Annotated in this window: 108 protein-coding genes, 1 rRNA gene, 3 pseudogenes and 1 riboswitch (1 of these 113 running past the window's edge); of the genes and pseudogenes, 57 read left to right on the top strand and 55 right to left on the bottom strand. The window is 71.0% G+C overall.

Translation table 11 applies throughout. The annotated features are described in order from the left end of the window. Positions 1-23 carry the 3' portion of a sensor histidine kinase gene (locus ACWV17_RS11305; protein ID WP_455359540.1) on the top strand. Its footprint begins 1,192 nt before the window's first position, so 23 of the gene's 1,215 nt are visible here — the last part of the coding sequence; the start codon falls outside the window, past its left edge; the stop codon is at positions 21-23. A gap of 28 nt (positions 24-51) precedes the next feature. Next, positions 52-702 carry a response regulator gene (locus ACWV17_RS11300; protein WP_455359539.1) on the top strand — a complete coding sequence of 217 codons (651 nt, stop codon included), beginning with the start codon at positions 52-54 and terminating at the stop codon, positions 700-702. 21 nt (positions 703-723) lie between these two features. Here the strand turns inward: ACWV17_RS11300 and ACWV17_RS11295 are convergent, their stop codons facing one another. Then, on the bottom strand, positions 724-924 hold the full coding sequence (locus ACWV17_RS11295) for a DUF5988 family protein (RefSeq protein WP_455351790.1): 201 nt from the start codon (positions 922-924) through the stop codon (positions 724-726). Between the two features lie 116 nt (positions 925-1,040). Here ACWV17_RS11295 and ACWV17_RS11290 point away from each other — a divergent pair, with 116 nt between their 5' ends. Next, positions 1,041-2,198, top strand: coding sequence for an ROK family transcriptional regulator (locus ACWV17_RS11290; protein WP_455359538.1), 1,158 nt, complete (start codon positions 1,041-1,043; stop codon positions 2,196-2,198). Between the two features lie 298 nt (positions 2,199-2,496). Here ACWV17_RS11290 and ACWV17_RS11285 read toward each other — a convergent pair whose 3' ends face one another. Both ACWV17_RS11285 and sigJ read right to left on the bottom strand, forming a co-directional pair. Then, positions 2,497-3,261, bottom strand: coding sequence for a GntR family transcriptional regulator (locus tag ACWV17_RS11285; RefSeq protein WP_455351792.1), 765 nt, complete (start codon positions 3,259-3,261; stop codon positions 2,497-2,499). A gap of 203 nt (positions 3,262-3,464) precedes the next feature. Further along, on the bottom strand, positions 3,465-4,352 hold the full coding sequence (gene sigJ, locus ACWV17_RS11280; protein WP_455359537.1) for an RNA polymerase sigma factor SigJ: 888 nt from the start codon (positions 4,350-4,352) through the stop codon (positions 3,465-3,467). Positions 4,353-4,582: 230 nt separating this feature from the next. Here sigJ and ACWV17_RS11275 point away from each other — a divergent pair, with 230 nt between their 5' ends. Further along, positions 4,583-5,446 (top strand): alpha/beta fold hydrolase, encoded by an 864-nt coding sequence (locus tag ACWV17_RS11275; protein WP_455359536.1) that lies wholly within the window; start codon positions 4,583-4,585, stop codon positions 5,444-5,446. An 81-nt stretch (positions 5,447-5,527) separates the two neighbouring features. Here the strand turns inward: ACWV17_RS11275 and ACWV17_RS11270 are convergent. Then, positions 5,528-6,334 (bottom strand): annotated as a pseudogene (locus ACWV17_RS11270) (DMT family transporter); the annotation flags it as partial. 47 nt (positions 6,335-6,381) lie between these two features. On the opposite strand from ACWV17_RS11270, the gene pdxR reads away from it, so the two are divergent. The 3 genes from pdxR to ACWV17_RS11255 all read left to right on the top strand — a co-directional run bounded on the left by pdxR (position 6,382) and on the right by ACWV17_RS11255 (position 11,189). Then, positions 6,382-7,836, top strand: a complete 1,455-nt coding sequence (pdxR, locus tag ACWV17_RS11265; RefSeq protein WP_455359535.1) for a MocR-like pyridoxine biosynthesis transcription factor PdxR — start codon at positions 6,382-6,384, stop codon at positions 7,834-7,836. A gap of 179 nt (positions 7,837-8,015) precedes the next feature. Further along, positions 8,016-9,596: an alkaline phosphatase D family protein gene (locus ACWV17_RS11260; RefSeq protein ID WP_455359534.1), complete on the top strand. Its 1,581-nt coding sequence runs from the start codon at positions 8,016-8,018 to the stop codon at positions 9,594-9,596. A 168-nt stretch (positions 9,597-9,764) separates the two neighbouring features. Beyond that, positions 9,765-11,189: a GNAT family N-acetyltransferase gene (locus ACWV17_RS11255; RefSeq protein ID WP_455359533.1), complete on the top strand. Its 1,425-nt coding sequence runs from the start codon at positions 9,765-9,767 to the stop codon at positions 11,187-11,189. Here the strand turns inward: ACWV17_RS11255 and ACWV17_RS11250 are convergent. Then, positions 11,134-12,318, bottom strand: a complete 1,185-nt coding sequence (locus tag ACWV17_RS11250; protein WP_455359532.1) for a trans-sulfuration enzyme family protein — start codon at positions 12,316-12,318, stop codon at positions 11,134-11,136. The genes ACWV17_RS11255 and ACWV17_RS11250 overlap by 56 nt on opposite strands. Positions 12,319-12,377: 59 nt before the next feature. On the opposite strand from ACWV17_RS11250, the gene ACWV17_RS11245 reads away from it, so the two are divergent. Together ACWV17_RS11245 and ACWV17_RS11240 are read left to right on the top strand one after the other, a co-directional pair. Then, positions 12,378-12,851 carry an Lrp/AsnC family transcriptional regulator gene (locus ACWV17_RS11245; protein WP_455351799.1) on the top strand — a complete coding sequence of 158 codons (474 nt, stop codon included), beginning with the start codon at positions 12,378-12,380 and terminating at the stop codon, positions 12,849-12,851. Between the two features lie 93 nt (positions 12,852-12,944). Next, positions 12,945-14,630, top strand: a complete 1,686-nt coding sequence (locus ACWV17_RS11240) for a DUF885 domain-containing protein (protein ID WP_455359531.1) — start codon at positions 12,945-12,947, stop codon at positions 14,628-14,630. Positions 14,631-14,727: 97 nt separating this feature from the next. Here the strand turns inward: ACWV17_RS11240 and ACWV17_RS11235 are convergent, their stop codons facing one another. After that, positions 14,728-15,228, bottom strand: a complete 501-nt coding sequence (locus ACWV17_RS11235) for a rhodanese-like domain-containing protein (protein ID WP_455359530.1) — start codon at positions 15,226-15,228, stop codon at positions 14,728-14,730. 94 nt (positions 15,229-15,322) lie between these two features. Between ACWV17_RS11235 and ACWV17_RS11230 the strand changes: the two genes are divergently transcribed. Continuing rightward, complete coding sequence (locus tag ACWV17_RS11230) at positions 15,323-15,769, top strand: Lrp/AsnC family transcriptional regulator (protein ID WP_455359529.1); 447 nt, start codon at positions 15,323-15,325, stop codon at positions 15,767-15,769. Here the strand turns inward: ACWV17_RS11230 and ACWV17_RS11225 are convergent. Continuing rightward, positions 15,759-18,782: an AAA family ATPase gene (locus ACWV17_RS11225; RefSeq protein ID WP_455359528.1), complete on the bottom strand. Its 3,024-nt coding sequence runs from the start codon at positions 18,780-18,782 to the stop codon at positions 15,759-15,761. The genes ACWV17_RS11230 and ACWV17_RS11225 overlap by 11 nt on opposite strands. Next, positions 18,779-19,945: an exonuclease SbcCD subunit D gene (locus tag ACWV17_RS11220; protein ID WP_455359527.1), complete on the bottom strand. Its 1,167-nt coding sequence runs from the start codon at positions 19,943-19,945 to the stop codon at positions 18,779-18,781. Before ACWV17_RS11220 ends, ACWV17_RS11225 begins: the two co-directional genes overlap by 4 nt. Positions 19,946-20,154: 209 nt before the next feature. Between ACWV17_RS11220 and ACWV17_RS11215 the strand changes: the two genes are divergently transcribed. Next, entirely contained in the window at positions 20,155-21,210 is a 1,056-nt protein-coding gene (locus ACWV17_RS11215) for an enoyl-CoA hydratase/isomerase family protein (protein ID WP_455359526.1), read from the top strand. Positions 21,211-21,253: 43 nt separating this feature from the next. Here ACWV17_RS11215 and ACWV17_RS11210 read toward each other — a convergent pair whose 3' ends face one another. After that, positions 21,254-21,631, bottom strand: coding sequence for a DoxX family protein (locus tag ACWV17_RS11210; protein WP_455359525.1), 378 nt, complete (start codon positions 21,629-21,631; stop codon positions 21,254-21,256). 340 nt (positions 21,632-21,971) lie between these two features. On the opposite strand from ACWV17_RS11210, the gene melC1 reads away from it, so the two are divergent. Together melC1 and melC2 are read left to right on the top strand one after the other, a co-directional pair. Then, complete coding sequence (gene melC1, locus ACWV17_RS11205; protein ID WP_455359524.1) at positions 21,972-22,355, top strand: apotyrosinase chaperone MelC1; 384 nt, start codon at positions 21,972-21,974, stop codon at positions 22,353-22,355. A gap of 56 nt (positions 22,356-22,411) precedes the next feature. Next, on the top strand, positions 22,412-23,239 hold the full coding sequence (gene melC2 / locus ACWV17_RS11200; protein WP_455351808.1) for a tyrosinase MelC2: 828 nt from the start codon (positions 22,412-22,414) through the stop codon (positions 23,237-23,239). A gap of 60 nt (positions 23,240-23,299) precedes the next feature. Here the strand turns inward: melC2 and ACWV17_RS11195 are convergent, their stop codons facing one another. Continuing rightward, complete coding sequence (locus ACWV17_RS11195; RefSeq protein ID WP_455359523.1) at positions 23,300-23,926, bottom strand: YigZ family protein; 627 nt, start codon at positions 23,924-23,926, stop codon at positions 23,300-23,302. 199 nt (positions 23,927-24,125) lie between these two features. Between ACWV17_RS11195 and ACWV17_RS11190 the strand changes: the two genes are divergently transcribed. Then, positions 24,126-25,877: a PKD domain-containing protein gene (locus tag ACWV17_RS11190; RefSeq protein WP_455359522.1), complete on the top strand. Its 1,752-nt coding sequence runs from the start codon at positions 24,126-24,128 to the stop codon at positions 25,875-25,877. A 71-nt stretch (positions 25,878-25,948) separates the two neighbouring features. Continuing rightward, positions 25,949-26,356, top strand: coding sequence for a CoA-binding protein (locus ACWV17_RS11185; protein WP_455359521.1), 408 nt, complete (start codon positions 25,949-25,951; stop codon positions 26,354-26,356). 308 nt (positions 26,357-26,664) lie between these two features. Here the strand turns inward: ACWV17_RS11185 and ACWV17_RS11180 are convergent, their stop codons facing one another. After that, a complete protein-coding gene (locus ACWV17_RS11180) occupies positions 26,665-27,222 on the bottom strand; it encodes a YbaK/EbsC family protein (RefSeq protein ID WP_455359520.1) in 558 nt (185 codons plus the stop codon). A gap of 43 nt (positions 27,223-27,265) precedes the next feature. After that, positions 27,266-27,838 (bottom strand): helix-turn-helix domain-containing protein, encoded by a 573-nt coding sequence (locus ACWV17_RS11175; protein WP_455351813.1) that lies wholly within the window; start codon positions 27,836-27,838, stop codon positions 27,266-27,268. Positions 27,839-27,930: 92 nt separating this feature from the next. On the opposite strand from ACWV17_RS11175, the gene ACWV17_RS11170 reads away from it, so the two are divergent. Then, positions 27,931-28,797: an EamA family transporter gene (locus tag ACWV17_RS11170; RefSeq protein WP_455359519.1), complete on the top strand. Its 867-nt coding sequence runs from the start codon at positions 27,931-27,933 to the stop codon at positions 28,795-28,797. On the opposite strand, the gene ACWV17_RS11165 is transcribed toward ACWV17_RS11170, so the two are convergent. The 4 genes from ACWV17_RS11165 to ACWV17_RS11150 form a co-directional block, all read right to left on the bottom strand. Continuing rightward, positions 28,798-29,559: an acyltransferase gene (locus ACWV17_RS11165; RefSeq protein ID WP_455359518.1), complete on the bottom strand. Its 762-nt coding sequence runs from the start codon at positions 29,557-29,559 to the stop codon at positions 28,798-28,800. A gap of 20 nt (positions 29,560-29,579) precedes the next feature. After that, on the bottom strand, positions 29,580-30,110 hold the full coding sequence (locus tag ACWV17_RS11160) for a gamma carbonic anhydrase family protein (protein WP_455359517.1): 531 nt from the start codon (positions 30,108-30,110) through the stop codon (positions 29,580-29,582). A 119-nt stretch (positions 30,111-30,229) separates the two neighbouring features. Continuing rightward, complete coding sequence (locus tag ACWV17_RS11155) at positions 30,230-30,898, bottom strand: DedA family protein (protein WP_455351817.1); 669 nt, start codon at positions 30,896-30,898, stop codon at positions 30,230-30,232. A gap of 167 nt (positions 30,899-31,065) precedes the next feature. Continuing rightward, entirely contained in the window at positions 31,066-31,503 is a 438-nt protein-coding gene (locus tag ACWV17_RS11150; protein ID WP_455359600.1) for a DUF4442 domain-containing protein, read from the bottom strand. A 112-nt stretch (positions 31,504-31,615) separates the two neighbouring features. Here ACWV17_RS11150 and ACWV17_RS11145 point away from each other — a divergent pair, with 112 nt between their 5' ends. Together ACWV17_RS11145 and ACWV17_RS11140 are read left to right on the top strand one after the other, a co-directional pair. Further along, positions 31,616-32,680: a hypothetical protein gene (locus tag ACWV17_RS11145; RefSeq protein ID WP_455359516.1), complete on the top strand. Its 1,065-nt coding sequence runs from the start codon at positions 31,616-31,618 to the stop codon at positions 32,678-32,680. A 42-nt stretch (positions 32,681-32,722) separates the two neighbouring features. Beyond that, entirely contained in the window at positions 32,723-34,036 is a 1,314-nt protein-coding gene (locus tag ACWV17_RS11140) for an MFS transporter (RefSeq protein WP_455359515.1), read from the top strand. Here ACWV17_RS11140 and ACWV17_RS11135 read toward each other — a convergent pair. The 4 genes from ACWV17_RS11135 to ACWV17_RS11120 form a co-directional block, all read right to left on the bottom strand. Continuing rightward, on the bottom strand, positions 33,998-34,843 hold the full coding sequence (locus ACWV17_RS11135; RefSeq protein WP_455351821.1) for a spermidine synthase: 846 nt from the start codon (positions 34,841-34,843) through the stop codon (positions 33,998-34,000). The two genes, ACWV17_RS11140 and ACWV17_RS11135, sit on opposite strands and share 39 nt — an antisense overlap. Before the next feature lie 23 nt (positions 34,844-34,866). After that, entirely contained in the window at positions 34,867-35,715 is an 849-nt protein-coding gene (locus ACWV17_RS11130) for a patatin-like phospholipase family protein (protein ID WP_455359514.1), read from the bottom strand. A gap of 109 nt (positions 35,716-35,824) precedes the next feature. Next, positions 35,825-36,994: an elongation factor Tu gene (gene tuf, locus ACWV17_RS11125; protein WP_455359513.1), complete on the bottom strand. Its 1,170-nt coding sequence runs from the start codon at positions 36,992-36,994 to the stop codon at positions 35,825-35,827. Positions 36,995-37,083: 89 nt separating this feature from the next. Continuing rightward, positions 37,084-37,227 carry a hypothetical protein gene (locus ACWV17_RS11120; protein WP_455359512.1) on the bottom strand — a complete coding sequence of 48 codons (144 nt, stop codon included), beginning with the start codon at positions 37,225-37,227 and terminating at the stop codon, positions 37,084-37,086. 172 nt (positions 37,228-37,399) lie between these two features. Between ACWV17_RS11120 and ACWV17_RS11115 the strand changes: the two genes are divergently transcribed. From ACWV17_RS11115 to lnt, 7 genes are all read left to right on the top strand, one after another. Then, positions 37,400-38,101, top strand: coding sequence for a TVP38/TMEM64 family protein (locus tag ACWV17_RS11115; RefSeq protein ID WP_455351825.1), 702 nt, complete (start codon positions 37,400-37,402; stop codon positions 38,099-38,101). A gap of 96 nt (positions 38,102-38,197) precedes the next feature. Beyond that, positions 38,198-39,070: an undecaprenyl-diphosphate phosphatase gene (locus tag ACWV17_RS11110; RefSeq protein ID WP_455359511.1), complete on the top strand. Its 873-nt coding sequence runs from the start codon at positions 38,198-38,200 to the stop codon at positions 39,068-39,070. Positions 39,071-39,227: 157 nt separating this feature from the next. Further along, positions 39,228-39,407: a hypothetical protein gene (locus tag ACWV17_RS11105; RefSeq protein WP_455351827.1), complete on the top strand. Its 180-nt coding sequence runs from the start codon at positions 39,228-39,230 to the stop codon at positions 39,405-39,407. A 115-nt stretch (positions 39,408-39,522) separates the two neighbouring features. Beyond that, positions 39,523-39,957, top strand: a complete 435-nt coding sequence (locus ACWV17_RS11100; protein WP_455359510.1) for a hypothetical protein — start codon at positions 39,523-39,525, stop codon at positions 39,955-39,957. An 88-nt stretch (positions 39,958-40,045) separates the two neighbouring features. After that, positions 40,046-41,062 carry an aldo/keto reductase gene (locus tag ACWV17_RS11095; RefSeq protein ID WP_455359509.1) on the top strand — a complete coding sequence of 339 codons (1,017 nt, stop codon included), beginning with the start codon at positions 40,046-40,048 and terminating at the stop codon, positions 41,060-41,062. A 51-nt stretch (positions 41,063-41,113) separates the two neighbouring features. Next, positions 41,114-41,599, top strand: coding sequence for a nuclear transport factor 2 family protein (locus tag ACWV17_RS11090; RefSeq protein ID WP_455359508.1), 486 nt, complete (start codon positions 41,114-41,116; stop codon positions 41,597-41,599). 122 nt (positions 41,600-41,721) lie between these two features. Next, on the top strand, positions 41,722-43,308 hold the full coding sequence (gene lnt, locus ACWV17_RS11085) for an apolipoprotein N-acyltransferase (RefSeq protein WP_455359507.1): 1,587 nt from the start codon (positions 41,722-41,724) through the stop codon (positions 43,306-43,308). Here lnt and ACWV17_RS11080 read toward each other — a convergent pair. Further along, a complete protein-coding gene (locus tag ACWV17_RS11080) occupies positions 43,232-44,137 on the bottom strand; it encodes a Gfo/Idh/MocA family protein (protein ID WP_455359506.1) in 906 nt (301 codons plus the stop codon). The genes lnt and ACWV17_RS11080 overlap by 77 nt on opposite strands. 87 nt (positions 44,138-44,224) lie before the next feature. Between ACWV17_RS11080 and ACWV17_RS11075 the strand changes: the two genes are divergently transcribed. Then, positions 44,225-44,743 (top strand): DinB family protein, encoded by a 519-nt coding sequence (locus ACWV17_RS11075; RefSeq protein ID WP_455359505.1) that lies wholly within the window; start codon positions 44,225-44,227, stop codon positions 44,741-44,743. A gap of 134 nt (positions 44,744-44,877) precedes the next feature. After that, positions 44,878-45,324, top strand: a complete 447-nt coding sequence (locus ACWV17_RS11070) for a hypothetical protein (protein WP_455359504.1) — start codon at positions 44,878-44,880, stop codon at positions 45,322-45,324. A gap of 26 nt (positions 45,325-45,350) precedes the next feature. Here ACWV17_RS11070 and ACWV17_RS11065 read toward each other — a convergent pair whose 3' ends face one another. The 7 genes from ACWV17_RS11065 to ACWV17_RS11035 form a co-directional block, all read right to left on the bottom strand. Next, positions 45,351-45,827, bottom strand: coding sequence for a hypothetical protein (locus ACWV17_RS11065; RefSeq protein WP_455359503.1), 477 nt, complete (start codon positions 45,825-45,827; stop codon positions 45,351-45,353). A 105-nt stretch (positions 45,828-45,932) separates the two neighbouring features. Then, positions 45,933-46,601, bottom strand: a complete 669-nt coding sequence (ung, locus tag ACWV17_RS11060) for a uracil-DNA glycosylase (RefSeq protein WP_455351911.1) — start codon at positions 46,599-46,601, stop codon at positions 45,933-45,935. Positions 46,602-46,678: 77 nt separating this feature from the next. Next, positions 46,679-48,262 (bottom strand): ABC transporter substrate-binding protein, encoded by a 1,584-nt coding sequence (locus tag ACWV17_RS11055; protein ID WP_455359502.1) that lies wholly within the window; start codon positions 48,260-48,262, stop codon positions 46,679-46,681. 107 nt (positions 48,263-48,369) lie between these two features. Next, on the bottom strand, positions 48,370-49,155 hold the full coding sequence (locus ACWV17_RS11050) for an SDR family oxidoreductase (RefSeq protein WP_455359501.1): 786 nt from the start codon (positions 49,153-49,155) through the stop codon (positions 48,370-48,372). A gap of 28 nt (positions 49,156-49,183) precedes the next feature. Then, the gene (fabG, locus tag ACWV17_RS11045; RefSeq protein ID WP_455351838.1) at positions 49,184-49,945 is read right to left on the bottom strand and encodes a 3-oxoacyl-ACP reductase FabG; all 762 of its coding nucleotides are present in this window, start codon (positions 49,943-49,945) and stop codon (positions 49,184-49,186) included. 158 nt (positions 49,946-50,103) lie between these two features. After that, entirely contained in the window at positions 50,104-50,487 is a 384-nt protein-coding gene (locus ACWV17_RS11040; RefSeq protein ID WP_455351839.1) for a DUF3037 domain-containing protein, read from the bottom strand. Then, a complete protein-coding gene (locus ACWV17_RS11035; protein ID WP_455359500.1) occupies positions 50,484-51,344 on the bottom strand; it encodes a HipA family kinase in 861 nt (286 codons plus the stop codon). The genes ACWV17_RS11040 and ACWV17_RS11035 overlap by 4 nt, the downstream gene beginning before the upstream one ends. Before the next feature lie 283 nt (positions 51,345-51,627). On the opposite strand from ACWV17_RS11035, the gene ACWV17_RS11030 reads away from it, so the two are divergent. Beyond that, positions 51,628-53,268 (top strand): BCCT family transporter, encoded by a 1,641-nt coding sequence (locus tag ACWV17_RS11030; protein WP_455359499.1) that lies wholly within the window; start codon positions 51,628-51,630, stop codon positions 53,266-53,268. A 225-nt stretch (positions 53,269-53,493) separates the two neighbouring features. Here the strand turns inward: ACWV17_RS11030 and fdhD are convergent. The 5 genes and pseudogenes from fdhD to ACWV17_RS11005 form a co-directional block, all read right to left on the bottom strand. Beyond that, positions 53,494-54,347: pseudogene (fdhD, locus tag ACWV17_RS11025) on the bottom strand (formate dehydrogenase accessory sulfurtransferase FdhD). Continuing rightward, positions 54,341-54,520: pseudogene (locus ACWV17_RS11020) on the bottom strand (L-serine ammonia-lyase, iron-sulfur-dependent, subunit alpha); the annotation flags it as partial. The pseudogenes fdhD and ACWV17_RS11020, both read right to left, overlap by 7 nt. Before the next feature lie 171 nt (positions 54,521-54,691). Continuing rightward, positions 54,692-55,951, bottom strand: a complete 1,260-nt coding sequence (glyA, locus tag ACWV17_RS11015; protein WP_455351842.1) for a serine hydroxymethyltransferase — start codon at positions 55,949-55,951, stop codon at positions 54,692-54,694. A 139-nt stretch (positions 55,952-56,090) separates the two neighbouring features. Beyond that, positions 56,091-57,272, bottom strand: a complete 1,182-nt coding sequence (locus ACWV17_RS11010; RefSeq protein ID WP_455359498.1) for an NAD(P)/FAD-dependent oxidoreductase — start codon at positions 57,270-57,272, stop codon at positions 56,091-56,093. Beyond that, positions 57,269-57,589: a bifunctional 3-phenylpropionate/cinnamic acid dioxygenase ferredoxin subunit gene (locus ACWV17_RS11005; RefSeq protein WP_455359497.1), complete on the bottom strand. Its 321-nt coding sequence runs from the start codon at positions 57,587-57,589 to the stop codon at positions 57,269-57,271. The genes ACWV17_RS11010 and ACWV17_RS11005 overlap by 4 nt, the downstream gene beginning before the upstream one ends. A 329-nt stretch (positions 57,590-57,918) precedes the next feature. Between ACWV17_RS11005 and ACWV17_RS11000 the strand changes: the two genes are divergently transcribed. The 9 genes from ACWV17_RS11000 (at position 57,919) to ACWV17_RS10960 (ending at position 71,279) form a co-directional block, all read left to right on the top strand. Further along, complete coding sequence (locus tag ACWV17_RS11000; RefSeq protein ID WP_455359496.1) at positions 57,919-60,213, top strand: FdhF/YdeP family oxidoreductase; 2,295 nt, start codon at positions 57,919-57,921, stop codon at positions 60,211-60,213. 347 nt (positions 60,214-60,560) lie between these two features. Continuing rightward, the gene (locus ACWV17_RS10995) at positions 60,561-61,646 is read left to right on the top strand and encodes an S-(hydroxymethyl)mycothiol dehydrogenase (RefSeq protein WP_455359495.1); all 1,086 of its coding nucleotides are present in this window, start codon (positions 60,561-60,563) and stop codon (positions 61,644-61,646) included. Further along, a complete protein-coding gene (locus ACWV17_RS10990) occupies positions 61,643-62,272 on the top strand; it encodes an MBL fold metallo-hydrolase (protein ID WP_455359494.1) in 630 nt (209 codons plus the stop codon). Before ACWV17_RS10995 ends, ACWV17_RS10990 begins: the two co-directional genes overlap by 4 nt. Positions 62,273-62,337: 65 nt before the next feature. Beyond that, complete coding sequence (locus tag ACWV17_RS10985; protein ID WP_455359493.1) at positions 62,338-64,788, top strand: GcvT family protein; 2,451 nt, start codon at positions 62,338-62,340, stop codon at positions 64,786-64,788. 77 nt (positions 64,789-64,865) lie between these two features. Continuing rightward, positions 64,866-66,011: an N-methyl-L-tryptophan oxidase gene (gene solA, locus ACWV17_RS10980; RefSeq protein ID WP_455359492.1), complete on the top strand. Its 1,146-nt coding sequence runs from the start codon at positions 64,866-64,868 to the stop codon at positions 66,009-66,011. Between the two features lie 25 nt (positions 66,012-66,036). After that, positions 66,037-67,170 (top strand): aromatic ring-hydroxylating oxygenase subunit alpha, encoded by a 1,134-nt coding sequence (locus ACWV17_RS10975; RefSeq protein ID WP_455359491.1) that lies wholly within the window; start codon positions 66,037-66,039, stop codon positions 67,168-67,170. A 162-nt stretch (positions 67,171-67,332) separates the two neighbouring features. After that, on the top strand, positions 67,333-68,223 hold the full coding sequence (locus ACWV17_RS10970; RefSeq protein WP_455359490.1) for an SDR family oxidoreductase: 891 nt from the start codon (positions 67,333-67,335) through the stop codon (positions 68,221-68,223). A gap of 150 nt (positions 68,224-68,373) precedes the next feature. Next, positions 68,374-69,909 (top strand): SDR family oxidoreductase, encoded by a 1,536-nt coding sequence (locus ACWV17_RS10965; protein ID WP_455359599.1) that lies wholly within the window; start codon positions 68,374-68,376, stop codon positions 69,907-69,909. Then, entirely contained in the window at positions 69,906-71,279 is a 1,374-nt protein-coding gene (locus ACWV17_RS10960; protein ID WP_455359489.1) for a cryptochrome/photolyase family protein, read from the top strand. Before ACWV17_RS10965 ends, ACWV17_RS10960 begins: the two co-directional genes overlap by 4 nt. A 35-nt stretch (positions 71,280-71,314) precedes the next feature. Here ACWV17_RS10960 and ACWV17_RS10955 read toward each other — a convergent pair whose 3' ends face one another. After that, entirely contained in the window at positions 71,315-72,304 is a 990-nt protein-coding gene (locus ACWV17_RS10955; protein WP_455359488.1) for a MerR family transcriptional regulator, read from the bottom strand. Between the two features lie 86 nt (positions 72,305-72,390). Here ACWV17_RS10955 and ACWV17_RS10950 point away from each other — a divergent pair, with 86 nt between their 5' ends. After that, complete coding sequence (locus tag ACWV17_RS10950; RefSeq protein ID WP_455359487.1) at positions 72,391-73,110, top strand: RNA polymerase sigma factor; 720 nt, start codon at positions 72,391-72,393, stop codon at positions 73,108-73,110. On the opposite strand, the gene ACWV17_RS10945 is transcribed toward ACWV17_RS10950, so the two are convergent. After that, positions 73,003-73,380, bottom strand: a complete 378-nt coding sequence (locus tag ACWV17_RS10945) for a winged helix-turn-helix transcriptional regulator (protein ID WP_455359486.1) — start codon at positions 73,378-73,380, stop codon at positions 73,003-73,005. The genes ACWV17_RS10950 and ACWV17_RS10945 overlap by 108 nt on opposite strands. A gap of 118 nt (positions 73,381-73,498) precedes the next feature. On the opposite strand from ACWV17_RS10945, the gene ACWV17_RS10940 reads away from it, so the two are divergent. The 7 genes from ACWV17_RS10940 to ACWV17_RS10910 all read left to right on the top strand — a co-directional run bounded on the left by ACWV17_RS10940 (position 73,499) and on the right by ACWV17_RS10910 (position 83,738). After that, a complete protein-coding gene (locus ACWV17_RS10940; protein WP_455359598.1) occupies positions 73,499-74,374 on the top strand; it encodes an NAD(P)-dependent oxidoreductase in 876 nt (291 codons plus the stop codon). Between the two features lie 137 nt (positions 74,375-74,511). Continuing rightward, positions 74,512-77,013, top strand: a complete 2,502-nt coding sequence (locus ACWV17_RS10935; protein WP_455359485.1) for a Pls/PosA family non-ribosomal peptide synthetase — start codon at positions 74,512-74,514, stop codon at positions 77,011-77,013. Next, complete coding sequence (locus tag ACWV17_RS10930) at positions 77,013-79,958, top strand: non-ribosomal peptide synthetase (protein ID WP_455359484.1); 2,946 nt, start codon at positions 77,013-77,015, stop codon at positions 79,956-79,958. The genes ACWV17_RS10935 and ACWV17_RS10930 overlap by 1 nt, the downstream gene beginning before the upstream one ends. A 21-nt stretch (positions 79,959-79,979) precedes the next feature. After that, complete coding sequence (locus ACWV17_RS10925; RefSeq protein WP_455359483.1) at positions 79,980-80,972, top strand: TauD/TfdA family dioxygenase; 993 nt, start codon at positions 79,980-79,982, stop codon at positions 80,970-80,972. Continuing rightward, positions 80,969-82,039, top strand: coding sequence for a 2,3-diaminopropionate biosynthesis protein SbnB (gene sbnB / locus ACWV17_RS10920; protein WP_455359482.1), 1,071 nt, complete (start codon positions 80,969-80,971; stop codon positions 82,037-82,039). The genes ACWV17_RS10925 and sbnB overlap by 4 nt, the downstream gene beginning before the upstream one ends. Before the next feature lie 45 nt (positions 82,040-82,084). Continuing rightward, positions 82,085-83,098: a 2,3-diaminopropionate biosynthesis protein SbnA gene (gene sbnA / locus ACWV17_RS10915; RefSeq protein ID WP_455359481.1), complete on the top strand. Its 1,014-nt coding sequence runs from the start codon at positions 82,085-82,087 to the stop codon at positions 83,096-83,098. Between the two features lie 169 nt (positions 83,099-83,267). Further along, positions 83,268-83,738, top strand: coding sequence for a Rieske (2Fe-2S) protein (locus tag ACWV17_RS10910; protein WP_455359480.1), 471 nt, complete (start codon positions 83,268-83,270; stop codon positions 83,736-83,738). Here the strand turns inward: ACWV17_RS10910 and ACWV17_RS10905 are convergent. Continuing rightward, a complete protein-coding gene (locus ACWV17_RS10905; protein ID WP_455359479.1) occupies positions 83,725-84,393 on the bottom strand; it encodes a cysteine hydrolase in 669 nt (222 codons plus the stop codon). The two genes, ACWV17_RS10910 and ACWV17_RS10905, sit on opposite strands and share 14 nt — an antisense overlap. Positions 84,394-84,530: 137 nt before the next feature. Between ACWV17_RS10905 and ACWV17_RS10900 the strand changes: the two genes are divergently transcribed. Beyond that, on the top strand, positions 84,531-84,998 hold the full coding sequence (locus ACWV17_RS10900) for a pyridoxamine 5'-phosphate oxidase family protein (RefSeq protein WP_455359478.1): 468 nt from the start codon (positions 84,531-84,533) through the stop codon (positions 84,996-84,998). Positions 84,999-85,081: 83 nt separating this feature from the next. Here the strand turns inward: ACWV17_RS10900 and ACWV17_RS10895 are convergent, their stop codons facing one another. Continuing rightward, a complete protein-coding gene (locus ACWV17_RS10895) occupies positions 85,082-85,996 on the bottom strand; it encodes a LysR family transcriptional regulator (RefSeq protein ID WP_455351864.1) in 915 nt (304 codons plus the stop codon). Positions 85,997-86,070: 74 nt separating this feature from the next. On the opposite strand from ACWV17_RS10895, the gene ACWV17_RS10890 reads away from it, so the two are divergent. Further along, entirely contained in the window at positions 86,071-87,159 is a 1,089-nt protein-coding gene (locus ACWV17_RS10890) for a DMT family transporter (protein ID WP_455359477.1), read from the top strand. Here ACWV17_RS10890 and ACWV17_RS10885 read toward each other — a convergent pair. After that, the gene (locus tag ACWV17_RS10885) at positions 87,150-88,481 is read right to left on the bottom strand and encodes an aminotransferase class I/II-fold pyridoxal phosphate-dependent enzyme (RefSeq protein ID WP_455359476.1); all 1,332 of its coding nucleotides are present in this window, start codon (positions 88,479-88,481) and stop codon (positions 87,150-87,152) included. The genes ACWV17_RS10890 and ACWV17_RS10885 overlap by 10 nt on opposite strands. A gap of 35 nt (positions 88,482-88,516) precedes the next feature. Here ACWV17_RS10885 and ACWV17_RS10880 point away from each other — a divergent pair, with 35 nt between their 5' ends. Continuing rightward, complete coding sequence (locus ACWV17_RS10880) at positions 88,517-89,185, top strand: pyridoxamine 5'-phosphate oxidase family protein (RefSeq protein ID WP_455359475.1); 669 nt, start codon at positions 88,517-88,519, stop codon at positions 89,183-89,185. Positions 89,186-89,237: 52 nt separating this feature from the next. Here the strand turns inward: ACWV17_RS10880 and ACWV17_RS10875 are convergent, their stop codons facing one another. After that, the gene (locus tag ACWV17_RS10875; protein ID WP_455359474.1) at positions 89,238-90,221 is read right to left on the bottom strand and encodes a DMT family transporter; all 984 of its coding nucleotides are present in this window, start codon (positions 90,219-90,221) and stop codon (positions 89,238-89,240) included. A gap of 161 nt (positions 90,222-90,382) precedes the next feature. Continuing rightward, positions 90,383-91,414: an EamA family transporter gene (locus tag ACWV17_RS10870; RefSeq protein WP_455351868.1), complete on the bottom strand. Its 1,032-nt coding sequence runs from the start codon at positions 91,412-91,414 to the stop codon at positions 90,383-90,385. A gap of 161 nt (positions 91,415-91,575) precedes the next feature. On the opposite strand from ACWV17_RS10870, the gene ACWV17_RS10865 reads away from it, so the two are divergent. Further along, positions 91,576-92,004 carry a type II toxin-antitoxin system Rv0910 family toxin gene (locus ACWV17_RS10865; RefSeq protein ID WP_455351869.1) on the top strand — a complete coding sequence of 143 codons (429 nt, stop codon included), beginning with the start codon at positions 91,576-91,578 and terminating at the stop codon, positions 92,002-92,004. A 113-nt stretch (positions 92,005-92,117) separates the two neighbouring features. Here ACWV17_RS10865 and ACWV17_RS10860 read toward each other — a convergent pair whose 3' ends face one another. Beyond that, positions 92,118-92,720: a PadR family transcriptional regulator gene (locus ACWV17_RS10860; protein WP_455359473.1), complete on the bottom strand. Its 603-nt coding sequence runs from the start codon at positions 92,718-92,720 to the stop codon at positions 92,118-92,120. A 349-nt stretch (positions 92,721-93,069) separates the two neighbouring features. On the opposite strand from ACWV17_RS10860, the gene ACWV17_RS10855 reads away from it, so the two are divergent. The 3 genes from ACWV17_RS10855 (at position 93,070) to ACWV17_RS10845 (ending at position 94,644) form a co-directional block, all read left to right on the top strand. Further along, entirely contained in the window at positions 93,070-93,414 is a 345-nt protein-coding gene (locus ACWV17_RS10855; protein ID WP_455359472.1) for a hypothetical protein, read from the top strand. After that, the gene (locus ACWV17_RS10850; protein ID WP_455359471.1) at positions 93,411-93,683 is read left to right on the top strand and encodes a hypothetical protein; all 273 of its coding nucleotides are present in this window, start codon (positions 93,411-93,413) and stop codon (positions 93,681-93,683) included. Before ACWV17_RS10855 ends, ACWV17_RS10850 begins: the two co-directional genes overlap by 4 nt. A gap of 139 nt (positions 93,684-93,822) precedes the next feature. Then, positions 93,823-94,644, top strand: coding sequence for a PhzF family phenazine biosynthesis protein (locus ACWV17_RS10845; protein ID WP_455359470.1), 822 nt, complete (start codon positions 93,823-93,825; stop codon positions 94,642-94,644). 45 nt (positions 94,645-94,689) lie between these two features. Here ACWV17_RS10845 and ACWV17_RS10840 read toward each other — a convergent pair whose 3' ends face one another. Both ACWV17_RS10840 and ACWV17_RS10835 read right to left on the bottom strand, forming a co-directional pair. After that, positions 94,690-95,490 (bottom strand): CPBP family intramembrane glutamic endopeptidase, encoded by an 801-nt coding sequence (locus tag ACWV17_RS10840; RefSeq protein ID WP_455351873.1) that lies wholly within the window; start codon positions 95,488-95,490, stop codon positions 94,690-94,692. A 136-nt stretch (positions 95,491-95,626) separates the two neighbouring features. Next, on the bottom strand, positions 95,627-97,156 hold the full coding sequence (locus ACWV17_RS10835; RefSeq protein WP_455359469.1) for a glutamate-cysteine ligase family protein: 1,530 nt from the start codon (positions 97,154-97,156) through the stop codon (positions 95,627-95,629). 81 nt (positions 97,157-97,237) lie between these two features. On the opposite strand from ACWV17_RS10835, the gene ACWV17_RS10830 reads away from it, so the two are divergent. The 3 genes from ACWV17_RS10830 to ACWV17_RS10820 all read left to right on the top strand — a co-directional run bounded on the left by ACWV17_RS10830 (position 97,238) and on the right by ACWV17_RS10820 (position 98,747). Then, the gene (locus ACWV17_RS10830) at positions 97,238-97,501 is read left to right on the top strand and encodes a hypothetical protein (RefSeq protein ID WP_455359468.1); all 264 of its coding nucleotides are present in this window, start codon (positions 97,238-97,240) and stop codon (positions 97,499-97,501) included. A gap of 160 nt (positions 97,502-97,661) precedes the next feature. Beyond that, positions 97,662-98,249 (top strand): hypothetical protein, encoded by a 588-nt coding sequence (locus tag ACWV17_RS10825; protein WP_455351876.1) that lies wholly within the window; start codon positions 97,662-97,664, stop codon positions 98,247-98,249. Between the two features lie 300 nt (positions 98,250-98,549). Continuing rightward, positions 98,550-98,747: a DUF5999 family protein gene (locus ACWV17_RS10820; protein ID WP_455351877.1), complete on the top strand. Its 198-nt coding sequence runs from the start codon at positions 98,550-98,552 to the stop codon at positions 98,745-98,747. A gap of 117 nt (positions 98,748-98,864) precedes the next feature. Here ACWV17_RS10820 and gcvP read toward each other — a convergent pair whose 3' ends face one another. Continuing rightward, positions 98,865-101,750: an aminomethyl-transferring glycine dehydrogenase gene (gene gcvP / locus ACWV17_RS10815; protein ID WP_455359467.1), complete on the bottom strand. Its 2,886-nt coding sequence runs from the start codon at positions 101,748-101,750 to the stop codon at positions 98,865-98,867. Between the two features lie 184 nt (positions 101,751-101,934). After that, positions 101,935-102,033: riboswitch (glycine riboswitch) on the bottom strand. Between the two features lie 113 nt (positions 102,034-102,146). Between gcvP and ACWV17_RS10810 the strand changes: the two genes are divergently transcribed. Continuing rightward, the gene (locus ACWV17_RS10810; RefSeq protein WP_455359466.1) at positions 102,147-102,551 is read left to right on the top strand and encodes a PRC-barrel domain-containing protein; all 405 of its coding nucleotides are present in this window, start codon (positions 102,147-102,149) and stop codon (positions 102,549-102,551) included. On the opposite strand, the gene ACWV17_RS10805 is transcribed toward ACWV17_RS10810, so the two are convergent. The 5 genes from ACWV17_RS10805 to ACWV17_RS10785 all read right to left on the bottom strand — a co-directional run bounded on the left by ACWV17_RS10805 (position 102,440) and on the right by ACWV17_RS10785 (position 106,767). After that, positions 102,440-104,065 carry a DNA polymerase IV gene (locus tag ACWV17_RS10805; protein ID WP_455359465.1) on the bottom strand — a complete coding sequence of 542 codons (1,626 nt, stop codon included), beginning with the start codon at positions 104,063-104,065 and terminating at the stop codon, positions 102,440-102,442. The genes ACWV17_RS10810 and ACWV17_RS10805 overlap by 112 nt on opposite strands. Before the next feature lie 80 nt (positions 104,066-104,145). Continuing rightward, entirely contained in the window at positions 104,146-104,778 is a 633-nt protein-coding gene (locus ACWV17_RS10800) for a MerR family transcriptional regulator (protein WP_455359464.1), read from the bottom strand. A gap of 168 nt (positions 104,779-104,946) precedes the next feature. Then, the gene (locus tag ACWV17_RS10795; RefSeq protein ID WP_455351881.1) at positions 104,947-105,420 is read right to left on the bottom strand and encodes a bifunctional nuclease family protein; all 474 of its coding nucleotides are present in this window, start codon (positions 105,418-105,420) and stop codon (positions 104,947-104,949) included. Between the two features lie 52 nt (positions 105,421-105,472). Beyond that, positions 105,473-106,210 (bottom strand): transcriptional regulator FtsR, encoded by a 738-nt coding sequence (gene ftsR, locus ACWV17_RS10790; protein WP_455351882.1) that lies wholly within the window; start codon positions 106,208-106,210, stop codon positions 105,473-105,475. 17 nt (positions 106,211-106,227) lie between these two features. Beyond that, complete coding sequence (locus ACWV17_RS10785) at positions 106,228-106,767, bottom strand: FHA domain-containing protein (protein ID WP_455351883.1); 540 nt, start codon at positions 106,765-106,767, stop codon at positions 106,228-106,230. A gap of 150 nt (positions 106,768-106,917) precedes the next feature. Here ACWV17_RS10785 and ACWV17_RS10780 point away from each other — a divergent pair, with 150 nt between their 5' ends. Beyond that, the gene (locus tag ACWV17_RS10780) at positions 106,918-107,130 is read left to right on the top strand and encodes a hypothetical protein (RefSeq protein ID WP_455351884.1); all 213 of its coding nucleotides are present in this window, start codon (positions 106,918-106,920) and stop codon (positions 107,128-107,130) included. A gap of 136 nt (positions 107,131-107,266) precedes the next feature. Here ACWV17_RS10780 and ACWV17_RS10775 read toward each other — a convergent pair whose 3' ends face one another. From ACWV17_RS10775 to rrf, 6 genes are all read right to left on the bottom strand, one after another. Then, the gene (locus ACWV17_RS10775; protein WP_455359463.1) at positions 107,267-108,034 is read right to left on the bottom strand and encodes a DUF881 domain-containing protein; all 768 of its coding nucleotides are present in this window, start codon (positions 108,032-108,034) and stop codon (positions 107,267-107,269) included. A gap of 5 nt (positions 108,035-108,039) precedes the next feature. After that, positions 108,040-108,372: a small basic family protein gene (locus ACWV17_RS10770; RefSeq protein ID WP_455351886.1), complete on the bottom strand. Its 333-nt coding sequence runs from the start codon at positions 108,370-108,372 to the stop codon at positions 108,040-108,042. Next, a complete protein-coding gene (locus ACWV17_RS10765; RefSeq protein ID WP_455359462.1) occupies positions 108,369-109,289 on the bottom strand; it encodes a DUF881 domain-containing protein in 921 nt (306 codons plus the stop codon). The genes ACWV17_RS10770 and ACWV17_RS10765 overlap by 4 nt, the downstream gene beginning before the upstream one ends. Positions 109,290-109,386: 97 nt before the next feature. Further along, positions 109,387-111,882: a sugar phosphate nucleotidyltransferase gene (locus ACWV17_RS10760; RefSeq protein WP_455351888.1), complete on the bottom strand. Its 2,496-nt coding sequence runs from the start codon at positions 111,880-111,882 to the stop codon at positions 109,387-109,389. A gap of 115 nt (positions 111,883-111,997) precedes the next feature. Beyond that, positions 111,998-112,606 (bottom strand): CDP-alcohol phosphatidyltransferase family protein, encoded by a 609-nt coding sequence (locus tag ACWV17_RS10755; RefSeq protein WP_455351889.1) that lies wholly within the window; start codon positions 112,604-112,606, stop codon positions 111,998-112,000. A 144-nt stretch (positions 112,607-112,750) separates the two neighbouring features. After that, positions 112,751-112,820, bottom strand: a 5S ribosomal RNA gene (gene rrf, locus ACWV17_RS10750); the annotation flags it as partial.

Raw genomic sequence — 112,820 nt, 5'->3', positions numbered from 1 at the left:
TCGACCGACTGGGCAGGGCATGATCCGTACCATACAGCCTAGGCTGACCGGATGCCGGTAACCGTTCTCCTCGTCGACGACGAGCCGCTGGTGCGCGTGGGTCTGCGCGCCGTTCTCGAAGCGCAGCCCGACATCGAAGTCGTGGGCGAGGCCGCGGACGGAGCGGCGGTGGTCCCGCTGGTGCGTCAGCTGCGGCCCGACGTGGTGGCGATGGATGTACGGATGCCGTTGCTCGACGGTATCGAGGCCACTCGCGCCGTGCTGCGTACCGTCGACGAGCCGCCGAAGATCCTGGTGGTCACCACGTTCGAGAACGACGAATACGTCTACGAGGCGTTGCGCGCCGGCGCGGACGGTTTCCTGCTCAAGCGGTCCCGGCCGGCCGAGATCGTGCACGCCGTGCGCCTGGTCGCGGAGGGCGAGTCGCTGCTCTTCCCGGCGGCGGTGCGGTCACTGGCCGCCGAGTACGGCAATCACGCCGCCCGTGAGGCGATGGACCGGGCCGCACTCACCGAGCGCGAGGCGGAGGTACTGCGGCTGATGGCCCGCGGCCTCTCCAACGCGGAGATCGCCGCCCAAATGATCGTTGGCATGGAGACGGTCAAGTCCCATGTCAGTGCCGTGCTGGCCAAGTTGGGGGCGCGTGACCGCACCCAGGCGGTCATCGCCGCGTACGAGTCGGGTTTCGTGGCACCGAGCTGACACCCGAGGAGGGCAGGCGTGTCACTCCGCGATCTCCGTCCGTTCCCACCACTCGTAGACGGGCAACCGGCCTTCCGGGCTGTCCTGCTGCCGCGAGGTGGGCTTGAAGTGTTCGTAGCCGCCGCGGTGTTTGATCTTCAGATCCTGTCCTGAGGGGGTGATCGGGACGATCCGCTCGTGCAGATCGTCCGGGCCGCCCTCAAGGACTGCCTTGGTCGCCATTGCCCCAGTCTGACAACCGGGCGGATCGCTCGCACGTCGGCGTACTCGCCACTCGCCGCACTCCCGACCAGCGAGTACGATCCGGCAGACACGCGTACGAGCTGGGAGGACAGACGTTGGGGCAGCTGACCGGCGGGGACCCCTCTCTGCTCCGGCGGATCAATTCCGCGGTGGTTCTGCATGCGCTGCGCAGCGCCGACTCCCCCACGCTCACCGACCTGACCCGCGTCACGGGCCTGTCCCGGCCGACCGTCGAGGGCGTGGTGGAGGGGCTCATCGGCACCGGTCTCGTCGTCGAGGCCGATGCCGAGGAGGGCGCGACACGACGGCAGGGCCGGCCCGCCCGGAGGTTCCGCTTCCGGGCCGAGGCCGGTCATCTGCTGGGCATCGAGATCGGCCCGCACCGCATCGCCGCGCTCCTTTCCGGCCTGGACGGCCGCGTCATCGGCTCCGGTATACGGGAGGTGTCCGAGACCGCGTCCTCGGACGAGCGGCTGGAGCGGACACGCGCCGTGGTCGCGGATCTGCTGCGGCGCGCGGGGGTGCCGCGCGGTTCCCTGCGCGCCGTGGGCGTGGGCAGTCCCGGAATCGTGGAGGCGGACGGGACCGTACGGCTGTGCACCGCGCTGCCCGGCTGGACGGGCCTGGCGCTCGGAGAGCGGCTGCGCCGCTCGTTCCGCTGCCCCGTCCTGGTGGAGAACGACGCCAATACCGCGGCGGTGGCGGAGCACTGGAAAGGGTCGGCGACCGACTCGGACGACATCGTCTTCGTCATGGCGGGACTCAGCCCCGGCGCCGGTTCGCTGATCGGCGGGCGGCTGCACCGCGGATACGGCGGCGCGGCCGGCGAGATCGGTGCCCTGCACCTGCTCGGGCGGGAGGTGACCCCCGAGAGACTGCTGTCCACGACGGACGAGCCGCTGCACCCGCTCGACGAACAAGCCGTCGCCAACGTGTTCGCGCATGCCAGGAGCGGCGACGAGCGGGCGGTCGCGGCGGTGGACCGCTTCATCCAGCGGCTGGTGCACGATGTCGCGGCGCTGGTGCTCGCCCTCGACCCCGAGCTGGTCGTGGTCGGCGGCTGGGCCGCCGGGCTGGACGGCGTACTCGCACCGCTGCGAGACGAGCTGGCCCGCTACTGCCTGCGGCCGCCCCGGGTGGCGCTGTCCCTGCTGGGTGAGGCGGCGGTGGCCACGGGTGCGCTGCGGCTGGCCCTCGACCATGTTGAGGAGCAGCTCTTCGCGGTGGCGGGCACGGCGACGGCCCGCCGGTAGGCCCTGCCCGGTCGAGGGCGCGGTCAGGCTCGTCCGGGAGGCCCCGCCGCGCAGTGGCCCGACGTGGCTACCGGTCACGGCTCGCCACCGAGCGGCAGAAGTCGCCGTCGGCGCCGCGGGCCGGGCCAGCCGGCCGGCAGGCCGGACATGATGCGGGCCCTGCGGGATGCCGGAACTCCCGCTGCGAGCGCGAGCAAGTCGCCCAGCCCGCCCTGCGAACACGGACAGCACGCCCGGTGCTCCCCCGCGTGCGCGGCGAGGACCGGCCCTTCCACGAGCGCGCGGTCAGCGCGGCCGGTCAGGACGCTTGGCGGGCCTGGGCGTGGTGGCTGATCTCCAGGTCGCCCGCGTCGCCGAAGGTGAGACGGCAGGTGTCGGCGCGGTAGGTGGCCACGGAGACCGCGGCGGTGCCGGCCTCGGTGAAGTACCGGGTGGTCACCACCAGGACCGGCGCGCCGGGGAGCCGGTCGAGCTCCCGCGCGTCGTCCGCCCGGGCCGAGCCGAGCTCGACGGCCCGGTCCTGGCCCTCCAGGCCCAGGCGCTGCAGCTCGCGCAGGACCGCCCGCGCGCGGGCCGGGCCCGCCGGGACGTCGATGGCGGGCAGGTCGGGTACGGAGGCGGCGGGGACGTACAGGAGCTCGGCCGCCACGGACTGCCCGTGGGTGACACGGGTCCGGCGCACCGTGTGCACCGCTTCGTCCGGTTCCGTCTCCAGCAGGCGGGCGACCGCGGCGGCGGGGACCGCCTCCGCGCAGTCCACGGGCTGCCAGGCGTCGTCGGCCGCGCCCGGCCAGACGTGCCGGTCCGAGCCCACGGCGACGCCCATGCGGGGCGGGGCGACGGTGGTGCCGACTCCGCGCCGGCGCTGCAGGCGGCCTTCGAGCTCCAGCTGCTCCAGCGCTTGCCGCAGGGTGGCGCGGGCGACTCCGAATCGGGCGGCGAGATCACGCTCGTTCGGCAGCACCTCGCCGACAGCGAAGTCCGAGTCGAGTGCCTCGCTGAGCACGGTCTTGAGGTGCCAGTACTTGGGCTCCGGCACCGTTTCCAGCTGCGTGGTCCCCACCCTGATCCTCCGCAATCGCCGTGTCGCGGCGGCTTTCCGCGCCCTTGTTTATTAAAGGTTCCTGCACTATCCCTGCGACGATAGGACGGCACACCCCCTTGGTCAAGACCAATCCTCGCGGCCGTTACGGAGCACTCCGGGCACACGGAAGAGCCCCGCGCCGCAACGGGACGCGGGGCTCCTGAAGCCGACGACCACACTGACTACCGCGGCACGAGCCCGGTGAGCTTGTCGGGGTTGCGGACGATGTAGATGCACTGGATCCGGCCGTCGACGACCTCCAGCTGGAACACACTGTCGGGCCGCCCGTCGGCCAGTACGAGCAGGGCGGGGGCGCCGTTGAGCTCGACGAACCGGTAGTCCACCACCGCCGCGACTCCCTTCTGCGCCGCGCCGGCGAGGAAGCGGCCGACCTTGTCGGCCGTTTCGATGACGCGCAGCGGCGCCTTGGCCTTGCCTCCGCTGTCGCCCACGAGACGTACGTCCGGGGCGAGGAGCGACATCAGGGAGTCGAGGTCGCCGCCGCTCGCCGCGGCGAGGAAGCGCTCGGTCAGGGCGCGGCGCTCGTCGGGGTCCACGTCGAAGCGCGGCTTGCGCTCCTCGACGTGCCGGCGGGCCCGGCCGGCCAGCTGGCGGACCGCCGCTTCGCTTCGGTCGAGGGCGGTCGCAATCTCGGCGAACGGGAACCCGAAGGCCTCCCGCAGGACGAACACGGCGCGCTCCAGGGGCGAGAGGGACTCCAGGACGACCAGTACGGCGAACGACACGGACTCGGCGAGCACGGCCCGTTCGGCGGTGTCCGGGACGGTGTGTCCGAAGTCGGTGACAAGGGGCTCGGGCAGCCAGGGGCCCACGTACGCCTCGCGGCGCGACTGCAACTGGCGCAGCCGGTCGATGGCGAGGCGGGTGGTGATGCGCACCAGGTAGGCGCGCGGCTGCTGTACGTCGTCCCGGTCGGCGGCGGACCAGCGTAGCCAGGCGTCCTGTACCACGTCCTCGGCGTCGGCCACCCGACCGAGCATGCGGTAGGCGACCCCGGTCAGTACCGGCCGGTGCTCCTCGAAAAGGTCAGTCACGGTGTCAGTTGCCACCTCCCCATCCCAGCCGAGGAACAGCCGCCTGTCCAGGCGGAATCGGTGCATGGCCCATCGGGCACCCATCGGTGGCTCATCGGCCGGACCATCAGCGGCTCGTCGGCGGCCCATCGGCGGCCCATCGGTCGTGTCCGGCCTCTTGAACTCGAAGCTACTCAGCGGTAATTCTTTGCTGACAGGGTGTCTACTCGCCCCTGTCCCTTATCCCTTCGACGAGGAGCAGCAGCATGACCGCCAAGGTCTCCTTCCCGATCGCGTCCCCCCTCGGGGACCGCACGGTGTCCGTCGCGTACGAGCGGCGCGGCGCCGGCGAGCCCCTCCTGCTGCTGCACGGCATCGGCCACCACCGTCAGGCATGGGATCCGGTACTGGACATCCTGGCCGCCGAGCGCGACGTGGTGGCGGTGGACCTGCCCGGGTTCGGCGAGTCGCCGGCGCTGCCGGACGGAGTGGCGTACGGCCTGTCGACCGTCGTGCCCACGCTCGGCGCGCTCTGCGCCGCGCTGGAGATCGAGCGGCCGCACGTCGCCGGGAACTCCCTGGGCGGACTGCTCGCGCTCGAACTGGGGCGCGAGAAGCTCGTGCGCTCGGTGACCGCCCTGTCCCCGGCGGGCTTCTGGTCGCAGGCAGAGCGCCGGTACGCCTTCGCCACCCTGCTGGCGATGCGCGCCGGGGCCCGGCTGCTGCCCCTCCCGGCGATCGAGCAGCTGTCCCGTACGCCGGCCGGACGGGCCGCGCTGACGAGCACCATCTACGCCCGGCCCGGACGCCGTTCACCCGAGGCCGTCGTCGCCGAGACAATCGCGCTGCGCGAGGCCACCGGATTCGACGCCACGCTGGCGGCCGGCCGGGACGTGCTGTTCGCGGACGACGTCACCGGTGTTCCGGTGACCGTCGCCTGGGGAACCCGGGACCGGCTGTTGCTGCGCCGCCAGGGTGTCCGCGCCAAGTACGCCGTCCCCGGAGCCCGGCTGGTCCGGCTGCCCGGCTGCGGTCATGTCCCGATGAACGACGACCCGGCTCTGGTCGCCAGGGTCATCCTGGACACCAGCCGCGCGCAGGCGCGGCCGTCCGCCGGCGCCGCGGCCTGAGCGCAGGAGCACTCCGGAACCGAGCGCAACACCCGCCCCCACCAGCGCGCTGCCCGCCACCTGGGCGAGACCGTACGAGCCGGTACCGACCAGGGGTGCGGTGAACGCCGCCGACACCGGGATCAGCCCGGAGAAGAGGGTGGCGCGCTCGGCGCCGATCCGCTGGACGCCGTCGTACCAGCAGACGAAGCCGATGACCGTGACGACCACCGCCTGCCAGAGCAGGGCGAGCGCCTCTCCCTGCTGCGGCGTCCGCAGCACCGCACCGCCGTCCAGGACGAGTCCGACGGCCACCGACTCGACGGCCGCGATCCCGCACGCTGCCGCGGAGAGAAGTTTCGGTCCCAGTGGCCTCAGCACCGGAACGGCGAGCACGGCGAAGCCGACCTCGCCGACGAGCGCGCCGACGGACCAGCCGATGCCCGCCAGGTCGGTACGGCCCCAGCCCTGGACGACGAAGGCCCCGGCCGCGACCAGCAGCGCGCCGTGGAGCACCGGACGGGCGGGCCGGCGGCCGTCGAGGGCGGGAGCGAGGACCGCCACGAGCACGGGGGCGCAGCCGACGAACACGCCGGGCACGGCGGGTTCCGCGGTGCGCTCGGCAGCCAGCACGGCGAGGTTGAAGCCGACCATCCCGATCGCGGCGAGGAACGCGAGCCGCCCCCATTGGCGCGGGCTCAGGGCCCGCAGCGGTGCGAGGCCACCGCGGCCGACCAGCGGGATCAGCAACAGGCAGGCGACGCCGTAGCGCAGCGCCTGGCCGCCCGCGTACGGATAGTCGCCGAGCACGCTGTTGGCGGTGAAGGAGCCGCCGACCAGGACACAGGCGAGGGCGGCGAGAAGAACCCCGCGCGGGGAGTTCGGGTGCGGCGCAGGCGTGGCGTTCATGGGGCCGACGCTAGGGACTGCGCCGGTCCGGTTTAAGGTCCACTTTCATGGTGGTATCGGGGACCAATCCCGCTGACGACGGCGGTCCGTGGGCGGCCGCGTGGGAACTGCTGCTGCCCGCCGCGGCCGCGCCCGCGCGCCGGCGCGGCCGGCAGCTGCAGTCGGCGCTGCGCGAGGCGGTGCGGTCCGGGCGGCTCTCGGCGGGGACCCGGCTGCCGTCCAGCCGGGAGCTGGCGGCCGACCTGGGCGTCTCCCGCGGGCTGATCACCGAGGCGTACGAGCAGCTCACCGCGGAGGGGTACCTGCGCAGCGGCAGGGGCGCGGGGACCTGGGTGGGCGACGCGGCGCGGTCGGCCGCAGGGGGCGCGCACGACCGGGCACCGCGCGCCCCGGGTGCCCGCGCCGACTTCCGCCCGGGCACACCCGATCTCGCGCTGTTCCCGCGTGCGGCCTGGGCCGCCGCCCACCGGCGCGTGCTGGCGGAACTGCCGCACCACGCGCTCGGCTACCCCGATCCGCGCGGGCTGCCCGAACTGCGTACCGCGCTGGCAGGTTTGCTCACCCGGCGCCGCGGTGTGGTGGCCGATCCGGAACGGCTCGTGGTGTGTTCAGGCGTGGCACAGGCGATGACGCTGATCGGCTTCGCCCTGCGCGGGCGCGGCGCCGTCGGCGTCGAGGACCCGGGCAGTCCCGAGCACGCGGCGCTGTTCGCCGCGACGGGGGTGGCCACCGTGCCCCTGCCGCTCGACGACGAGGGGCCGGCGCTCGGTCCGCTGGAGGCCTCGGGGGTACGGACCGTGGTGACCACACCGTCCCATCAGTTCCCTTCGGGCATCGCCTGCTCGGCGGGCCGCCGCGCCGCGCTGCTCGCCTGGGCGCGATCCGTCGACGGCCTGATCGTGGAGGACGACTACGACGGGGATTTCCGCTACGACCGCGCTCCGGTGGGTGCGCTCCAGGGGCTCGACCCGGAACACGTCGCCTACACAGGCTCGGTGAGCAAGTCCCTCGCGCCGGGACTGCGGCTGGGCTGGCTGCTGGTGCCCGAGTGGCTGGTCGAGGAGATCGTGGCGCGCAAGCGGACCATGGACCTGGGCAATCCCGCGCTCGACCAGGCGCTGCTCGCGGACTTCATCCGCCGCGGGGACTACGACCGGCAGCTGCGGCGCTGCCAACGCGCCTACCGGGAGCGGCGGGACGCCCTGGTCGCGGCCCTCGGCGAGCAGCTGCCGGGCGCCGAGGTCAGCGGGATCGCGGCGGGGCTGCATGTCATCGTGCGGCTTCCGGAGCGGTACGGTCCGCAGCCCCGCCTGCTGGCCCGGGCGGCCGGGGCGGGCGTGGCCGTACGGCCGCTCACGGACTACGGGACGACGCGGGAGGGCCGGGGGCGGGACGGCGGCGTCCGGCTCGTCCTCGGGTACGCGCATCTGTCGCCGGACCGGATCACGGAGGGGGTACGACTGCTGGCGGCCGCGGCCCGCCCCGAGCCGGGCGGTTCGTAGCCGGGGGTTCCCTGGCCAGGTGGTACGTAACCAGGTGGTACGTAACGGGGGTGTTCCTGGCCGGGTGATTCCTGGCGGACTCCGCGGAGTTGGACTGTTCACCCGGGGTTCGCGCGCCCGCCGCGATGTGCGGGGGTGCCGACGGCACACTGGTCCGACCCATCACTGGAGGCGCACCGATGCCGCATCGTTCACCGCTTTCGTTCCCCGGCCGCCGGGCCGTTCTGCGTGGCTCCCTCGCCGCTTCGGCGGCGCTGACCGTACCCGTGGCCGTCGGCGGCGCACCGGCGCTCGCCCTCTCGGGACGGCCGCATGCCACTTGGGGCGTACAGACCGGGGAGGTGACCGCGACCTCGGCTCTGGTGTGGGTACGGTCGGACCGGCCTGCCCGGATGATCGTGGAGACAGCGGCGACCGAGGCGTTCGGCCGGCCCCGCCGCTGGTACGGGCCGCTGCTCGGGCCGGGGACGGACTTCACCGGGACGACGGCACTGCGCGGCCTGCCGCCCGGTGAGCAGGTGCACTACCGGGTGATCCTCACTGACCCGGACGACCCGCGACGCACCGGGCAGCCGGTGTACGGCTCCTTCCGCACGGCGCCGGCCAGGCGCCGCGACGGGGTCCGGTTCCTGTGGTCGGGCGACATCGCCGGCCAGGGCTGGGGCATCAACCCGGACCTCGGCGGCTATCGCGTGTTCGAGGAGATGCGGCGGCGTAATCCCGACTTCTTTCTGTGCAGCGGCGACACCGTGTACGCGGACGGCCCGATCCTGCCGACGGTCACTCTGCCGGACGGCCGGATCTGGCGGAATGTCACCACCGAGGAGAAGTCCAAGGTCGCCGAGACGCTGGCGGAGTTCCGCGGCAACTTCCGGTACAACCTGCTCGACGAGAACATGCGCCGGTTCAACGCCCAGGTGCCGACGATCGCCCAGTGGGACGACCACGAGGTGCGGAACAACTGGTATCCGGGCCAGATCCTCGACGACGCCCGCTACACGGTCAAGGACGTGGATGTCCTGGCGGCGCGCTCGCGCCGGGCGTTCGGCGAGTACTTCCCCGGCTCGACCCCTCAGGCACGCGGCGAGGAGGGCCGGATCCACCGGGTTGTGCGCCACGGCCCGCTGCTCGACGTCTTCGTTCTCGACATGCGCACGTACCGCAACCCCAACTCCCCCGGCCGGCAGGCCGACGACACGCACGGCATCCTCGGCGCGGAGCAGCTGGCCTGGCTCAAGCGGGAGTTGTCCCGCTCGCGGGCGGTATGGAAGGTGATCGCCTCCGACATGCCGCTGGGCATCGTCGTGGCGGACGGCACGGCGAACTTCGAGGCGGTCGCCCAGGGCGATCCCGGCACCCCGCTGGGCCGTGAGCTGCAGATCGCCGAGCTGCTGCGGCACATCAAGCACCGGCGGATCACCGGCACGCTGTGGCTGACTGCCGATGTGCACTACACGTCGGCGCAGCACTACGACCCGTCGCGGGCGGCCTTCAAGGACTTCGCGCCGTTCTGGGAGTTCGTCTCGGGGCCGCTGGCCGCGGGCGGGTTCCCCGCGGTGCGGCTGGACCCGACGTTCGGTCCGGAGCAGTCCTTCGTCAAGGCGCCGACCAGGGCGAACCTGTCGCCGGCCGAGTCGCCCCAGCACTTCGGCGAAGTAGACATCGACGGGGACAGCGGCGAACTGACGGTCCGGCTACGGGAGGAGGGCGGCGGGGTGCTGTTCACCCAGGTGCTCCAGCCGGGGCGGGTCGGCCAGTGAGTCCTGTGACTCCGGTGGAGTCCTGGCGGCCCGTCAGCCGTGGACAGCCGGGTAATCAGTTCCGGCCAGCTGCGGCGGAAAATGCCACCTAAACGAACAGAACCATACTTAACCCATCAGTCACAAAGCGTTCGTGATCACGCAACACCGCTGGTTCACAGTGATGCCATGACTGATGTGAAGTCCTCCACGAAGAACGCCATGAGGACCGCCGCGAAAGCCGGCCACCGGCACCACCACTGGCGTCGGGACCTCGTCGAACTCGCCGCCCTGTTCATCGCCGTCGCTGTCGCGGACGCCATCGCCAAGATGGTCGTGAAGGGTCCGAAGGGCCCGGTGCTCCTGGTCGCCTCGGCCGTCGCCCTCGTGGTCACGGCCGTGTTCCACACCTGGTGGGCCCGCAGGCACAGCCATGGTCCGCCGCCGACCACGGACGGCGGCGGAACCGATCACCGGAGCCGGAGTACGCCCGCCGGACGGCCCGCAGGCGGAAGCACCTCGCTGTGGCGGATGCGGACGACCGTACGCGACGAGCCCGGCAGGCTGGCCGCGCTGTGCGGCGCGCTCGCCCGGCACGGCGTGGACATCGTGACCCTGCAGACGCATCCGCTGACCGAGGGAACCGTCGACGAGTTCCTGCTCCGCGCGCCCGACAGCCTCTCCGCCACAGAACTGACCCACGCGATCGCGCGGGCGGGCGGCCAGGACACCTGGATCGAGCGGGCCGACGCCCACGATCTCGTGGACGCCCCCACCCGGGTACTGGGCCTGGCCACCCGCACCGCGCTGGACGCTGCCGAACTACCGCTCGCGCTGCGCCAGTTGCTCGGTCGCTGCACGATTCACTCGCTGCCCGCCACCTCGCTGACCGGCCGTCCGACCGGTGCCGACGCGCCGGTGGAGGGCGTCCTGGAGTCGACGGTCATGCGGCTGCGCGACCCGGCGGGCGGTGCGATCACCGTCGAGCGGCCGTATCTGCCGTTCACGCCGACCGAGTTCGCGCGCGCCCGTGCGCTGGTCGAGCTGGACGCCCGGCTCGGTCCGCGCATCCCGCGCAGTCAGGATGTCCTGACGCTGCCCGAGGGCAACGAGATCACCGTGCGCCGGGCCGACACCAGTGACCTCGCCGCCGCGCGGGCCATGCACGACCGGTGCTCGGAGCGGACGTTGGGCCTGCGCTACCACGGCCCGGTGGCAGACGCCGACCGCTATCTGTCACACCTGCTCAGCCCGCGCTTCGGCCGCACCCTCGCCGTCCAGACCGCCTCCGGGCGCCTGGTCGCCCTCGGCCATCTGCTCTGGGACGGCGACGAGACCGAGGTCGCGCTGCTGATCGAGGACGACTGGCAGCGCCGCGGCATCGGCTCGGAGCTGCTGCGCCGCCTCGTCGCGCTCGCGGTCGAGGCGGGCTGCGAGAGCGTCTACGCCGTCACCCAGTCGTCCAACACCGGGATGGTCGCCGCCATGCGGAGCCTCTCCCTCCCCCTCGACTACCAGATCGAGGAGGGGACGCTGGTGATCACCGCCCGGCTGGACGCTACGCCGGTACGGTCTCGTCCTCCGTACGAGGAGTCCCGGCGCGCCGGGCGCTGAGCGCGCCGTCCAGGTCCTGCCACAGGTCCTCGACGTCCTCGAGCCCGACGGACATACGCAGCAGCCGGTCGCTCACCCCGGACGACTGCCGGTCTCCCTCGGCCACGATGCGGTGGCTGATGGAGGCCGGGTGCTGGATCAGGGAGTCGACGCTGCCGAGGCTGACCGCCGGGGTGATCAGCCGTACGCCGGCGATCACCTCGTGCGGGTCGCCCGCCACCTCGAAGGCGATCATCGCGCCGCCGAGCTTCGGGTAGTGCACCCGGGCGATGCGCGGGTCCTCGGACAGCCGCCGGGCCAGCTCGGCCGCCGTGGCGGAGGCGGCGCGTACCCGTACCGGCAGCGTGGACAGTCCGCGCAGCAGCAGGTAGCCGGCCAGCGGATGCAGCACGCCGCCGGTGGCGAACCGCACCTGGCGCAGCTTGCGGGCGAAGTCCTCGTCGCAGGCGACCACGCCGCCGAGGACGTCGCCGTGACCGCCGAGGTACTTGGTGGCGCTGTGCAGGACCAGGCGGGCGCCGTGCTCCACCGGCCGCTGGAGCACGGGCGTGGCGAAGGTGTTGTCGGCGAGCAGCGGCACCTCGCCGCAGGCATGGGCGATCGCCCGCAGATCGAGTTCGGCGAGCGTCGGGTTGGCGGGCGACTCGACCATCACCAGGCCCGTGTCGGGCCGGATCGCGTCCGCGATGCCCGCGGGATCGACCCAGGTCACCTCGGAACCCAGCAGACCGGCCGTGAGCAGGTGGTCGCTGCAGCCGTACAGCGGGCGTACGGCCACCACGTGCCGCAGACCCATGCCGATCCGCACCATCAGGGTCGCGGTGAGCGCCGCCATCCCGCTGGCGAATGCGACCGCGCTCTCGGTGCCCTCCAGGCGCGCAAGCGCGGTCTCGAAGCGGGCGGTGGTGGGATTGTCGAGGCGGGCGTAGACGGGCGGGCCGTCCGGCTGCGCGCCGGTGGTGGCGAACTCGTCGATCCGGGCCGCTTCGGCCCGGCTGTCGTACGAGGGGTAGGTCGTCGACAGGTCGAGCGGCGGCGCGTGCACGCCCAGCTCCGCGAGGTCTTCGCGGCCGGCGTGCACGGCTTCGGTGGCCAGGGCCCGGGGTGTGGTCGAGGCGTTCGTCGTCATGCCGGAACTCTGAACAGTTACCGGGAGGTAGCGTCTAATGCCCGTGCTACGTTCGGCGTATGGCCGAAACTGTCGCACTGGACCCGGTCGATCTGGACATTCTGCGCCTCCTGCAGAACGACGCACGGATGACGTACCGGGATCTCGCCGCCGAGGTGGGGGTGGCCGCCTCGACCTGCCTGGACCGGGTCGCGCGGCTGCGCCGCTCCGGAGTCATTCTCGGCCACCAGCTGCGGCTGGATCCGGCGAAGCTCGGCCGCGGACTGGAGGCTCTGCTGCTGGTCCAGGTGCGTCCGCACCGGCGGGAGCTGATCGGCCCCTTCGTCGAGCGCATCCGGGCGCTGGCCGAAACACGTGCGCTCTTCCACCTCACCGGCCCGGACGACTACCTGGTGCAGGTGGCGGTGACGGACACCGCGGACCTCCAGCGGCTGGTCCTCGACGAGTTCACCTCGCGGCGCGAAGTCGCCCGGGTGGAAACCCGGTTGATATTCCAGCAGTGGGACTGCGGACCGCTGCTGCCACCCCCTTAGGTGCCCTGAGGTGTCCGAAAGCGGGCGCCTGGGACAGGCTGCTGAGCCGGAATGGTAGTGACGCGGGCCCCTCTCCCGTACGAGGATGTCCGCATGTCCGACTCCCTCAGCGGCAGCCCGCTGCCCCGCCAGGTCGCAGACGCCTACGTCGACGACCTCATCGCCCTCGACCCGATCACCGGCACCTTCCTGGGGGTGGCCGAGAGCTCCCGCAGGCTCCCGGACTTCTCCCCGGCCGGTCGCCAGGCTCTGGCCGGCCTCACCCGCGCGACGCTGCGCAGGCTCGACGAGGCGGAGCAGCGGCCCGGTGCCGACAGTGACGCCGAGCGTCGCTGCGGCCGGCTGCTGCGCGAGCGGCTCACCGCCGAACTGGCCGTACATGAGGCCGAGGAGGAGCTGCGGGCCGTCAGCAACATCCATTCGCCCGCCCATTCGGTCCGCGAGGTGTTCGCCGTCACCCCGGCGGAGACCGACGACGACTGGGCCGCGATCGCCGAGCGGCTGCGCGCGGTACCCGCCGCGCTGGAGGGCTACCGGGCGTCGCTGTCCCTCGGACTGGACCGCAAGCTGTACGGAGGGCCGCGGCCGACCGCCACCTTCATCGGCCAGCTGACGCAGTGGGCGGGTGACGGCCGGGGCTGGTTCGACGAGTTCGCGGCGGGCGGCCCCGCGTCGCTGCGCGCCGAGCTGGACGCCGCCGCCGCGGGCGCGACCGAGGCCGTCGTCGCGCTGCGCGACTGGATGCGCGAGGTGTACGCGCCCGCGATCGAAGGCGCACCCGACACCGTGGGACGCGAGCGCTACGCCCGCTGGTCCCGCTACTTCAACGGCACCGACCTCGATCTCGACGAGGCGTACGCGTACGGCTGGTCCGAGTACCACCGGCTGCTCGGCGAGATGAGGACCGAGGCCGAGAAGATACTGCCGGGCGCCGGCCCCTGGGAGGCGCTGGCCCACCTCGACGAGCACGGCACGCACATCGAGGGGGTGGAGGAGGTACGGGCCTGGCTGCAGGGCCTGATGGACGAGGCGATCGAGGCCCTGGACGGCACGCACTTCGAACTCGCCGAGCGGGTACGGAAGGTGGAGTCCCGGATCGCTCCGCCGGGCGGCGCCGCGGCCCCGTACTACACCGGCCCCTCGGAGGACTTCTCCCGTCCCGGCCGCACCTGGCTGCCGACGATGGGCGAGACCCGCTTCCCGGTGTACGACCTGGTGTCCACCTGGTACCACGAGGGTGTCCCCGGCCACCACCTCCAGCTCGCCCAGTGGGCGCACGTCGCCGACCGGCTGTCCCGCTACCAGGCCACCGTCGGCATCGTCAGCGCCAACGCGGAGGGCTGGGCGCTGTACGCGGAGCGGCTGATGGACGAACTGGGCTTCCTCACCGACGCGGAACGCCGACTGGGGTATCTGGACGCGCAGATGATGCGTTCCGCGCGGGTGATCGTGGACATCGGAATGCACCTGGGCCTGGAGATCCCGGCCGACTCGCCGTTCCACCCGGGCGAGCTCTGGACGCCCGAGCTGGCGCAGGAGTTCTTCGGGATGCACAGCGGCCGGCCCGCCGACTTCGTGGAGAGCGAGCTGACCCGCTACCTGTCGATGCCGGGCCAGGCCATCGGCTACAAGCTGGGTGAGCGGGCCTGGCTGCTGGGCCGCGAGAACGCGCGCAAGGCGCACGGTGACGCGTTCGACGCGAAGGCCTGGCACATGGCGGCGCTGTCCCAGGGTTCGCTGGGTCTGGACGACCTGGTGGACGAACTGTCCCGGCTCTGACACCGGCGACGGGCAGCGGCCGGCCGGGCTCAGCGCCATGAGCCCGGCCGCCCGCCCCACATGGGCCGGCTGCCGTTCCGCGCACCGCACCTCCGGCTCAGCAGCCGCAGTTCTCCGCGCCGACGGGCGCGGTGAGCGGGTCGGCGTCGCGCCTTTGGCGTCCCTCCCAGGTCTCGACCTCGAAGCCCTCCCGGATCCAGTACTCGATGCCGCCCAGCATCTCCTTGACCTGGTAGCCGAGTTCGGCGAGGGCGAGGGCGGCTCGGGTGGCGCCGTTGCAGCCCGGGCCCCAGCAGTAGGTGACGACCGGCACGGACTTGTCGAGCAGCTGCTCCGCCTGCTCGGGGATCAGTGCGGTCGGCAGGTGTATCGCCCCGGGGACATGGCCCTGGTCCCAGGCCTCCGTGGAGCGGGAGTCGAGGACGACGAAGCCGGCCTCGCCGCCGGCCCGGAGGACCGCGGCGACGTCGGAGACGTCGGCGTGGAAGGCGAGGGACGCGCCGAAGTACGCGGCGGCCGCGGCCGGGGAGGCGGGCGGGACGCGCAGGACGGGGTTGGTGGACGCAGGGGCCTGAGTGCTGGGCTGTGTGATCGTCATGGTCAGGAATCTATGACCGGTGATCACCTTCCGGAAGGGAGTTTCCCCGGCGCTTGGGTTGATCCGCCGGGGAATCCGCTGCTATCTCTGCCGGATGACCGGTTATTCCCCTGACGCCACCGACTGGCGCATTCTCGAGGTCCTCCAGCGCGACGGCCGGGCCAGCTTCGCCGAACTCGCCCGGGCCGTCTCGATGTCACCGAGCGCGGTCACCGAGCGGGTGCGCCGGCTCGAAGAGACCGGCGTGATCTCCGGCTACGCGGCCGTCGTCGAACACGACAGGCTCGGGCTGCCGATCCTCGCGTTCGTACGGCTGCGGTATCCGCACGGCAACTACAAGCCGTTCCACGACCTGCTGGACAGCACGCCCGAGGTGCTGGAGGCCCACCACGTCACGGGCGACGACTGCTTCGTCATCAAGGTCGCCGCCCGGTCGATGCGGCACCTGGAGGAGGTCTCGGGCCGTATCGCCTCGCTCGGTTCGGTCACCACGAGCGTGGTGTACTCCTCCCCGCTGCCCCGGCGCCCGGTCAGCCGCTGATGCCCGCGAGGCGGTGCCGGACCGCGGAACCGCCGCGCTCCTTGACCACTTCGAGCTGCGCGGGAATGCGGCGGCGCAGGTCTGCGACATGGCTGACGATGCCGACGCTGCGGTCCCGCTCGCGCAGCGAGTCCAGTACGTCGAGCACCTCGTCCAGCGTCTGCTCGTCCAGGCTGCCGAAGCCCTCGTCGATGAAGAGGGTGTCCAGCCGCATGCCGCCCGCCTCGTCGGTGACGACGTCGGCGAGGCCCAGGGCGAGGGCGAGCGAGGCGAAGAAGGTCTCCCCGCCGGAGAGCGTCGCGGTGTCGCGCTCGCTGCCCGTCCAGGCGTCGACGACGTGCAGACCGAGTCCCGAGCGGCCGCGGCCGCCGGCCCGGGCATCGGAGTGGACGAGGGTGTAGCGGCCGGCGGACATCCGCTGGAGCCGCACCGTGGCCGCCGCCGCGACCTGTTCCAGGCGCGCCGCGAGCACGTACGCCTCCAGGCGCATCTTGCGTTCGTTGTCCGCGGAGGTCCCGGCCGTGAGTGCGGCCATTCGGGCCACCCGGTCGTACTCGTCCCGCAGTGGCCCGAGCCGGCGCATCTCGTCCTCGGCGAGCCGGGACAGCCGGGCGAGTTCCGCACAGCGGGTGCGGGCCGCGTCGGCCGCGGAGGCCGCCTCGCGCTGCCGCCGGCCGGCCTGCTCGGCGGCCTCCTGCGCGAGCTCGGGGCGGGCCGGCGGGCGGGCCGCCGCCGCGGCGGTGCCGGGCTCGGCCAGCCGGTCCGCGACCAGCGCCGCCTCCGCCTGCCAGGCGTCGAGCCGGTGCTGAAGGTCGCGCTGGGCGGCGTCACCGAGCATGGCTGCGGCCGCTGCTTCGGGCGTGTCGAACTTCGCCTTGAACGCGGCGTCGGCGAGTCGGTCGTCCGCCGCCTTCAGCCGCTGGGCGGTCGCGTCGGCGGCCCGGTACGCCTCGGCGGCATCGGCGGCCACCCGTGCCTGGTGATCCAGGGTCCGTGCCCGCTCGGCCACGCTGCTCGCACCGCCCAGGGCCCGCTCCAACTCGGCTTCCAGCACTTCCTGTTGCTCGTCGAGCATGTCCCGCCGGGTGGTGCGGGCGGCCGCGTGGCGTTCGGCGCGCTGCTGGGCGGCGAGCCGCTCGGCGTGTTCCCGCTCGGCCCGGGCCAGCGCCTCGCGCGCCGCGTGCAGGGTGGCCGCCTCGGCGTGGGCGGCCGTGTGGTCCCGGGTCAACTGCTCGGTGAGGGCGAGCAGTTCCGCCGCCGTGGAGCCGCCGGCCGCGGCCCGCGCCTCCGCGGACGCCACCTGCGCCCGGCCGAGCCGCCGGTCCGCCTCGGTACGGGCGTCCTCGGCCAGCCCGTGCACGCGGCGGGCCTCCTCCTCGGCCGCGCGGTCGACGTGCCCGGCCTCGAGGCGGGCGGGGGCGGGGTGTTCCCGCGACCCGCACACCGCACACGGCCGGCCGTCGCTGAGCGCCGCGGCGAGTTCGGCCGCGATGCCCTGCAGGCGCCGTTCCTTCAGCTCCAGCCAGTGCTCGCGCGCCTGGCCGGCCTGCTCCCGGGCGGCCAGCAGCGCCTCCCGCGCGGCGGCCGACTCACGCTCCAGCGTGTCCCGGCGGCGGGCGGCCGCCAGCCGTTCGCGGGCCGGTTCGAGCCGGCCCGCGAGCTGTTCGGCGAGGGTGGCGGATGACTGAGCCCGCTCGATGCGGTCCTGGAGGTCCTGCCGGCTCGCGTCCCAGCCGGCGAGCCAGGCCGCCGCTTCCTGGGCCGCCTCCTCGTCCGCCCGCGTCTCGCGATCGAGGTCCCGGCGCTCCTCGTTGATGTCGGCACTCCGTTGCTCGGCCCTGCGCGCAGCCTCCAGCCCGCCCAGTTCCTGCCGCAACCGCTCGGCCGCAGCGGTCAGTTGCTCGGACCCTGCCTCCACCAGACGGGGTGGCAGCTGTTCCCGGCAGCGGTCCAGTCCGGCGCTCGCGGCGCGGTGCTCCCGTTCGGCCGTGTCGCGCAGAGCCAGTGCGGGTGCGACCCGGTCGGCCCGGCGGGCGCGGTCGAGCCGGGCCCGTACCCGCTCGCGCTCCTCCCGGTGTGCCGCGAGTGCTTCGGCGCGTTGCCGGGCGTCGGCGTGGCGGCGCTGGAGGCGGTCGAGTTCGCCTGCGTCCTCCAGGGCGCGACGGGCGGCGGCGGCCCTGCTGTCGGCGGCCGCGAGCGCGTACTCGGCGATGTCGAGCCGCTCGCGCGCGCTGCTGCGGGCCACGGCGGCCCATTCCCGTACGGCCTGGGCTACGCCCGCCTCCCCGGGTGCGATCTGCGGAAACGGCCAGTCGCGCAGGTCCGACGCGTCGCCCGCGGCCTGGGCGATGCGCTGGGCGGTGGCCAGGACGCGCTCGTCCCCGGCGCGTACCCGCTGCTCGGCGGCGCGCCGGCGCTCGGCGAGCCGCTCCTCGACGGCGGCGAAGCGGCGCGTGTCGAAGAGCCTGCCGAGGAGTTTGCCGCGCGCCTCCGCGTCGGCGCGCAGAAAGCGCGCGAAGTCGCCCTGCGGCAGCAGCACGACCTGGCAGAACTGCTCCTTGCTCATACCGATGAGCCGGCCGATCTCCTCACCGATCTCCTGGTGGGAGCGGCTGAGCGCCTTCCAGCCCGCCCCACCCGGTGCCGCGCCGTACTCGCGCAGCCAGCTCTGCGCCTTGTCGCGGGTGAAGCCGGTGCCGCGCTTCTTGGGCCGCTGCTGCTCGGGGCGGCGGGTGATCTCCAGCCGCCGTCCGCCGACGGTCAGTTCAAGACACACCTCTGTCGGCGTGTCGGCCTCGGCGTGGTCGCTGCGCAGCGTGGCGCCGGGTGACTGGCGCGCCCCGGGGACCGAGCCGTACAGCGCGTAGCAGACGGCATCGAGTACGGAGGTCTTCCCTGCGCCGGTGGGACCGTGCAGCAGGAAGATCCCGGCGGCGGAGAGGGCGTCGAAGTCGACCTCCTGGGAGGCGGCGAAGGGCCCGAAGGCGGTGACGGTCAGCCGGTGCAGCCTCATCGGGCCACCTCACGCACGGTCTCGTCGGTCCGTACGTCGTCGAAGGCGTCCCGCAGTACCACTCGCTCCTGCTCGTCGGGCGCGCCGCCGCCGCGCACATGCGCCACGAAGTCCTCCGCGATCTGCTGGTCGGTCCGCCCGCCCAGCCGCTGCGCGTAGGAGGCCTGCGGGTCCGACGCGGTCCGCTCCGGGTCGAAGACCAGGCTCAGGGTGTGCGGGAAGCGCGCGGCCAGCCTGGCCATGGGTTCGGCCGGACGGACCGGGTCGGTGAGGGTGGCCTCGACCCACGCGTCCTCGTGCCGCTCCAGCGCCGGGTCCTCGAGGAGTTCGGCGAGGTGCCCGCGGATACGGGCCAGTGCGCGGGGAACGGGGCAGGGGACGCGCTCCGCCGTGACCGTTCCGTCCGGGCCGAGGTCGACGAGCCACATGCTCTTGCGGTGATGCGTCTCGGAGAAGGAGTACGCGAGCGGGGAGCCGGAGTAGCGGACGCGCTCGGTGATCGTCTGGCAGCCGTGCAGGTGGCCGAGCGCGGCGTAGTCCACGCCGTCGAAGACGCCGGCGGGCACGGCGGCGACTCCGCCCACCGTGATGTCCCGTTCGCTGTCGCTGGCTTCGCCTCCGGTGACGAAGGCATGCGCCAGGACGACGGACCGGGTCCCGGGAGGCCGGTCGGCGAGATCGGCCCGCACCCGCCGCATGGCCGCCGCGAGCACGGCCTCGTGCCCGGCCTTGTCCGCCCCGAACTCATCCTTCACCAGGGCGGGTTCGAGGTACGGCAGCCCGTAGAACGCGACGTCCCCGTGGGCGTCGGCGAGTACGACGGGCGTGGCGCACCGCGCGGGGTCGGTCCGCAGATGGATGCCGGCCTTGCCGATCAGCCCGGCACCGACGCCGAGCCGGCGGGCGGAGTCGTGGTTGCCGGAGATCATCACCGTCGGCACGTCCAGGGCGGCGAGCCGGTGCAGCGCCTGGTCGAAGAGTTCGACGGCGGCGAGCGGCGGCACGGCACGGTCGTAGACGTCCCCGGCCACCAGCACCGCGTCCACCCGCTGCTCGCGCACGGTCGCGACCAGGTGGTCGACGAAGGCGGCCTGGGCGTCGAGGAGGCTCACCCGGTGGAAGGACCGGCCCAGATGCCAGTCGGAGGTGTGCAGAACTCTCACTCGACCGCTCCGACCCGCACGTTTGCCCTTTCTCCCACCCGAAACCCTTGAACCCGCGCCCCACGGGCACCGCTCCGGCACCCCGGGGTCACCACGCTAGCGCTGTTCGGCCCCTCGTCCCCCGCAGACCAGCAGTTTCGCATCCGTCTCGTATGCTCGGTCCGCTGCCTCCCCCGCCCCCTCTTCCCCGCACTGAACGGAAACGCTCCATGGCCGTCGAAGCCGTTGAAGCCGTCGATGACACCGCTGACGCCGATGACGCCGTGCTGCTGGCCAAGCGGGGCAGATCAGGACGGATCACCCTCAACCGTCCGCGAGCCATCAACGCCCTCACCCACCCCATGGTGCGGCGGATCGACAGCGGGCTCAGCGCGTGGGAGTACGACGACGAGGTGGCCGTGGTCGTACTCGACGGCGCCGGTGAGCGGGGCCTGTGCGCGGGCGGCGACATCCGGGCCATCCGGGAGTCCGCGCTGGCGGACGGGACGGCGGCACGGTCCTTCTGGCGGGACGAGTACCGGCTGAACGCCCGGATCGCACGGTTCCGCAAGCCGTTCGTGGCGGCGATGAACGGCATCGTGATGGGCGGCGGCGTGGGCCTGTCGGCCCATGCGGGCACCCGGATCGTCACCGAACGCTCCCGGGTGGCCATGCCGGAGGTCGGCATCGGCTTCGTCCCCGATGTCGGCGGCACGTACCTGCTGAGCCGGGCGCCGGGCGAGACCGGCACCCATCTCGCGCTCACCGCCGATGCCATGGGAGCGGCCGACGCGATCCTCTGCGGATTCGCCGATCACTTCATACCGTCGGCGCGCCTCGCGGCCTTCCTGGACTCCCTCGCCGGAACCGGACTGCCCGACGCGCTCGCGGCGTTCGCCGAGCCGGCGCCGCCCGGCCGGCTCACCGAAGCGCGGGAGTGGATCGACGCCTGTTACGGCGCCGATTCGGTCGAGGAGATCGTCGAGCGGCTGTCCCGGCGCGCCGATGCCGGCGAGTTGGCCGCCAAGGACGCCGTCCGGCGGATCCTCGGCCACTCCCCCACCGCGCTCAAGGTGACGTTGCGCGCCCTGCGCCGGGCCCGCACGCTCGCTTCGCTGGAGGACGTTCTCGACCAGGAGTACCGCGTCTCGTCCGTCGCGGTCACCGGCCCGGACCTGCCCGAGGGCGTACGCGCGCAGGTCGTCGACAAGGACCGCTCGCCGCGCTGGACCCCGGACACGCTGGCGGCGGTCACGGAGGCGGACGTCGAGCGCCACTTCGCGTGAGCCGCCCCGGCCGCCCACCGGCGCCCTCGCCGGTGCGCCGGCGTCAGCGGCGAGCGGCGTCGCCGACCTTCTTCGCCCAGAGGACGAGCGGCACCTGGAGCGGCAGGCGCCCGTACGCCACGGCCCGAAGCGGGGCCGGGCGGGTCCGCCAGTCGTAGGCCATCTTCACGTTGGCGGGGAAGACCGCCGCGAAGAATCCCGCCGCCGCGAGCGCGCCGGCGCGGCGCGTTCGGGGCGCCGCGATGCCGGCAGCCAGGACGAGTTCTGCCACACCGCTGGCCCGCGTCCAGGCGCGCGGACTGCCGGGCAGCCTTGTGGGGACCAGGGCGTCGAACTGCTTCGGCACCAGAAAGTGTGCGGCGCCCGCCCCGGCCAGGAGGGCGACGAGCAGCCGGGCGGAGCGGTCGGCGGTGGCGGACAAGACGGCCTCCAGGACAGTCGGACGACGACGAGGCGAGCAGCATATTACTGACGAGTTCAGGACAGCTTGAGAGTGTGAGGACAGCCACGGAGAGACGGGATGCGCAGGAAGCTCTGCGTTTCAGATCGCCCGTCACCACAAAATCTTCACTTCCGGCGCCGCTCAGTCAGCTCCGCAGCAAGATCAACCTTGTTCAACTCTGCACTTCGGATCGGGACATGTCCGTATAGCGGCCAACCCGCCCGGCGCAACTTCCTCCTGCCGCGCACCCGCCTGTAGGCATTTCCCCCGGGCCGGCCTCGACCAGGCCGGCCGGGAATATGACCACTGGGGGTTCCACATGTCCGGATCCGGACTCACCCGCCGCCGCGCCCTGGGCGCCGCGGCGATCACACTCTCCGCAACCGTGTCGGCCACCGCCGCCGGCGCGGCGTCACGGCCCGACCGGGCCGAGCACCACTCCGCGCGGCACGGCGGAGGACCGCAGCAGTTCGACGAGATCTTCGAGGGACGCCGTATCCAGGGGATTCCGCACGGGGGATCGCACCACCACGGAACCGGCTACGCCGTGTTCGTCGACGCCGAGGAGCTGCACGTGATGCAGAACGCCGACGGCACCTGGATCAGCGTGGTCAACCACTACCAGACCTATCGCACGCCGCGCGCCGTGGCCCGGGCCGCGGTGCGGGAGCTGCAGGGCGCCGCACTCGTGCCCCTCGCCTGACCCGCGTTCCCGCCGAAGAGACCGAAGAGACCGCAGAAAAGCTGAGAGACACCTCAATGACCGTACGCAAGAACCAGGCGAACCTGTCCGCGACCGAGAAGCGGCGCTTCGTCGACGCGCTGCTGGAGCTGAAGCGCAGCGGCCGTTACGACACGTTCGTCACCACCCACAACGGCTTCATCATGAGCGACACCGACCGGGGTGAGCGTGTGGGGCACCGCTCGCCGTCGTTCCTGCCCTGGCACCGCAGATTCCTCATCGAGTTCGAACAGGCACTGCAGTCGGTCGACCCGTCCGTCGCGCTGCCGTACTGGGACTGGACGGCCGACCGCACCACCGCCTCGTCCCTCTGGGCGGCCGACTTCATGGGCGGCACGGGCCGGGCGAGGGACGGCCAGGTGCTGGACGGCCCGTTCGCCTTCAGCGCCGGCAACTGGCCGGTCAACGTACGCGTCGACGGGCGTACGTACCTGCGCCGGGCGCTCGGCGGCGGCGGCCGCCCGCTGCCCACCCGGGCCGAGACGGACTCCGTCCTGGCGATCGCGACGTACGACATGCCGCCGTGGAACAGCGCCTCGGACGGCTTCCGCAACCACCTCGAGGGCTGGCGCGGGGTGAACCTGCACAACCGGATACACATATGGGTCGGCGGCCAGATGGCCACCGGGGCCTCCCCCAATGACCCGGTGTTCTGGCTGCACCACGCCTTCATCGACAAGCTCTGGGCCGACTGGCAGGCGCGGCACCCCGACGCGTCGTACCTGCCCGCCGCGGGCACCCCGGACGTCGTGGATCTCCGGGACACCATGCGGCCGTGGAACGACGTCACGCCGGCCGACCTGCTGGACCACACCCCGCACTACACCTTCGACACCGCGGCCTGACGCGTCGTCGGCCGCCCGGAGCGGGGCGGTGTGTACGGGGCGAGGCGTACGGGAGACCGCTCAGGCGTCCCCGTACGCCTCGCCGCCGAGCTCCAACTCGGCCGCTCCGGCGGTCGTGTCGGCGAGCCAGGCGCGGAACGGCTCGACCTCCGACTCCGGCAGCCCGATCTCGATCGCGACCGACTCGCCGTACCGCACGTCGCGCACCGCACGCCCGGTCGACCGCAGGTCGTTCTGGATCTTCCCGGCGCGCTGGTGGTCGACGGTGACGGTGGCCAGCCTGAACCGATGCCGGGTGAGGGTGCCGAGTTCGTCCAGGGCTTCGCCGACCACTCCGCCGTACGCCCGGATGAGCCCGCCGGCGCCGAGCTTGACCCCGCCGTAGTACCGGGTGACGACGGCGACGGCGTAGCGGATCTCGCGGCGCATCAGCATCTGCAGCATGGGGACACCGGCGGTCCCGCCGGGCTCGCCGTCGTCGCTCGCCTTCTGTACCGAGGCGTCTGCCCCGATGACGTACGCGAAGCAGTTGTGCGTGGCGGCCGGGTGCTCCTTGCGGATGCGTGCGACGAAGTCCTGCGCCTCCTGCTCGGTGGCGGCGGGCGCGAGCGCGCAGATGAAGCGAGACCGGCTGATCTCGGTCTCGTGCACGCCCTCGCGGGCGACGGTTCGGTACTGCTCCTGCATCACCCCACCCTATGCGGGGCCCGCTGCGCTGGACTCGGATGCCCTTGGCACATCTCGTCACTTTCGGTACGTGAGCAGTCTCACTCCGCATCCCCTCCCCCACGCGCACCACGCTCCCGGATTCGCTGCCATGATCCCTACTGAAGCAGCGTTCAGTTGACTGTCTGGTGTCAACAGCAGTGGAATCAGGGGTGTTGGCGTGCGATTGACGGGGTTACGGCGGGCGGCAGGACTGTTCGGTGCGCCGGCCGCGGTGGCGGTACTGCTGGGACAGTTGCTCGTCGCTCCATCCGCCACGGCGGCGACGGCCGCGGCCCCCCACCCACTCGTCCTCGACGTCGACCTGACGCCGAACCCGGTGTGCAGCGGGCCGGTACGCGGACGGGTGCAGCTGTACGATCCCGCGGCCGCGAAGGCCCGGGCCACCGTGGAGTGGCGACTGCGGGCCGGTGAGGAGGAACTGGCCGGCGGCCGGATCACGATGCACGCGAGCGTGGCGACGGCCGAGTTCACCCTTCCGTACGACCGCGTGCCCGCGGCGGCGACCGCGCTGCGGTTCGATGCCCGCCGGGCCGCCGCGTCGCCGGACCGCGAGCCGGGCGGCTACGGCAAGGTCTGGCGGGACACGGTTCGCCGGGGCTGCGATCCGGTGCGTGTGGCGTCCGTCGGCGATTCGGTCGTGTGGGGCCAAGGTCTCGACCACGACCAGAAGTTCCCCCATCTGACGGGCGAGCTGCTGGGTCGCGCCACCGGCCGCGGGCACCAGCACCACGACTACTCGATCTCCGGGGCCGTACTCGACGCGCCCGGCCTCCCGGCCGGCAACGACGACTCGGCGTGCCTGCGACAGAACGTGCCGCAGGATCCGGACGGTGACGGAGAGATGGAGTTCGGCGAGGTCACCCAGCAGACGCCAGACGTGTTCTGCCAGTTGGAGCGTGCCGGGGCACAGGCGCGAGCGGGCGGCTACAGCCTCCATCTCGTGGTGATCAACGGCTGCATCAACGACCTGGACCCGTTCTTCGGTATCGGCGTCGGCATCACGCCGGGCTCGCGGGATCTGCCGGACGCGGTACGGCGCGAATGCTCGGGTATCGGTGCGGCCGCCGAGAACCCGGCCAGGGATGTGCCGTACTTCAGTGGCGCGAAGGTCGGATACGGCGGACGCGGCATGCGGGAGGCGATCGAGAAGGCCCATACTCTGCCCGGCCGGCCGAAGGTCCTCGTGGCGGACTTCTACTACGCGCTGAGCAGGTCCAGTTCGCCGCTTCCGGTGCATCGGTGCTCAGTGCCCGGCGTCACCGGTGCACGCCTGACCGGGTGCAAGGGTGCGCTGGGCTCGGCGGCCAGGCGTTATGAGCAGTACACCCAACTGGCCAACGACGCCTACCGGAAGGCGGCCGGCGCGGCGAACGATGCTTCCACCGACGGCCCGTACGCGGTGGCCGCGGACGGCCTGTTCACTCTGGACAACGCCCTGCTCGCCCCGGAATCCATGGTCTGGGGCTCGCCCCTCACCGACCCGGCGTTCCCGCTCCGCTCACGGGCCTGCCCGGAGCTGAGCCAGACGGTCGCCCAGTGCCTCAGCGCGGCCGTGGCCCATCCGGACGTCGACGGCTCGCGCCGCTATGCCGACTCCTTTCTGCTCAACCCGAGCCTGCGCGGGTGGTTCGGGCTCGCGCCCGGCGGACCGCGGGCACAGCTGAGCGCGCCGAAGGAGGTGAGCCCCGGCAGCGAGGTCAGTCTCGCCGTCACCGTGGACGGCCGCTCACCGCGGGCCGGACTCCGCTTTCACTGGTACTTCGGCGACGGTACGCAGCGGGAGACGGCGAACGCGGCGGTCACCCACACTTTCGACCGGGAAGGACCGCATCTGCCGCGGGTGGTCCTGACCGACGAGAACGGGGGCCGGGGGCTGGTGGAGGCCACAGAACCGGTGACGGTGGGCTGACCAGGCGGAATCTTCCGGAGTCGGGACACGTTGGCGGACCAGTGGGGCTTTCCGACCAGCAGGAGGCAGGCATGTACGGCGACCCGGCGACGATCCGCAAGGTGCTGACGGAAGTCGGCGACACATGGGCGGTCGTGGGGCTGTCTTCCAACCAGCGCCGCGCGGCGCACGGGGTGGCGGGCGTCCTCCAGCGCTACGGCAAGCGGATCGTTCCCGTGCACCCGAAGGCGGAGACGGTGCACGGGGAGCGGGGGTACGCGTCCCTGGCCGAGATCCCGTTCGAGGTCGACGTCGTGGACGTCTTCGTCAACAGCCATCTCGCCGGCCCCGTCGCCGACGAAGCCGTCGCCATCGGGGCGAAGGCGGTCTGGTACCAGCTCGACGTGATCGACGAGGCGGCGTACGTACGCACCCGCGCAGCGGGGCTCGACATGGTCATGGACCGCTGCCCCGCCATCGAGATACCACGGCTCGGATGAGTCACGGCGGTAGGGACAGGCGACAAGGGCAGGCACGCGGAAGGCGGCACGCGGCGGAAGAGGGGCGGCACGCGGACAAAAACAGTCCCCGGTAGTCCTCCGCCGACATCTTGAGCCTCAGTCGTCGCTGATGGCTCCGACATCGTGCAGGGCTGCCGGGGGCCTGGCCAGAGCCGAGATCAGGGTCACGCGGGCCGTCGGACGTCTCCGTCGGCGGGTGCGGCTCTATCCGGTTGTCCGGTGTATTTATCAGTGTGCACCCGATTTGCCCCGAGTCAAGGCTTTTGCCGCCCCGATCGACCGGACCGTTACCCGACCCCGAGACCGTCCAGCACGACCGCGCCCGGCAGTTCCGCGAAGAGCTTGCCGGGCACGATGATCTTGCCCCGGCGCCGGCCGCTGCCGATCAGGACATGGGGCACGTCGACGACTGCGGAGTCCACGAGCAGCGGCCAGTCCGCCGGCAGACCGATCGGCGTGATGCCTCCGTACTCCATGCCGGTGCGCTCGACGGCGGTGTCCATCGGGGCGAACGACGCCTTGCGCGCGCCGAGTTGGCGGCGCACCACGCCGTTCACGTCCACCCGGCCGGCGGAGAGGATCACGCAGGCGGCGAGCGTCGACTCGGCCCCACGCTTCCCGGCGACCACGACGCAGTTCGCCGACTGGTCGAGCAGCTCCCGGCCGTGGTGCTCGACGAACGCGGCGGTGTCGGCGATGGCCGGGTCGGTGTCGACGTAGATGATCTGCTCGGCAGGTACGCTGCCGCGCCAGGCGCGGACCGCGTCGGCCACGGGCTGGGTCAGCAGGTCGAGGCAGTCGGCGGCGGGCCTGGCGTCGTCGAAGTGCCCGAGGGGAGCGCGCATGCCCGCACGCTAACACCGCGCATGGAACCCCCGTTCGGACGTCTCAGCTGACGGGCGGGATGGAGACCGCCATGGTCATCTCCACGACCTGGGAGCCGTCGTTGCGGTAGGCGTGCGGAACGTTGGCCTCGAAGGTCGCGGAGGTCCCGGCCGGCACGGCGTGCGGCTCGCCGCCGACGAGCAGGGTGAGTTCACCCGCGGTGACGTGCAGCAGCTCCACGCTCCCGGAGGGGTGCGGATCGGAGGCGCTGGCGTCCCCCGGCATCAGCCGCCACTGCCAGAGTTCGAGCGGTCCGCGCTTCTCGGTGCCGACGAGCAGGGTGGTGTGGCTCCCCGCCTCGGTGGACCACATCCGCACGGCCTGGTCCGGTGGCACGAGGCGGACCTGCGGGCCCTGTTCATAGTCGAGAAGCGTGGTGATGCTGACGCCGAGGGCGTCGGCGAGCTTCACGGTGGTGCCGACGCTCGGGTTCGTACGGGCCTGCTCGATCTGGATGATCATGCCGCGGCTGACCCCGGCGCGGGCGGCGAGGGCGTCCAGGGTGAAGCCGCGCTCACCGCGCCACCGCTTGAGGTTCCGGGCGAGCGACTGCGTGAGCTGGTCGAGGTCCGACACATTCCGTCCAATATTCTGGATGACAGAGTTCAATAGAGTGAACTACGGTGTGGTGTACCCAATCGTTCACCGCACTGTACTGCGAGGTCGCCATGACAGCACTCTTCGCCCTGGCCACCAGCCTCCTGTGGGGCCTGGCCGACTTCGGCGGCGGCCTGCTGACCCGGCGTATCCCCGCACTGACGGTGGTGGTCGTCTCCCAGGCGATCGCGGTCGTCGTGCTGAGTGCCGTCGTGCTCGCCACCGGCGCCTGGAGCGAAACCGGCCCGCAGCTGTGGTTCGCGGTCGCGGCGGGCATCGTCGGACCGGTGGCGATGCTCTCCTTCTACAAGGCACTCGCTCTCGGCCCGATGGGCGTCGTCTCGCCGCTCGGCTCGCTCGGCGTCGCGGTGCCGGTGGGCGTCGGGCTGGTGCTGGGCGAACGGCCCGGCCTGCTCCAGTTCGCGGGGATCGCGGTGGCCGTCGCGGGCATCGTCCTGGCGGGCGGGCCCGAGCTGCGCGGCGCGCCGGTGCGGCGGCAGGCGATCCTGCTGACCCTGATCGCCGCCTTCGGCTTCGGCGCCGTCATGGCCCTGATCGCCGAGGCGTCGAGCACGCTCACCGGGCTCTTCCTCGCCCTGTTCGTCCAGCGAGTGACCAACGTGGCGGCGGGTGGCGCCGCGCTGTACGTGTCCGTCCGGCGCGGCGGGCGGGCCCTGCCCGAGGAGGGCGGCTGGAGCGTCGTCCGCGCCTCGCTCCCGGCGCTGGCCTTCGTCGGCCTCGCCGATGTCGCGGCGAACGGTACGTACTCCCTCGCCGCCCAGCACGGCCCGGTCACCGTCGCCGCCGTGCTCGCCTCCCTCTACCCGGTGGTGACGGCGCTGGCCGCCCGCGGTGTGCTCAAGGAACGGCTGCGCACCGTGCAGGCGGCGGGAGCCGGCCTCGCGCTGGTCGGCACGGTGCTGCTCGCCACCGGCTGATCAGCCCGCGCCGCCGCCGGACTCGAGCTCCGCGTCCAGTTCGGCGAGGGCCAGCAGCTGCTCCGGCGTGACGCCTTCCGGAATCGGTACGGGAGGCGGTGTGCGCAGCGGCGGCTGCCAGCCCGCCTCCGGGTCCCAGCTCCGTACGATCCGGGCCGGCGCCCCGGCCACCACGGCGTGGTCGGGAACCTCGCCCCGGACGACCGCGCCCGCGGCCACCACGACGTTGCGGCCCAGTCGCGCGCCCGGCAGCACCACGGCGCCGGTGCCGAGCCAGCAGCCCGGGCCGATCTCCACCGGGTCCGTGCGCGGCCACTGCTTGCCGACGGGCTCGTGCGGATCGTCGTAACTGTGGTTGGTGGACGTGATGTAGACGTACGGGCCGCAGTACGTGTCGTCGCCTATGGTCACCCGGGTGTCCGCGATGACGTGGCTGCCGCGGCCGAGTACGACCCCGTTGCCGAGCAGCAGGATCGGATCGGCGCCGAGGTCCAGACCGGGCATCATGCCGGCGGTCAGCGTGACCTGCTCGCCGATGACGCAGTGGTCACCGAGGTGGATCCACGGCTCGCCGAACACCGTCCCCTGCGGGAACGCCAGCCGGGTGCCGGTGCCGATCCGCCCGAAGCGCAGCCGCCCCGGCCGGTCGGCGGTCACCGCGCCGGCCTGCTGCATCCACTGCCAGCCGCGGTGGACGGCGCGGGAGGCGGCGCGGCGCCGCCAGGCGGCGAGCGATGAGAACATGTTTCGGTTCTTCGGCACCCGCACACGGTACTCGGCCGTCAGCCGCCGAGGGCCTCGCGGTGGCCCTTGACCAGCTCCAGGTACATCGCGGCGTTGAGCCGGATGCCCTCGCGCTCCTCATCGGTCAACTCCCGCTTGACCTTCGCCGGTACGCCGGCCACGAGCGAGCCCGGCGGCACCCGCATCCCCTGCGGCACCAGCGCCTGCGCGGCGATCAGGGAGCCGGCGCCGATGTGTGCGCCGTTGAGCACGGTGGCCCCCATGCCGACCAGGACGTCGTCCTCGACGGTGCAGCCGTGCAGTACGGCGTTGTGCCCGACGGACACCCGCGCGCCGACGGTGACGGGGAAGCCGGGGTCGACGTGAACCGTACAGTTGTCCTGGATGTTGCTGTCGGCGCCGAGGACGATCGGCCCGCAGTCGGCCCGCAGCACCGCGTGGTACCAGACGCTCGAACCCGCCGCCATCGTCACCTCGCCGATCACGACCGACGTCGGGGCGGCGAACGCCTCGGGGGCGATGTCGGGATCCTTGCCGCCCACGCCCGCAATCAACGCCTGTTCCGCCATGGCCTGCTCCTCGCTGTTCCTCCGTCGCGCCTACCGGCACGGTAAGGGATGCCCCGAGATCACCGGCTTCCGGGTCGGACGGTAGGCCGGTGGGCGGCTGGGCCGGACCGTGGGCCGGTTCAGTCCGCGGCGCGGGCGAGCTCACGCTCGGGCGCCGGCTGCTCCGGCACCGGCCCGGCCTTCGCCGCCGCCTTCTTCGCGCGGCTCTTGAGGACGAGCATCGAGGTGACACCGATCAGTACGGCCAGCACCAGGCCGAGCCAGGAGAACCGCTTCAGCCAGGCCTCGGCGACGATTCCCACGTAGTAGATGACGGCGGTGGTGCCGCCCGCCCAGAGGATGCCGCCCAGCACGTTGGCGATGGCGAACTTCCAGTACGGCATGCGCAGTACGCCGGCCAGGGGTCCGGCGAAGATCCGCAGGAGGGCGACGAAGCGGCCGAAGAAGACGGCCCACATGCCCCACTTCTCGAAGGACCGCTCGGCCATGGCGATGTGCTGTTCGCCGAAGTGCTTGGGGAATCGGCGGCCGAGCCGTGCCAGCAGCGGTTTGCCGCCCCTGCGGCCGATGGCGTAACCGATCGAGTCGCCGATGATCGCGCCGGCGACGGCGCAGGTGCCGAGGATCACCGGATCGACGTCCCCGTGCTGGGAGGCGAGCAGGGCCGAGCTGACGAGGATGATCTCACCCGGCAGCGGGATACCCAGGCTCTCCAGTCCGATGACCACCCCCACCAGGATGTAGATGCTGACCGCGGGGACGGTCTCGAGCCACTCCTGGATGTGCAACGCCGGTTCCTCCCGCTCGATGGGCCTCGGCCCCTCGCGCGCCGCGGCGGCGCACGGCGGGCAGCCTACCCGGTCGCGTGCCGGACGCCGGCCGACGAACGCGCCGCCGGTCCCCCGAACGCGGCGAGGCGTCCCCCGGGCGGGGACGCCTCGCCGTACGCCGCTGGTCAGGAATGGGGGCGCAGGGTCCACACGACGGTCATCTCACCCGTCACGGCCTCGTCCTCGCGCTGGATGGCGATGGTCACGGGGAACTCCGGACGGCCGCCCGCGTCGAGCTCGGCGACCACCTCGGCCACCGGGCGGCCGAGCGTCGCGGTGGCGGTGACGACGCCCATGGCGAGCTTCTTGTAGCCGATCTCGGCCTTGACGGCGAGCGGCACGGCGCGCGTGAGCTGGTCACCGAACGCGGCCAGGACGATCGCGCCGCTCGCGGACTCCGCCAGCGTGAACATCGCGCCGGCGTGCGGTCCGCCGACGTGGTTGTGGAAGTCGGGCTGGTCCGGCATCCGGACCACCGCGCGCTCCGGGGTGGTCTCGAGGAATTCGAGGTTCAGCGTGCGGGCCATCGGCACCGTGGCGGCGAGCATCTCGCCGATCGTCATCTGGTCTGCGCTCATGGCCCAGGATGTTACCCACCAGTAAGACGCGTTGGCCATCCCGGTGCAGAGGGGCGGCCGTAGCCCGTGGGGCGGCGCACCTCTATCGTTACTCGCCATGTGGCCAGGACAGCAGCCGCCCGGGGGCGAGCAGAACCCGCAGGACCAGAACCCGAATCCGTACCAGCAGCCGGGTTACCAGCAGCCGAATCCGTATCAGCAGCCCGGCTACCAGCAGCAGCCCGGCTATCAGCAGCAGCCGGGCTACCCGGGGCAGGAGCCGGGCTACCCGCAGCAGCCCAATCCGTACCAGCAGCCGCCGAACCAGCAGTGGAGCGCCCCGACGGCTCCCCTCGGTCCGCCTCAGCCGCCCCAGGGCGGCGGCGGCCGGAAGACCGCCACCGTGGCGATCGTCGCGGCGGCCGCCGTGGTCGTGGCCGCGGCGGTGACCGGCTTCCTGGTCTTCAAGGACGAGGGGAAGACCACCGCCGGAGGTGACGGCAAGCCGTCGGCGACTCCGTCCGAGCCCGCCGAGGACACACCCTCGTCCCCGGCCGCCAACCCCCGCGACGGCAGCACAGGAGCGGAGAAGCCGCTCGTCGCGGGCTGGAAGGTCGTGGTGAACCCCAAGTACGGAACGGCCTTCGACGTTCCGCCGGAGTGGGTCGTGCAGACGCCGGACACCTACTCGGGCTTCGCGGACGCCAAGAAGGACGACGGCGCACCCATGATCACCATGTCGGCGCCCGCGTTCCTCCAGGAGAAGTGGTGCACCGACGATTCCGACAAGGACGGAAACACGGAGGAGACGGCCCTCGCCGGCACCGGCACCAAGGGCGGACAGGGCGCCAAGAACACCGCGGAGGCCGCCCGTAACGAGGCCGGCACCTGGGTCTGGGGCGCATACGCCCAGGAAATGCCCAAGGGCACGGTCAAGTTGACCCCGGCCAAGCCCTTCACCAGCACGTCCGGCCTCTCGGGCCACGTGGTGACGGCCACCGCCCCCGGCGTCGACAAGAAGACCAAGTGCGACACGGACGGCAAGTCGATCGCCTTCACGTTCAAGACCGCCAAGGGCGACTTCTCGACCTGGGTGCTCTACGCCGCCAAGGGCGTCAAGGACGAGGTGCCCGACGCGACCATTCAGAAGATCCTGGGCACGGTGCGGCTGACCACGAGCTGAAATCCGGTTGGAATCAGGGGAGGCGGCGTGGATAGTCCCTAGGTGACTCCTCCTGCCGCCGCACCCCGCCGCCCGCGCCGACGCCCCGAATGGGCTGGCCGCAACTACACCCTGCTGACCGCCGCCGCGGTCGTGACGAACCTGGGCAGCCATGGTGCGTTGATCGCGGCGGCGTTCGCGGTTCTGCAGGCGGGCGGCGACGGCGGTGACGTGGGTCTGGTGGCCATGGCCCGCACGCTGCCGCTCGTGCTCTTCCTGCTGGTCGGCGGCGCGCTGGCCGACCGGCTGCCGCGGCACCGGGTGATGGTCGCCGCCAACGCCCTCAACTGCGTCTCCCAGGCGGTGTTCGCGCTGCTGGTGCTGGCCGGCGAACCGCAGCTGTGGCAGATGATGCTGCTGACCGCGCTCGGCGGCACCGGCCAGGCGTTCTTCAGCCCGGCCGCCGAGGGCATGCTGCTCGCCAGCGTGAGCGGTGAACAGGCCGGCCGCGCCTTCGCCCTGTTCCGGATGGCCATGCACGGCGCGGGCATCGGAGGCGCGGCGCTCGGCGGCGCGATGATCGCGGCCATCGGGCCGGGCTGGGTCCTCGCCGTCGACGCCGCCGCCTTCGCAGCCGCCGGCCTGCTGCGCGCCTTTCTCGACGTCAGCCACATCCCGTCCCGCGCGCCCGGCGGCGGCATGCTCGCCGATCTGCGTGAGGGCTGGCACGAGTTCATCGGCCGGACCTGGCTGTGGACCATCGTGCTGCAGTTCTCGGTGGTCGTTGCCGTGGTGGCGGCCGCCGAGTCGGTGTACGGACCGCTGGTCGCCCGGGACGAACTCGGCGGCGCCGGCCCGTGGGGCCTGGCACTGGCCGCGTTCGGTGTCGGCACCCTCGGCGGCGCGCTGCTGATGATGCGCTGGAGGCCGCGCCGCCTGCTGCTCGCCGGAACGCTCTGCGTGTTTCCGCTCGCCCTGCCCTCGGCCGCGCTCGCGATCCCGCTGCCGGTGGGCGGCTTGGCCGCCGTGATGTTCGTCAGCGGAGTGGCGATCGAGGTGTTCGGCGTCTCGTGGATGACGACGATGCATCAGGAGATCCCCGAGGAGAAGTTCTCCCGGGTCTCCGCGTACGACTGGTTCGGCTCGGTCGGCATGGTGCCGCTGGCCACCGCGCTGGCGGGCCCGGCGGAGTCCGTGTTCGGGCGCCGAGAGGCGCTGTGGGGATGCGCCGGGCTGGTCGTCCTGGCCACGGCGGCCGTGCTCCTAGTGCCCGAGGTACGGCAACTGACCCGCCGTACGAAGCACGTGCCCGTGGCGGCCGCGGCCGCTGCAGCCGTCTCAGCCGATGCCGAAGGAACCGTGGGGCGGCTCGGGTGACGGGACGGCTTCCGCGTCCCGTACCGGGCCCGCGTCACCGAGGAGGCGGGCCAGCGCCGCACCGTGCTCGACCCGCGCCGGGAAGGCGTCCGCCGCGGTGCGGCGGGCCAGCGGGGCGATGTCGATCTCCGTGTGCGAGGCCAGCAGTACGGCGTTGCCGAAGCGCCGCCCGCGCAGGACGGCGGGCTCGGCGATCAGCGCCAGCTGCTCGAACACCGCCGCGAAGGTGGCCAGTTGGGAGCGCAGGAACCCGAAGGGCGCGCCGTCGGCGAGATTCGCGGCGTAGACGCCGTCCGGCCGGAGCACCCGTTCCGCGGCCCGCGCGTACTCGACCGACGTCAGGTGGGCGGGGACCCGCGAGCCGCCGAAGACGTCGGCGATCAGCACGTCGGCGGAGCGCGCCGGGGCGCTGTCCAGCCACTCCCGCGCGTCGGCGCAGTGCACGCTGATCCCGGCACCGTCCGGTACGGGCAGATGCTCGGCGACCAGCGCCAGCAGCCCGCGGTCCGCCTCCACCACGTCCTGCCGCGAACCGGGCCGGGTCGCGGCCACGTACCGGGGCAGGGTGAGCGCCCCGCCACCGAGATGAACGAGGTCCAGCGGCGCGCCCTCGTCCGCGGCGCAGTCCACGACGTGCGCGAGCCGCTGCGCGTACTCGAACTCCAGGTGGGTCGGCGCGTCCAGGTCCACGTACGACTGCGGCGCCCCGTCCACCGTGAGCAGCCAGGCGCGCGGCAGATCCACATCGGGCATCAGCTTGGCGGTGCCCCCGTCCACGTCCCGGGTCACCGGTATCGGCTCGTTCACCGCACCATTGTGCGCGCCCCGGCCTAGGGGGTGTCCGGCCAGATGTCCGCGACCTCCTCGGCGTGCGCGGTGGCCTGGGCCAGACCCGCCCGCGCGGCGGGCGCCCGGCGGGCCGGGTCCAGCACATTGCGCCCGAAGGCGGCACGGGCGGCGCGGTCCGGGGTGATCAGCACCACTCGCGCGCCCTCGGCGGCGAGGCGGGCGGCCTGGGCGCGGGCGGAGGCGATGGGGCCGCCGCCGACGGAGATGGGGGCGATGATCACCACGCGGCCGTGTCCGGCGGCCAGGTCCGCGTTGGCGGAGGACCGCATGCCGCCGTCGATCCAGCGCCGGTCCCCGATGGTCATGGGCGGGTAGACGCCGGGCACCGCGCAGCTGGCCGAGACCGCGTCGACCAGGCCGACCTCGCTGTCCCGGTCGAACGCCTTGAATTCGCCGGTCAGTGCGTCGACGGCGGTGACGACCAGGCGGCGGTCCGGCCAGTCGTGCGAGACCAGCCGCGCGGCGATGACCGCCCGCCGCTCGGACTCCTCGGGGGTACGGGCGGCGAGCGCCATGGCACCCATGCGCACGCCGTAGCCCGCGGCGTCCCGGGAGCGCAGGACTCCCCACGCGTACCGGGCCATCAGGCCGGTGCCCAGCCGGGCCAGGCTCTCGCCGGCCGGGTCGATGAGCTGACGCTCGTACAGCTCACGGGTGTTCAGCAGACCGGAGGTGAGCTGTGCGCCGACGATGGAGCCGGCGGAGGTGCCGACCACGAGGTCGGCGGTGCCGAGGTCCACGCCGGCTTCGCTCAGGCCGTGCAGGATGCCGCATTCCCAGCCGATGCCGGTGAGTCCGCCCCCGCCGAGCACGAGTGCCGTGTCGCCCATCGCCCCGCCCTCCGTCGTCCGTACAGGTGGCAGCAGTGTGACGGACGGCCCTTGTCCCTCCCACCCCCGGGTCGGGACAAGGGCCGTCCGCGGCACGGTGACCGGACGCTCAGAGCAGACCGGTCACCGTGCCGGCGCCGACCGTGCGGCCGCCCTCACGGATCGCGAAACCGAGGCCCGGCTCGAGCGGCGTGTCCCGGCCCAGCTCCACGGTCATGGTGACCGTGTCCCCGGGCCGGGCGACCCCCGCCTCGCCGAGGTCGACGTCGCCGACGACGTCCGCGGTACGGATGTAGAACTGCGGCCGGTAGCCCGTGGACACCGGGGTGGTCCGCCCGCCCTCCCGGGCCGACAGGACGTACACCTGGGCGGTGAACCGGCGGCTGGGCACCACGCTGCCCGGCGCCGCCACCACGTGCCCGCGGCGCATGGCGTCACGCGGCACCCCGCGCAGCAGCAGCGCGACGTTGTCGCCGGCCTCGGCGGAGTCCATCGGCTTGCCGAAGGTCTCCAGCCCGGTGACCACGGTTTCGGTCCCGGCTCCCGGCACCTCCACCCGGTCGCCCACCCGCACCGTCCCGCGCTCGATGGCTCCGGTGACGACCGTGCCCCGCCCGGTGATGGTGAGCACGTTCTCGACGGGCATCAGGAACGGCGCGTCGGTGTACCTCACCGGCATCGGTACGTACGTGTCGACGGCGTCCAGCAGCGCCTCTACGGAGGCCGTCCAGCGCGGGTCGCCTTCCAGCGCCCTGAGGCCGGAGACCCGTACGACGGGCACCGCGTCGCCGCCGTAGCCGTGGGCGGAGAGCAGCTCGCGGACCTCCAGCTCGACCAGGTCGGTCAGCTCGTCGTCGCCCGCGTCGGCCTTGTTGAGGGCGACGACGATGTGGTCGACGCCGACCTGGCGGGCGAGCAGCACGTGCTCGGCGGTCTGCGGCATGATCCCGTCGAGCGCGGAGACGACGAGGATCGCGCCGTCGAGCTGCGCCGCGCCGGTGACCATGTTCTTGACGTAGTCGGCGTGCCCGGGCATGTCGACGTGCGCGTAGTGGCGGGTGTCGGTCTCGTACTCGACGTGCGCGATGTTGATGGTGATCCCGCGCTGCGCCTCCTCGGGCGCCCGGTCGATGCGGTCGAACGGGACGAAGGAGGCCGCGCCGCGGTCGGCGAGGACCTTGGTGATGGCGGCGGTCAGGGTGGTCTTGCCGTGGTCGACGTGGCCCATGGTGCCGATGTTCAGGTGCGGCTTGGTGCGCACGTATGCCGTCTTGGGCATGGTTCCTTCCTCGGAACTCGAAGCGGTGAGGGACCCCTGGGCCTTGCCGACCCTCCCCCTGTGGGGTCCGCCGGACGATCCGGGAAGGGTCAGCTTCGGGCGCCGTCGAAGGGCGCTGCGGCGGCGAATGCCGCGGGGAACGCCGCGAGGTACGCGGCGACTGCCAGGACCACGGCAGCCTTCGGCGCGTCCGCGACTGCGGACGGCGCTGCGGGGAAGGCGTACCGGGACATGCGCCGATCATGGCCGACCCGCTGCGGCGCGTCGACCGAATTTCCGTACGGCCGCAGCGGCTTGAGGGTGTCGGCAAGCTCACTTGACGCGCGGCGCCGGGCTGTCACGGCCGACGGTCCGATGAGGCGGACATTACGGCGATCACATCCGATTGTCGGTTAGTCTCCCCGGATGCTCGACCCCGCCCTCCAACCCGCCGGCTTCACCGTGCGCTGCGCGCGGGCGCTGCTCTCCCCGTGGTCCCGGCTCTCACTGCTCCTGGTCCTCCTCGCGTCCGCCGCGGTGACGGTCCTGCTGTTCGAGCCGCAGCGGCTGCTCGCGGACGGACTGCCGCCGCAGATCAGCGGCTCGGCCGGGGTGCTGCTGTTCGGCGCCCTGTACGGGCTGTGCACCGCCGCCTTCGTGCCGCGCCCGCTGCTGAACCTCGCCGCGGGCGCACTGTTCGGTTCGCAGTTCGGTCTGGTGGCCGCGCTCGCCGGCACCGTGCTCGGTGCGGGTATCGCCTTCGGGCTCGGGCGCGCGCTCGGCCAGGACGCCCTGCGGCCGCTGCTGCGGGCGCGCTGGCTGAAAGCCGCCGACGGGCAGCTGAGCCGGCACGGCTTCCGCTCGATGCTCGCGGTCCGGCTCTTCCCGGGTGTGCCGTTCGCCGCCGCCAACTACTGCGCGGCGGTCTCGCGGATGGGCTGGCTGCCGTTTCTGCTGGCCACCGGCCTCGGATCGATCCCGAACACCGCCGCGTACGTCGTGGCGGGCAGCCGCGCCTCGACCCCGACCTCGCCCGTGTTCCTGATCTCCATGGGCTTCATCGCACTGCCCGGCCTGGCCGCACTGGTGATCGCCTGGCGCAAAAGGCACCGCCTCCGTTCGGGGTAACGGGCTCCAGGGGGACCCTACGGTCATTCAGTCTTCGTACGGGCCATAGCATCTGAGCGAACTGCCCGACGATCACAAGGACGAGCGCACCCCGACATGAGCTGGTTCGAATCATTCATCCTCGGCCTCGTCCAAGGTCTCACCGAATTCCTGCCGATCTCCTCCAGTGGACATCTGCGCCTGACCGCGGCCTTCGCGGGCTGGGAGGACCCGGGGGCGGCGTTCACCGCCATCACCCAGATCGGCACGGAAGCCGCGGTCCTGATCTACTTCCGCAAGGACATCGCCCGGATCGTCTCGGCCTGGTGCCGCTCGCTGACCGACAAGGCGATGCGCAGTGATCACGACGCCCAGATGGGCTGGCTCGTCATCGTCGGCTCCATCCCGATCGGTGTGCTCGGCGTCACGCTCAAGGACCAGATCGAGGGGCCGTTCCGCGACCTCCGGCTGATCGCCACCACCCTGATCCTCATGGGCATCGTGCTCGGCATCGCCGACCGGCTGGCCGCCCGTGACGAGGCCGGCGGCAAGCACCGGGCGATCAGGGACCGCAAGACGCTGAAGGACCTGGGTGTCCGGGACGGCCTGATCTTCGGTGTGTGCCAGGCGATGGCGCTGATCCCGGGCGTCTCCCGGTCCGGTGCCACGATCAGTGGCGGCCTTCTGATGGGCTACACCCGTGAGGCGGCCGCCCGCTACTCGTTCCTGCTGGCGATTCCGGCGGTGCTGGCCTCCGGGGCGTACGAGCTGAAGTCCGTGAGCGAGGGGCACGTCTCCTGGGGGCCGACGGTCTTCGCGACGGTCATCGCCTTCTTTGTCGGTTACGCGGTGATCGCGTGGTTCATGAAGTTCATCACCACCAAGAGCTTCATGCCCTTCGTGATCTACCGGATCCTGCTCGGCATCCTCATCTTCGTGCTCGTCGGTACGGACACGCTCAGCCCGCACGCGGGCGAGTCGGCGGGCTGACGGGCCGCTCCTCCCCCACCGTTGTGTCCTGGGCGGGCCACGGTTCGGCTCCGGGCCGGTCCCGTCCGCATCGTTCCCCACCGGGCGGAACGTCGTTGTCCCTGTGTGGTCGGCTCGCGAGTGAGCCGTTGGAGATGAACGTGGCTGGGGGTGCCGGATGACCGGCCGAGTGGTGTTGGAGCGATTCCCCGCGGGGAGCCCGCGGGGCAGCTGGCCGGCCGAGGAGTACGCCGCAGACCGGCTCCGGGAGGGCGTCCCCGCGGAAGTGGTCATGGACCTCGAGTCGGACGCGTTCCTGGTGGTCGTACGGCAGCGCGAGGCGTCGGCGGCGCACTGAGGGGCTCCGGGCGGGTGATGTGGGCCGCACGGGCGTGCCGCGGGATCCGGGGGCGGCGTTGGACCGGTTGCCGTATGGCGTCCCGTCGCCTCCCGTCCGTTCGGAAAGGTCCCGCATGCCGCGCCCCCGAGCCCTTGCGTCCCGTACCTCCCGTACCCCCGCCGCGTATCGCGCCACCGGCGTCGCCGTCGTACTGGCGGCGGCGTCGGTGCTGCCGGCCGCCGGTCCGGCGGCGGCGGACAGCAGCGCCTGCACCCACCACTTCTCGGGGCCGCAGATCTGCATCCGCCTGGACGGACGCAACGGCTGGAACTCCGTGACCGGGATCTGGACCAACCCGCCGAAGGGGACCAGGTCGCGCCAGGTGTCCCTGTACTGGAACGGGGAGCACTTCGACACCTCGGTCGCGACCCGCAAGGGCAGCACGCTCAGCTACACCTGGGCCGGCATGCAGACCGGCACCGACACCGAACTGTGCGTCAGATTCAAGGGCAGCCGGCGCACGGCCTGCGAGACGACCCGGTACATCGGGGACCGCGCCCAGTTCTGACTGGCGGTCTGCGGGTACGGTCCTGTCCTGGCCCGGGTGACATCCCGGAAGCCGACCGGACCGGACCAACCCACAGGAGTGGTCGCTCATGTCCTACACCGCCGCCGCGGACCGCTACAGCACGATGCCGTACGGGCGTTGCGGGCGCAGCGGTGTGCTGCTCCCCCGGATCTCGCTCGGGCTCTGGCACAACTTCGGTGACGGGGACCCGCGCGAGAACCAGCGTGCCGTGCTGCGCCGGGCCTTCGACCTCGGCGTCACCCACTTCGACCTGGCTAACAACTACGGGACGCCGTTCGGTTCGGCCGAGAGCAATTTCGGCGCCCACTTCCGGGCGGATTTCCGGCCGTACCGGGACGAGCTGTTCATCGCCACGAAGGCCGGCAACGAGATGTGGGCGGGACCGTACGGCGAGTGGGGATCGCGCAAGCACCTGCTCGCCAGCCTCGACCGGTCGCTGGCGCGGATGGGTCTGGAGTACGTCGACGTCTTCTATTCGCACCGGCCGGACCCGGACACCCCGCTGGAGGAGACCATGGGGGCGCTCGACACCGCCGTACGGCAGGGGAAGGCGCTCTACGCCGGGCTGTCGAACTACAGCCCGGAGCAGACCGCCCGGGCGGCGGAGATCCTGCGGAAGCTCGGCACGCCCCTGCTGATCAACCAGCACCCGTACTCCTTGCTGGAGCGCGGTGTCGAGGGCGGGCTGCTCGCCGCGTCCGACGAGGCGGGCGCGGGTCTGATCGCATTCTCCCCCCTGGCGCAGGGTCAGCTCACCGACCGCTATCTGCGGGGGGTGCCGGCCGGTTCGCGGATGGCCGCCGGGCGCTACCTCAAACGCACGACCCTCACCGAGAACCGGCTGGCGCTGTTGCGGGCGCTCGACGACCTCGCCCGGCGGGGCGGCCGGACGCTGGCCCAGCTGGCACTGCTCTGGCTGCTGCGCGACCCGCGGGTCACCTCCGTACTCGTAGGCGCGAGCAGTGTCCGCCAGCTGGAGCAGAATCTCGGCGCGCTCGACGCGCCGGAGCCGGACGCCGGCGAACTGGCCGAGATCGACCGGCTCTGCGCCACGGGAGGGGTGAAGATCCCCTCGGGGGAGTGAGCGCGCCGCACGGCCCTTGGCGTCGGGCGCGGTGTGTCCCACACTGAGCCGATGACGCAGCGTGTGGAACTCGCGACCGTGCTGGACCGACTGGCCATCGATGCGGTGATCACCGGCTACGCGGTGGCCGTGGACGACGGCGACTGGACCGCCTACCGGGCCCTCTTCACCCCGGACGGGCGGGCGGACTACCGGTCGGCGGGGGGCGTCGAGGGGCCCGCCTCCGATGTGGCGGGCTGGTTGGCGGAGACGATGCTGTTCTTCCCGGTGCGCCAGCATCTGATCGTGAACCGGCGGCTGCGCCTGAAGGACCAGGGCGGTTACACCGACAGCGCAGAAGTCCAGGCCGACTATGTGAACCCGATGCGCCTGGAGGGCGGAGCGGCCGACGGAGCGAGCGGATCCACGGCGCCTAACTTCGTCTCGGGCGGCCGGTACGCGTTCGGCCTCGTGCGTACGGACGACGGCTGGCGGCTGGCGAAGGTCGTCGTCCACGAGAAGTGGCGCCGTACGGAGGAGGCGCTCGGCGCGGGCTGACGCGCCGCGGCGCACGCGCCGGTGACAGGCCCCCTGTCGTTGATCGCCGCGCTCCCCCACACTGGAAGTCCCCGCACGGGGAAGAAGAAGCGGCCGGCGGGGCGGCACGAGGAGGCAGCGCCATGCGGGTTCCGGCCGAGCGGCGGCAGCGGCACCTCACCAACCGGTGGTGGCGCGCGGCGGCCGCGCTCCTGGCCGGTGCGCTGCCCGCGCTCGCCTTCCCCGCCCCGTCGCTCTGGTGGTTCGCGTACGTCGCGCTGGTGCCGTGGATGCTGCTGGCCCGCTCGGCCGGCTCGGGCCGGCGCGCGGCGCTGGACGGCTGGCTCGGCGGCCTCGGGTTCATGCTCGCCGTCCACCACTGGCTGCTGCCGAACCTGCATGTGTTCATCGTGGTCCTGGCGGCTCTGCCGGCGCTGCTGTGGGCGCCCTGGGGCTGGCTGGTCCGGCACATGCTGGGCGGGCGTCCCTCGCCGCTCCGGGCGGCCGCGGCTGTGGTCGTGCTGCCGTCCGGCTGGCTGATGGCCGAACTGGTCCGGTCGTGGGAGGGGTTGGGCGGGCCCTGGGGCCTGATCGGTTCCAGCCAGTGGGAGGTCGCGCCCGCACTCCGGGCTGCCTCGGTCGGCGGGGTGTGGCTGGTGAGCCTGCTGGTGGTCGCGCTGAACACCGTGGTCGTAGTGCTGGTTGCGGTGGAATCGGCGCGTATAGCGGCGGTGTCGGCGCTGGTGGTCTGCGCGGTCGCGGTGGCCGGGATCTGGGTCTGGGCCCCGCGCCCCGAGCCGTCCGGGCTCAGCCGGGTCGCGGTGGTCCAGCCGGGGGTCATCAACGGTGCGGGCGGCGCGGAGCGCCGGTTCGCGCGCGGTGAGGAGCTGACCCGCTCGCTGGCCGGGCAGGACCTCGACCTGGTGGTGTGGGGCGAGAGCAGTGTGGGGGCGGATCTGGCGGAGCGGCCCGATCTGGCCCGGCGCACGGCGGCCCTGTCCGCCGAGGTCGGGGCCCCGGTCCTGGTGAATGTGGACGCCCGGCGCTCGGACCGGCCCGGCATCTTCAAGAGCTCGGTGCTCGTCGGTCCAGGCGGGCCGACCGGGGACCGGTACGACAAGATGCGCCTGGTCCCGTTCGGCGAGTACATCCCGGCCCGTTCGCTGCTGGGCTGGGTGACCTCGGTCGGCGAGGCGGCCGCCGAGGACCGCAGGCGCGGCACGGCTCCCGTCGTGATGCGGCTGCCCGGCGAGGAGGGCCTGCGGGTGGGCCCGCTGGTCTGCTTCGAGTCCGCGTTCCCCGACATGAGCCGGCGGCTGACCCGCGACGGTGCGCAGCTGCTGATCGCCCAGTCGGCGACCTCCACCTTCCAGAGCAGCTGGGCGCCCGAGCAGCATGCCTCGCTGGCCGCGCTGCGGGCTGCCGAGACCGGCCGCCCGATGGTCCATGCCACGCTGACGGGGATCAGTGCCGTGTACGGGCCGCGCGGCGAGCGGGTGGGTGCCCCGCTGGGCACGGACCGCAGTGCCGCCGCGGTGTACGAGATTCCGCTGGCCCGCGGCACGACGCCGTACGTCGGGCTGGGCGACTGGGCGGTCTACGGGGCGCTGGCCGTCCTGGCCGTGCTCGGCGTGGCCGACGGCGTACGCACGCTCAGGCGGCCTGCTCCAGCGCCGCCCGTACCACCCGCTCGCACAGCTCATGGGTCCGCAGCGCGTCCCGGGCGCTGAGCACCTTTCCGGCCCGTACGGCGTCCAGGAAGGCGAGCACGGCCTGTTCGATTCCGCGCTGGCGGGCCACGCTGACCCAGTCCCCGCGCCGGCGGACGGTCGGCTGGCCCTTGTGGTCGACGACCTCGGCGAGGTTGAGAACCTGGCGCTTGGTGTCCTGGCCGGAGACCTCCAGGATCTCCTCGGTGGAGCCGCTCATGCGGTTCATCGTGCCGAGGGCGGTGAAGCCGTCGCCGGAGAGCTGGAGCACGACATGGTGCATGAGTCCGTCGCGGATCCGGGCCCGCACATCGACGTGGTCCACCGTGCCGGGCAGCAGGAAGCGGAGGGTGTCGACGACGTGGATGAAGTCGTCGAGCACCAGCGTGCGCGGATCCTCGGGCAGGCCGACCCGGTTCTTCTGCATGAGGATCAGCTCACGGGGGTGCTCGGCGCACTGCGCGTAGCCGGGCGCGTAGCGGCGGTTGAAGCCGACGGCGAGGCTGGTGCGGCGCTGCTCTGCGAGCTCCACCAGCCGCCGGGAGTCGTCGATCTCGTAGGCGAGCGGCTTGTCGACGTAGGTCGGGATACCGGCCTCGAGAAGCCGGGTGACGATCTCCGGGTGCACATCCGTCGGCGCGTGCACGAACGCGGCGTCCAGGCCTGCGGCGAGCAGGGAGTCCAGAGTGGTGTGGCACTGCGCGGCGGGGATGTGGTGATGGTCCGCCGTCCTGGCCAGCGTCCCGGCGGTCCGGGTCTGCAGGTGCAGTTCGACGCCCGGCCGGGTGGTGAGGACGGGCAGGTAGGCCTTCTGCGCGATGTCGCCGAGTCCGATGCAGCCGACCTTCACCAGTGACTCCCTGTCGTAGTGCCGTCCCCTCGTCCTGTGCAGCTTAATCCGTGGCGGTGACCTGGGTGTTCGACCAGGATGACGGCCATGACGACGACATCCGAGCGAGCAGAGCCCCTCCCCTCAGCCGACGAGCGCACGATGCTCGACGGGTGGCTCGACTATCACCGGGCCACGCTGGCCCTGAAGTGCGCGGGGCTCAGCGACGAACAGCTGCGGCGGACGCCGCTCGCGCCGTCGGCCCTCTCCCTGATGGGCCTCGTGCGGCACCTGGCGGAGGTCGAGCGGCACTGGTTCGCCGTGGTGACGGCCGGCGAGGAGCCGTCGCCGATCTACTACAGCGAGGCGGACCCGGACGGCGAATTCCATCTCTCCGAGGGCGACACCTGGGCGGAGGCCGAGGGGACCTGGCAGGCCGAGATAGCCCGTTCCCGCGAGATCGCCGCGACCCGCAAGCTCGACGACCTCACCGCACGCGAGGAACGCCGGACCGGTGAGCTGTTCAGCCTGCGCTGGGTGTACACGCACATGATCGAGGAGTACGCGCGCCACAACGGCCACGCGGACCTCATCCGAGAGCAGATCGACGGGGTGACGGGCGAGTAGTCCGGCCGACGGGCGAGTAGTCGGCGGTGACCGGCGAGTAGTCGGGTCGACCGGCGAGTGCCCCTTTCACCCGTGCGGGGGCATTTCCGCTCGCCGGGCCCTGGACCGGTCCCGCGACCAGCAGAGTTGCGCGGGTGCACCGAACCCGAACCACCACGACGCTCCTGCTGGGGCTGGCCGTCTCGGCCGTCTCCGGCTGTGTGAGCGTGGATCCGGCTCCCTCCACCGTCCCGGTCCGCCACGAGCCGCGGCTCACCCGGGAGGACGAGCCGAAGCTCGTACAGGCCCCTGCCCGCGAAGCGCTGGACTCCGCTCCGAAGTCTCCGGAGCCCCGGAAGGCCCCTGCGCCGGATTCCGTGACCTCCCGCCCGGCAGACCCGCCGCCCGAACCCACCTCCGCCCCCGTGCGCCCACGTCCGCCGCGCACCGAGACGCCGGACGGCACCACCCGCACCCCGCGCCGCGTGCTGCCGTCCCTGCCGGTGGAGACGGTGGATGTCTGCGCCCTCGGCCGGCAGTACGGGGGCTGGCGGGCGGACAGCCAGGAGAGCCGTATCTGCCGGGACGCCTACGGGAATTGATCCCCGCACCGCAGAGCCTGCATGGCCTACGGGGCGCCCTCCAGGCGCGCCTGAAGCCGGTCAATGGCTGCGCGGATGCCGTTGCCGTACCCGTCGTCCCCCAGGGTGCCGGTCGCCGCCCGCGCCCGGTCGAGGTGGACCCGGGCGGCGTCCGGGCGCTGGAGCTTCACATAGTCGGCGGCGAGGTTGAGATGGAGCGAGGGGTAGAAGGCGCGCACGGCGAGCGTGGCGTGGTGCTGTGCCACGCGCTCGTCGCTCAGCCCGTCGGCCGCCGATAGCGCCCGCAGGTCCCAGGCGAGCTCATCGGCCGGATCGTCCTGGGTGTCGGCCATGTAGTGGGCGAGAGTACAGCGGTGCAGCGGATCGCCGTTCTCACCGATCTCCGACCAGAGCGCGCCGAAGCGGTTGCGCGCCTCCTCGCGGTCGCCGCCGTGCAGCAGCATGATCGCCTGTCCGATCCGGGTCATGACGGCGTCTTCCGACGACTCCTGCTGCTCGATCACTGCTGCCTCCCGGGGCCGTACGCCAGGTCCGATGATCCAGACGCTAGCCGGACGCACTGACAATCCGGTTCAGGCTCGGGCACGGCCCCGGCGGCACTGCACCGGTCAGCCCAGGTTCGGGATGCGCCAGTCGACCGGCTCGTGGCCCTGCGCGGCGATGGCCTCGTTGATCGCGGTGAACGGCCGGGATCCGAAGAACTTCTTCGCGCTCAGCGGCGAGGGGTGGGCTCCCTTCACCACCACGTGCCGTTCGGTGTCGATCAGCGGCAGCTTCTTCTGGGCGTACGCCCCCCAGAGGACGAAGACCGCCGGGTCGGGCCGGGAGGCCACCGCGCGGATCACCGCGTCCGTGAACTTCTCCCAGCCCATCCCCTTGTGCGAGTTGGGCTCGCCGGCCCGCACCGTCAGCACCGCGTTGAGCAGCAGGACTCCCTGCTCGGCCCAGGGCATCAGGTAGCCGTTGTCCGGGACGGGGTGGCCCAGCTCCTCCTGCATCTCCTTGTAGATGTTGCGCAGGGACGGAGGCGTCCGCACACCGGGCCGGACGGAGAAGCAGAGCCCGTGGCCCTGCCCCTCCCCGTGGTACGGGTCCTGGCCCAGTACCAGCACCTTGACCCGGTCGAACGGCGTCGCCGCCAGGGCCGCGAAGACCTCCTCGCGGGGCGGGTAGACGGGACCGTTCGCCCGCTCCTTCTCCACGAACTCGGTGAGCTCCTTGAAGTAGGGCTTGTCCAGTTCCTCACCAAGGACGCCGAGCCAGGACTCGGGCAGCATGTCGGTCACGTCAACAACCTCCGGGGTGCGATCAGTTCTTGTCCCCAGAACCTACCGGCGACCACTGACAACCGGCCCTACCAGCTGGTCTTGCGGTAGAGCTCCCACATCTGCATGACCGTCTGCGGGTCGAGTGCGCGCTCCCCGCCGGCGATGTCCTCCTGCGCGGCGATGTACAGCTTGCCCTGCCACAGCGGGAGCAGCCGGACGTCTTCGACGAGGATCTCCTGCGCCCGCTTGAACTCCTCGCTCACGGCTCCGCGGTCGCTCTCCCGGCGTGACTTCGGCAGCAGCTGCGAGGTGATCTCGGGCACCTCGTACGGCGTACCGACCGCGTTCTCCGGGCCGACGAACGGGGCGATGAAGTTGTCCGGGTCCGGGAAGTCCGGGAACCAGCCGCGGCCGAACACCGGGTACTCGCCATCGTTGTAGCCGGCCTGGAAGTCCTTCCAGGGGCGGCTCTGCAGGGTGATCTTGAACAGTCCGCTGGCCTCGAGCTGGCGCTTGAGCTCGGCGAACTCCGCCGCGGTGGAGGATCCGTACCGGTCCGTGGTGAACCACAGGGTGAGCTCCACGGGCTCGGTGATGTCCGCGTCCCGCAGGGTCTTCTTCGCCTTGGCGACGTCCGGCTCGCCGAAGGTGTCGAAGAACGGCGTGGTGTGTCCCGCGACGCCCTTGGGGACCATCGAGTACAACGGTTCGGCCGTGCCCTGGTAGACCTTCGAGATCAGCGCGTTCCGGTCGACGACCTGGGCGACGGCCTTGCGGACGGCCGGGTTCTTGGCGGCGGGGTCCTTGGGGTTGAAGACCAGGAAACGGATCTCGGCACCGACCGTCTCGATCAGCTGGATGCCGCTGTCCTTGGACTGCGGCCCCTGCATTTCCTCGATTGCCTCCGCCGTGAGTCCGCGGTACGTGGCGTCGATCTCCTTCTTCTTCAGCGCCGAGGTCATGCCCTCGGAATCCTTGAAGTAGCGGATCGTGACGGCGTCGTTCTTCCGCTCGGCGAAGCCCTCGTACGCAGGGTTCTTCACCAGCTCGGCCTTGGCGCCCTCCTCGTACGACTCCATAACGTACGGGCCGGACCCGGTGATCTTCCCGTCCTCGCGGAGCTTGTCCGCCGGATAGTCCTTGGGACTGACGAGGGAGGCACCTGGCGTGGCGAGGACGAAGGGGAAGGTCGCGTCCGGCGTCTTCAGATGGAAGACGACGGTCAGCTCCCCGCTTGTCTCCACCCGCTCCAGGCTGCTCAGGAGGGCCTTCGGGCCGCTCTTCGAGTCGATCTTTGTGATCCGGTCGATGGAGTGCTTGACCGCTGCGGCGTCGAGCGGTTCTCCGTTGGAGAACTTCAGGCCCTCCCGCAGATCGCATCGGTAGGACTCGTTGGCCGCGTCGGTGAACTTGCAGCTCTTGGCGGCGTCCGGCTGCGGCTTGGTGCTTCCGGTCGGGAAACTCAGCAGAGTCTGGTAGATATTCCGGTACAACTCCCATGAATCGTCCCACGCCGCGGCAGGGTCGAGCGTGCTGGGCGCACTGGTCGTACCGACGGTGATCTTCTGCTCGGTTTCACTGCCGCTGTCGGACAGCAGGCCGCACCCGGTGAGCAGGGATATGGACGCAAGGGCCGCAGCAGTCTGCAGGCGTCTGGTCCGGTTGAACACGTGCACGCTCCTCGATCAGCCATGGGTCGGCCGACCATACCGCAGTGCCCCGCCGGAACAACGGGCAGGATTGGCGGGGCACTTGCCACAATACGTACCTAAACCGGTCAGCCGACGCCAGCGTTCAGGAAGATGCCACCATCCACGACCAGCGTCTGTCCAGTAATCCAGTCGGACTGGTCCGACGTGAGGAACGCGGCCGCGCCCCCGATGTCCTGCGGGACGCCCAGCCGGCCCAGCGGATAGGCGGCCGCCGCCTCCGCCTCCCGGCCCTCGTACAGCGCCTCGGCGAACTTGGTCTTCACCACGGCGGGGGCGATCGCGTTGACCCGCACCAGGGGCGCCATCTCGTGGGCCAGCTGGAGGGTCAGGTTGACCATCGCCGCCTTGCTCATGCCGTACGCGCCGATGAACGGCGACGCGGAGATACCGGCGACGGAGGCGATATTGACGATCGCGCCGCCGTGCTCCTTCTGCCAGGCCTTGAAGGTCTGCTGCGCGAACCCGAGCGCCGAGATCACGTTGGTCTCGTAGACCTTGCGCGCCACGTCCAGGTCGAGCTCGGCGATCGGTCCGAAGACCGGATTCGTCCCGGCGTTGTTCACCAGGAAGTCGACCCGCCCGAACGCCTCCATGGTGCGTTCCACCGCGATGGCCTGGTGCGCCACGTCATGCGCCTTGCCGGCCACGCCGATGACCCGGTCGGCGCCCAGCTGCTCGACGGCCTCCTTCAGCGCGTCCTCGTTACGCCCGGTGATGCAGACCCGGTCGCCGCGGGCGACCAGCGCCTCGGCGATGCCGTACCCGATACCGCGGCTGGCGCCCGTGACGAGCGCGACCTTGCCGCTGTCCGGCGCAGGGGTCTGTGCCTGTGTTTGTGCCTGTTCAGTCATGATGATGTCCCCAATCCCTTGCTGCGCGTCAGTTGAGGGGGCCGCCGGCCACGTACAGGACCTGGCCGGAGACGAAGCCGGCCTCCTCGCCGGTGAAGAACGCGATCGCGTTGGCGATGTCCTCCGGCCTGCCGACCCGCTGGACGGGGATCTGGGTGGCGGCGGCGGCCTGGAAGTCCTCGAATCCCATCCCGACGCGCTCGGCGGTCTGGGCCGTCATCTCGGTGACGATGAAGCCGGGGGCCACGGCATTGGCGGTGATGCCGAACTTGCCCAGCTCCTTGGCGAGGGTCTTGGTGAAGCCCTGGAGCCCGGCCTTGGCTGCGGCGTAGTTCGCCTGTCCCCGGTTGCCGAGGGCCGAGCTGCTGGACAGGTTGACGACCCGGCCGAAGTTCGCCTCCACCATGTGCTTCTGGCAGGCGCGCGACATCAGGAACGCGCCCCGCAGGTGCACGTTCATCACGGTGTCCCAGTCGGAGTCGCTCATCTTGAAGAGCAGGTTGTCGCGGAGCACGCCCGCGTTGTTCACGAGGACGGTGGGAGCCCCGAGCTCGGCGGCGACCCGCGCGACGGCGGCCTCCACCTGGGCACTGTCGGAGACGTCGCAGCCGACGGCGATGGCCTTGCCGCCCGCCGCGGTGATCTTCTCGACGGTGTCCTTGCAGGCCGCCTCGTCGAGGTCGAGTACGGCCACGGCGCGGCCCTCGGCGGCCAGCCGTACGGCGGTGGCGGCGCCAATGCCGCGCGCGGCCCCGGTCACGATCGCGACGCGCTGCTCGGTGGTGGACATGCTGGTTCTCCTCGCCCTTGGGTGCGGCTCCCGCCGATGCGCTCCGCTGCGCGGCCGATCGGTGAGCAACCGCTTAGTCGCTTCAGCAGACGAGACGCTAGAAGCCCTGGCACTCGGTGTCAACGGCCCACGGCTCCTGTGACACTCCCGGGTACGTCTCAGCGCACCAGCAGGTCGAGCAGCCGCTCGACCTCGGCCTCCGGGTCGGCGGTCAGCCCGGTGTGCACCGGGCCCGGCTGGACGACCGTACTGCGCGGCGCGATCAGCCAGCGGAACCGCCGCCCCGCGTCGTCGGCCGCCGCCTGGCCGGCCTCCGGCCCGCCGCAGCAGACACCCTCGACGGCGCGCAGGGCGGCCCGTACACCCGCTACGTCCGCCTGCGGGTCCAGCGCCCGGAGTTTCGCCTCGTCCAGGTAGGTGCGGGCGGCGACGAACGACTTCGCCCGGCAGTAGACCAGTACGCCCGCGTTGAACTGCTCGCCGCGCTCGACGCGGGGTACCACGCGCAGCAGCGCGTACTCGAAAACGTCCCGCTCGCTCACTCGCCGCTGCCGCCGTCCGTGTCGTCGTCCTTCTTCTTGTGCGGCCATGGCGTCCGGTGCTCGGTCAGCCAGCCCGGGGCCTGCGACGGCTTGTCCTTCCGCGGCGCACCCAGCGTGATCCGGGTGTGGATCGTCGCCGCGCGCGGCAGCAGCGCCTCGACATAGGCGCGGCGCAGCGCGTCGGTGCTCTCGAAGCCCGGCTCGTCGACCAGCCATTCGTCCGGCACCTCGGCCGCGATCCCGGTCAGCAGCTCCTCGGTCACCCGCGGCGCGAGCTCGGCGGCGGCCGCGGCGACATCGGGGCCGACGGGAGCGAGGACATGGTCGGAGGCGTTGTACGGCTTCGCCGCGGCCGCCTGCGCGGTGGGCCAGTTGTGGTGCCAGATCATGGTCGCGCCGTGGTCGATCAGCCACACCGCCCCGTGCCAGACCAGCATGTTGGGGTTGCGCCAGGAGCGGTCGACATTGTTGATCAGCGCGTCGAACCAGACCACGCGGCCCGCCTCCAGCGGGTCCACCTCATAAGCCAGCGGATCGAAGCCGATCGAGCCGGGCAGATAGTCCATCCCGAGGTTCAGGCCGCCGCTGGCCTTGAGCAGTTCCTGCACCTCCTGGTCGGGCTCGCCGAGCCCGATGACCGGATCGAGCTGCATCTGTACCAGCTCGGGCACGCGCAGGCCGAGCCGCTGGGCGAGCCGGCCGCAGATGACCTCGGCGACGAGGGTCTTGCGTCCCTGCCCGGCCCCGGTGAACTTCATGACGTACGTACCGAGATCGTCGGCCTCGACGATGCCGGGAAGCGAGCCGCCCTCACGCAACGGCGTTACGTAGCGGGTCGCGGTGACCTCTGTAAGCATTTCCCCAGGCTATACGGCCCGACCCCCCTGGGCCCTGACGCATCCTCAGCCGATCACACCCCAGAGAAGTTGCCAACGCCGCGCTGAACCATCGCCGGCTTTGCGGCCGGGCCTTCACAGCCGACGAACCAGCATGGCAACGAAAAGCGTACGGCTCTTGACGTCCGGGGACACAAACGGAACTCTGTTCCCTCATAAGAAACAGTTGCGTATTGCGCATCGTCCACAGCGGTGCCGCGGGAACCAGACACATCCCCCACACCCTCGCTCGGGAAGGCTTTGGATGAGTACCGCACCAACGAGCAAAGCAGGATCGGCCCCAAGTCGGCTCGACCCGTCAGTTCTCTATGTATCCGTGACCCTCTCCGCTCTGTTCGTCGCGTGGGGAGTGTTCTTCACCGACAATCTCACAGCAGTGGCCGAGGCGACGTTGGCCTGGGTCATCGACTCCTTCGGCTGGCTGTTCGTGCTGACCAGCGCGGGCTTCGTCCTGCTCTCGGCCGTGCTGGCGTTCAGCCGTTTCGGCAACATCCGGCTCGGCAAGGACAGCGATCGCCCGGAATTCAGCACCGCGTCCTGGATCGCAATGATGTTCAGCGCGGGCATGGGTATCGGCCTGATGTTCTACGGAGCCAGCGAGCCCATCATGCACGCGTCCAGTCCGCCGCCGGGAACGGTGGAAGCCGGCACCCAGGACGCCGCACGGGTCGCACTGGAGTACTCCTACTTCCACTGGGCAATCCACCCGTGGGCGATGTACGCCGTCGCCGGTCTGGCGCTGGCCTACTTCGGCTTCCGCAAGGGCGGCAACGGCCTGATCAGCTCCGCCTTCCGCCCCCTCCTGGGCAACCGAGTGGACGGACCGGCCGGGAAAGCCATCGACATCCTGGCGATCTTCGCCACCCTCTTCGGATCTGCCGTGTCCCTCGGGCTCGGCGCACTGCAGATCAACAGCGGTCTCAACGAGGTGTGGGGCGTCGACAACTCCACCGAACTCGCCGTGGTGCTGATAGCGGTGCTCACGGTGCTGTTCGTGATCTCCGCCGTCTCCGGTGTCCACCGAGGCATCCAGTGGCTGAGCAACACCAACATGGTCCTGGCCGCACTGCTGGCGCTGTTCGTCTTCATCGTGGGCCCCACGGTGTTCATCCTGAACAGCCAGACCGAGGCACTGGGCGGCTATCTGGCTTCCCTGCCGGAGATGAGCTTCAAGTCCGGTGCGTTCGGCGGCAGCGAATGGCTTTCCGCGTGGACGATCTTCTACTGGGCCTGGTGGATCTCCTGGACCCCGTTCGTGGGCACCTTCATCGCGAGGATCTCCCGCGGCCGCACCGTCCGGCAGTTCGTCATCGGGGTGATCCTCGCCCCCAGCGTGGTCAGCGTCGTGTGGTTCGCCATCCTCGGCGGCACTGCCCTCAAGCAGGAGCTGGACGGCGCCAAGCTCTCCCAGGCGGTGGCCGAAGGGGAGGAAGTCGGCCTGTTCGCCACTCTGCAGAACCTGCCCTGGTTCACGCTCAGCGCGGTTCTCGTGATCATTCTGGTCGGGCTGTTCTTCGTCAGCGGCGCCGACGCCGCTTCCGTGGTCCTGGGCATCCTCTCCAGTCGCGGCAGTATGACCCCCAGCCGCCCGGTGGTGATCATGTGGGGCGCGCTGACCGGCCTCGTGGCGGCGGTCCTGCTGCTGGCCGGAGGCCTGAATGCGGTCAAACAAGTAGCCATCATCGCCGCCTTCCCGTTCCTGTTCGTCATGATCGGCCTCTGCGTATCGCTGGTGAAGGCCCTACGGGAGGACCCGGCCGTCCGGAAGACGGCCCAGGTGGCATCCGGTGACCGTCTCGGCCTCACCGACGGCCAGGTGCGACCGGAGCCCGCCCACGGCCCCGGCACGGAGACCACAGCAGTCGGTCCGGGCAACGTTCCCTAGACCGACGGCTGTGTCTTCGACCACGAGCGGAGTCCGGCTGGAGGAGTTGTCGTTCCCGTCGTCGCGGACGTGGCGGTGATGTCGGTCGACGTGAACGATGAGGCGATACGGATCGAGGCCCGGAGCACGGCGGCCGGCCGGGGCCGTCTGCCCGGGCCGCGGTAGCTCTCGGCTACGGGCGAATCGTGACCCTCTGACGCCGGATCAAGTCTGATCGACGAGGGTTCATGTCCCAGCGGCCCTGGCCGCGGCCCGCAGGGCTATGCGCTGCTCGCCCGCGTACACGTTCATGGAGCTGCCGCGCAGCAAGCCCACCAGTGTCAACCCGCTCTCCCTCGCCAGGTCCACCGCGAGCGAGGACGGCGCCGAGACAGCCGCCAGCACCGGGATGCCGGCCGTAACGGCCTTCTGCGCCAGCTCGAAGGACGCACGGCCGGAGACCAGCAGGATGCTCCGGGACAGCGGCAGCTCGCCGGACTGCAGCGCGCGGCCGATCGGTTGTCGACGGCGTTGTGCCGGCCCACGTCCTCCCGCAGGTCCAGCAGTTCGCCCTCGGCCGAGAACAGCCCGGCGGCGTGCAGGCCACCGGTCCGGTCGAACACCCGCTGCGCGGCCCGCAGCCGGCCGGGGAGAGCGGCCAGCAGCTCGGTGTCGACCCTGACCGGTGGAGCATCGGCGATCGGCCGGCGGGCGATGGTCCGTACGGCGTCCAGGCTGGCCTTCCCGCACGGCCCGCACGAGGACGTGGTGTACACATTGCGCTCAAGCGTGATGTCCGGCACCGGCACACCGGGCGCCAGCTGCACGTCCACGACGTTGTACGTGTTGGTGTCGTTCGCGGTGACGCCCGCGCAGTACACAATTTTCGCCACCTCCTCGGCCGCGCCGAGCACGCCCTCGCTCACCAGGAATCCCGCGGCGAGGGCGAAATCGTCACCGGGCGTGCGCATCGTGATCGCCGGCGGCTTGCCGTTCAGCCGGAACTCCAGCGGCTCCTCCGCGACCAGGGTGTCCGGGCGGGTGCTCACCGCACCGTCCCGGATCCGCAGCACGCGCCGTCGCTCGGTGACCCGTCCCACATGGTCTTGATGACCTTGTCGAGGGAGACGTGGTGGCGTCCGTCGCCGCGCTGGGCCATCCGGGCGGCCGTGATGGCCTTGACCGCGGCCATGCCGTTGCGTTCGATGCACGGGATCTGCACCAGGCCGCCGACCGGGTCGCAGGTCAGCCCCAGGTTGCTGGACGGGCCGATGCCGATGGAGAGGAGGTCGAAGACGCTGAGGGCCACGCCGGGATCTCCTTGGAGCGGGGTGGGGACGGGATGTGTGCGTGACGGGACGGGTTGGGGCAGGGTGCGTTCTGCGCCGCCGGCCCCCGAAACGGGAGCCGGCGCCGGCCCAACGCAGTGGTTGACCCCAGTGGTTCACACCTGCCCGTACAGCGGGTGCTTGGCGGCGAGGGCCGTGACGCGGGCCTTGAGGGAGGTGCTGTCGTATGACGGCTTGAGCGCCTCGGCGATGATGTCGGCGACCTCGGTGAAGTCCTCGGTGCCGAATCCGCGGGTGGCCAGGGCCGGCGTGCCGATCCGCAGGCCGGAGGTGACCATCGGCGGCCGGGGGTCGTTCGGGATGGCGTTGCGGTTGACCGTGATGCCCAGCTCGTGCAGCCGGTCCTCGGCCTGCTGGCCGTCCAGCTCGGAGTTGCGCAGGTCGACCAGTACCAGGTGGACGTCCGTGCCGCCGGTCAGGACGGAGACGCCGTGCTCGGTGACGTCGGGCTGCACCAGGCGCTCGGCGAGGATCCGGGCGCCGTCCAGGGTGCGCTGCTGGCGCTCCTTGAACTCGTCGGACGCGGCGACCTTGAAGGAGACCGCCTTGGCCGCGATGACGTGCTCCAGGGGGCCGCCCTGCTGGCCGGGGAAGACCGCGGAGTTGATCTTCTTGGCCAGTTCCTGGGTGGAGAGGATCACGCCGCCGCGCGGGCCGCCGAGGGTCTTGTGGGTGGTGGTGGTGACCACGTGGGCGTGCGGTACCGGGTTGGGGTGCAGGCCCGCGGCCACCAGGCCGGCGAAGTGGGCCATGTCCACCATCAGGTAGGCGCCGACCTCGTCGGCGATCCGGCGGAAGGCGGCGAAGTCCAGCCGGCGCGGGTAGGCGGACCAGCCGGCGACGATCAGCTTCGGCCGGGACTCCTTGGCCAGCCGTTCGACCTCGGCCATGTCGACCTGTCCGGTGGTCTCCTCGACGTGGTAGGCGACCACGTTGTAGAGCTTGCCGGAGAAGTTGATCTTCATGCCGTGGGTCAGGTGCCCGCCGTGGGCCAGGTTCAGACCCATGATCGTGTCGCCCGGCTTGAGCAGCGCGAACATCGCCGCCGCGTTGGCCTGGGCGCCCGAGTGGGGCTGGACATTGGCGTGCTCGGCGCCGAACAGCGCCTTGATGCGGTCGATCGCGATCTGCTCGACCACGTCGACGTGCTCGCAGCCGCCGTAGTAGCGGCGGCCGGGGTAGCCCTCGGCGTACTTGTTCGTCAGAACGGAGCCCTGGGCCTCCATGACCGCGACCGGAGCGAAGTTCTCCGAAGCGATCATCTCGAGGGTGGACTGCTGACGGTGGAGCTCGGCATCGACCGCGGCGGCGATCTCGGGATCGAGAGTGTGCAGGGACTGGTGAAGAACGGTCACAGGTGGCCTCCTGGTGTGTGGGCGCAGTGCGCGGCGTTGACCTCGACGGCCGGCCACTCGTGATCCCAGGTGTCACGCAGGTGCTGCGGAACGGTCATCGCGGTCTCCCATGGGCCCGGAGCGAGATGTGGGGCGGCGCTCACGAGGCGGTGGCCGCCGCGACGGGGGTGAGTGTGCGGCGGAGCCGGTTGAAGAGCTTCGGCTGATTCATGGCGAGCACGGCGACAGGGTCGCCGTCGCGCCGGTAGACAGCGGCGAAGGAGCGGCTGTCGAGGTCGCCCTCGACAAGCTCGGGCCGGTCGCCGGGGCCGACGTGCCCGGCGAGTTGGATACGTACCCGGTACTGGTCGGACCAGAAGTACGGCGCAGCGGCCGGGGCAGGACCCGGCGCACCGGACAGCAGGGTGCGGGCCGCGGTCTTCGCCTGCTCGGTGGCACTGGTCCAGTGCTCGATACGGGCATGCCGGCCGGTGAACGGGTTGGGGCAACGGGCGACGTCACCGACGGCCACCACGCCAGGAACACTGGAGGCGCATCCCGCGTCGCACACCACCCCGTCCTCCACGGACACGCCCGAACCGGCGAGCCAGTCGGTGGCGGGCCGCACGCCCACCCCGACGAGTACGACATCGGCGGGCAGCACGCGCCCGTCCGCCAGCCGCACCCCGGTGACCCGGCCGTTCCCGGTGAATCCGGCCACGCTGGTTCCGCACAACAGGCGAACCCCGTGGTCGGTGTGGAGCGCGGAACACACCAGTCCCATCTCGCGGCCCAGCGCGCGTTCGAGCGGTACCTCGAGCGCCTCGACGACGGTGACCTGCAGGCCGAGCCGGTGAGCGGTGGAGGCCACCTCGGCGCCGATGAAGCCGGCGCCGATGACGACGACGCGGGGCAGGCCGTTCAGCAGGTCCGCACGCAGGGCCTGGGCGTCGTCCAGGGTGCGCAGGGTGTGGATGCCGGCCAGCCCGTCCGTGCCGGGAATCGTCCGGGCACTGGCGCCGGTCGCCACGACCACCGCGTCGGTGCGCAGCTCCCGGCCGCCGGCCAGGGTTACGGTCCGGGCCGCGGAGTCGAGGCGGACCGCGCGTTCACCGAGCAGCCACTGCACCGCCAGATCCTCGTACTCGTCCACGTCGCCGAGCGAAAGCGCGTCGGCGTCGACGTCGCCCTTGAGGAAGTCCTTGGACAACGGCGGGCGGTCGTAGGGCTCGTGGCGTTCTTCCCCTACGACGGTGATGGCGCCGTCATAGCCCTCTGCGCGAAGCGCCCGGACCGTACTCAGGCCCGCCAGCGAGGCTCCGACGACAGTGATCGTCCTCATGCCGGCTCCCCCACGGTGACGTGGAGCATGATGTGGCCGTTGTCCACCGTGACTTGGTGGGTACGCACCGGGTCCTTGGCCGGCAGGCAGGCCGGGCGGCCCGTGCGCAGGTCGAAGGAGGCCGCGTGCAGCGGGCACTCCACGAAGCAGCCCTCCAGCCACCCGTCCGCCAGCGAAGCGTCCTGGTGGGTGCAGGTGTCGTCGATGGCGTACACCATGCCGTCCGCGTTGAAGAGTGCGACGGGGGCGGGGACGCCGTCGGTGACACGGATGGACTCTCCGGGTGGCAGGTCTTCGATCCGGCACACCGTGATCATGGGGTACCTCCAGGTTGCGGGTGCCCGACAGGGTGGGAGCCGTCGGCCGGGCAGCAAGGCCCGTAGGGGCATCGCGACGGTGACGGAAGCGAACCATGTAGCTGTATCTAAATACGCAACTGGATTCGTTATGCGCAACATGCTTCTCCGCCTCGGAAAGGTTGTCAAGAGGGATCTCGGCAAGCAGCCCATCCGTGCACAATGTTGCGCCATGAGCAACAGCATGCGAACACGGCACTGGTCTTGACAGGGAAGCGACGCCAAGATTTTCTGTTGCATATAGCGAGATGCTTGCCTCAATACGCAACACACACCGCGGAGCGCCATCAATGACCCGCAAGGCACCTGCCGAGGATCCCGACGACGCCCGTCTGCGGGTAGGCCCGCCGAAGGACTACGCCGCCGGGATCCCGGCTGTCACCTCCTCGCTCCGCCACGCCCACGCGCAGATGGGCACCCGCCGCAGCCTGCTCACCCTGCTCCAGGTCAACCAGGAGAAGGGCTTCGACTGCCCCGGCTGCGCCTGGCCGGAGCCGGAGCACAGGCACCGCGCCGAGTTCTGCGAGAACGGGGCGAAGGCGGTGGCCGAGGAGGCCACCCTGCGCCGGGTCACTCCGGAGTTCTTCGCCACGCACACCCTCGAGGAGCTCGCCTGCCGCAGCGACTACTGGCTCGGGCAGCAAGGGCGCCTGACCCACCCGATGTACCGGCCGGCGGGCAGCGACCGCTACCGCGAGATCTCCTGGGAGGACGCGTTCGCCGTGGTCGCCCGGGAACTGGCCGCGCTCGACTCCCCCGACCAGGCGGCGTTCTACACCTCCGGCCGGGCGAGCAACGAAGCCGCCTTCGTCTACCAGCTCTTCGTCCGGATGTTCGGCACCAACAACCTGCCGGACTGCTCCAACATGTGCCACGAGTCCAGCGGCTCGGCCCTGGTGGAGACCATCGGGATCGGCAAAGGCAGCGTCCACCTGGACGACCTCCACCAGGCCGATCTGATCCTCGTCGTCGGGCAGAACCCCGGCACCAACCACCCCCGGATGCTCTCGGCGCTGGAGCAGGCCAAGAAGCGCGGCGGCCGCATCATCGCGGTCAACCCGCTGCCCGAAGCCGGACTACTGCGGTTCAAGAACCCCCAGCGGCCCTCGGGTGTCCTCAGCGGCGGCACCCAACTCGCCGACCTGTTCCTGCAGATCAGGCTGGGCGGTGACCAGGCGCTGTTCCAGGCGTTCAACCTGCTGCTGCTGGAGGCCGAGGACGACGCCCCCGGCACCGTCCTCGACGCCTCCTTCATCGCCCGCAACACCCACGGGTTCCAGGAGTTCGCCCAGCAGGCCCGCAAGGTCTCCTGGGACGACATCCTGGAGGCCACCGGGCTGCCCGAGGAGCAGATCCGGTCCGCGTTCCGCGAGGTGCTCGCCGCCGAGAAGATCGTCGTCTGCTGGGCGATGGGCCTGACCCAGCACCGCCACTCGGTGCCCACCATCCGCGAGGTCGTCAACTTCCTGCTGCTGGGCGGCAGCATCGGCCGCCCGGGCGCCGGGGTGTGCCCGGTGCGCGGGCACTCGAACGTGCAGGGTGACCGGACCATGGGCATCTACGAGAAGCCGGACGACGACTTCCTCGATGCGCTCGGCACCGAGTTCGGCTTCGCGCCGCCGCGCCACCACGGCAACGATGCGGTCGACACCATTCGCGCCATGCGCGACGAGCGGATACGGGTCTTCGTCGCACTGGGCGGCAACTTCGTTTCCGCCGCCCCCGACACCGAGCTGACCGAGCGAGCGCTGCGCAGCTGCCGGCTCACCGTGCAGATCTCCACCAAGCTCAACCGGTCGCACGCCATCGCCGGCGAGCAGGCACTCATCCTGCCCTGCCTGGGCCGCACCGAGGCCGACCTGCGCCCTACGGGACCCCAGCTGGTGACGGTGGAGGACTCCATGGGCATGGTGCACCTCTCGCGGGGGCGGCTCGCCCCCGCCTCCGGCCACCTGCTCGGCGAAGCCGCGATCATCTGCCGGATGGCTCGGGCCGCACTCGGGGACGCCGGGCACCAGGTGCCGTGGGAGGAATTCGAAGCCGACTACGACCGCATCCGCGATCGGATCGAGCGCGTGATCCCCGGCTTTGAGCAGTTCAACACACGAGTGCGCGGGCCGGGCGGCTTCGCGCTCCCGCACCCGCCCCGCGACGAGCGCCGCTTCACCACCGCGACCGGCCGGGCCAACTTCACCGTCAACCCGCTGGAGGTACTGCGCGTCCCGAAGCGCCGGCTGCTGCTGCAGACCCTCCGCTCCCACGACCAGTACAACACCACCATCTACGGCCTGGACGACCGCTACCGCGGCATCCAGCAAGGCCGCAGAGTGCTCTTCCTGCACCCGGACGACCTCGCGGAACGAGGACTCGCCGCGGGAGACCTGGTCGACATCGTCAGCGAGTACGAGGACGGGGTGGAGCGTAGGGCCCCGGGCTTCCGTACCGTTGCGTACCCCACGCCCCGCGGTTGCTGCGCCGCCTACTTCCCGGAGACCAACGTCCTGGTGCCCCTGGACTCCACGGCGGCGATCAGCAACACCCCCACCTCCAAGTCCGTCGTGGTCCGGCTGGAACCGAGTCCCTGACGCGCGAGAGCCCCGTCCGGCCGTGACGCACGACCTGACGGGGCCCCTTTTCCCTGCGTGTCATGCGCCCGGGTGTGGACGGACCCCTTGACAGTGGCCACCCAGCCAGCAAACTGTTGCCCATAGCGAATCGCTCTGCACAATGCGAAACAAGCGAGGAAGCGACGGGCCATCGACTCGGCCCCCGGCACAGCTCTGACGGCCCGTCGCCGGCACGGAACACTCGCCGAACAGTTTCAGCGGTTCGCCTTCGCCGGCCGTTCCAGCGGACCGGTCCGGCATCCGCGTCATTCAGACCAACTGGCCGAAGGTCGTGTTCGGTCAACCCCTCAGCGAGGAGCTCGACAGTGACACATGAGGTGCGCGCCGTTGTCGCCCTGAAGAAGGGCGCTCCGGTCTCGGTGGAGACCATCCTGGTGCCCGATCCCGGCCCGGGCGAGGTGCTGGTGCAGGTGCAGGCCTGCGGCGTCTGCCACACCGATCTGCACTACCGCGAGGGCGGGATCAACGACGAGTTCCCGTTCCTGCTCGGCCACGAGGCCGCCGGCGTGGTCGAGGCGGTCGGTGAGGGCGTCACCGAGGTCGCACCCGGCGACTTCGTCGTCCTCAACTGGCGGGCGGTGTGCGGCCAGTGCCGGTCCTGCAAGCGTGGCCGTCCCTGGTACTGCTTCAACACCCACAATGCCTCCCAGCCGATGACGCTGGCCGACGGCACCCCGCTCTCCCCGGCCCTGGGCATCGGCGCTTTCGCCGAGAAGACCCTGGTCGCCGCCGGCCAGTGCACCAAGGTGGCTTCGACCGCCTCGGCCGCCGCGGCGGGTCTGCTCGGCTGCGGCGTGATGGCCGGGTTCGGCGCCGCGGTCAACACCGGCGGCGTGGGCCGGGGCGACTCGATCGCGGTGATCGGCTGCGGCGGCGTGGGCATGGCCGCCATCGCCGGGGCGAAGGTGGCCGGCGCCGCCCAGATCATCGCCGTTGACGTCGACGAGCGGAAACTGGAGTGGGCCGAGAAGTTCGGCGCCACCGACACCGTCAACTCGTCCCAGACCGACGCGGTCGAGGCCATCCGCGCCCTCACCGGCGGCTTCGGCGCCGACGTCGTCGTGGACGCGGTGGGCCGTCCCGAGACCTACAAGCAGGCCTTCTACGCCCGCGATCTGGCCGGCACCGTCGTCCTGGTCGGCGTCCCCACCCCGGAGTTGACCGTTGACCTGCCCCTGCTGGACGTCTTCGGGCGTGGCGGAGCGCTGAAGTCCTCCTGGTACGGCGACTGCCTGCCCGCCCGTGACTTCCCCGCCCTGATCGACCTCTACCTGCAGGGCCGTTTCGACCTGGCCGGCTTCGTCAGCGAGAAAATCACCCTGGACGACGTGGAGCAGGCATTCGAGAAGATGCACCGCGGCGAGGTACTCCGCTCGGTGGTCCTCCTGTGACCGCCCGGATCGAGCACCTGGTCACCTCCGGATCCTTCCAGCTGGACGGCGGCAGCTGGGAGGTGGAGAACAACGTCTGGCTGGTCGGCGACGACGACGAGGTCCTGGTGATCGACGCCGCCCACGACGACGCGGCGATCGCCGCCGCCGTCGGGGACCGCCGGCTGGTCGCCATCGTCTGCACGCACGCCCACAACGACCACGTCAACGCAGCCCCGGCACTCGCCGCCCGCACCGGAGCGCCCGTACTGCTCCACCCGGCCGACACGGTGCTGTGGAAGGCAGTCCACCCCCGGCGGGAGCCCGACCGGGCGCTGAGCGACGGCGAGGTGCTCACCGTCGCCGGGGTCGAGCTGCACGTACTGCATACTCCCGGGCACTCTCCCGGCGCGGTCTGCCTGTACGCGCCGGAGCTGGGGGTCCTGTTCTCCGGCGACACCCTCTTCCAGGGCGGACCCGGCGCCACCGGCCGCTCGTACTCGGACTTCCCCACCATCATCCACTCGATCCGCGACCAGCTGCTGGATCTCCCCGCCGACACCACGGTGCACACCGGCCACGGCAGCGACACCTCGATCGGCACCGAGGCCCCCCAGCTCAACGCCTGGATCGCCCGGGGGCACTGAACTCCCGGCAGCCGCACACATCACAGACCACAGATCACAGCGACAAGGCGAGATGGAGGAAGCCCATGGCGGCACAGCCCAAGGTGGTCATCATCGGTGCCGGCATCGTCGGCTGCGCGCTCAGCGACGAACTGACCGAGCGCGGATGGACGGACGTCACCGTCCTCGAGCAGGGCCCGCTCTTCACCACCGGCGGTTCCAGCTCCCACGCACCCGGTCTGGTCTTCCAGACCAACGCGTCCAAGACCATGACCGAGTTCGCCGGCTACACGGTCGAGAAGTACAGCAAGCTGAGCCTGGACGGGCGGTGGTGCTTCCGTCAGGTCGGCGGCCTGGAGGTGGCCACCAGCCCCGAGCGCCTGGCGGAAATCAAGCGTCGGCACGGCTGGCTCACCTCCTGGGGGGTGGAGAGCCGGCTGCTGACGCCGGATGAGTCGGTCGCCCTGCACCCGCTGGTGGACCCGGAGCGGATCCTCGGCGGATTCCACATCCCGAGCGACGGCCTGGCCAACGCTCTGCGGGCGGGCGAGGCGCAGGCCCGGTCGGCGATGGCACGCGGGGCGCGGTTCCACGCCCACCACACGGTGACCGGGATCGAAACCACGGCGGGCCGGGTCAGCGCGGTGGTCACCGACCAGGGGACGTTCGCGGCCGACGTCGTCGTCTCCTGTGCCGGTTTCTGGGGACCGAGGATCGGGCGCATGGTCGGGCAGAGCGTGCCGCTGGTGCCGTTGGCCCACCAGTACGCGGAGACCACCGCGGTCCCGGTGCTCGCCGGACGCAATGACGAGCTCACCGAGGCGTCGCTGCCGATCCTGCGCAACCAGGACGCCAACCTGTACTACCGCGAGCTGGTCGACCGGATCGGCATCGGGTCCTACGCGCATCGGCCGATGCCTGTCCCGCTCGAGGACGTCGCCCACCCGTCCGACGCCGCGGTGATGCCCTCGATGCTGGACTTCACCGAGGCGGACTTCGAGGGCGCCTGGGCCGATACGGTCGCCCTGCTGCCGTCGCTGGCCGACGCCAAGGTCGAGGAGGGCTTCAACGGCGTCTTCTCCTTCACCCCCGACGGCATGCCTCTGATGGGCGAGTCGTCGCAGGTGCAGGGGTTCTGGCTGGCGGAAGCGGTGTGGGTCACCCATTCGGCCGGCGTGGCCAGGGCCATGGCCGAGTGGCTGGTCGAGGGCCGGCCCCGCACCGACGTCCACGAATGCGACATCAACCGCTTCGAGGAGATTCAGCTGGCCCCGTCCTATGTGCGCGAGCGCAGCTGCCAGAACTTCGTCGAGGTGTACGACATCCTGCACCCGCTGCAGCCGATGGAGGCGCCGCGCCTGCTGCGGGTCAGCCCCTTCCACAGCCGCCAGGCGGAGCTCGGCGCGGTGTTCCTGGAGGGCGCCGGCTGGGAACGGCCGCACTGGTACGAGGCCAACGCCGCTCTGCCCGAGGTGGCCGGGATCGCGGACCGCAACGCCTGGGCCGGCCGGTTCTGGTCGCCGGTCGCCGGCGCCGAGGCCCTGGTCACCCGCGAGCGCGTCGCCCTGTACGACATGACGCCGCTGAAGCGGCTGGAGGTCACCGGCCCGCATGCCCTGTCCTTCCTCCAGGCGCTGACCACCAATCAGCTGGACAAGCCGGTCGGCTCGGTGACCTACACCCTGCTGCTCGACGAGGCCGGCGGCATCCGAAGCGACCTGACCATCGCCCGCCTGGACACCGACCGGTTCCAGATCGGCGCCAACAGCAACCTCGACCTCGACTGGCTCACCCGGCACCTGCCGGACGAAGGCTCGGTCCAGGTGCGGGACATCACCGCCGGCACCTGCTGCCTGGGCGTGTGGGGTCCGCGCGCCCGTGACCTGGTGCAACCGCTCACCGACACCGACTTCTCCCACAAGGGCTTCGGCTACTTCAAGGCGAAGCAGGCCTGCATCGGCGATGTCCCGGTAACCGCGATGCGGCTGAGTTACGTGGGTGAGCTCGGCTGGGAGATCTACACCACGGCCGACCTGGGCGCCAAGCTGTGGGACACGCTGTGGGAGGCCGGGCAGGAGCTGGGGGTCATCGCCGCCGGGCGCAGCGCCTTCAACAGCCTGCGGCTGGAGAAGGGCTACCGGTCCTGGGGCACCGACATGACCACGGAGCACAACCCCTACGAGGCGGGCGTCGGCTTCTCCGTCCGCAAGAGCAAGGAGCAGTTCGTCGGTCTGTCCTCCCTGGCGGGCGTCAGCGACGAGACGGTCACCCGCCGGCTCACCTGCCTGGTGATCCAGGACCAGCAGGCCGTGGTGATGGGCAAGGAACCGGTGTACGCCGGCGGCCGGCCCGTGGGTTACGTGACCAGCGCCGCCTACGGCTACTCCGTCGGCGCTCCGATCGCCTACGCCTGGCTCCCCGCCGAACACTCCGCCCCCGGCACGCCGGTGGAAATCGAGTACTTCGGCGCCAAGGTGCCGGCCCTCACCGCTGCCGAGCCGCTCTTCGACCCGGAGATGTCCCGCATCCGGCGCTGACCGGGCCACCGCACTCCTCACATCACATCGCAACGCAACCCTCGTGAATTCATGAGCGACTGACTCAGGAGATGGACATGCCCCCTTCGTACGACGTGATCGTCGTCGGCCTGGGCGGAATGGGCAGCGCGGCCGCCTACCACCTCGCCGCCCGCGGGCAGCGGGTGCTCGGCCTGGAGCGCTTCGGCCCCGCTCACAACCTCGGCTCCAGCCACGGCGGTTCCCGTATCTACCGCCAGGCCTACTTCGAGGACCCCGCGTACGTACCGCTGCTGCTGCGCGCCCACGAGCTGTGGGACAAGCTGGGCGTCGACTCCGGCCGTGAGGTGTTCACCGAGACCGGCGCGCTGATGATCGGGCGTGAGCACAGCCTGGCGTTCTCCGGCACCCTGCGCAGCGCACAGCAGTGGGGGCTGGACCATGAGGTCCTCGACGCCGCCGGCATCCGGCGGCGCTTCCCCACCTTCAACCCGGCCGCCGAGGACGTCGCCTTCTACGAGCGCAAGGCCGGCCTGGCCCGGCCGGAGACGACCGTCTCGGCCCACCTGGACCTGGCCGGCGCTCTTGGCGCGGAGCTCCACTTCGAGGAGCCCGTCGTCGCCTGGGAGGCCGAGGACTCGGGCCGGGTCTGGGTCGCCACCGAGCGAGGCAGTTACACGGCAGACCGGCTGGTCATCGCCCCTGGGGCCTGGGCTCCGAAGCTCCTCTCCGGCCTTGGCGTGCCGGTCCGCATCGAGCGGCAGGTCATGTACTGGTTCCAGCCCGAAGGCGGAACCGGCCCGTTCACCTCCGACCGGCACCCCGTCTACATCTGGGAAGACCCGGACGGCACGCAGATCTACGGTTTCCCCGCCCTCGACGGCCCCGAGGGCGGCGCCAAGGTCGCCTTCTTCCGCAAGGGCGTGCCCAGCGATCCGGACGCCCTCGACCGCCGGATCCACCCCGAGGAGATCACGGCCATGCAGGGGTACCTGCGCCCGCGCATCCCCACCCTGCCCGGCCGCTACCTCAAGGCCGCGGCCTGCATGTACTCCAACACCCCGGACGAGCACTTCGTCCTCTCCCAGCACCCCGAGCACCCGCAGGTGACGGTGGCCTGCGGATTCTCCGGCCACGGGTTCAAGTTCGTCCCGGTGATCGGCGAGATTCTCGCCGACCTGGCCACCGAAGGCAGCACTGAGCATCCCATCGCCCTGTTCGACCCTCGCCGTGTGCGCGTCTGACGTCTTCTGAATCCAAGGTGACACGATGACCATGACAAACCTCCCCGTCAGCCTGATCTCCACGCTGCCCGGGGACCACTACACCGACCCCGGCATCTTCGCCCTCGAGCAGGAGCGCGTCTTCGAGGCCATGTGGTTCTGTGTGGCCCGCTCCCCCGAACTGGCCAAGCCGGGCCAGTTCCGCACCTACCAGGTGGGACGGGAGAGCGTGCTCGTCTCCCGCTCCCGGGACGGCTCCATCCGGGCGTTCCTGAACATCTGCCGGCACCGCGGCGCCAAGCTCTGCACCGAGGAGTCCGGCGAGGTCAAGCGCGCCTTCCAGTGCCCCTACCACGCCTGGACCTACGGTCTGGACGGCAAGCTCGTCGCCGCCCCCAACCTGACGTCGATGCCGGACATCGACCGGGTCGCCTACGGCCTGATCAACGTCCACGTCCGTGAGTGGCTGGGCTACGTGTGGGTGTGCCTCGCCGAGAACCCGCCGTCCTTCGAGGAGGACGTGATCGGTGCGGTCATCGAGCGGCTGGGCAGCGCCGAGGCGATCGAGAACTACCGGATCGACGACCTCCAGGTGGGCCGGCGGATCACCTACGACGTAAAGGCCAACTGGAAGCTCATCATCGAGAACTTCATGGAGTGCTACCACTGCGCCACCATCCACCCCGAACTCACCGAGGTGCTCCCCGAGTTCGCGGACGGCTACGCCGCGCAGTACTACGTCGGCCACGGCGCCGAGTTCGGCGAGGAGGTCAGGGGCTTCACCGTCGACGGCGGCGAGGGCCTGGACCGTATCCCCACCGTGTCCGAGGACCAGGACCGCCGGTACTACGCGATCACCGTCCAGCCGCAGGTCTTCATCAACCTGGTGCCGGACCACGTGATCTTCCACCGGATGTACCCCATGGCGGCCGACCGCACGGTGGTGGAATGCGACTGGCTGTACCTGCCGCACGTCGTGGACAGCGGCAAGGACGTGGACCGCTCGGTGGAGCTCTTCCACCGGGTGAACCAACAGGACTTCGACGCCTGTGAGCGCACCCAGCCGGCAATGAGCTCCCGCGCCTACGCCCACGGCGGGGTTCTCGTACCCAGCGAGCACCACATCGGCGGCTTCCACACCTGGCTGCAGGACAAGCTCGGCGCAACATCCGCCCACTGACCCGTCCCGCTCCGATACCCCCGTCCACCTGCCGCGCGGCCCCTCCGGCAGATGGACGGGGCCTGTCTGTGGGGGGACTGACCGGCCCGCAAGCGTGAGTCGAACGTTGCGTCGCCCCGGCCTACCGTGGTGAAGCGCGGAGCGTGACCAAGGAGGCATTCGATGTCATATGGGACGAGCCCGCTGCGCGGCAGGACTGCTGTCGTGACGGGAGCTGCCCGCGGCCTGGGTGAGGCCATGGCCAGGCAACTCGCCGATCGGGGCGCCAAAGTGGCACTGCTGGGCAAGGAGGAACAGACGCTGGCCCAGGTCCGGGACTCCCTTCCAGGCGAGTCGTGGTGCTGGGAGGTCGACATCACGGACGACGTCGGCATGGCCCGGGTCGCCGAGGAGGTCCGTGAGCGCCTCGGGGCCCCGTCCGTAGTGGTCGCCAATGCAGGGGTGGCAGAAGGCGGCCCGTTCGCGGAATCGGACCCGGAGACATGGCGGCGGGTGATTGAGGTGAACCTGATCGGCAGCGCCATCACCGCCCGGTCCTTCCTCCCCGCCCTGCTCGACACCCAGGGGTACTTCCTCCAGGTCGCCTCCCTGGCGTCCATCGCCGCGGCGCCCATGATGAGCGCCTACTGCGCTTCGAAGGCCGGAGTGGAGTCGTTCGCCCACTCGCTGTGCGCAGAACTGGCTCACCGGCACGTCGGGGTCGGCATCGCCTACATCAACTGGACCGACACCGACATGGTCCGCGACGCCGACGAGCATCCGGTCCTGCGGGAACTACGCGGTCACATGCCGCCGCCCGCCCGCAAGGTGTATCCGGCCGCGTACGTCGCTGGGCGGCTGGTCTCAGCGATCGAACGGCGGCGACCGGCCGTCTACACGCCCTCCTGGCTGCGCGCCGCCCAGTTCGTGCGCGCCGCCATGCCGCCCGTGGTCACGATGCTCTCGCGGCGGGAGCTCCCGCGGCTCGCTTCATCAGAGGCCTTCGAAGCCACTGGGCTTCTCGGAGCCGGTGGCCGGGCGGCCCTCAAGCACACCGGTTCGGCCGACCGCTGACCGGGTGAGAGCGCGGCACGCTGCATCCGAGGGCCTGGTGCGACAGGAAGTCGGTGCGTGGGCCGACGCCGACGTAAGCCGTACCCCGAGCTTCGGCTGCGGCCATGATCGGAACAGCAGGTGCACCAACGCGCGCGAGCGGTGGAGGAGCTGAACGTGGACACTGGTCGAACCTCGGACACAGGCGCACTGCACTGCTTGGTGACCGGTGCCTCCGGATACATCGGCGGGCGACTGGTGCCCGAACTGCTGAAAGCCGGCCACCGGGTGCGGTGCGTTGCCCGCACTCCGGGCAAGCTGCGCGACCACCCCTGGTCGGGCGACGTTGAGGTGATCAAGGGCGACGTCACCGAGGCCGACTCCATGGCCGACGCCATGCGCGGCATCGATATCGCCTACTACCTGGTGCACGCGCTCGGGAGCGGCTCGCGCTTCGAGGAGACGGACCGCCGCGCGGCCCGGGCCTTTGCCGAGCAGGCGCACGCCGCGGGCGTACGGCGGATCGTCTACCTCGGTGGACTCACACCGCAGGGCGTCCCGCAGCGGTCGCTGTCCCCGCATCTGCGCTCGCGTGCCGAGGTCGGTCAGATCTTCCTCGACGCGCCGGTGCCCGCCACCGTCCTGAGGGCTGCGGTCGTCATCGGCTCCGGGTCGGCGTCCTTCGAGATGCTGCGCTACCTGACCGAACGGCTGCCGGTCATGGTCACACCCAGCTGGGTGCACACCCAGGTCCAGCCCATCGGAGTGCGGGACGTGCTGAGGTATCTCGTCGGCTCGGCCACCATGCCGCCGGACGTCGATCGAGCCTTCGACATCGGCGGCCCGGACGTCCTCACCTATCGAGAGATGATGCGCCGGTACGCCGTCGTCTCCGGGCTGCGGCGACGGGTGATCGTGCCCGTGCCGGTACTCACGCCACGTCTGTCCAGCCACTGGGTCGGCCTCGTCACACCGGTGCCCGCGCCCCTCGCCCGGCCGTTGACAGAGTCGCTGCGCCACGAGGTTGTCTGCCAGGAGCATGAGATCGCCCGCTACGTGCCCGACTCCCCTGGCCAACCCCTGCCGTTCAACGAGGCCCTCGCCCTGGCGCTGCGGCGCGTGCGCCAGGCGCAGGTCGTCACGCGCTGGTCGTCGGCCGGCCTGCCTGGCGCGCCGAGCGATCCGCTGCCCACCGATCCCGGCTGGGCCGGCGGCAGCCTCTACGAGGACGAGCGGCAGCTGACGGTCGAGGCGTCTCGTGAGGCGCTGTGGAAGGTGATCGAGGGCATCGGCGGCGAGAACGGCTGGTACTCCTTCCCCCTCGCCTGGGCGGTGCGCGGCTGGCTGGACCGCTTTGTCGGCGGTGTGGGGCTGCGCCGTGGCCGTCGCGACGCCGAGCGTCTGCGGGTCGGTGATTCACTCGACTTCTGGCGGGTGGAAGAGATCGAGACCGGGCATCTGCTGCGGCTGCGGGCGGAGATGCGACTGCCGGGCCTCGCATGGCTGGAGATGTATGCCGAGCACGACGGCGAGGGCCGCACCCGCTACCGGCAGCGCGCTCTGTTTCACCCCCGCGGCCTCTTCGGTCACGCCTACTGGTGGAGCGTCTCGCCGTTCCACGCCGCGGTGTTCGGCGGCATGGCGCGCAACATCACCCAGGCCGCTGCCAAAGGGATGAGCGCCCCGGTAGCCAGGAGTGGCGCATGACCGTCGCCGTCGTCTTGTTCACCTCGGACCTGCGTGTGCATGACCATCCCCCGCTGCGGGCAGCGCTGCGCGCCGCCGACGAAGTGGTGCCGCTCTTCGTGCTCGACCCCGATGTCCACGCCGCAGGGTTCGACGCACCCAACCGGCGTGCGTTCCTGGCCGGCTGCCTTGCCGACCTCGACGCCTCGCTGCGACAACGCGGCGGCCGTCTCATGCTGCGCACAGGACCGGTGGCACGCGAGGTCGGATCGGTCACCGCGCAGTGCGGGGCACATGAGGTGCACATGGCGGCCGGCGTGACCCGGTTCGCGCACCGGCGTGAGGAGCTGCTGCGCAAGGAGTTGGCCTCAAGGGGTGTGCGGCTGGTCGTGCACGACGCCGTGGTGACGGCCGTCGCGCCCGGTGCCGTGCTGCCGGCGGGCTCCGACCACTTCGCGGTCTTCACGCCGTACTTCCGCCGCTGGTCCGAGGTACCTCTGCGGGTGCCGGAAACCGCCCCGCGCAAAGTACCGGTTCCGAACGACCTGCGCAGCGACCCGCTGCCTACCCGGGGCACCGGGCCGGGTGTCTCCCCCGGGGTTCCGGCAGGCGGCGAGAGCGAAGGGCGCCGACGCCTGACCATCTGGGGCCGCGGCGATCTCGCCGCCTACGAGGACCGGCACGACGATCTGGCCGGTGACGCAACCTCACGGCTGTCGCCCTATCTGCACTTCGGCGCGCTCTCCCCCGCCGAAGTCGTACACCGGGCGCGCGCACGCGGCGGCCCGGGGGCGGAGGCGTTCGTTCGACAGCTGTGCTGGCGCGACTTCCACTACCAGGTGATGGCCGCCCGGCCGGAGTCCTCGGTACGCGACTACCGCACACGCGACGACGACTGGCGCTCCGAGGAGGAGGCCGCAGAGGAGATCGCCGCGTGGAAGGAGGGCCGCACCGGCTACCCCGTGGTCGACGCGGCGATGCGCCAGCTCACCTACGAGGGGTGGATGCACAACCGGGCCCGGCTGCTGGTGGCGAGCTTCCTCACCAAGACCCTGTACGTCGACTGGCGCAGCGGCGCGCGCCACTTCCTGGACCTGCTGGTGGACGGGGACATCGTCAACAACCAGCTGAACTGGCAGTGGGTGGCCGGGACCGGCACGGACACGCGCCCCCACCGCGTGCTCAACCCGGTGATCCAGGGCAAGCGCTTCGACCCGCGGGGCGCGTACGTGCGCCGCTGGGTGCCGGAACTGCGGGATGTGGCCGCCACGAGGATCCATGAACCGTGGAGGTTGCCCGAGTCTGAACGGGCGGGGCTCGACTACCCGGAGCCACTGATCAGTCTTGCGGATGGCCTGGCCCGGTTCAGGCACGCCCGCGGCCGGGACTGAAGGAGGCGCACTTCATCACACGGCGCCACAGGCCATCATCCGTGCACGAACGGCTCCAGAGCGGTCAACGCTCCCGCAAGCCCCGAAGGATGAAGCAGGCCGGGGGCCGGCTGTCCGGTCCACCCAGGGCCCAGCGTCAGCACGACCGGGCGCCTGCGGGCTCCGCGCACTCCCCACTCCATCACAGCGACGTGCTGGGCCAGTGGCCGACTGGCGGTCGTACGGGACTGTGCCCAGAGGCCGACTGCCGCGGGCCCGGTCCTGCGGATCGACTCCACCAGCGCCTCGACCGGCAGGGCGGCTCCGAACATCCGAACCGGAAGACCACGTTCGGCGAGTGCAGCGGCGAGGACCTCCAGCGGCAGTGTGTGGTTCTCACCAGGCACACAGGCGAGCAGGGTCGTGCGGCCGGGCCCGGCGGTCGCGGCCGGTGGGGCGGACCGACGCAGAGCGCCGGTGACGTGCCACGAGAGGAAGTGTTCGACCTCGACGTACTTCTCGCCCGAGCTCTCCCATTTACGGCCGACGGCCTGGAGCGTGGGCATGATCACCTCATGCCAGGCGGCCACCAGACCGTAGTCGGCGATCACGGCATCCAGCAGTTGGTCGAGGGCGACGGCGTCCAGTCGAACGGCGGCCCGGGCCAACCCTCTGCACTCCTGGCGGGCGTCGCTCAGTTGCAGGCCGGTCCGGGCCCGACCGCGCGTGCCGCCTCGCCGCGGCGGAGGTGGAGTGGCCGGCTGGGGTGCGGCAAGGACGACACCGTCGTGCGGATCCTCACGGGCGAGTCTGGCCGCTTCTGCGGGCGGCATGCCTGTCGTGGTCAGCGCGCACATCCGCTCGAGTCTGGCGACGTCGGCGGCCTTCCAGCGGCGGTGCTTTCCACCGGTGTGCAGGTCCGGGCCGATTCCGTAGCGCCGGTCCCAGGAACGCACCGTGGTGGGAGCGACGCCGAGGCGTCTGGCTACCTCGCCGGTCGTGAGGCCGCCCCGCTGTCCGTGCCTGTGGTCGCCGGGAGGAGTCACATCTCCAGCATACGACGCATAAACGACGCATGTTGCTTGCGTCGTTTATGCGGTCCAAGACTGGACTGGGCAGGAGGAACGAGACGATGATGACGATCACGCGACCGGCCGAACAGTGGCATTCCCCCATCGAGAGCACGCAGCGCGAGGAGGATCTCGCTCGGGCCTTCCTCGCCGCGGACGAGGTCACTTTCGCCGCTGTCTACAAGCGCTGGAGCCCTCTCGTCCACACCATGGCGAGCCGCTGTCTCGGTGACGCCCAGGAGGCCGAAGACGTCACGCAGCAGGTCTTCCTCTCCGCCTGGCGCGGGCGAGCCGGTTTTCATCCGGAGCGCGGACCGCTGGGCGCCTGGCTCGTCGGCATCACGCGCCGGAAGATCGTCGATGCGCTCGCCGCCAGAACACGGCGCGTCCGGCTCGTCGAAGCGGCCGCCCGCACCGTCGCCACGTCGGCGCCACACGAGGCGGCCGACTCGGTCCCGGAGGCGGCAGTGGACCGCGTACTCCTCGTCGACGAGCTCCTACGCCTTCCGAGCCGACAGCGGGACGTGCTCTGCATGGCGTTCTACGAGGACCTGACACACGTCCAGATCGCCGATTGCACCGGCCTCCCGCTCGGCACGGTCAAGAGCCATGCCCGCCGCGGTTTGCACCGACTCCGCCTCAGGATCGAGCAGGGACGCGCGGCGGACCCAGGGCTATCGCCGAGCTGTCGCGGCAACGCCGCCGGAGACCTTTTCGGCCCCGATCCGCCCTATGCGTTCGGTGCCCCATTCTCCCAGGGAGGCCAGCGCAGCGTTGAGTGAGACGCCGTGCTCTGTCAAGGAGTACTCGACCTTCGGCGGCACCTCGCGGTACACCTCACGATGCACGAGCCCGTCTTCTTCCATCTCCCGCAGATGTTGGATCAGCATCTTCTCGCTGACACCCGGCAGACCGCGTCGGAGCTCGGCAAACCGGCGGGTTCCGTGGTGGGTCAGCTCCCAGAGGATGAGCGACTTCCACTTGCCGGCGACTACGTCCATCGCCGCGTCGATGCCACAGAAATAGGGACCACGTCGCGCTGAAGTTGCCATTCGCCCTCCAAGAGGTACTTACCCTCGGGTGAGTACCTGACTAATTAGTCCGTACTAGTCAACTCTACCGGCTGTGGAGAGGATCGAACCGAGAACAAAAACGAGGGAGAGCGTCAAAATGACAACTGACAACGGCGTCCGGGTAAGTGTTCTCGGGCTGGGGGCAATGGGCAGCACTCTCGCGGGTGCCCTGGTGAAGGCCGGATACGCGACCACGTGCTGGAACCGGTCACCGGGGAAGGCGGACGACCTCGTCGCGCAGGGCGCCAGGTCCGCCGACACGGCCGGCGACGCGGTGCGGGCCGGCCGATTGGTGATCGTATGCCTGCTGGACCACGCGTCGGTCCATGAGGTGCTCGATCCGCTCTCCGATGAGCTGGCCGGCCGAACCCTGGTCAACGTGACCACGACGTCACCGGCTCAGTCACGGGAGCTGGCCGACTGGGCCGCCCAGGCCGGGATCGCGTATCTGGACGGCGGCATCATGGCCGTACCGCACATGATCGGCCAGCCGGGGGCATCGATCCTCTACAGCGGATCGGCCGATGCCTTCGATCAGTACAAGCCGCTGCTCGGCCTGTGGGGAACCAGTACCTACTTCGGTGAGGATGCCGGGCTGGCGTCCCTGTACGACCTCGCCCTGCTCGCGGGCATGTACGTCATGTTCGCCGGATTCATGCACGGCGCCGCCATGGTCGCGCCGGCCGGCGTGACGGCGGGCGAGTTCGCTGCTCATGCCGCACCTTGGCTGACCGCCATGACCGGCGCCTTCCAAGAGTTCGCCGCAGTCATCGACGGCGGGGACTACACCGTCGAAGGGCAGCAGAGCCTCGACTTCTCCAACCTCAGTGACCTCCTGGCCGCCAGTTCCGACCAGAGCATCAGCACCGAGGTGGTCGCCATGGTCCAGCGGCTCATCCAACGCCAGATTGATGCAGGCCATGGAGAGGAAGGCTTCGCCCGAATCATCGAAAGCATCAAGCGACCGGGGTAAGAACTCTTCCACGGCGTGCACCGGTGGTGAACCGATGCGGGCCGCGCCTGCGATTCATATGGCGAGATAGCCGCCCATCAGGCGAGAAAAACCCCCCGCCGTCCCATCCGTCGTCCCGGCAGAAACGAACCAGGGTCATGACGACCTATCGCGCGCTTCGAGCGGACGGCTTGGGCGACGGTGGTCCGAAATCGCCCGCCGGCACCGAAGAGATCCTCACCGCATTGCTGGCCGACGTCGCGTGCGTCAGGGAAGTGCCGGCCAACAGTCACTTCTTCGATGAACTCGGTGCCGACTCCCTGGTCATGGCGCATTTCTGTGCGCGGGTGAGAAAGCGGGCGGATCTGCCGTCGGTGTCGATGAAGGACGTCTACCGGCACCCGACCATCAGATCGCTGGCCACGGCTCTCGCGGATTCCGCTCCGGCTCCCCCGGCAGAACCGGAGGTCCCGGAGCCGACCGCCCGGACGAGCCGGTCGCGCTACGTCATGTGCGGCGTGGTGCAGCTCCTGGGATTCCTCGGATACGCCTATCTCATCGCACTGGTCACCGTGCAGGGTTACGCATGGATGTCCGCCGAAGCCGGCCTGTTCGACGCGTATCTGCGAGCCGTCGTGTTCGGTGCCGTGACCTTCGTCGTCCTGTGCGGCCTGCCGATTCTGGCGAAGTGGGTGTTCATCGGCCGGTGGAAGCCTGTCCGGATCGACGTCTGGGGCCTGGCGTACGTCCGGTTCTGGATCGTCAAGACACTGGTGCGGTCGGCCCCTCTGGTCCTCTTCGTCGGTTCACCGCTCTATTCGCTGTATCTCAGGGCACTGGGCGCGAAGATCGGGCGAGGCGTCACGATCTTCTCCCGGAACGTGCCCGTGTGCACCGACCTGCTGACCATCGGCGACGACACCGTGATCCGCAAGGACTCGTACCTCAGCTGCTACCGGGCGCACCACCGGGTGATCCAGACGGGCGCCGTCACCCTCGGGAAGAACGTGTTCGTCAGCGAGGCGACGGTGCTCGACATCGACACCGCGATGGGCGACGGGTCCCAGCTCGGCCACGCCTCCTCGCTGCACAGCGGGCAGGCGGTGCCCGCGGGTGAGCACTGGCACGGCTCGCCCGCGCAGCCGGCCGATGTGGACTTCCAGGCCGCGGCTCCCGCCGCCTGCGGCGTCCTGCGAAGGGCGACCCACGGTGTGCTGCAGCTGATGACGGCGTTGCTCCTGTACGTGCCGCTCGTGGTCGGTGGTATCGGCGTCCTGCTCGCCGAGGTGCCGCAGCTCGCCATGGCGCTGGAACCCGGGCCCGCGATCCTCACCGGCTGGGTGTTCTACGTCGACACGCTGGCGCTCACCGCCGCGGTGTTCTTCGGCGCCATCCCCGTCGGGCTTCTCGTGTTGGCCACCATCCCCCGGCTGCTCAGTCGTGTCATCACACCGGACCGGGTCTATCCCCTCTACGGCGTCCATCACGCGGCGCACCGGGCCGTTCTCCGCCTGACCAACAGGCGTTTCATGACCCGTCTGTTCGGCGACAGCACCTGCATCGTCCACTATCTGCGCTGGATCGGCTGGGACCTCTCGCGGTTCGAGCAGACCGGGTCGAACTTCGGCACCCTGGTGAAACACGAGACCCCCTACCTGAGTTCGGTCGGTAGCGGAACGATGGTCGCCGACGGGCTGTCGATGATGAACGCCGAGTACACGAGTACGTCCTTTCTCGTGTCCCGGACCTCCATCGGAGCGCACAACTTCCTCGGGAACCGGATCGCCTACCCCTCGCGGGGCCGGACCGGTGACAACTGCCTGCTCGCGACGAAGGTCATGATCCCTGTCGACGGAGAGATCCGCGAGGGGGTCGGGTTGCTCGGCTCGCCCAGCTTCGAGATCCCGCGTTCGGTCCAGCGGGACAGCACGTTCGACGGGCTGACGAGCGGCGACGGACTGCGCAGGCTCCTTTGGGCCAAGAACCGGCACAACGCCGCCACCATGGCGCGGTTTCTGCTGATGGGCTGGTTCTACTTCTTCTGCGTCACCGTGATCTTCTCGGCCGCCGCCGAACTCTACGCGCCGCTCGGCGTGACGGCGGTCGCCCTCGCGAACGTGCTCCTGCTGCTGTTCAGCACCCTGTACTTCGTGCTGGTCGAGCGCGTCACCACGGCGTTCCATCCGCTGGGTACGTTGTTCTGCTCGATCTACGACCGCCGCTTCTGGCGCCGTGAGCGCTACTGGAAGGTGCCGTCGGAGAACTACCTGCGGATCTTCAACGGGACCCCGTTCAAGAACATCGTCTGGCGGCTGCTGGGCGTCCGCATCGGGCGCATGGTGTTCGACGACGGCTGCAGCCTGACCGAGCGTTCGATGGCCACCATCGGCGACGGGTGCACGCTCAACGCCGGCAGCGTCATCCAGTGCCACTCGCAGGAGGACGGCACCTTCAAGTCCGATCTCAGCACGATCGGCTCCGGCTGCACCCTCGGGGTCGGCGCCTTCGTCCACTACGGGGTCACGATCGGCGACGGCGCTCTGCTCGCGGCCGACTCCTTCCTCATGAAGGGCGAGACCGTTCCGCGCGGCGCGCGGTGGGGCGGGAATCCGGCCCGGCCGTTCCGCCGGGAGAACAGCGTCACGGGAGGTGGGTTCTGATGGCAACGCCGTTGAGCGAACGCGGGGCCGCCCGCAGTGGCTTCACCCTCGTACCGCGATGGACCACCGCCCCGGCGCCGGGCAGCGCCGAACACGAGACGGCGATCCCGGACAGCCTGGTCACGGCACTGCGCCGACTGGCCGACGAGCAGGGCGTGCCGCTCAGTTCGGTACTGCTGGCCGCGCATGCGAAGGTGCTCGCCGCGCTCTGTGGTGAACAGGCCGTCGTGAGCGGCTGTGTCGCGGCGGCGGGCGCCCCGCCGTTGCCCTGCCGGCTGACGACCGCGGCCGGCACCTGGCGCGAGCTGCTGGTCGACACTCATCGGGACGCGTCGGAACTGCTCGCGCACCGGGGCTGCCCGCCGGCTGATGTCCGCGAGCCCGGGGCGACCGGAGTGCGGCCCGAGGCCGTGTTCGATCCGGCCGGTGACGGCGGCGGTCCGGCCGGGGACGCCCCGCTGTGCGTAGCGGTCCCGGACCGGGATGGCGAGCGAGTCCTGCGGCTGCGGTACCGGACCGACGTACTCGACGAGCACGCGGCGGCAAGGATCGCCGGCTACCACCTCACCGCGCTCCGGCTGATGGCCGACAGTCCGGATGCCGCGCACGGACGCCGGAGCCTGCTGTCCGCCGAGGAGCTCCGGTTCCAGATCGACGGGCTCGCCGGGCCGCGCCGGGAACTGCCGGACCACCGGTTCCACGAGCTGTTCGAGCAGCGGGTGCGGGCGCACCCGGACGCCGTCGCGGTCGTACACGCCGGCCGGCGGTGGACGTACCGCGAGCTCAACGTGCGCGCCAACCGGCTGGGACACGCCCTGCTGGCGGAGGGCCTGCGCCCCGAAGGCGTCGTCGCCGTCGTGACCGAACGCAATCCGGACTGGATGGCCGCCGTCCTCGCCGTCTTCAAGGCCGGGGGCGTCTACATGCCCGTCGAGCCGCACTTCCCGGCCGAGCGCATGGTCACCATGTTCTCCCGTGCCGCGTGCGGGCTCGTACTGACCGAACCCGGCAGCACGGCCCACCTGGATCGGGCCCTGGACGCCGTGCCCGGGACCCGCCGGCTCTTCATCGACGCGGCGGTCATGGGGAGTTCGGCCGAGGACGACCTCGGAATCGAGGTCGCCGCGAACCGGCTCGCCTACCTCTTCTTCACCTCGGGCTCCACCGGCGATCCCAAGGGCGCGATGTGCGAGCACGCGGGTTTCCTCAACCACCTGTACGCCAAGATCGACGATCTGGGGATCAGTGAGGGCCAGGTCGTCGCGCAGACCGCGCCCCAGTGTTTCGACATCTCGCTGTGGCAGCTGATGTCAGCGCTGCTGGTGGGGGGACAGACCCTGCTGGTCGAGCAGGAGGCGATCCTCGATGTCCAGCGGTTCCTCGACACGCTCGTCGACGGGCGGGTCGGCGTGCTCCAGGTGGTGCCGTCGTATCTGGACGTCGTGCTGGCCGGTCTGGAGCGACACCCTCGCCGGCTGCCGGACCTGCGGTGTGTGTCGGTCACCGGCGAGGCGCTGAAGAAGGAACTCGTCCAGCGCTGGTTCGCGGCCGGACCCGGGATCCGGCTGGTCAACGCGTACGGGCTGACCGAGACGTCGGACGACACCAACCACGAGGTGATGGACCGGGTGCCGGACACGGAGCGGGTGCCACTCGGACGCCCCGTCAACAACGTGCACATCTATGTCGTCGACGAGAACCTGTCGCCGGTCCCTCTCGGCGCCCCCGGTGCGATCGTCTTCTCCGGGGTCTGCGTCGGCCGCGGTTACGTCAACGATCCCGAGCGTACTCGGCAGGCCTTCATGGCGGATCCGCACCGCCCGGGCCAACGGCTCTATCGAAGCGGTGACTTCGGCCGCTGGCAGCCGGACGGGAAGCTGGAATTCCTCGGCCGACGGGACGCACAGGTCAAGATCCGTGGGTTCCGTATCGAGCTCGGCGAGATCGAGAACTATCTTCTGCGCGTGCCCGGTGTCCGCGACGGTGCAGTGGTGGTCACGGAACGGACGGGCCGCAAGAACCTGGTGGGGTTCTACTCGGCACGGGCCCCGTTGAAGACCGGCGTCCTCCGGGACCGGCTGGCCGAGTCGCTGCCCGAGTACATGGTCCCGACGACCCTCCACTGGCGGGGCAGCCTGCCGTTGACCACGAACGGAAAGACCGACAAGAAGGCGCTGACGGTACTCGCCGAGGAACTCGACGCGGTCGAGGACGACTACCACGCACCCGGCACGCCCACCGAGCAGCGGCTGGCGGCAGCATGGGCCAGGGTGCTCGGCATTCCGCAGGAACGGGTCGGCCGGCGGGACCACTTCTTCGACCGGGGAGGCACCTCACTCTCAGCAGTGAGGCTCGCGATCTCCCTGGACCGGACCGTCTCCCTCGCCGACCTGACCAGCCACCCGGTCCTGGCCGATCTGGCCGGCCTGATCGACGCCCGTACCGAGCGGAGCCCCGGTTTTCTGCGGCCCCTGACGGAATCGAACGGCGCCCGGGCCGGCGCTCTGATCGGCTTCCCGGGCGCCGATGGCGACGCGGCGGACTTCCAGCCGCTGGCCGACGCGCTGCCGGGCAGCGGCCCGGCGGTCTACGCCGTCGCACCGTCCGGTCCCGGCACAGCCGACGGCAGCGAGCCGTGCGTACCCATGGACCGCGTGGTCGAGCAGGTGGTCTCCGAGATCGTCCGGCTCGGTCGGGCCAGGCTCCTGCTGTGGGGTCACGCCTCGGGCGCGGCGAACGCGTTGGAGACGGCCAGGAGGCTGCGGGAGCGCGGGGTGCACGTGCAGCGGGTGTTCCTCGACGCGCAGCTCCCGAGTGACGCCGTCGGCCGGCGCGCTGTCGGCCTGTATGAACTTCCGGGCGGCGGCCACGACTTCCTGCGCACCCGTGCGGTGGAGGCGGCCGACGCCGTGCTGCGCGCACTGACCTCACCGGCCCTCTCCTGAGCCACGACGAAAGGAAGGACGATGTCGTCCGCACTGCTCCAAGTGGAGACCCACCCCGGTATGCCTGCGACCCTGCGGGCCGAAGCCGCCACCGACCCGGCGCGGTGGGCAGCCGAACAGCGGGACACGCTGCGCGCCCTCGTCACCGAGCACGGTGCACTCATGATCAGCGGTCTGGATCTCCGCGACGCGAGCGAGGTCGCCGCGGTGGTCCGGCCGCTGACCACCGGTCCCGTGACCGAGAGAGAGGCGTTCGCCGCCCGATGGACCTACTCCGAGGGCGTCTACTCCTCATCGAAGTGGCCACCCAATCAACCGATGTGCATGCACCACGAACTCAGTTACGCACGTGAGTTCCCCGGCTTGATGCTGTTCGCGTGCCTCGAGGCGCCCACCATGGGCGGGGCGACCGCAGTGGCCGACTCGGCCGCCGTGCTCGCAGCCCTGCCGACCTCGCTCACGGGCCGCTTCGAGCGGGAGGGCTGGCTGCTCACCCGCAGCTACAACGACGAGATCGGGGCCACCGTGACGCAGGCTTTCGGCACTGAGGACCGGGGCGCGGTCGAGGACTACTGCCGCGCCAACGCGATCGAGTTCGCCTGGCAGCCCGACGGCGGACTGCGCACCCGGCAGCGCCGCAGCGCCGTGGTGCACCACCCGGTCACCGGCCTGCGCTGCTGGTTCAACCAGATCGCGTTTCTCAACGAGTGGACGATGGCCCCCGAGGTTCGGGAGTACCTGATCGACGAGTACGGCGCCGACGGCCTTCCCTTCAACACCCGCTACGGCAACGGCGACCCCATCGGCGAGGAGGTCGTCCACCTGCTCAACGAGATCTACGAGGCGAACACCGCACGCCGTCCCTGGCAGGCCGGTGACCTTCTGCTCGTCGACAACATCCGTACCGCGCACGGCAGGGAGCCCTTCGAAGGGCCCCGCAACGTGGTCGTGGCGATGGCGGATCCGGTTCACCTGGACGACTGCTCACCGACCGTCGGGAGGGGTTCCCCATGACCACCGTCCGTTCCACCCCACCGGAGCCCGCCATGACCGGCCGGCTCGCGGTGCCCCCGTTCGCGGTCATCTCAGGAGCGCAGGTCCAGCACGCGCTGCAAGGACGCGAGAAGGACGTGGTGGAGGTGGTTGAGGCCACCTACCGCCTCCACGACGCCGGTCGATCGGTGAATCCGCCGTCCTCCTTCATGCGCTTCCCCGACCGGCCGTCGTCGCGCATCATCGCGCTTCCCGCCTCGCTGGGCGGAGACGCCCGGGTGGACGGCCTGAAGTGGATTTCCAGCTTCCCGGCGAACGTGGCATCCGGAATCCCCAGGGCCTCGGCCGTGCTCATCCTCAACGACCATGCCACCGGCTATCCCTTCGCCTGCATGGAGAGCTCGATCATCAGCGCCACCAGAACGGCCGCTTCCGCCGCGTCGGCAGCGGACTGGCTCAGCCGTGACCGGCCGCGCCCCACGCGCGTCGGATTCTTCGGGGCCGGCTTGATCGCCCGCTACATCCACACCTTCCTGGAAGGCACCGGCTGGTCGTTCGACGAGATCGGCGTGCACGACGTGTCCGCCGCCAGCACAGCCGGCTTCCGCCTCTACCTGGAGCAGTCGGGCACCGCCGGCCGGATCACCGTGCACACCACCGCAGCGGAGTTGATCCGCCAGAGCGACATGGTCGTCTTCGCCACCGTCGCCGGTCAGCCGCACGTGGACAGCCTCGCCTGGTTCGCCCACAACCCGTTGGTGCTCCACGTGTCGCTGCGCGACCTCGCACCGCAGATCCTGCTCGCCTCAACCAACATCGTCGACGACATCGATCACTGTCTGCGGGCCGGCACCTCACCGCATCTGACCGAACAGCTCACGGGCAACCGGGACTTCGTGCACGGCACCTTGTACGACGTGATGGCAGGGCGGGTGCCGGTGCCGGCCGGCCGGCCCGCCGTGTTCTCGCCCTTCGGTCTCGGAGTGCTCGATCTCGCGGTCGGCAAGTACGTCTACGACGAGGTGGTCCGCTCGGGAGAACTGCAGATCATCGACGGCTTCTTCCACGAACTGCGCCGGTACGGATGACTACGGATGACCGAAGGTGGCTCTGCCACGGACGAGGAGACCAAAGTGCCAGTCATATCCGTTCCCCAGGCCTTCAACGAGGAGGAGCTCTACGTCGACCTCCGGTCGATCTTCGGGCACCCGCTGTTCCTCAAGTGCGAGGGATTCAACTTCGCCGGCTCGATCAAGCTGAAGGCGGCGACCGAGATGGTGGAGTCCGCCGAGCGAAGCGGGACGCTGACGCCGGATTCGGTCCTGGTCGAGTCCTCTTCCGGGAACCTCGGCGTGGCTCTCAGCATGATCACGGCGAGCAAGGGCTACCGGTTCATCTGTGTGACGGACTCCCGCTGCAATCTGGCGAGCAGGCTCATAATGGAAGCACTGGGCAGTCAGGTGCACGTCGTTGCCGCAGAAGGGGCCACCGGCGGACTCCTCGGCGCACGGCTGGCGTACGTGCGGGCGCTGTGCGCCTCCGACGACCGGTGCGTGTGGCTCAGCCAGTACACCAATCCGGACAACTGGAAGGCCCATTACTCGAGGACGGCACCGGCGATCGCCCGCTGGTTCCCGCGACTGGACGTTCTGTTCATCGGTGTCGGCACCACCGGCACCCTGATGGGCTGTGCGCGCTATTTCCGGACGTGGCACCGCCCGGTGCGGATCGTCGCGGTGGACAGCGTCGGTTCGGTCATCTTCGGCGGTGCTCCCGGTCGCCGGATGATTCCCGGCTTGGGCATGAGCGTCCGGCCCCCACTGCTCGACGAGTCGTATGTGGACGAGGCGGTACGCGTCGAAGAATCGGACACCATCCGCACCTGCCGCCGTCTGGCCAGAAAAGGCTTTCTCTTCGGCGGCTCCACCGGCACGGTGGTCAGCGGCGCCATGGGCTGGCTGGCCCGGCACGACACGCGCGGGCTCACCGCGGTGGCCATCGCCCCGGACCTCGGTGAGCGCTACCTCGACACCGTCTATCAGACGAACTGGGTGCAGGATCTCTACGGCGAGGATGTCCTCGCCCCCGAGACGACGGAGGATGTGCCGGCCGTCAGGCCAGGACAGAACGGAGTGTCAGCTCGGTGACGTCCGAGTGGAGCAGCCCCCGGGCGTCGGCGATGCGGCCTGAGCGGGCGACGTGACGTGAAGGAATACGCGCCTGGCTGGTTGAACGGCCTGCCGCGGGCGCTCGTACACCCTCATGAACCGGCCGTAGGAGGCCGGCCGTGGGAAGCCGTGGGAAAGGGAAGCCACCATGACCGGATCACAGGTGCCCGAGCTGGTGCTGGGCCGCCGTACCGTCGTCGCCGCCGTGGGCGCCGCCGGGCTCGCCGCCGCGCTCACCGCGTGCGGGAGCTCGGAGGACTCCTCGTACGGCGGAGCCCAGACGCCGGCCGACGGTGGGAACGACGCCGGCGCCGGTACCGGTACCGGTACCGGTACCGAGCTGGCCAAGATCGCGGACATCCCCGAGGGCGGTGGCAAGGTCTTCGCCGACCAGGGCGTGGTGGTCACCCAGCCCACGGCGGGTGAGTTCAAGGCGTTCTCGTCCAAGTGCACACATCAGGGCTGCGCGGTGAAGGACATCTCGGACGGCACCATCAACTGCCCCTGCCACGGCAGCAAGTTCGACGCCGCGGACGGTTCCGTCAAGGCAGGGCCGGCCACACAGGGACTGCCCGCGGCGTCCATCGTGGTGGAGGGCGACGCGATCAAGCTCGCCTGATCCCGGCGTTGCCGGCCGGGCGGCGCGGCCGCGCCCAGCAGGCCATGACGTCCTCGGTGGTGGTGATGGTCGCGACGAGGGCGAGCGTGTGACGGATCATCGCGGGGGTGTAGTCGGCGGGCACCCCCGCGATGGCGTCGGACGGCACGACCACCGTGTACCCGAGGTTGACCGCGTCGAAGACGGCGTTCGGGACGGCGACATTCGCCGAGACGCCGGTGACGATCAGCGTGCGGCAGCCCAGATTCCGCAGCAGCGCGTCAAGCTCGGTGCCCGCCATGGGGGACAGCCCGTGCAGGCGCCGCACCACGAGGTCTTCGTCCGCCACCTCGATCGGGTCCGCGATCCTGACGGCCCTGGTTCCGGACAGCTGCTGCACGGGAAGCCGCTCGGCGGCCCTGAAGAGCCGGGCGTTGCGGCCGGCCCCCCGCCCGTCGGGCCGCCGTTCGGCCACCGCGTGCAGGACCTGCACGCCCGTCAGGTGAGCGCCGGCGACCAGCCGGGCGACCCGGCCGAGGGCTCCCGAGGAGCGGGCTTCCCTGGCGAGTTCGGGCAGCGCGCTGTCCTCACCCACCACGCCCTGCTGGCACTCGACGGTCAGGAGGGCGGTGGTGGCGGGATCGAGCAGTTCCACCAGCTGTTCCATCGACGGCATGGCTCCCCCTGATCGCATCGGTCGCTCGCATCGGTCCGGGCGCGCGAGAGTAGCCACCCTTGCGCGGTGAAGGAAGAGCCTCCATCCTTTCTGACACATAGTCAGCAGAACGCGGGCCGGGGAAGGATGGACGGCACATGGTCGCCACACAACGGCGGGGCCGCCGCATCATGATGACGCCGGGCGAACTGGACACCTTCCTCGCCGAGCAGCGCACCTGCCGGGTCGCGACGGTGTCCGGGGACGGACGGCCGCATGTGAGCGCCCTCTGGTTCGCCTGGGACGGAAGCTCCCTGTGGCTGTACTCGATCACCCGCAGCCGGCGCTGGGCGGACCTGCGCAGGGACCCCAGGCTCGCGGTGGTGGTCGACGACGGCGAGGAGTACGGCGAGCTGCGGGGCGTGGAGCTCTCCGGCACTGCCGTGTTCGTCGGCGAGTCCCCGCGTACCGGCGGGCCATGCCCCGAACTGGACACGCCGGAGAAGCTCTTCGCGCGCAAGAACTTCGGTCTGGAGACGATGCCGCACGACGGGCGCCACGCCTGGGTACGGCTGACTCCGGACGCGGTCGCGTCCTGGGACTTCCGCAAGCTGGGCGGCGGGTAGGGCCTCTCGTTCGGATCAGGCCGGATCAGGCCGCATCAGGCCGGATCAGGGCCGGACGGACCCCGGGCCGTGGACGGCCGGCGTCAGCGCTGTTCGTCCGTCAGCCGCTCCCCGGCCGCCCGCAGTGCGTCCACCGCCGCCCGGATCGACGGCCGGCGGTCGGCGTCCGCCCGCCACACCACGTAGATGTGCCGCCGCACCGTGTCCCGTACGGGGACCAGCCGGACGCCGTCCGGGACGGGACCGCGGCCGAGGCGGGGCGCCACGCAGACGCCGAGACCGGCCGCGATGAGCGCCAGCTGGGTGTGGTGTTCCTCGGCCATGTGCGCGATGCGCGGTTCGATGCCCTCCCCGCGCAGCGTGAACATGAGCCACTCGTGGCAGAACTCCCCCTCGGGCCAGGAGATCCAGTCGTCCTCGGCGAAGTCCGCGAGATCCGCCACCCGCCGGTCCGCGAGCGGATGCCCGGCGGGTACGGCGACATCGGCGGCGTCGTCGAGCAGCGGGGCCCGCACGAGCCCGCCCGGCACCGGCAGCCGCTTGTTGTACCAGTCGAGGACGACGGCCAGGTCGAGGTCGCCGCGCACCACGCCCAGTACGCCTTCCGCGGGCTCCATCTCCCGCGACCGGACCCGGAGTTCGGGATGGTCCGTCCGCAGCGCCGAGAGCGCGGCCGGGAAGAGTCCACGGGCCGCCGTGGGGAAGGCGCCGATGCGCAGCTCCCCCACCGCCCGGCCGCGCTGGGCCTCCACATCGGCCTGGGCCAGCTCGACCTGGGAGATGATCCGGGCGGCGTGATCGGCGAGCAGCCGGCCGGCGTCGGTGAGCCGGACGCCGCGGCCGTTCTTCGCGAGGAGCTGCTGCCCGACCTCGCGTTCCAGCTTCGCCATCTGCTGGGACACGGCCGAGGTCGTCACATGCAGTCCGTCCGCCGCCCCGCTCACCGAGCCGTGGCGGGCGAGGGCGTCCAGGGTCCGAAGGCGCTCCAAGTTCAACACATAAGCAATACTAAGCGATCCCTCCAATGAAATTTCGCTTGTCCTTCACCGTGCGACAGGCCATCGTGAGCCGCATGAGCGCTCCCCGCACGCCCGGAACCAACCCGCCCGGAGTCCTGCCGCCGGCCGGCTCCTCCGCCACGGCTCCCGGCCGGCGCCGCTGCTTCGACTGGCGCATCAGGTTCGCGGTGCTGTCGCTCGTCTGGGGCTTCAGCTTTCTCCTGATCAAGGTGGGCACCGAGGCGTACGCCCCCTTCCAGGTCACCCTGGGGCGGCTGTTCTTCGGTACCGCGGTGCTGGCCGTCGCCCTCGCCGTGAAGCGGGAACGGCTGCCGAGCGGGCTCCGTACGTGGGGGCATCTGACGGTGTCCGCGTTCTTCCTCAACGCCCTGCCGTTCTCCCTCTTCGCGTACTCCGAGCTGACGATCCCCTCCACGCTCGCCGGCATCTGCAACGCCACCTCTCCGCTCTGGGGCATGGCGCTGTCGATGGTCGCCCTCTCCGAGGACCGCCCGACCCGGCGCAGGGTCGCGGGGCTGGGCATCGGCTTCCTCGGGGTGCTGACCGTGCTGGGCGCCTGGCAGGGCTTCTCCGGTCTGGACGCGACGGGCACCGGGATGGCGCTGCTGGCCTCACTCAGTTATCCGGTGGGCTGGATCTACCTGCGCCGGACCCTGGGCGGCAGTACGCACTCCGCCCTGTCCATGACAGGCGCCCAGCTCCTGCTCGCCACCGTCCAGCTGGCCGTCGTGACCCCGCTGTTCACCAGCTTCCCGGCCGACTTCCCGCTGATGCCGACGCTCGCGGTGCTCGCGCTCGGCGCGGCGGGCACCGGATTCGCCCTGCTGCTCCAGTACGGCCTGGTCGCCGAGATCGGGCCGACGACGGCCCAGATGGTCACGTACTTCATTCCGGTGATCGCGACCGCGGCGGGCGTGCTGGTCCTGGGCGAGACGCTCAGCTGGAACACTCCGGTGGGCGCGGCCGTCATCCTCGCCGGAGCCGCCCTGACCCAGAGCCGCCCGAGAGCCCGGACCACACGGAAGGGCCGGACCACGCCGAAGGCCCGGAACACACCGGGGACCCGGAGCACACCGAGGGCCCCGAGCACACCCGACGCCCGGAAGGTGCCCGCCTCGGCAGCAGCGCCGGATCAGTCGTAGCGGCGCTCCGGCGCGGGCCCCGCGGCGGACGCCAGCGCGCCGGCCACCGGACCGATGTCGGCCGGCGTCATGGGCGAGACGGTCAGGCGCACGCCCGGGGGCGCGGACATCCGGAAACGCGCCCCGGGGGCGACGGCCCAGCCCGCGTGGAGCAGCCGCGCCACCACGCCGGTCTCGTCGGGCACGGGCACCCATACGTTCATCCCGCTGGCCCCGTGCGCGGCGACTCCGCGCGCTTGGAGTGCCGCGATGAGCGCGCTCCGGCGCTCGCCGTACGAACAGGCCACCGCCCGCTGATCGACCGCGGCCGAGTCCCAGAGATCGACGACGGTGTACTGCAGCAACCTGCTGACCCAGCCGGGCCCGAGCCGCTGGCGCCCGCGCACCCGGTCGAGCGTGACGGCGTCCCCGGTCAGTACGGCGAGCCGCAGGTCCGGCCCGTACGCCTTGGCGGTGGACCGCACCAGCGCCCAGTGGCGCGTCCCGCCGGCGAGCGGATGCAGGGGCAGATCGACGATCGCGTGCCCGTGGTCGTCCTCGATGAGCAGGGCGTGCGGGTACGCCGCGAGGACGGTACGCAGGTCGTGGGCGCGGGCGGCGCTCACCGCGGCGCCCGTGGGGTTCTGCGCGCGGTCGGTGACGACCAGCGCGCGCGCCCCCTGCCGCAGCGCCCGGTCGACGTCGCCGGGCAGCGGACCCTCGTCGTCGACCGCGACCGGGACGGCCCGCAGTCCGAGCGCCGGGACGAGGTCCAGCAGGCTGCCCCATCCCGGGTCCTCGATGGCGACGGCATCACCCGGCTTGAGGTGGGCCGCGAGTACGCGCTCGATGGCGTCCAGCGATCCGGAGGTGACGCAGACCGGCCCGTCCGGCACGCCGTCGGCGTCAAATGCGGCCCGCGCCATCCGCGCCAGGTCCGGGACGATCGCATCCTCGCCGTACAGCCCGGGCCGCTCCGCATTGCGCCGCGCGGCGGCCGCGAGCGCGTTGCCCAGCGCGGGCAGCAGGGCCGGGTCCGGATTGCCGGTGGAGACATCGCGCACACCGTACGGCGCGTCGACCCGGATGGACTCGCGGGGCGTGCTGGCCGGCCGGGAGCGCACCCGGCTGCCCCGGCGCCCGTCGGTCTCGATGACACCGCGCTCGCGCAGGGTGCGGTACGCGGCGGCGACCGTATTCGGATTGACGCCCAGGTCGGACGCCAACTCCCGCATCGGAGGCAGCAGTTGGCCGGGCGGGAGATCGCCCGACCCCACCCCCAGCTCCACGCTCGCGGCAATCTCCGATGCACGACGACCCACGATCCGATACTCTCCTAGCACAAAGTTGATTATGCACTAGTGCAATGGAGAGCGCAATGCCGGACACCGCCCCTGCCTACGAGCGGACCGACCGCACCTTCCCCACCCGTGGGCGCGACCGTGCCACATACGACAGCGAAGTCGTCCACGCGATACTCGACGAGGGATACGTCTGCCACCTGGGGTTCGTCCGCGACGGCGCGCCGGTCGTCCTGCCGACTCTGTACGGCCGGGTCGGCGAGCGCCTGTACGTACACGGCTCGACCGGTTCGCGACCGCTGCGGATGGCCGGGCAGGGCGCCGATCCGGGACTCGCCGTCTGCCTGACCGTCACCCATGTCGACGGCCTGGTCCTGGCCCGGTCCGCCTTCCACCACTCGATCAACTACCGCTCGGTCGTGGTGCACGGCACCGCTTACCAGGTCACCGACCCGCAGGAGCGCCGCATGGCGCTCGACGCGCTGGTGGAGCAGGTCGTGCCGGGCCGTGCTGCCGACTCGCGCCCCGCTGATGCCAAGGAGCTCGCCGCGACCGCCGTCATTCGCCTCGACCTGGACGAGGTCTCGGCGAAGATCCGCACCGGCGGCCCCAACGACGAGCCCGAGGACCTCTCGCTGCCCCACTGGACGGGAGTCGTCCCCCTCGCCCGCGGCTACGGCCGGCCGGTCCCGGCGGACGACCTCGCCCCGGGCATCGCGCTCCCGGACTACCTCGCCACACTCTGAACCACGCCCGGCCGGAGCCGGCGACAGCCAGCGCCGCCGGCCCCGGGGAGGGTCAGGCCGGCGCGGCAGCCCGGCGCGCTCCGGCGGCGGTGCGGGCCTCGGCGAAGGCCAGTCCCGCCACCGCCGTGAGCAGCAGCAGCGTTCCGGCCACGGTCGCCGCGGTGAGCTGTTCACCCAGTACCGCCACCGCGATGACCGCCGCGCCCACCGGTTCGATCAGCATGATCACCGAGACGGTGGCGGCCCGCACCACGGCCGCTCCGGTGAAGTAGAGCGCGTACGCGAGCGCCGTCGGCACGGTCGCCACGTACACCAGCAGCCAGACCACCCGGCCGAGGTCCGCGGTGTGCGGCGTCAACCCCTCGGCCAGGCCCAGCGGCAGCAGGCACACCGCCCCGACCCCGAGGGCCCAGGCAGTCGTGGACAGGGGGTCCCCGCCGCCACCGTCCCGGCCCAGCCACCGCGTCAGCAGCGCCATGGCCGCGTACCCGGCGGCGGAGAGCAGCGCGTACGCCACACCCAGCGGCCGTACGACGCCCCCTCCGCTGCCGAGTACCAGCACCACCAGCCCGCCGAGCGCGCCGGCCACGGCCATGACGCCGCCGCGCCCGAGCCGCTCGCCCATCGCCAGCCGGGCGCCGACGGCGATGAGCACGGGTCCGGCGCCCAGCGTGACGACGGTGCCGACGGCGAGCCCGGTCTCCTGGACCGCCGCGAAGTATGCGGACTGGAAGACGGTGAAGGTGACCCCGGTGACGGCGACGCGCAGCAGCCGGCGCCGCCGGGGCTCCGCGGGCGCGGGCGCCTTGCGCGGCCGTACGGACTGTACGGCGAGCAGCACGGCGAGGCCGCCGACGCAGCGCCAGAACGACAGCGCGACGGGTCCGAGGTCGCTGACCAGGTACACCAGCGAGGCGGCGGCGCCGGCGGTGCCCCAGGCGGCACCGGCGACGGCCAGATAGAACAGGCTCCGCCCGACCGGGAGACCGGAGGCAGGCAGGGAGGGCAGGGAAGGGGAAAGGGAAGTGTTCGACACGTGACTTCTCCGCGGAAGACGGGACTGATGGCCGCTGGTCTCCGTACGCGGGCAGCGACGAGCCGCTCGGGAACTGCCGAGCCGGGTCTTCGTCCTCGAAAAGGGGCTGCCCGCGTTACGCGGCAGGCGGCGGAAGTACGGTCGAATGCATGATCGTCACCTTACGTCGAGCTCCGTTCGAGCGGCAATTCCCCGCCGGCGCCTTCGTCCCCTGCCTCGGGTCCGGGGACCGCGGCACCGGCCACCTCGACGGCGGGGCCACCCGCGGCCACCTGCCCCGCGTTCGCCTTGGGCGTGGAGGACTGGGCGATGAACGCGCCCACGAGCACCACGGCCCCGCCGATGATCTGGGGCGCGGACAGGTGCTCGCCGAGCAGCACCCATGCCAGGACCGTCGCGATGACCGCTTCCAGGCAGGCCACCACTCCGGCCACCTGGGGTGAGAGCCTGCGGACCGACACCACACCGGTCACATAGGCGATCACGGTGGCGATCAGCACGACCCAGCCGAGCAGCAGCGCCGCGGGGACCTGGGTGCCGTTCATATCGGCCCGGCCGGCCAGTACCGACCAGTCCATGCCCCACGGACGGGCCACGGCCGTGAGGATGACGGTGCCGATGAGCAGGCCGTACGCGATGACGCCCAGCGGGTCGGCCGCGTCGTCGCCGCCGCTGCCCTGGTCGGACAGGATGAAGTAGCCGACCTGGCAGCAGGCAGCCCCGAGGGCGAGGAGCAGACCGACGACGTCGAAGCTCAGGCCCGACCACACCTCGACGACACAGGCCAGGCCGCCGACGGCGAGGATCACCCCGACCGCCGCGGCCCGGGTGACGGGCCGCCGCTGCACGAACCGCACCCAGCCGAGGACGAGGGCCGGCGCGAAGTACTCGATGAGCAGCGCGACGCCGACCGGGATGCGCGAGATCGACGCGAAGTAGAACGCCTGCACGCCCGCGATGGCGAGCAGTCCGAAGCCCGCGAGCAGGGCCGGCTTGCGGAACAGCAGACCGCGGTGGCGCCAGGCGAGCGGGGACATGACCAGCGCGGCGCCCGCCACCCTGAGCCAGACCACATGCAGGGGGTCGAGCCCCGCTTCGATCAGCGGCTTGGCCGCGACACCCGATCCACCGAACGCGAGCGCCGATCCCAGGGCGAGACCCAGGCCGACGCTCCTTCCCCGAGACGCTTGCATCGGGCCATCATGACAGCACTCGTCATGACCGTCATCCTCGTGACACCTGTTGAGACAGCCGGCCCGCCCGACGATTCCTGACGGCCCATCAGTATTGAAAGTTCCGCCGCCTGCGGATACGTTCCGCGCCACCGCAAGACCCGACGAGAAGGGGTGGTCGCATGGCCGAAGTGAGCGCGGAGGCACGCATCGAGGCACCGGCCGGCAAGGTCTGGGCCCAGCTGACGGACCTCAGCACGTACGGCCGGTGGAACGCCACCCACACCAGCTTCCCCAAGGGGTGCCCGGAGGCACTCGAAGTGGCGGCCACCTACGAGGAGAACATGAAGCTCATGGGCTTCCCGGCCGAGGTGACCTGGACCGTCGCCGAACTGGAGCCGGAGCGGCTGCTCGCCACCACGGGCAAGGGCCCCATGGGCGTCAGCCTCGGCATGCGCTACGCGCTGACGCCCGACGGGGACGCCACGCGGATACGCGTCGACGGCGAGTTCACCGGCGCCGCGGTGTCGCTCATGGCGGGCAAGCTCAAGGACTCCGCGACTGCCGCGCTCCACGAGTCGCTGCGCAGACTGGGCGGCCTGGTGAGCTGACCACCGGCCGCCGCTGGCCGGTCACCGTCCCCCGCCCGCCTCCTCGTCCGACGCGCCGGCGCCCAGCGGCCGTGCCGCGGGGCGCCGGCGTACGAGCGGCCCCGTACCTGGTCTCAGTGCTCGTCGGCCAGGATCAGGTAGAGCTTCTTGCGGGCGTCGTTGATCACGGAGACCGCCTTCTGGCGCTGCTCTGCGGTGCCCGTCTTCCAGACCTGCGCGAACGCCTCCATCAGACCGAAGCCGGCCTGCCGGATCTCGTTCATCATCTCCCAGTCGACACCGCGCCCCGCCTCCTCCCACGGCGCCTGCGGCCCCGCCTCGGCCTCGGCGCGCCCGGAGTCGGTGAGCGTGAACAGCTTCTTGCCGCCGTCACTCCGGCTGACGATGAGCCCCTCGTCCTCCAGCAGCTGGAGCGTCGGATAGACCGAGCCGGGGCTGGGCTTCCAGCCCCCGCCACTGCGCTCGACGATCTCCTGGATCATCTCGTATCCGTGCATCGGCCGGTCCTTCAGCAGCGCGAGGATCGAGGCGCGTACGTCTCCGCGCCGCGCCCTCCCCCGCGGTCCTCCCCGGCCGCGCCCGCCACCGAAGGGCCCGCCGAACGGCGGCCCGAACGGCCCGAACGCGGCGCGCCGCCCCTCGAACTCACCCCGACCCTGATGTCCAGGCCCGCAGTTGCCAGGTCCCTGTCCCTGGCCGTGTCCGTGTGAACGCATCTCCACGCTCCTTCCATCACTGAGTCGTGATCTGTCACGATGCTTCAACGATATATCGGGATCGCACGGCCGGCAATGCCCCGGCGCACGCGCTGAACCGACTGGGGCGCCGCCCGTGAGCGTCGGCGGCGTCCGCTGCTGGACTGCGTGACGACTCGGTTCGAGGACGTGGCGGTGCGTCCGTTTCGCTGGTCGCCTCGCAGCCGTTCTGGCTGCACTGGCATGACGGCGAGCGAGAGCGCTGGCACGCCCCGGACTACAAGGCGCGCACGCGGCGCCGGGATGGGTTCCCCAAGGAACTCATCCGGGCTGGGACGGCTAGCGGCTGACGCGGGCGATGCCGACCAGCATGGCTGACTGGTTCGTACTCGTGGGCTCTCTGGCGGTCGCGATAACGGCCTGGTGCCTCGACGGCACCGCGCACAGCACCGCCACGCAGGCCCGGCTGGAACGGTTCGTGGCCATGGACCGCCAGAACGCCGTCGTCAGCCCGGCTGCCTCGGAGCGACTCGGGCCGCTGGCGCTCGGTTTCTTGGCGGACTCCTACGGGAGGGTGCGGGCGAAGCAGGGTGCCGTGACCGGGCTGGTGGCGAGCGGGGCGCTGCACCAGGCGCCCTCCGATGGGCTGCCCGGCCCGCAACGATGGGTCGCTCAGGACCCGTTGCCTGAGCACGCCGGCGAGTCGGCGCCGTGACGGCGGCGGTGGCCTCGGACCCGAGCGGCCTGCACCGCAAGCGAACGCTGCCCATGGTCACCGCCCAGGGCGAGAAGGTGCTCCAGAATGCGCGCGAACGGTACGCGGAGCTGAACCCGGCGGTCCGGCCCGCACCCAAGGCCTGCGACCCACGCATGGTGGCCATGGCGGTCGCGCTTTTCGGGACGCAGGCGGTGAGACACGTCGACGAGAGGATCCTGGACGACTGGTACCTGCCAGTGACCTACGTGGACGGCCCCGGAGACTGAGCTCGCAACACGCAACATAGTCCACACAGGTCAGCAGGACCCGGCCGACCAACTTCGCTGCGACAGGTCACGATTTCAGGGCCACCCACCGGCGATTGGCCTTGGCCGTGGCCTTTCCTCCGCCCCTAGGTTCAGGTCCATGCGGATTCGAATCGTCGACGCCTTCACCGACCGCCCCTTCGCCGGCAACCCGGCCGGAGTCCTGCTGCTGGACTCCGCTCCCTTCCCCGCCGACCAGTGGCTCCAGCGGGTCGCCGCCGAGTTGAATCTCTCGGAGACGGCCTTCGCCCACCCGCTGCCGCCCGGCGGAGAGGCCGACTGGGCCCTGCGCTGGTTCACCCCGGCCACCGAGGTCGACATGTGCGGCCACGCCACCCTGGCCACCGCCCATGTGCTCCGCACGGCCGGGCTCATGACCGGCACGGTGCGCTTCGCAGCCCGCTGCGGCACGCTGATCGTCGCGGACCGGGGCGAGGGCTCGTACACCCTGGACTTCCCGACCTCGTCGCTCACCCCGGTGAGCATCCCGGACGGGGTCCCCCAGGCGCTCGGCGCCGAAGTGCTCTCGGCCCACGCGACGGCCGCCCACATCGGCGACCTGCTGATCGAGCTGGCCGACGAGCGGACCGTACGCTCCCTGTCACCGCATCTCGCCGGGCTCGTCGCGCACTCCGACCGCGGGATCATCGCGACCGCCGCTGCCGAGGACCCGGCCCGTGGCTACGACTTCGTCTCGCGCTGTTTCTTCCCCGGCGTCGGCATCGACGAGGATCCGGTCACCGGCAGCGCACACACCGCCCTCGCGCCGTTCTGGTCCGCGCGGCTCGGACGTACCGAGCTGACCGGCATGCAGGCCTCGGCGCGCTCGGGTCTGGTACGGACGTCCCTGCGCGGCGAGCGGACGCTGCTCACCGGCGACGCGGTCACCGTCCTCGACGGCGAACTGCTCACCGCCCCCTGAGGCGCGCCAGGGGCGTGCGACCGCTGTCGCCCGCCCCCAGGAACTTCACGCCGTCGGAAGCCACCCCACCCGGCCGGCCAGCAGCGCGTACCCGACGAAGGCGACGATGTCGAGCAGCGCGTGGGCGGCGACCAGTGGCCCCACCCGGCCCCAGCGCCGGTACAGCAGCACGAAGACCACGCCCATCACCATGTTTCCGATGAAGCCGCCGATCCCCTGGTACAGGTGGTACGAACCACGGAGTACGGAACTGGCGACGAGGGCGGCCATCGGCGTCCAGCCCAACTGCCCGAGCCTGCGCAACAGGTAGCCGACGACGACGACTTCCTCGAGCAGGGAGTTCTGCAGCGCGGACAGGATCAGCACCGGGAACTTCCACCACACCTCGGGCAGCGCTTCGGGAACCACCGTCAGGTTGAACCCGGCCGCCCGTGCCGCCAGGTAGAAGGCCAGCCCCGCGCTCCCGATGCCGGCCGCGACGAGCGTCCCGCGCCCCAGGTCCTGCCACGGCCGTGTCCGGTCGAGGCCGATCGCCCGCAGTCCGGTGCCTTCCCGCATCAGCAGGTGCGCCACGAGCAGGACGGGCACCAGCGCCGTCGCGATACCGAACAGCTGCCATGCGAGATCCAGCCACGGCCGTCCGGGCGCGTACGAGCTGTTGAGCGTGGCCGCCTGGTCCTTCAGGCCGCCCGGTTTCGTCACCGAGCCGACAAAGCTGATCAGCGCCGACACGCCGCTCGCCCCGAGCGACAGCGCCAGCACGAGCAGCGTCTCGGACCGGAAGATCTTCCGGGAGCCCTCCGCCTCACGGCACGTTTCAGCCACGCGTTCCGCCTCCGCCCGCACGCCCGCCTCCAGTTCGGCAGGGACGTCACAGCTTGCCCCACGACCCCCGACTACGGGGAACCGGGCCTCACCGTTCATACGCGGATCGTGCGGACGGAACTCAGCAGAAACCGGGCGCCGGTGACTCAGCCGCGACTCAGCCGGGGCCGGCCGCCGCGCCGGCCGCCGCCGGGAGGCCCACCGGCCAGGTGTGCACCGGCTCCCCCTCGCGCATGAGCTCCGCGTACCGCCGGGTCGTGGCGGCCAGCGCCGCGTCCCGCTCCAGGCCCGCGGCCAGACCCCGGTGGTACGTGTCCACCTGCCAGGAGGCGCCGTTGACCCGGCGCTTGCACCGCTCCTCGATCACCCCGAGGTAGAAGTCCCGGTCCGCGGGTTCGATGCCCCAGGCGTCCAGGCCGGCCGCCGCCAGGGGGAGCAGTTCGTCCCGTACGAGCGTGACGGCCGGGACGGTCGCGACACCGCCGGACCGGCCGCGCCTGGGCCAGCGGAGCTCGGCCTCGATGCCGTGGCGGCACGCGGTGTCGAAGTTGGCGTCCGCGTCGGCGAACGGGAGCCGGGACCAGACCGGCCGGGAGTCCTCGGCGAGCGCCCGGACCATGCCGTAGTAGAACGCGGCGTTGGCGACGACGTCGGTGACCGTGGGCCCGGCGGGCAGCACACGGTTCTCCACCCGCAGATGCGGCATGCCGTCCGCGACCGCGTACACGGGCCGGTTCCAGCGGTAGACCGTGCCGTTGTGCAGCACCAGTTCCTTGAGGTTCGGCACACCGCCGTCGTCCAGGACCCGCAGCGGGTCCTCCTCGTCGCAGATCGGCAGCAGGGCGGGGAAGTAGCGCAGGTTCTCCTCGAACAGGTCGTACGCCGACTCCACCCACCGCTCACCGAACCAGGTGCGGGGCCTCACGCCCTGGGCCTGAAGCTCGGGCGGCCGGGTGTCGGTGGCCTGCTGGAAGAGCGGCGGCCGGGACTCGCGCCACAGCTCCCTGCCGAACAGGAAGGGGGAATTGGCTCCGACGGCGACCTGTACGGCGGCCACGGCCTGCGCGGCGTTCCACACATCGGCGAAGCGGGCAGGCGTGACCTGGAGGTGCAACTGCACGGAGGTGCAGGCGGCCTCGGGCGCAATCGAGGAGGACGTGCAGGTCAGCCGCTCGACGCCCTCGATGTCGAGGGTGAAGTCCTCGCCACGGGCGGCCAGGATCTGATCGTTGAGCAGCATGTAGCGGTCGACCTCGGAGAGATTCGCCGAGACGAGATCGTTCCGCGAGAGGGTCGGCAGAATTCCGATCATGACGATGCCGGCGTCGACTTCGCCGGCCTTTCGGTGGGCATATGCGAGCCCGGTGCGCAACTCCTCGGCGAGCTGGTCGAAAACCCGGCCACCGATCCGGTGCGGCACAATGTTCACTTCCAGATTGAACATTCCGAGCTCGGTCTGGAAATCCCGGCTGGCGATGCGCTCGAGGACTTGCGCATTCATCATCCTGGGCATGCCGTCGGAACCGGCGAGATTCAGTTCGATCTCCAGCCCCATGAGGTTCTTCGGCCGGTCGAAGCGCTTCTCCCTCAGGAGTCGCGCCAGTCCCTCCAGACACTCATGGTGCTTCCTCCGGTACCGTTGCCGATCGGACAGGTCGAATCCGCCTGCCACGACCTTCTCCCCCATCGAAGGGTCCCTCCTCGAGTGGGCAGCCTGCGGCGCCGGCCGCTCGCGTCACGGTCGATGATGCCCAGCGAAGTGGTCCCTATGCCCACCGAAGTGATCGACAACGCCCCGCGCGGGCCCGTCGGCCGCTACCCTCTCCAGGGTAACGGCCGGGCACATTCACCGGGCATGATGCACTGTGCAGTTACCATTTCCACGGCCCTGGTGAAAAATACCGACGATTTTCGGCCGTCCGGGTCCGCCGAATCCTGCGAGGTCAGGGCGCGCACCGCTCGCGAAAATCAGGACGAATACCACCTGAGCGAGGCCGGATTCCGCCTTGTCCGCAATACGCGGGACAGCTAGCCGAAACACTGCGTGAACACACGTCGTATAAACTCGACAAACGAGGCAGAGAGTTGGCGCCCGGCCATTGCCCCACGGCCCCCCTCTGGCCCCAGAATGCGACAGCGCCGTCCGCACCTGCCACGCTTCACCGTGTCTCCCAAGTGAGAGGCGTCCCACTATGCCGCTGCATGTCCCCCCGGCTCCCGCGCCTGCCCTGCGCAGCGTTCTCGCGGCACTCGGCTCCCCCACCGCCGTCCGCGAAGCCCGCACCCCCGCCCTTCGCTCCGCCCAGGGGCCACTGAGCCCCGAACTCCCGCTTCCCGTCCACGTACTGGACCGGATGACGCCGGGCGACCAGCCGCCCCGCACCAGGCTCGCCGGATGGCGCTTCCTGATCCACTCCGGCGGCCGTCCCGTCGCGGCCGCGGACACCATGCTGACCCCGGACGGCTGGACGTTCGCGCACTTCTTCGAGGGCCCGTACGTCGCCGCCACGGAAAGCGCACTGCGCCAGGCGGAGTCGACGGCCTCTCACTACCAGCCGAGACTGCTGTCGGTGCCGGAGCTGTACATGCTCACGCTGTGGCTGCACGGCACCGTGGGCGCGGACGGCTCCACGGGCGGTCCCGAGCCCGCGGATCTGCTGGTGCCCCTCGCCCCTGCCCCGCCCGGCATCGCCGCCCACCGGCCGCACCGCGTGGCCGATCTGTTGCCCGTACTGACCCATCGCCTCTCCGCGGTGCCGCTGCTCGGCTCCCCCGCCTGACACGGTGGCGAGGCGCCCCGCGACGCCGGACGCGTCGCGGGGCGCCTCGCTGTCCGGGCCCATCCGGACTAGTCCGGTCCGGCGCTCCGAACCATCCGAAGAGACCAGGCAGTTGAGCTGAACCGCCCGCACGGGTGACGCGTCATTAATCAGTAAGGAAGAGCTGTCGCGAAATCCCTGCGGATTGACGCCCGTGGGGCAACACTGGGGACCGGACCGACCGACTGATGACGGGGGGCGGCCATGAACACAGCATCGAGCCGCAGGACACTCACCACAACGCAGCGAAAGAACGCATCCATGTGCCAGCACCAGCCACCGTGCCCGTCAGCCGACTCCGCCGACCGGGAGGCTGCGCACGTCGTCGCACACCACCCGGAACAGGGCTGGAGCCTGCTGTGCAACGGAGTCCTCCTGTTCGAGGACACCGGTGAGCTGCTGCCGGACGGGCAGATCATCGCCCCGCACCGGCCGCTTCAGGTGATGACGGCCGCGTAGCCCGGCGGGGCGAGCGGACGGAGAACACGAACAGTACGACGAAGGGCCGGCCCGGAGACCTCTCCGAACCGGCCCTGACGCATGCCCGCGGGCCCTGTGGACCTGCGGGCGGACCCGTCAGTTGTCGTACTCGTCCATCGGGGGGCAGGAGCAGACGAGGTTGCGGTCGCCGAAGGCACCGTCGATCCGGCGCACCGGCGGCCAGTACTTGTCCGCCGCCGAGACGCCGGCCGGGAAGACCGCCTCCTCGCGGGTGTAGGCGTGCTCCCACTCGCCGCCCAGCGCGGCAGCCGTGTGCGGCGCCTGGCGCAGCGGGTTGTCGTCGGCCGGCCACTCGCCCGAGGCGACCCGCTCGATCTCACCGCGAATCGCGATCATGGCGTCGCAGAAGCGGTCGAGCTCACCGAGGTCCTCGCTCTCGGTCGGCTCGATCATCAGCGTGCCGGCCACCGGGAACGACATGGTGGGCGCGTGGAAGCCGTAGTCGATCAGCCGCTTGGCGATGTCGTCGACGCTGACACCGGTGACCTTCGACAGCGGCCGCAGGTCCACGATGCACTCGTGGGCGACCAGCCCGTTCGGGCCGGTGTACAGCACCGGGTAGTGCGGCTCCAGCCGCTTGGCGATGTAGTTGGCGCCGAGCACCGCGACCTGGGTGGCGCGCTTGAGACCCTCGCCGCCCATCAGGCGGACGTACGCCCACGAGATCGGCAGGATGCCCGCCGAGCCCCACGGGGCGGCCGAGATCGGGCCGACGCCCGTCTCCGGTCCCGCGGTCGGCTGCAGCGGGTGGTTCGGCAGGTACGGGGCTAGGTGCGCCCGGACACCGACCGGGCCGACGCCCGGACCGCCGCCGCCGTGCGGGATGCAGAAGGTCTTGTGCAGGTTGAGGTGCGAGACGTCGCCGCCGAACTTGCCCGGCTGCGCCACGCCCACCAGCGCGTTGAGGTTGGCGCCGTCGACGTACACCTGGCCGCCGGCGTCGTGCACGGCGGCGCAGATGTCGGCGACGTGCTCCTCGAACACTCCGTGCGTGGACGGGTAGGTGATCATGAGCACGGAGAGCTCGTCGCGGTACTGCTCGATCTTGGCGCGCAGGTCCTCGGCGTCCACCTCGCCGTCGTCGGCGGTCTTGACCACGACGACCTTCATCCCGGCCATCACGGCACTGGCGGCGTTGGTGCCGTGCGCGGAGGACGGGATCAGGCAGATGGTGCGCTGGGTGTCGCCGTTGGCGCGGTGGTACGCGCGGACGGCCAGCAGGCCCGCGAGCTCGCCCTGCGAACCGGCGTTGGGCTGGATCGACACCTTGTCGTACCCGGTGACCTCCGCGAGCCGCTCCTCCAGCTCACGGATGAGGGTGAGGTAGCCGGCAGCCTGCTCGACCGGCGCGAACGGGTGCAGCGCCGCGAACTCCGGCCAGGTCACCGGCTCCATCTCGGTGGTCGCGTTGAGCTTCATGGTGCAGGAGCCCAGCGGGATCATGCCGCGGTCCAGCGCGTAGTCGCGGTCGGCGAGCTTGCGCAGGTAGCGCAGCATCGCGGTCTCGGAGCGGTGCTGGTGGAAGACCGGGTGGGTCAGGTAGTCGTCGGTGCGCAGCAGGCTCTCGGGCAGCGCGTCGGTGCCTTCCGCGTCGAGGGCCTCGATGTCGGCCTCGACCCCGAAGGCGGCCCAGACGGCCGCGATCTCGGTGCGGCCGGTGGTCTCGTCGCACGCGACGGAGACGTGGTCGGCGTCGACCAGCCGCAGGTTGACCCCGCCCTCACGGGCGGCGGCCACGACCGCGGCGGCCCGGCCGGGCACCCGTACGGTGAGCGTGTCGAAGTACGCACCGTGCACGACCTCGGCGCCGCCGGCCCGCAGTCCCCCGGCGAGCAGCGCGGCGTACCGGTGGGTGCGCCGCGCGATGCCCTTCAGCCCCTCGGGGCCGTGGTAGACGGCGTACATGCCGGCCATGACGGCGAGCAGCACCTGCGCGGTACAGATGTTGCTGGTGGCCTTCTCGCGGCGGATGTGCTGCTCGCGGGTCTGCAGGGCCAGGCGGTACGCCTTGTTGCCGTCGGCATCCACGGAGACGCCGACCAGGCGGCCGGGCAGGCTGCGCGCGAACTTCTCACGTACGGCCATGAAGCCGGCGTGCGGTCCGCCGAAGCCCATCGGCACGCCGAAGCGCTGGGTGGTGCCGACCGCGATGTCGGCGCCGAGCGCGCCGGGGGAGGTCAGCAGGGTCAGGGCGAGCAGGTCGGCGGCGACCGTGACGACCGCGCCGAGCTCGTGGGCCCGCTCGATCACCGGCTGGAGATCGCGCACCTGGCCGGAGGCGCCCGGGTACTGGAGCAGCACACCGAAGACGCCGCGCTCGGCGGCCTCGGCCGGGATGCCCTGGGAGAGGTCGGCGACGACGACCTCGACACCGGTCGGCTCGGCGCGGGTCTCGATCACGGCGATGGTCTGCGGCAGCGTGTCCGCGTCGACGAGGAAGACGCCGTTCTTGACCTTGCCCATGCGGCGGGAGAGCGACATGGCCTCGGCGGCCGCGGTGCCCTCGTCGAGCAGCGAGGCGCCGGAGGTGGGCAGCCCGGTGAGCTCGGCGACCATGGTCTGGAAGTTCAGCAGCGCCTCCAGGCGGCCCTGCGAGATCTCCGGCTGGTAGGGGGTGTACGCGGTGTACCAGGCCGGGTTCTCCATGACGTTGCGGAGGATCACCGGCGGGGTGAAGGTGCCGTAGTAGCCGAGCCCGATCATCGGGGCGAGCACCTGGTTGCGCTCCGCGAGGGAACGCAGCTCGGCGAGCACCTCGGCCTCGGAGCGGGCGCCGGGAAGGCGAAGCGATTCTGCGCTCTTGATCACCTCGGGTACCGCAGCGGCCGTGAGCTCGTCGAGCGAGCCGTAGCCGACCTGCGCGAGCATCTTGGCCTGGGCCTCGGCATCGGGGCCGATGTGGCGGCGCTCGAACGGAATGCCGTGTTCCAGCTGGGAGAGCGGAATGCGGTTGGCGGTCATCGGGAGGCCTCCTGGTCTGACGACCTGCGAGGGGCACCGCGGCGCGGGTGCCCGGACGGCCTCCCCCTCTGTCATCTCAACCTGAGAGTTTCACCGGCCCGCCCAAGGCGCGCCGGCTTTCACCGTCGGTGAGGAGGGGATCCGGAACGTACCGCCCGACGCCCGCCCTGCTTTCCAGAGTGACCTCGTCCGTGCGGTACGTGTGCCTGAGAGATTCCGGGGAGGATTTGCTCCTTCGGCGCCTCCGTCTACTGCATTCGGAGGACTCTCCCGCATGGGGTCAGCAGCCGACAGCCAGCCTACCAGCGCCGTCTGTAAAGGTCCCCCGAGTGGCCGCCACCCCAAATGTGCACTTTTGTAGTCTTTACGGAGCAGTTGCGACCAATTGGAGGGACCGTGCAGACCGACATCGATCCGCGCAGCCTGATCGGCCGCAAGGCGTTCGACCGCAATGGCACCAAGATCGGCACCATTGACGAGGTCTACCTCGACGATGCCACGGGAATGCCGGAGTGGGCGGCCGTACGGACCGGACTGTTCAGCCGTGACGCGTTCGTCCCGCTGGAGCCCAGCGAGGTCGTCGAAGGCGGCCTGCGGGTTCCGTTCGAACGGGCGCTCATCAAGGACGCGCCCGACTTCGGTGTGGGCCGCCATCTCTCCCCGGAGCAGGAGCTTCAGCTCTACCACCACTACGGGCTCGACGTGTCCTTCCCCGGTGGGCTGGCGGGTCCGCCGCCCTCCCCCGCCTCCACTCCTCCGGACCGGGACTTCGGCCGGATCGCCGGCACCGACGACGCCTGATCCGCGACCCGGCCGACGAGCGGCAACGGCTCGGACAGCTCCAGCTCGGGATCGTCGACTCTGAACGTCCGCACCCGGCCCGGCTCCGAGCCGGGCTCCTCGAACCGTACGGTCACCCGCCCCACCCCACTTCCCTGCACCCATCCCGCCCCGTACACGGCGTGCCGGACGTCGTGCCCGGCCGGCCACCTCCGCTCCGCCAACGACTCCCCAGCAGCCTGCGCGACGCCGGCATGGCGCCCCGCTTCGTCCGCACTCCGGTGCTCGGCCGCAAGCCCAGTGGTGCGCCCGGCCCTGCCCACGACCGGGTCGCCTGCATGGGCGCCGACAGGACCCGCGGGCGACCCACCCGCGGGACGCGCCGCCGGGGCCTCCGTACCGGGGCCGGCCGGGGGCCCCGCCGGGGCCGCGGCCGGCTCGGGGGGTGCCTCCGCATTCGCTCCCGCCGCCTGCGCGAAGAGATCCTCCTGCGTGAAGTCCGCCAGACCCGTGACGCCCACGCCCAGCAGCCGGACCCCACCCGTGGTGTCCACCGCCTCCAGCAGCCGCGCCGCGGCCTCGCGCACCACCGTCCGGTCGTCCGTCGGTCCCCGCAGCGTCTCCGAGCGGGTCAGCGTCGAGAAGTCGTACCGGCGCACCTTCAGCACGACCGTGCGGCCGGACCGCCCCGCCTCCCGCAGGCGCTGCGTACACCGGTCGGCGAGCCGCTGCACTTCCGCCTGCACCCGGCCCCTGTCGTGCAGGTCGACGTCGAACGTGTCCTCGACGGACACCGATTTCGCATCCCGCTCGGCGACCACCGGCCGGTCGTCCAGCCCCTGCGCCATCCGGTACAGCGATCCCCCGTGTGCCCGCCCCAACAGCCTGACCAGCTCGTCCTCCCCGGCCTCCGCCAGCTCCGCGATCGTGGTCATCCCGGCTCGCCGCAGATGCTCGCCGGTGGCCGGCCCCACTCCCGGCAGCGTCCGGACCGGCATGGGGGCCAGCAGCTCGCGCTCCGTTCCCGGCTCGACAAGCACCAGACCGTCCGGTTTGGCCTGCTCCGAGGCGATCTTGGCCAGCATCTTGGACCCCGCGAGCCCCACCGAACCCGTCAGCCCGGTACCCGCCAGGATGTCCCGGCGCAGCCGCTCACCGGTCGCCCGCGCGGACGCCGAGTCGTCGGCCGACCCGCCCGCCTCCAGATCGACGAACGCCTCGTCGAGGCTCAGCGGCTCGACCAGCGGCGACAGCCGGCCCAGCAGCTCCATCACCTGGTCGCTGACCGCGCGGTACAGCGAGAAGCGGGGCACCAGATACGCCGCGTTGGGGGCCAGCCGCCGGGCCTGCGCCATCGGCATCGCGGAGTGCACGCCGAAGCGCCTGGCCTCGTACGACGCGGTGGCGACGACCCCGCGCGGCCCCAGCCCGCCGACCACCACCGGCTTGCCGCGCAGGCTGGGCTTCGCGGCCTGCTCCACGGCGGCGTAGAAGGCATCCATGTCGAGATGCAGAATCGTGGGCGCGGCTCTCACATCACCGATGCTGCCCTACACCACTGACAACGCCCCGCACGTGAACAACGCCCCGCACGCGCGTACCGGCCCCGGACCCCTCAGACCGCCCTGTTGCGGCGTCTGGCCAGCTCGTCGGCCGGATGGTGCCCGACCAGCGTCTCGCCGGTGTCGATGCGCTCGCCGTGCAGCTGGGACAACGCGCTCTCGACATCGCGCCACACCACACCCACGGCGATCCCGAAGACGCCCTGGCCGCCCTGGAGGAGGTCGACGACCTCGTCGGGCGAGGTGCACTCGTACACCGTGGCCCCGTCGCTCATCAGCGTCATCCGCTCCAGATCGGAGAACCCGCGGGCACGCAGATGCTGCACCGCGGTGCGGATGTTCTGGAGAGCCACCCCCGTGTCCAGGAAACGCTTCACGATCTTGAGGACTACGACGTCCCGGAAGCTGTACAGCCGCTGGGTCCCCGAACCATGAGCGGGCCGCACACTCGGCTCGACCAGTCCGGTGCGCGCCCAGTAGTCGAGCTGCCTGTACGTGATCCCCGCCGCCGCACACGCCGTCGGCCCCCGGTAGCCGACCTGTTCGGTCGCTGCTCCGTTGGGGCCCCCCGGGCCCTGCTGACGGGCTGTGGGGCCGGCCGCACTGCTGTGAAGCGGAAACGGCCCGCTTCCCCCCGGACTCCGTCCGGAGGCACCCCCCGCCGTACCGCCGCCGCTGCTACTCACGCCGACCCTCCGTCCTTGACCTGCCCACTCGACGGTAGGCAGTCACCAGGGGTGCGTCAACGATCGCCACACTCGGCACGCCGAGTGATAATCACCCTGAGAGTGGTTTCCCGTATCCCCATACGGGGAAAGGCTTCTCGAATGCGCCGAAGGCTCCCCGCGGGAAACTCACTGGCCCTTGGTCCCGAAGTCCTCCGGTGAGATCTGGTCGAGGAACTCGCGGAACTTCTCCACCTCGTCCTCCTGCTCGTCCGGGATGGCGATACCGGCGTCGTCCAGCACGCCGTCACTGCCGTAGATCGGCGTTCCGGTGCGCAGCGCCAGCGCTATGGCGTCGGAGGGCCTCGCGCTGACCTCCACGCCGCTGGCGAACACCAGCTCCGCGTAGAAGACGCCTTCCCGCAGGTCCGTGATCCGGACTTCGGTCAGCTCCTGTCCGACCGCCTCCAGCACGTCCTTGAACAGGTCGTGGGTCAGCGGTCTGGCGGGGGCCATGCCCTGCTGAGCGAAGGCGATCGCGGTCGCCTCCCCCGGTCCGATCCAGATGGGGAGGTACCGATCGCCTCCCACTTCACGCAGGAGCACGATCGGTTGGTTGGAGGGCATTTCCACCCGGACACCCACAACGTCGAGCTCGTTCACACAGCAACCCTAGGACCTGCCCGGCAGGTTTGGGTAGTCGGGCTCCCCCGGGTCAGTGCAGGCGCACCCCGAGGGAGGTCTGCACCAGCGCCGCATGGAGGCGTACGGAGAGGGCGGCAAGCTCTTTCACGGTGGCCTCGGCATGCGCCCTGGTCTGCGGATTACGGTGCCTGCGCAGCGGCGCCACCACCTGCTCGACCAGCCCCGCCTCCCGGTCCGCGGCAGCCTTCATGGCCCGGAGATGGCGGGGCTCGAGGCCGAAACGCCCGAGGTCCGCGATCAGTCGGGCCACGGTGACCGTCTCGGCGTCGTAGCCGCCCCCGGAGGCCGGCGCGATCAGGCCGTACGACTCCCATTCGACGAGCTGCTCCTCGCCGACCTCGGCGGCGGCGAGCAGCTCGGCCCGGCCCACCCGTGGGACGGTCGGCTGCTCCGGCTCCTGATCGAGAGCTCCGGCCGTCCGCTCCCGCTGCGGCCCGGGCAGGCGCGGCCGCTCCCCGCGGGCCGTCGTGTCCAGATGCTCGCGGATGACTTTCAGCGGAAGATAGTGATCGCGCTGCATGCGCAGCACCCGGGCGAGCCGCTCCACGTCCTCGGGGCTGAACTTGCGGTAACCGGAGGGCGTGCGCTGCGGCTCTACGAGCCCTTCCGTTTCCAGAAACCGGATCTTGGAGATGGTGACTTCGGGAAACTCGTCGCGCAGCAGGTTCAGCACCGTTCCGATGCTCACCAGCCGCCCGCCCGCGGTGGCGGTGCCGTGCCCGGCACCGCCCGTCGGTGTTCGCAGCATGGACCTTCCCTGACGGGTCAGATGCCCCGCTGGCTCGCGTAGAAGACCAGTCGGTACTTGCCGATCTGCACCTCGTCGCCGTTCGCCAGTGCGACGGAGTCGATTCGCTCACGGTTGACGTAGGTGCCGTTGAGGCTGCCGACGTCGGCCACGGTGAATCCGCCGTCCGGTCCCCTGCGGAACTCCACATGCCGCCGGGAGACCGTCACGTCGTCCAGGAAGATGTCGCTCTGCGGATGGCGGCCGGCCGTGGTCAGGTCGCTGTCGAGGAGGAACCGGCTGCCCGAGTTCGGTCCGCGGCGCACGACCAGGAGGGCGGAGCCGAGCGGCAGGGCGTCGACCGCCGCCTGGGCCTCCGGGGACAGCGAGGGCGCGGCGGTCTGGCCCGTCGCCTCCGCCTCGTACGCCTCAAGGCCCGAGATGGAGATGGTCGAGGTCGTCTCCGAGGGGCGCTCGGGGGTGAGCCCGGCCCGCAGCGGCGCTCCGCAGTTGGAGCAGAACCGACTGGCCTCGGCGTTGCGGTGCCCGCACCTGGTACAAACCGGCAAGGCCGACATGGACGGATCCTCCTGCCGCGGCTGCCCCGCGGGGCCACTGGATGCGTACGGGTCGGGGGTAAACCCTCCACCCGTACTTGAGGTTGATGGTTCCCCGAAACCTATGCGGCCCGATGCCGCAGGGTCAACAGAAGACGCGCCCTGGCCACCGTGAATGTCACCGCCCGGGCCGGCGACCTCGTCACGGAACAACGGGCGGTCGCCGCCCTGCTCCTCCGCTTCGCCATGACGCGGCGCACGATGCTTGGCGGTGCCGCCGGCACCGTCCTCGCGTGCGCTCCTGCCGAACAACTTCGCAAACAACTTCACGGGCGATTCCCCTTGACCGAAACAGACCCGCCCGTGGGGCAGGACGAACCCTGAATGCACACACCTGCCGAGCCGGACATTCTTTCAACGTCCGTGACCACCAGACAGTTTCCACCACGCACCGCACTTCCGGTGCGTCGACCCCCCGCAACCCCCTGCCCTCGTCCCGCAGGCCCCATGTGCCCCCGATTCACGACGATGACGACCGAGCGTAGTCAGGCCGCTTCGCCGGTCGCAAGGCATCCACAACGATCTTCTGAGAACGCGTCACGGTGGCCGTGGCCTGCTCCTTCTCCAGCGTCTGGATCACACCGCCGGGGATGTTGAGCGCCGGCTCCAGATCCTGCGGCTTGCCGATCGCCTTGAACTCGAAAGGCGGACCGATCTTGCGGCCGTCCACCCGCACGCCGCCCTCGTCGTCGGTGAAGAAGCTGTTGGCCACCACCCGCACGTCGTTGACCTGGATCGCCTCGGCCCCGGCGGCCCGCAGCTCCTGGATCGCGTCCAGCAGCATGTCCGCCTCGACCAGGCCCTTGCGGTCGGTGACGGTCAGCGTGATGCCGGGCCCCTGCGCGGCCACGGTGCCGGCGAGCACACCGAGCTGCGCTTCCTTCTCCACGGTCTGCTTGCGCGCCTCTTCGGCCTGGTCGGAACTGTTCTCCAGTTCCGTGCGCTGGTCCTCCAGCCGCTGCTTCTCGTCCTCCAGCCGCTGTGTGCGGTCGTCGACCTCGTCGAGGATGCGCACCAGGTCCTCCTGGCGGGCTCCGCGCAGCGCGCCGGTGTCACTGTTCGAGCGCACCTGGATGGCCAGCCCCAGCCCCAGCACGAACAGCAGCAGCGCGACGATGAGTTGGGCCCTGGACACCCGCGGCGGCCAGAGTGCGGCGAGGAGCCGTCGGCGGCCCGTCTGCTCCGCTGTCCCGGACGGTTCTTCCGTGTGCGTCGGCTCGGTGCTCATCGGCCTCACGCCCGGAACACGTGCCGGCGGATCGCGGCAGCGTTGGAGAAGATGCGGATGCCCAGGACGACGACGACACCGGTGGACAACTGGGCGCCCACGCCCAACTCGTCCCCGAGGAAGACGATCAGCGCGGCCACCACGACGTTGGAGAGGAAGGAGACGACGAAGACCTTGTCGTCGAAGATGCCGTCGAGCATCGCGCGCAATCCGCCGAAGACCGCGTCCAGCGCCGCTACGACGGCGATCGGAAGATAGGGCACGACCACAGCCGGTACCTCGGGCCGGACCAACAGTCCGACCACCACTCCCACCACGAGGCCCAGTACCGCGATCACGATGCACCCTTCCCTGAGTCGGCCGCGCCCTGATCGGCACCCTCGGCCTTCGGCTCTGCTGTACGGACGGTCAGGCTCGGGGCAGCCGGGAGGCGCACCTCGGCCTCGACGGAAATGCCGGTGCGGATCCCGTAGTTCTCCTGAAGCACATGCAGGTACTGGCCATCGGCGCTGTCCTGGAACTTCGTGCTCAGGTTCTTGCCGTCCCCCACCGCGAGCACCGTGTACGGCGGCACCAGCGGCTTGTTGTCGACCAGTATGGCGTCGCCGGCCGCCCTGATCGCGGACAGGGCCGTCAGCCGCTGCCCGTTGATCGACACCGCCTCGGCACCGGACTCCCACAGCCCGTTGACGACGCGCTGCATGTCGCGGTCCCGTACCCGGCCCGTGTCGGAGAAACCGGCGCTCTCGCGCGGCCCGCCGCCCCCCTGGGAAGCGTCCTTGGCGTCGTCGACGACGAGCTTCACACCGGGCCCGCGCACTTCCGTGGCGCCCGACAGCAGGGCGACGAGTTCAGTCTGGTCACCGCCGTGCCTCTTGAGCGCTTCACGCTGCCGGCGCGCCACGTCCTCGCTCAGGCGGTCGCCGTCCTTCTCCAGCGCGTCGGCGGCCGACGTCTCCCGGTCGATGCGGCCGATGAGTTCCTGCCGCTCCTTGGCGAGGACCGGAGCCGTTATCTGCGCCTGCGCGGCACCGAGCGTCACGACGAAGGCGGCCAGCACCAGACCGGCCGCGAGCCCGAGCCTCGCCCGCAGTGCCCGAGGCGTTCCCGCACTGCCTTCGGCCTTGCGGCGGGCGGACGCCTCGGCGTATCCGTCGTCGAGACTGTGGTCCATCACGTAGGTCAGCAGCGACATGGACGCATCGGGCCGCGGCGGCGGCGAGGCCGTGCTCCGAACGGGGGGGTGCTGCGACATGCCGCACATCGTCGCACGTCGGCGGTGCTGCCGCCGAATGGCCCCACCGGTGTGCCGGGCGGCGTCCTCAGTCGCCGTCCGGCACACCGCTCGCGCGTCAGTGACCTGCGCTGTCGACCACGGCCGACCACTCGTCGAGGAGGGCCTGCGCGGACGCGTCGTCGGGTCCTTCCGCCCACAGATGGGTGACGGCCTCCGAGGGGTCGGGCAGCACCATCACCCAGCGCCCGTCGGCCTCGACCACCCGCACGCCATCGGTGGTGTCCACCGACCTGTCTCCGGCCGCCTCCACGACGCTGCGCATGACCAGTCCCTTGACCGCCCACGGCGTGGCCAGGTCGCGGCGGAGCACATGGGCCCGCGGAATGCGGGCGTCGATCTGGCTCAGCGTGAGCTGCGTCCGGGCCACCAGACCGATCAGCTGCACAAAGGCCGCCGCCCCGTCGAAGACGCTGCTGAACTCGGGCACGATGAACCCGCCGCGTCCGTCCCCGCCGAAGATCGTCGTCTCCGCCCGGCCCACCCGCGTCAGGTCGTCCGGGGACGTCGTCGTCCACTCGACCTGGGTCCCGTGGTACGCGGCCACCTGCTCGGCGATCCGGGTCGTCGTCACCGGCAGCGCCACCCGCCCGCTGCGACGCTCGGCCGCCACCAGGTCCAGAAGCACCAGCAGGGCACGGTCGTCCTCGATGATCCGTCCGCGTTCGTCCACCAGCGACAGCCGCTCACCCACGGGATCGAAGCGCACCCCGAAGGCCGCCCGGGCGGAAGCCACGATCTCGCCGAGCCGCACCAGTCCCGAACGCCGCGCGTCGGGCGTCTCGGTCGGCCGGGACTCGTCGAGTCCCGGGTTGATGACCAGGGAGTCCACGCCCAGCCGGCCCAGCAGGCTCGGCAGCACCAGGCCGGCGCTGCCGTTCGACGCGTCCACGACGACCTTCAGGCCCGACTCGGCCACACCGGTCGTGTTCACGTGCCGCAGAAGCGACCCGGTGTACGAGTCGAAGACGCTGGCCGGGAACTGGAGGTCGCCGATCTCTCCGGGGAAGGCCCGCCGGTACTCCTGGCGCGCGTACACCCGGTCCAGCTTCCGCTGGCCGGCCTGCGACAGGTCCGCTCCCCGCTCGTCGAAGAACATGATGTCCACCGAGTCGGGCACACCCGGCGAGGTACGCACCATGATTCCGCCGGCGCTGCCCCGGGCGGTCTGCTGCCGGGCGACCGGCAGCGGCACGTTCTCAAGGTCGCGTACGTCGATGGCGCTGGCTTGCAGGGCCGAGATCACCGCACGCTTGAGCGCGCGGGCACCACGCGAGTGGTCACGCGCCGTGGTGACCGTGGAGCCCTTCTTCAGCGTGGTGGCATAGGCACCGGCGAGTCTGACGGCCAGTTCCGGTGTGATCTCGACGTTCAGGATTCCGGTGACCCCGCGCGCACCGAAGAGGTGCGCCTGCCCGCGCGACTCCCAGATGACCGAGGTGTTGACGAACGCGCCGGCCTCGATCGTCTTGAACGGATAGACGCGGACATTGCCCTGGATGATCGATTCCTCACCCACCAGGCATTCGTCACCGATCACCGCACCGTCCTCGATGCGGGCGGCCCGCATGATGTCGGTGTTCTTGCCGATGACACAACCACGCAGATTGCTGTGCTGGCCGATGTAGACGTTGTCGTGAATGACGGCCCGGTGCAGGAACGCACCTGTCTTCACCACCACGTTGGATCCGACGACCGTGTGCTCGCGGATCTCCGCGTCGGCTTCGACCTTCGCGTAGTCACCGATGTACAGCGGCCCCCGGAGAACCGCGTCGGGATGCACCTCGGCACCCTCGGCGACCCACACTCCGGGTGAGATCTCGAAGCCGTCGATGTCGACGTCCACCTTGCCTTCGAGTACGTCGGCCTGAGCCTTGACGTAGCTCTCGTGCGTACCGACGTCCTCCCAATAGCCCTCGGCGATGTACCCGTAAACCGGCTTGCCTTCCTTCATCAACTGCGGGAAGACATCGCCCGACCAGTCGACCGGAACATCAGCCTCCACATAATTGAAGACCTCCGGCTCCATGACATAAATGCCCGTGTTCACCGTGTCCGAGAAGACCTGGCCCCAGGTCGGCTTCTCCAGGAAGCGCTCGACCTTGCCCTCCTCGTCCACGATCGTGATACCGAATTCGAGGGGATTGGGCACCCGGGTCAGGCACACCGTGACCAGCGCGCCCTTCTCCTTGTGGAACCTGATGAGGTCCGTCAGATCGAAGTCGGTAAGCGCATCGCCGGAAATGACGACGAAGGCGTCGTCCTTCAACGCCTCCTCGGCATTCTTCACGCTGCCCGCGGTACCGAGTGGCTTCTCCTCGTTGGCATAGGTGAGCTCCATACCGAGCTCTTCGCCGTCACCGAAGTAGTTCTTGACCAGGGATGCCAGGAACTGCACGGTCACGACGGTCTCATTGAGCCCATGCCGCTTGAGCAGCCGCAGCACATGCTCCATGATCGGCCGATTGGCCACCGGCAGGAGCGGCTTGGGCATGCTCGAGGTCATGGGGCGAAGGCGAGTGCCTTCACCACCAGCCATCACAACGGCCTTCATGTCGGAAGCGTCCTCCTTGATGAGACGACGGTCTAGCCGACCGCACCCGTCCGGACATCCCCGCAGATGAGACTGCGGATGTTCGGGGCCATTGCACAGCGCCGCACGGGCGAGCTCAGTCGGCTGCAGCGTCCGCCTTCACCAGGCGGCGGACCTGAACCACGTAAAGGATCCCTGCCCACCAATAGAGGGTTGTACCCCACCCTGCGAACGCCCATCCGAAAACTGCGGCAAGTGAGGCGAGCCAGGAGTCGCCGTCGCTGAGCAGAAGCAACGGGAAGGCATACATAAGGTTGAACGTCGCCGCCTTCCCCAGGAAGTTCACCTGCGGGGGCGGATAGCCGTGCCGGCGGAGGATTCCCACCATCACCAGCAACATCAGCTCGCGGGCCAGCAAGGCCGCGGTCAGCCAGAGGGGCAGGATCTCCCGCCAGGTCAGTCCCACCAGGGTGGAAAGGATGTAGAGCCGGTCGGCAGCCGGGTCGAGCAGCCGCCCGAGGCGGCTGACCTGGTTCCAGCGCCGCGCGAGCTTGCCGTCGAGGTAGTCGCTCACTCCACTCAGCATCAGCACGAGCAGGGCCCAGCCGTCGCTCTTCGGCCCGCCGAACTCGGGCAGCAGGATGAGCCACAGGAACAAGGGCACGCCGGCCAGGCGAGCCATGCTCAGGATGTTGGGGATGGTGAGGACCCGGTCGGTCTGAACACGGGTCTCCTGGACCTCCACCCGGGGGCCTCCAGTGGGAAACGTACCAACGATGCCCCATGACCTTACCTTCAGCCACGGGCATCGGGTGCAGGGGGTTCCCGCCGGCCCCGGAACGCAGAAAAGCCCCGCACCATGACGGTGCGGGGCTTTCCCACAATGATTGTTCGGCGGCGTCCTACTCTCCCACAGGGTCCCCCCTGCAGTACCATCGGCGCTGAAAGGCTTAGCTTCC

The organism is Streptomyces mabaensis, from assembly GCF_053763515.1.
The sequence above is the reverse complement of the archived record's forward strand: the minus strand, read 5'-3'. Positions and strand labels throughout refer to the sequence as shown.

Coding starts and splice junctions, on each gene's coding strand:
- ACWV17_RS11240 (WP_455359531.1), top strand. CDS start 12,945: ATGTCCGACTCCCTCAGCGGCAGCCCGCTGCCCCGCCAGGTCGCAGAC.
- solA (WP_455359492.1), top strand. CDS start 64,866: ATGCCCCCTTCGTACGACGTGATCGTCGTCGGCCTGGGCGGAATGGGC.
- ACWV17_RS10890 (WP_455359477.1), top strand. CDS start 86,071: ATGAGCGCTCCCCGCACGCCCGGAACCAACCCGCCCGGAGTCCTGCCG.
- ACWV17_RS11115 (WP_455351825.1), top strand. CDS start 37,400: ATGCTCGACCCCGCCCTCCAACCCGCCGGCTTCACCGTGCGCTGCGCG.
- ACWV17_RS11145 (WP_455359516.1), top strand. CDS start 31,616: ATGTGGCCAGGACAGCAGCCGCCCGGGGGCGAGCAGAACCCGCAGGAC.
- ACWV17_RS10760 (WP_455351888.1), bottom strand. CDS start 111,882: ATGAAGGCCGTTGTGATGGCTGGTGGTGAAGGCACTCGCCTTCGCCCC.
- ACWV17_RS10830 (WP_455359468.1), top strand. CDS start 97,238: ATGCCCACCGAAGTGATCGACAACGCCCCGCGCGGGCCCGTCGGCCGC.
- ACWV17_RS11185 (WP_455359521.1), top strand. CDS start 25,949: ATGTACGGCGACCCGGCGACGATCCGCAAGGTGCTGACGGAAGTCGGC.
- ACWV17_RS10825 (WP_455351876.1), top strand. CDS start 97,662: ATGCCGCTGCATGTCCCCCCGGCTCCCGCGCCTGCCCTGCGCAGCGTT.
- ACWV17_RS10880 (WP_455359475.1), top strand. CDS start 88,517: ATGCCGGACACCGCCCCTGCCTACGAGCGGACCGACCGCACCTTCCCC.
- ACWV17_RS10945 (WP_455359486.1), bottom strand. CDS start 73,380: ATGGCAACTTCAGCGCGACGTGGTCCCTATTTCTGTGGCATCGACGCG.
- ACWV17_RS10870 (WP_455351868.1), bottom strand. CDS start 91,414: ATGCAAGCGTCTCGGGGAAGGAGCGTCGGCCTGGGTCTCGCCCTGGGA.
- ACWV17_RS11275 (WP_455359536.1), top strand. CDS start 4,583: ATGACCGCCAAGGTCTCCTTCCCGATCGCGTCCCCCCTCGGGGACCGC.
- ACWV17_RS11130 (WP_455359514.1), bottom strand. CDS start 35,715: ATGGGCGACACGGCACTCGTGCTCGGCGGGGGCGGACTCACCGGCATC.
- ACWV17_RS11050 (WP_455359501.1), bottom strand. CDS start 49,155: ATGACTGAACAGGCACAAACACAGGCACAGACCCCTGCGCCGGACAGC.
- ACWV17_RS10975 (WP_455359491.1), top strand. CDS start 66,037: ATGACCATGACAAACCTCCCCGTCAGCCTGATCTCCACGCTGCCCGGG.
- ACWV17_RS11100 (WP_455359510.1), top strand. CDS start 39,523: ATGCCGCGCCCCCGAGCCCTTGCGTCCCGTACCTCCCGTACCCCCGCC.
- ACWV17_RS11120 (WP_455359512.1), bottom strand. CDS start 37,227: ATGTCCCGGTACGCCTTCCCCGCAGCGCCGTCCGCAGTCGCGGACGCG.
- ACWV17_RS11110 (WP_455359511.1), top strand. CDS start 38,198: ATGAGCTGGTTCGAATCATTCATCCTCGGCCTCGTCCAAGGTCTCACC.
- ACWV17_RS11035 (WP_455359500.1), bottom strand. CDS start 51,344: ATGCTTACAGAGGTCACCGCGACCCGCTACGTAACGCCGTTGCGTGAG.
- ACWV17_RS10960 (WP_455359489.1), top strand. CDS start 69,906: ATGACCGTCGCCGTCGTCTTGTTCACCTCGGACCTGCGTGTGCATGAC.
- ACWV17_RS10910 (WP_455359480.1), top strand. CDS start 83,268: ATGACCGGATCACAGGTGCCCGAGCTGGTGCTGGGCCGCCGTACCGTC.
- ACWV17_RS11250 (WP_455359532.1), bottom strand. CDS start 12,318: ATGACGACGAACGCCTCGACCACACCCCGGGCCCTGGCCACCGAAGCC.
- ACWV17_RS10820 (WP_455351877.1), top strand. CDS start 98,550: ATGTGCCAGCACCAGCCACCGTGCCCGTCAGCCGACTCCGCCGACCGG.
- melC1 (WP_455359524.1), top strand. CDS start 21,972: ATGTCCGGATCCGGACTCACCCGCCGCCGCGCCCTGGGCGCCGCGGCG.
- ACWV17_RS11255 (WP_455359533.1), top strand. CDS start 9,765: ATGACTGATGTGAAGTCCTCCACGAAGAACGCCATGAGGACCGCCGCG.
- fabG (WP_455351838.1), bottom strand. CDS start 49,945: ATGTCCACCACCGAGCAGCGCGTCGCGATCGTGACCGGGGCCGCGCGC.
- ACWV17_RS10900 (WP_455359478.1), top strand. CDS start 84,531: ATGGTCGCCACACAACGGCGGGGCCGCCGCATCATGATGACGCCGGGC.
- ACWV17_RS11180 (WP_455359520.1), bottom strand. CDS start 27,222: ATGCGCGCTCCCCTCGGGCACTTCGACGACGCCAGGCCCGCCGCCGAC.
- ACWV17_RS11260 (WP_455359534.1), top strand. CDS start 8,016: ATGCCGCATCGTTCACCGCTTTCGTTCCCCGGCCGCCGGGCCGTTCTG.
- ACWV17_RS11030 (WP_455359499.1), top strand. CDS start 51,628: ATGAGTACCGCACCAACGAGCAAAGCAGGATCGGCCCCAAGTCGGCTC.
- ACWV17_RS11075 (WP_455359505.1), top strand. CDS start 44,225: ATGACGACGACATCCGAGCGAGCAGAGCCCCTCCCCTCAGCCGACGAG.
- ACWV17_RS10785 (WP_455351883.1), bottom strand. CDS start 106,767: ATGTCGGCCTTGCCGGTTTGTACCAGGTGCGGGCACCGCAACGCCGAG.
- sbnB (WP_455359482.1), top strand. CDS start 80,969: ATGACCACCGTCCGTTCCACCCCACCGGAGCCCGCCATGACCGGCCGG.
- ACWV17_RS10865 (WP_455351869.1), top strand. CDS start 91,576: ATGGCCGAAGTGAGCGCGGAGGCACGCATCGAGGCACCGGCCGGCAAG.
- ACWV17_RS11225 (WP_455359528.1), bottom strand. CDS start 18,782: ATGAGGCTGCACCGGCTGACCGTCACCGCCTTCGGGCCCTTCGCCGCC.
- ACWV17_RS11090 (WP_455359508.1), top strand. CDS start 41,114: ATGACGCAGCGTGTGGAACTCGCGACCGTGCTGGACCGACTGGCCATC.
- tuf (WP_455359513.1), bottom strand. CDS start 36,994: ATGCCCAAGACGGCATACGTGCGCACCAAGCCGCACCTGAACATCGGC.
- ACWV17_RS10845 (WP_455359470.1), top strand. CDS start 93,823: ATGCGGATTCGAATCGTCGACGCCTTCACCGACCGCCCCTTCGCCGGC.
- ACWV17_RS11300 (WP_455359539.1), top strand. CDS start 52: ATGCCGGTAACCGTTCTCCTCGTCGACGACGAGCCGCTGGTGCGCGTG.
- ACWV17_RS11295 (WP_455351790.1), bottom strand. CDS start 924: ATGGCGACCAAGGCAGTCCTTGAGGGCGGCCCGGACGATCTGCACGAG.
- pdxR (WP_455359535.1), top strand. CDS start 6,382: ATGGTGGTATCGGGGACCAATCCCGCTGACGACGGCGGTCCGTGGGCG.
- melC2 (WP_455351808.1), top strand. CDS start 22,412: ATGACCGTACGCAAGAACCAGGCGAACCTGTCCGCGACCGAGAAGCGG.
- ACWV17_RS10935 (WP_455359485.1), top strand. CDS start 74,512: ATGACGACCTATCGCGCGCTTCGAGCGGACGGCTTGGGCGACGGTGGT.
- ftsR (WP_455351882.1), bottom strand. CDS start 106,210: ATGCTGCGAACACCGACGGGCGGTGCCGGGCACGGCACCGCCACCGCG.
- ACWV17_RS10925 (WP_455359483.1), top strand. CDS start 79,980: ATGTCGTCCGCACTGCTCCAAGTGGAGACCCACCCCGGTATGCCTGCG.
- ACWV17_RS10835 (WP_455359469.1), bottom strand. CDS start 97,156: ATGGGGGAGAAGGTCGTGGCAGGCGGATTCGACCTGTCCGATCGGCAA.
- ACWV17_RS11245 (WP_455351799.1), top strand. CDS start 12,378: ATGGCCGAAACTGTCGCACTGGACCCGGTCGATCTGGACATTCTGCGC.
- ACWV17_RS10860 (WP_455359473.1), bottom strand. CDS start 92,720: ATGCGTTCACACGGACACGGCCAGGGACAGGGACCTGGCAACTGCGGG.
- ACWV17_RS10855 (WP_455359472.1), top strand. CDS start 93,070: ATGGCTGACTGGTTCGTACTCGTGGGCTCTCTGGCGGTCGCGATAACG.
- ACWV17_RS11010 (WP_455359498.1), bottom strand. CDS start 57,272: ATGAGGACGATCACTGTCGTCGGAGCCTCGCTGGCGGGCCTGAGTACG.
- ACWV17_RS10950 (WP_455359487.1), top strand. CDS start 72,391: ATGATGACGATCACGCGACCGGCCGAACAGTGGCATTCCCCCATCGAG.
- ACWV17_RS11160 (WP_455359517.1), bottom strand. CDS start 30,110: ATGGCGGAACAGGCGTTGATTGCGGGCGTGGGCGGCAAGGATCCCGAC.
- ung (WP_455351911.1), bottom strand. CDS start 46,601: ATGCTGCCCGAGTCCTGGCTCGGCGTCCTTGGTGAGGAACTGGACAAG.
- ACWV17_RS11005 (WP_455359497.1), bottom strand. CDS start 57,589: ATGATCACGGTGTGCCGGATCGAAGACCTGCCACCCGGAGAGTCCATC.
- ACWV17_RS10765 (WP_455359462.1), bottom strand. CDS start 109,289: ATGTCGCAGCACCCCCCCGTTCGGAGCACGGCCTCGCCGCCGCCGCGG.
- ACWV17_RS10930 (WP_455359484.1), top strand. CDS start 77,013: ATGGCAACGCCGTTGAGCGAACGCGGGGCCGCCCGCAGTGGCTTCACC.
- ACWV17_RS11230 (WP_455359529.1), top strand. CDS start 15,323: ATGACCGGTTATTCCCCTGACGCCACCGACTGGCGCATTCTCGAGGTC.
- ACWV17_RS11195 (WP_455359523.1), bottom strand. CDS start 23,926: ATGCAGGAGCAGTACCGAACCGTCGCCCGCGAGGGCGTGCACGAGACC.
- ACWV17_RS11170 (WP_455359519.1), top strand. CDS start 27,931: ATGACAGCACTCTTCGCCCTGGCCACCAGCCTCCTGTGGGGCCTGGCC.
- ACWV17_RS10905 (WP_455359479.1), bottom strand. CDS start 84,393: ATGCCGTCGATGGAACAGCTGGTGGAACTGCTCGATCCCGCCACCACC.
- ACWV17_RS11235 (WP_455359530.1), bottom strand. CDS start 15,228: ATGACGATCACACAGCCCAGCACTCAGGCCCCTGCGTCCACCAACCCC.
- lnt (WP_455359507.1), top strand. CDS start 41,722: ATGCGGGTTCCGGCCGAGCGGCGGCAGCGGCACCTCACCAACCGGTGG.
- ACWV17_RS11150 (WP_455359600.1), bottom strand. CDS start 31,503: ATGACGATCGGCGAGATGCTCGCCGCCACGGTGCCGATGGCCCGCACG.
- ACWV17_RS10970 (WP_455359490.1), top strand. CDS start 67,333: ATGTCATATGGGACGAGCCCGCTGCGCGGCAGGACTGCTGTCGTGACG.
- ACWV17_RS11095 (WP_455359509.1), top strand. CDS start 40,046: ATGTCCTACACCGCCGCCGCGGACCGCTACAGCACGATGCCGTACGGG.
- ACWV17_RS11000 (WP_455359496.1), top strand. CDS start 57,919: ATGACCCGCAAGGCACCTGCCGAGGATCCCGACGACGCCCGTCTGCGG.
- ACWV17_RS10940 (WP_455359598.1), top strand. CDS start 73,499: ATGACAACTGACAACGGCGTCCGGGTAAGTGTTCTCGGGCTGGGGGCA.
- ACWV17_RS11105 (WP_455351827.1), top strand. CDS start 39,228: ATGACCGGCCGAGTGGTGTTGGAGCGATTCCCCGCGGGGAGCCCGCGG.
- ACWV17_RS10985 (WP_455359493.1), top strand. CDS start 62,338: ATGGCGGCACAGCCCAAGGTGGTCATCATCGGTGCCGGCATCGTCGGC.
- gcvP (WP_455359467.1), bottom strand. CDS start 101,750: ATGACCGCCAACCGCATTCCGCTCTCCCAGCTGGAACACGGCATTCCG.
- ACWV17_RS10775 (WP_455359463.1), bottom strand. CDS start 108,034: ATGAGCACCGAGCCGACGCACACGGAAGAACCGTCCGGGACAGCGGAG.
- ACWV17_RS11215 (WP_455359526.1), top strand. CDS start 20,155: ATGGCCGTCGAAGCCGTTGAAGCCGTCGATGACACCGCTGACGCCGAT.